Source organism: Caballeronia sp. LZ062 (assembly GCF_031450785.1).
In the GTDB taxonomy this organism is placed as follows: domain Bacteria; phylum Pseudomonadota; class Gammaproteobacteria; order Burkholderiales; family Burkholderiaceae; genus Caballeronia.
In genome coordinates, this window is sequence record NZ_JARTWB010000002.1 from 1,027,419 (window position 1) to 1,140,063 (window position 112,645).

At 64.4% G+C, this 112,645-nt stretch carries 109 protein-coding genes (2 of these 109 only partly in view); 48 read left to right on the plus strand and 61 right to left on the minus strand.

The window, feature by feature from the left end:
- From P9239_RS10865 to P9239_RS10875, 3 genes are all read left to right on the plus strand, one after another.
- Window positions 1-670 carry the end of a response regulator gene (locus P9239_RS10865; RefSeq protein ID WP_309750598.1) on the plus strand. It extends 1,268 nt beyond the left edge of the window, so only the last 670 of its 1,938 coding nucleotides appear in the window; the start codon falls outside the window, past its left edge; its stop codon occupies window positions 668-670.
- Window positions 671-818: 148 nt separating this feature from the next.
- Window positions 819-1,286, plus strand: coding sequence for a VOC family protein (locus P9239_RS10870; protein ID WP_309750599.1), 468 nt, complete (start codon window positions 819-821; stop codon window positions 1,284-1,286).
- A gap of 38 nt (window positions 1,287-1,324) precedes the next feature.
- The gene (locus tag P9239_RS10875) at window positions 1,325-1,801 is read left to right on the plus strand and encodes a VOC family protein (RefSeq protein WP_309750601.1); all 477 of its coding nucleotides are present in this window, start codon (window positions 1,325-1,327) and stop codon (window positions 1,799-1,801) included.
- Here the strand turns inward: P9239_RS10875 and P9239_RS10880 are convergent, their stop codons facing one another.
- Together P9239_RS10880 and P9239_RS10885 are read right to left on the minus strand one after the other, a co-directional pair.
- The gene (locus tag P9239_RS10880) at window positions 1,802-2,617 is read right to left on the minus strand and encodes an ABC transporter permease (protein WP_309750603.1); all 816 of its coding nucleotides are present in this window, start codon (window positions 2,615-2,617) and stop codon (window positions 1,802-1,804) included. It lies immediately after the preceding gene.
- Window positions 2,614-3,330, minus strand: a complete 717-nt coding sequence (locus tag P9239_RS10885; RefSeq protein WP_309750605.1) for an ATP-binding cassette domain-containing protein — start codon at window positions 3,328-3,330, stop codon at window positions 2,614-2,616. Before P9239_RS10885 ends, P9239_RS10880 begins: the two co-directional genes overlap by 4 nt.
- A 113-nt stretch (window positions 3,331-3,443) precedes the next feature.
- On the opposite strand from P9239_RS10885, the gene P9239_RS10890 reads away from it, so the two are divergent.
- Complete coding sequence (locus P9239_RS10890; RefSeq protein ID WP_309750606.1) at window positions 3,444-5,816, plus strand: AsmA family protein; 2,373 nt, start codon at window positions 3,444-3,446, stop codon at window positions 5,814-5,816.
- A gap of 244 nt (window positions 5,817-6,060) precedes the next feature.
- Here the strand turns inward: P9239_RS10890 and P9239_RS10895 are convergent, their stop codons facing one another.
- The 5 genes from P9239_RS10895 to P9239_RS10915 form a co-directional block, all read right to left on the minus strand.
- A complete protein-coding gene (locus P9239_RS10895) occupies window positions 6,061-6,306 on the minus strand; it encodes a DUF2795 domain-containing protein (protein WP_309750607.1) in 246 nt (81 codons plus the stop codon).
- A 34-nt stretch (window positions 6,307-6,340) separates the two neighbouring features.
- Complete coding sequence (locus P9239_RS10900; RefSeq protein ID WP_309750609.1) at window positions 6,341-6,601, minus strand: hypothetical protein; 261 nt, start codon at window positions 6,599-6,601, stop codon at window positions 6,341-6,343.
- Between the two features lie 227 nt (window positions 6,602-6,828).
- Complete coding sequence (locus P9239_RS10905) at window positions 6,829-8,565, minus strand: ClcB-like voltage-gated chloride channel protein (RefSeq protein WP_309750610.1); 1,737 nt, start codon at window positions 8,563-8,565, stop codon at window positions 6,829-6,831.
- 150 nt (window positions 8,566-8,715) lie between these two features.
- Complete coding sequence (locus P9239_RS10910; RefSeq protein ID WP_309750612.1) at window positions 8,716-9,519, minus strand: aldo/keto reductase; 804 nt, start codon at window positions 9,517-9,519, stop codon at window positions 8,716-8,718.
- Between the two features lie 40 nt (window positions 9,520-9,559).
- Complete coding sequence (locus P9239_RS10915; protein WP_309750614.1) at window positions 9,560-10,297, minus strand: glutathione S-transferase; 738 nt, start codon at window positions 10,295-10,297, stop codon at window positions 9,560-9,562.
- A 223-nt stretch (window positions 10,298-10,520) separates the two neighbouring features.
- Here P9239_RS10915 and P9239_RS10920 point away from each other — a divergent pair, with 223 nt between their 5' ends.
- The gene (locus tag P9239_RS10920) at window positions 10,521-11,759 is read left to right on the plus strand and encodes a cystathionine gamma-synthase family protein (RefSeq protein ID WP_309750615.1); all 1,239 of its coding nucleotides are present in this window, start codon (window positions 10,521-10,523) and stop codon (window positions 11,757-11,759) included.
- A 183-nt stretch (window positions 11,760-11,942) separates the two neighbouring features.
- On the opposite strand, the gene P9239_RS10925 is transcribed toward P9239_RS10920, so the two are convergent.
- Entirely contained in the window at window positions 11,943-13,022 is a 1,080-nt protein-coding gene (locus tag P9239_RS10925) for a YeiH family protein (protein ID WP_309750616.1), read from the minus strand.
- A 114-nt stretch (window positions 13,023-13,136) separates the two neighbouring features.
- Here P9239_RS10925 and P9239_RS10930 point away from each other — a divergent pair, with 114 nt between their 5' ends.
- The 8 genes from P9239_RS10930 to P9239_RS10965 all read left to right on the plus strand — a co-directional run bounded on the left by P9239_RS10930 (window position 13,137) and on the right by P9239_RS10965 (window position 20,817).
- Window positions 13,137-14,030 carry a LysR family transcriptional regulator gene (locus P9239_RS10930; protein ID WP_309750619.1) on the plus strand — a complete coding sequence of 298 codons (894 nt, stop codon included), beginning with the start codon at window positions 13,137-13,139 and terminating at the stop codon, window positions 14,028-14,030.
- A 108-nt stretch (window positions 14,031-14,138) separates the two neighbouring features.
- Window positions 14,139-14,915, plus strand: a complete 777-nt coding sequence (locus tag P9239_RS10935) for a TIM barrel protein (RefSeq protein ID WP_309750621.1) — start codon at window positions 14,139-14,141, stop codon at window positions 14,913-14,915.
- 35 nt (window positions 14,916-14,950) lie between these two features.
- Complete coding sequence (locus P9239_RS10940; RefSeq protein WP_309750623.1) at window positions 14,951-15,949, plus strand: sugar kinase; 999 nt, start codon at window positions 14,951-14,953, stop codon at window positions 15,947-15,949.
- Window positions 15,950-16,023: 74 nt separating this feature from the next.
- On the plus strand, window positions 16,024-17,307 hold the full coding sequence (locus P9239_RS10945) for an MFS transporter (RefSeq protein WP_309750625.1): 1,284 nt from the start codon (window positions 16,024-16,026) through the stop codon (window positions 17,305-17,307).
- Between the two features lie 111 nt (window positions 17,308-17,418).
- Entirely contained in the window at window positions 17,419-18,390 is a 972-nt protein-coding gene (locus P9239_RS10950; RefSeq protein WP_309750627.1) for a D-glycerate dehydrogenase, read from the plus strand.
- A 123-nt stretch (window positions 18,391-18,513) separates the two neighbouring features.
- The gene (locus P9239_RS10955) at window positions 18,514-19,608 is read left to right on the plus strand and encodes a LacI family DNA-binding transcriptional regulator (protein ID WP_309750628.1); all 1,095 of its coding nucleotides are present in this window, start codon (window positions 18,514-18,516) and stop codon (window positions 19,606-19,608) included.
- A gap of 10 nt (window positions 19,609-19,618) precedes the next feature.
- Window positions 19,619-20,431, plus strand: coding sequence for a YhfC family intramembrane metalloprotease (locus tag P9239_RS10960; protein ID WP_309750630.1), 813 nt, complete (start codon window positions 19,619-19,621; stop codon window positions 20,429-20,431).
- 20 nt (window positions 20,432-20,451) lie between these two features.
- Window positions 20,452-20,817 (plus strand): DUF3022 domain-containing protein, encoded by a 366-nt coding sequence (locus P9239_RS10965; RefSeq protein ID WP_309750633.1) that lies wholly within the window; start codon window positions 20,452-20,454, stop codon window positions 20,815-20,817.
- 156 nt (window positions 20,818-20,973) lie between these two features.
- On the opposite strand, the gene P9239_RS10970 is transcribed toward P9239_RS10965, so the two are convergent.
- Together P9239_RS10970 and P9239_RS10975 are read right to left on the minus strand one after the other, a co-directional pair.
- Window positions 20,974-21,402 carry a PGDYG domain-containing protein gene (locus P9239_RS10970; protein ID WP_309750634.1) on the minus strand — a complete coding sequence of 143 codons (429 nt, stop codon included), beginning with the start codon at window positions 21,400-21,402 and terminating at the stop codon, window positions 20,974-20,976.
- Window positions 21,403-21,731: 329 nt separating this feature from the next.
- Window positions 21,732-22,259, minus strand: coding sequence for a Spy/CpxP family protein refolding chaperone (locus P9239_RS10975; RefSeq protein ID WP_309750635.1), 528 nt, complete (start codon window positions 22,257-22,259; stop codon window positions 21,732-21,734).
- Between the two features lie 223 nt (window positions 22,260-22,482).
- Between P9239_RS10975 and P9239_RS10980 the strand changes: the two genes are divergently transcribed.
- Entirely contained in the window at window positions 22,483-22,938 is a 456-nt protein-coding gene (locus P9239_RS10980; RefSeq protein ID WP_309750637.1) for an Lrp/AsnC family transcriptional regulator, read from the plus strand.
- 135 nt (window positions 22,939-23,073) lie between these two features.
- Window positions 23,074-24,192 carry a saccharopine dehydrogenase NADP-binding domain-containing protein gene (locus tag P9239_RS10985; RefSeq protein WP_309750639.1) on the plus strand — a complete coding sequence of 373 codons (1,119 nt, stop codon included), beginning with the start codon at window positions 23,074-23,076 and terminating at the stop codon, window positions 24,190-24,192.
- 8 nt (window positions 24,193-24,200) lie between these two features.
- Here P9239_RS10985 and P9239_RS10990 read toward each other — a convergent pair whose 3' ends face one another.
- Entirely contained in the window at window positions 24,201-24,785 is a 585-nt protein-coding gene (locus tag P9239_RS10990; protein ID WP_309750641.1) for an ATP-binding protein, read from the minus strand.
- Between the two features lie 38 nt (window positions 24,786-24,823).
- The gene (locus tag P9239_RS10995; protein ID WP_309750643.1) at window positions 24,824-26,137 is read right to left on the minus strand and encodes a cation:proton antiporter; all 1,314 of its coding nucleotides are present in this window, start codon (window positions 26,135-26,137) and stop codon (window positions 24,824-24,826) included.
- A 157-nt stretch (window positions 26,138-26,294) separates the two neighbouring features.
- Between P9239_RS10995 and P9239_RS11000 the strand changes: the two genes are divergently transcribed.
- A complete protein-coding gene (locus P9239_RS11000; protein WP_309750645.1) occupies window positions 26,295-27,677 on the plus strand; it encodes an FAD-containing oxidoreductase in 1,383 nt (460 codons plus the stop codon).
- Between the two features lie 1,030 nt (window positions 27,678-28,707).
- Here the strand turns inward: P9239_RS11000 and P9239_RS11005 are convergent.
- From P9239_RS11005 to P9239_RS11015, 3 genes are all read right to left on the minus strand, one after another.
- Entirely contained in the window at window positions 28,708-29,946 is a 1,239-nt protein-coding gene (locus P9239_RS11005) for an MFS transporter (protein WP_309750647.1), read from the minus strand.
- A gap of 31 nt (window positions 29,947-29,977) precedes the next feature.
- Entirely contained in the window at window positions 29,978-31,186 is a 1,209-nt protein-coding gene (locus P9239_RS11010) for a hypothetical protein (protein ID WP_309750649.1), read from the minus strand.
- A gap of 91 nt (window positions 31,187-31,277) precedes the next feature.
- Complete coding sequence (locus P9239_RS11015; protein ID WP_309750651.1) at window positions 31,278-31,832, minus strand: ankyrin repeat domain-containing protein; 555 nt, start codon at window positions 31,830-31,832, stop codon at window positions 31,278-31,280.
- A gap of 301 nt (window positions 31,833-32,133) precedes the next feature.
- Between P9239_RS11015 and P9239_RS11020 the strand changes: the two genes are divergently transcribed.
- From P9239_RS11020 to P9239_RS11035, 4 genes are all read left to right on the plus strand, one after another.
- Window positions 32,134-32,766, plus strand: coding sequence for a DUF938 domain-containing protein (locus P9239_RS11020; protein ID WP_309750653.1), 633 nt, complete (start codon window positions 32,134-32,136; stop codon window positions 32,764-32,766).
- A 166-nt stretch (window positions 32,767-32,932) separates the two neighbouring features.
- The gene (locus tag P9239_RS11025) at window positions 32,933-34,090 is read left to right on the plus strand and encodes an aromatic ring-hydroxylating dioxygenase subunit alpha (protein WP_309750655.1); all 1,158 of its coding nucleotides are present in this window, start codon (window positions 32,933-32,935) and stop codon (window positions 34,088-34,090) included.
- Between the two features lie 90 nt (window positions 34,091-34,180).
- A complete protein-coding gene (locus P9239_RS11030) occupies window positions 34,181-34,453 on the plus strand; it encodes a hypothetical protein (RefSeq protein ID WP_309750656.1) in 273 nt (90 codons plus the stop codon).
- 478 nt (window positions 34,454-34,931) lie between these two features.
- Window positions 34,932-36,182 (plus strand): porin, encoded by a 1,251-nt coding sequence (locus tag P9239_RS11035; RefSeq protein WP_309750658.1) that lies wholly within the window; start codon window positions 34,932-34,934, stop codon window positions 36,180-36,182.
- Between the two features lie 88 nt (window positions 36,183-36,270).
- Here P9239_RS11035 and P9239_RS11040 read toward each other — a convergent pair whose 3' ends face one another.
- Window positions 36,271-37,029 carry an SDR family oxidoreductase gene (locus P9239_RS11040; protein ID WP_309750660.1) on the minus strand — a complete coding sequence of 253 codons (759 nt, stop codon included), beginning with the start codon at window positions 37,027-37,029 and terminating at the stop codon, window positions 36,271-36,273.
- Window positions 37,030-37,221: 192 nt separating this feature from the next.
- Here P9239_RS11040 and P9239_RS11045 point away from each other — a divergent pair, with 192 nt between their 5' ends.
- On the plus strand, window positions 37,222-37,632 hold the full coding sequence (locus P9239_RS11045) for a hypothetical protein (protein WP_309750662.1): 411 nt from the start codon (window positions 37,222-37,224) through the stop codon (window positions 37,630-37,632).
- A gap of 18 nt (window positions 37,633-37,650) precedes the next feature.
- Here P9239_RS11045 and P9239_RS11050 read toward each other — a convergent pair whose 3' ends face one another.
- Window positions 37,651-38,694 carry a DUF2235 domain-containing protein gene (locus tag P9239_RS11050; protein ID WP_309750663.1) on the minus strand — a complete coding sequence of 348 codons (1,044 nt, stop codon included), beginning with the start codon at window positions 38,692-38,694 and terminating at the stop codon, window positions 37,651-37,653.
- Window positions 38,695-39,196: 502 nt separating this feature from the next.
- Between P9239_RS11050 and P9239_RS11055 the strand changes: the two genes are divergently transcribed.
- Window positions 39,197-40,288: a hypothetical protein gene (locus P9239_RS11055; RefSeq protein WP_309750665.1), complete on the plus strand. Its 1,092-nt coding sequence runs from the start codon at window positions 39,197-39,199 to the stop codon at window positions 40,286-40,288.
- A 195-nt stretch (window positions 40,289-40,483) separates the two neighbouring features.
- Here P9239_RS11055 and P9239_RS11060 read toward each other — a convergent pair whose 3' ends face one another.
- The 3 genes from P9239_RS11060 to P9239_RS11070 all read right to left on the minus strand — a co-directional run bounded on the left by P9239_RS11060 (window position 40,484) and on the right by P9239_RS11070 (window position 43,425).
- Window positions 40,484-41,173: a methyltransferase domain-containing protein gene (locus P9239_RS11060; RefSeq protein ID WP_309750667.1), complete on the minus strand. Its 690-nt coding sequence runs from the start codon at window positions 41,171-41,173 to the stop codon at window positions 40,484-40,486.
- A 196-nt stretch (window positions 41,174-41,369) separates the two neighbouring features.
- Entirely contained in the window at window positions 41,370-42,008 is a 639-nt protein-coding gene (locus P9239_RS11065) for a hypothetical protein (protein ID WP_309750669.1), read from the minus strand.
- Window positions 42,009-42,030: 22 nt separating this feature from the next.
- Window positions 42,031-43,425 carry a selenium-binding family protein gene (locus tag P9239_RS11070; RefSeq protein ID WP_309750671.1) on the minus strand — a complete coding sequence of 465 codons (1,395 nt, stop codon included), beginning with the start codon at window positions 43,423-43,425 and terminating at the stop codon, window positions 42,031-42,033.
- A gap of 164 nt (window positions 43,426-43,589) precedes the next feature.
- Here P9239_RS11070 and P9239_RS11075 point away from each other — a divergent pair, with 164 nt between their 5' ends.
- A complete protein-coding gene (locus P9239_RS11075; RefSeq protein ID WP_309750673.1) occupies window positions 43,590-44,417 on the plus strand; it encodes a DMT family transporter in 828 nt (275 codons plus the stop codon).
- A 72-nt stretch (window positions 44,418-44,489) separates the two neighbouring features.
- The gene (locus P9239_RS11080; RefSeq protein WP_175940360.1) at window positions 44,490-44,648 is read left to right on the plus strand and encodes a hypothetical protein; all 159 of its coding nucleotides are present in this window, start codon (window positions 44,490-44,492) and stop codon (window positions 44,646-44,648) included.
- A 52-nt stretch (window positions 44,649-44,700) separates the two neighbouring features.
- Here P9239_RS11080 and P9239_RS11085 read toward each other — a convergent pair whose 3' ends face one another.
- A complete protein-coding gene (locus P9239_RS11085) occupies window positions 44,701-45,012 on the minus strand; it encodes a hypothetical protein (protein WP_309750677.1) in 312 nt (103 codons plus the stop codon).
- Between the two features lie 160 nt (window positions 45,013-45,172).
- Between P9239_RS11085 and P9239_RS11090 the strand changes: the two genes are divergently transcribed.
- Complete coding sequence (locus tag P9239_RS11090; RefSeq protein WP_309750679.1) at window positions 45,173-46,084, plus strand: recombination-associated protein RdgC; 912 nt, start codon at window positions 45,173-45,175, stop codon at window positions 46,082-46,084.
- A 33-nt stretch (window positions 46,085-46,117) separates the two neighbouring features.
- On the opposite strand, the gene P9239_RS11095 is transcribed toward P9239_RS11090, so the two are convergent.
- The 5 genes from P9239_RS11095 to P9239_RS11115 form a co-directional block, all read right to left on the minus strand.
- The gene (locus P9239_RS11095) at window positions 46,118-47,176 is read right to left on the minus strand and encodes a GGDEF domain-containing protein (RefSeq protein ID WP_309753994.1); all 1,059 of its coding nucleotides are present in this window, start codon (window positions 47,174-47,176) and stop codon (window positions 46,118-46,120) included.
- Between the two features lie 73 nt (window positions 47,177-47,249).
- Window positions 47,250-47,987, minus strand: coding sequence for a hypothetical protein (locus tag P9239_RS11100; RefSeq protein WP_309750681.1), 738 nt, complete (start codon window positions 47,985-47,987; stop codon window positions 47,250-47,252).
- Between the two features lie 470 nt (window positions 47,988-48,457).
- Window positions 48,458-49,330, minus strand: a complete 873-nt coding sequence (locus tag P9239_RS11105) for a DMT family transporter (protein WP_309750683.1) — start codon at window positions 49,328-49,330, stop codon at window positions 48,458-48,460.
- A gap of 80 nt (window positions 49,331-49,410) precedes the next feature.
- Entirely contained in the window at window positions 49,411-50,322 is a 912-nt protein-coding gene (locus P9239_RS11110) for a YihY/virulence factor BrkB family protein (protein WP_309750685.1), read from the minus strand.
- A gap of 103 nt (window positions 50,323-50,425) precedes the next feature.
- Window positions 50,426-50,629, minus strand: coding sequence for a hypothetical protein (locus P9239_RS11115; protein ID WP_309750687.1), 204 nt, complete (start codon window positions 50,627-50,629; stop codon window positions 50,426-50,428).
- Window positions 50,630-50,851: 222 nt separating this feature from the next.
- On the opposite strand from P9239_RS11115, the gene P9239_RS11120 reads away from it, so the two are divergent.
- Window positions 50,852-52,330 carry an NCS1 family nucleobase:cation symporter-1 gene (locus P9239_RS11120; RefSeq protein WP_309750688.1) on the plus strand — a complete coding sequence of 493 codons (1,479 nt, stop codon included), beginning with the start codon at window positions 50,852-50,854 and terminating at the stop codon, window positions 52,328-52,330.
- 14 nt (window positions 52,331-52,344) lie between these two features.
- Here P9239_RS11120 and P9239_RS11125 read toward each other — a convergent pair whose 3' ends face one another.
- Window positions 52,345-52,665, minus strand: coding sequence for a hypothetical protein (locus P9239_RS11125; protein WP_309750691.1), 321 nt, complete (start codon window positions 52,663-52,665; stop codon window positions 52,345-52,347).
- Between the two features lie 233 nt (window positions 52,666-52,898).
- Between P9239_RS11125 and tehA the strand changes: the two genes are divergently transcribed.
- Window positions 52,899-53,888 carry a dicarboxylate transporter/tellurite-resistance protein TehA gene (gene tehA, locus P9239_RS11130; RefSeq protein WP_309750693.1) on the plus strand — a complete coding sequence of 330 codons (990 nt, stop codon included), beginning with the start codon at window positions 52,899-52,901 and terminating at the stop codon, window positions 53,886-53,888.
- A 319-nt stretch (window positions 53,889-54,207) separates the two neighbouring features.
- Here the strand turns inward: tehA and P9239_RS11135 are convergent, their stop codons facing one another.
- Window positions 54,208-55,125 carry a LysR family transcriptional regulator gene (locus tag P9239_RS11135; RefSeq protein WP_309750695.1) on the minus strand — a complete coding sequence of 306 codons (918 nt, stop codon included), beginning with the start codon at window positions 55,123-55,125 and terminating at the stop codon, window positions 54,208-54,210.
- Window positions 55,126-55,371: 246 nt separating this feature from the next.
- Between P9239_RS11135 and P9239_RS11140 the strand changes: the two genes are divergently transcribed.
- The 3 genes from P9239_RS11140 (at window position 55,372) to P9239_RS11150 (ending at window position 56,647) form a co-directional block, all read left to right on the plus strand.
- Window positions 55,372-55,755 (plus strand): hypothetical protein, encoded by a 384-nt coding sequence (locus P9239_RS11140; protein WP_404980098.1) that lies wholly within the window; start codon window positions 55,372-55,374, stop codon window positions 55,753-55,755.
- Window positions 55,756-55,780: 25 nt separating this feature from the next.
- Window positions 55,781-56,008, plus strand: a complete 228-nt coding sequence (locus P9239_RS11145; protein ID WP_309750699.1) for a hypothetical protein — start codon at window positions 55,781-55,783, stop codon at window positions 56,006-56,008.
- Between the two features lie 105 nt (window positions 56,009-56,113).
- Window positions 56,114-56,647, plus strand: a complete 534-nt coding sequence (locus P9239_RS11150) for a cupin domain-containing protein (RefSeq protein WP_309750701.1) — start codon at window positions 56,114-56,116, stop codon at window positions 56,645-56,647.
- A gap of 21 nt (window positions 56,648-56,668) precedes the next feature.
- Here the strand turns inward: P9239_RS11150 and P9239_RS11155 are convergent, their stop codons facing one another.
- Window positions 56,669-57,628: a DMT family transporter gene (locus tag P9239_RS11155; protein WP_309750703.1), complete on the minus strand. Its 960-nt coding sequence runs from the start codon at window positions 57,626-57,628 to the stop codon at window positions 56,669-56,671.
- On the opposite strand from P9239_RS11155, the gene P9239_RS11160 reads away from it, so the two are divergent.
- Together P9239_RS11160 and P9239_RS11165 are read left to right on the plus strand one after the other, a co-directional pair.
- A complete protein-coding gene (locus tag P9239_RS11160; RefSeq protein WP_309750705.1) occupies window positions 57,627-57,827 on the plus strand; it encodes a hypothetical protein in 201 nt (66 codons plus the stop codon). The genes P9239_RS11155 and P9239_RS11160 overlap by 2 nt on opposite strands.
- A 122-nt stretch (window positions 57,828-57,949) precedes the next feature.
- Window positions 57,950-58,501, plus strand: coding sequence for a glycine zipper domain-containing protein (locus tag P9239_RS11165; protein WP_309750708.1), 552 nt, complete (start codon window positions 57,950-57,952; stop codon window positions 58,499-58,501).
- 684 nt (window positions 58,502-59,185) lie between these two features.
- Here P9239_RS11165 and P9239_RS11170 read toward each other — a convergent pair.
- Window positions 59,186-59,455: a DUF1488 domain-containing protein gene (locus P9239_RS11170; protein ID WP_309750710.1), complete on the minus strand. Its 270-nt coding sequence runs from the start codon at window positions 59,453-59,455 to the stop codon at window positions 59,186-59,188.
- A gap of 209 nt (window positions 59,456-59,664) precedes the next feature.
- The gene (locus P9239_RS11175) at window positions 59,665-59,889 is read right to left on the minus strand and encodes a zinc ribbon domain-containing protein (RefSeq protein ID WP_309750712.1); all 225 of its coding nucleotides are present in this window, start codon (window positions 59,887-59,889) and stop codon (window positions 59,665-59,667) included.
- A 130-nt stretch (window positions 59,890-60,019) separates the two neighbouring features.
- Here P9239_RS11175 and P9239_RS11180 point away from each other — a divergent pair, with 130 nt between their 5' ends.
- Complete coding sequence (locus P9239_RS11180; RefSeq protein ID WP_309750713.1) at window positions 60,020-60,565, plus strand: DUF4142 domain-containing protein; 546 nt, start codon at window positions 60,020-60,022, stop codon at window positions 60,563-60,565.
- Between the two features lie 50 nt (window positions 60,566-60,615).
- On the opposite strand, the gene P9239_RS11185 is transcribed toward P9239_RS11180, so the two are convergent.
- A complete protein-coding gene (locus P9239_RS11185) occupies window positions 60,616-61,317 on the minus strand; it encodes a carbonic anhydrase (protein ID WP_309750716.1) in 702 nt (233 codons plus the stop codon).
- A 216-nt stretch (window positions 61,318-61,533) separates the two neighbouring features.
- Between P9239_RS11185 and P9239_RS11190 the strand changes: the two genes are divergently transcribed.
- Complete coding sequence (locus P9239_RS11190; RefSeq protein ID WP_309750718.1) at window positions 61,534-64,122, plus strand: tetratricopeptide repeat protein; 2,589 nt, start codon at window positions 61,534-61,536, stop codon at window positions 64,120-64,122.
- A gap of 3 nt (window positions 64,123-64,125) precedes the next feature.
- Here P9239_RS11190 and P9239_RS11195 read toward each other — a convergent pair whose 3' ends face one another.
- The gene (locus tag P9239_RS11195; protein ID WP_309750719.1) at window positions 64,126-64,902 is read right to left on the minus strand and encodes a hypothetical protein; all 777 of its coding nucleotides are present in this window, start codon (window positions 64,900-64,902) and stop codon (window positions 64,126-64,128) included.
- A 648-nt stretch (window positions 64,903-65,550) separates the two neighbouring features.
- On the opposite strand from P9239_RS11195, the gene P9239_RS11200 reads away from it, so the two are divergent.
- From P9239_RS11200 to P9239_RS11210, 3 genes are all read left to right on the plus strand, one after another.
- Complete coding sequence (locus P9239_RS11200; protein WP_309750721.1) at window positions 65,551-66,888, plus strand: hypothetical protein; 1,338 nt, start codon at window positions 65,551-65,553, stop codon at window positions 66,886-66,888.
- Window position 66,889: 1 nt separating this feature from the next.
- A complete protein-coding gene (locus tag P9239_RS11205) occupies window positions 66,890-68,203 on the plus strand; it encodes a cellulase family glycosylhydrolase (RefSeq protein ID WP_404980030.1) in 1,314 nt (437 codons plus the stop codon).
- Between the two features lie 128 nt (window positions 68,204-68,331).
- The gene (locus P9239_RS11210) at window positions 68,332-70,671 is read left to right on the plus strand and encodes a GNVR domain-containing protein (RefSeq protein WP_309750723.1); all 2,340 of its coding nucleotides are present in this window, start codon (window positions 68,332-68,334) and stop codon (window positions 70,669-70,671) included.
- Window positions 70,672-70,678: 7 nt separating this feature from the next.
- On the opposite strand, the gene P9239_RS11215 is transcribed toward P9239_RS11210, so the two are convergent.
- Window positions 70,679-72,058: a glycosyltransferase family 9 protein gene (locus P9239_RS11215; RefSeq protein ID WP_309750726.1), complete on the minus strand. Its 1,380-nt coding sequence runs from the start codon at window positions 72,056-72,058 to the stop codon at window positions 70,679-70,681.
- Window positions 72,059-72,591: 533 nt separating this feature from the next.
- Complete coding sequence (locus P9239_RS11220; protein WP_309750728.1) at window positions 72,592-72,768, minus strand: hypothetical protein; 177 nt, start codon at window positions 72,766-72,768, stop codon at window positions 72,592-72,594.
- A gap of 124 nt (window positions 72,769-72,892) precedes the next feature.
- On the opposite strand from P9239_RS11220, the gene P9239_RS11225 reads away from it, so the two are divergent.
- A complete protein-coding gene (locus tag P9239_RS11225; protein WP_309750730.1) occupies window positions 72,893-73,048 on the plus strand; it encodes a hypothetical protein in 156 nt (51 codons plus the stop codon).
- Between the two features lie 105 nt (window positions 73,049-73,153).
- Here the strand turns inward: P9239_RS11225 and P9239_RS11230 are convergent, their stop codons facing one another.
- The 3 genes from P9239_RS11230 to P9239_RS11240 all read right to left on the minus strand — a co-directional run bounded on the left by P9239_RS11230 (window position 73,154) and on the right by P9239_RS11240 (window position 75,270).
- Window positions 73,154-74,443 carry an RNA polymerase sigma factor gene (locus P9239_RS11230; RefSeq protein WP_309750731.1) on the minus strand — a complete coding sequence of 430 codons (1,290 nt, stop codon included), beginning with the start codon at window positions 74,441-74,443 and terminating at the stop codon, window positions 73,154-73,156.
- On the minus strand, window positions 74,440-74,838 hold the full coding sequence (locus P9239_RS11235; RefSeq protein WP_309750733.1) for a VOC family protein: 399 nt from the start codon (window positions 74,836-74,838) through the stop codon (window positions 74,440-74,442). The genes P9239_RS11230 and P9239_RS11235 overlap by 4 nt, the downstream gene beginning before the upstream one ends.
- A 78-nt stretch (window positions 74,839-74,916) precedes the next feature.
- Entirely contained in the window at window positions 74,917-75,270 is a 354-nt protein-coding gene (locus P9239_RS11240) for a YciI family protein (protein ID WP_309750735.1), read from the minus strand.
- Between the two features lie 434 nt (window positions 75,271-75,704).
- Between P9239_RS11240 and P9239_RS11245 the strand changes: the two genes are divergently transcribed.
- Window positions 75,705-77,633, plus strand: coding sequence for a hypothetical protein (locus P9239_RS11245; RefSeq protein ID WP_309750737.1), 1,929 nt, complete (start codon window positions 75,705-75,707; stop codon window positions 77,631-77,633).
- Between the two features lie 266 nt (window positions 77,634-77,899).
- Window positions 77,900-78,289, plus strand: coding sequence for a DUF2917 domain-containing protein (locus tag P9239_RS11250; protein WP_309750738.1), 390 nt, complete (start codon window positions 77,900-77,902; stop codon window positions 78,287-78,289).
- 12 nt (window positions 78,290-78,301) lie between these two features.
- Here the strand turns inward: P9239_RS11250 and P9239_RS11255 are convergent, their stop codons facing one another.
- Complete coding sequence (locus tag P9239_RS11255) at window positions 78,302-79,891, minus strand: tannase/feruloyl esterase family alpha/beta hydrolase (protein WP_404980097.1); 1,590 nt, start codon at window positions 79,889-79,891, stop codon at window positions 78,302-78,304.
- Window positions 79,892-80,968: 1,077 nt separating this feature from the next.
- Complete coding sequence (locus P9239_RS11260; RefSeq protein ID WP_309750740.1) at window positions 80,969-81,829, minus strand: LysR family transcriptional regulator; 861 nt, start codon at window positions 81,827-81,829, stop codon at window positions 80,969-80,971.
- A gap of 74 nt (window positions 81,830-81,903) precedes the next feature.
- Between P9239_RS11260 and P9239_RS11265 the strand changes: the two genes are divergently transcribed.
- On the plus strand, window positions 81,904-83,346 hold the full coding sequence (locus P9239_RS11265; protein ID WP_404980096.1) for a DHA2 family efflux MFS transporter permease subunit: 1,443 nt from the start codon (window positions 81,904-81,906) through the stop codon (window positions 83,344-83,346).
- Window positions 83,347-83,446: 100 nt separating this feature from the next.
- The gene (locus P9239_RS11270) at window positions 83,447-84,442 is read left to right on the plus strand and encodes an aldo/keto reductase (protein ID WP_309750744.1); all 996 of its coding nucleotides are present in this window, start codon (window positions 83,447-83,449) and stop codon (window positions 84,440-84,442) included.
- A gap of 15 nt (window positions 84,443-84,457) precedes the next feature.
- Here P9239_RS11270 and rarD read toward each other — a convergent pair whose 3' ends face one another.
- Window positions 84,458-85,336 (minus strand): EamA family transporter RarD, encoded by an 879-nt coding sequence (rarD, locus tag P9239_RS11275; protein WP_309750746.1) that lies wholly within the window; start codon window positions 85,334-85,336, stop codon window positions 84,458-84,460.
- A gap of 220 nt (window positions 85,337-85,556) precedes the next feature.
- On the opposite strand from rarD, the gene P9239_RS11280 reads away from it, so the two are divergent.
- On the plus strand, window positions 85,557-86,612 hold the full coding sequence (locus P9239_RS11280) for an AI-2E family transporter (RefSeq protein ID WP_309750748.1): 1,056 nt from the start codon (window positions 85,557-85,559) through the stop codon (window positions 86,610-86,612).
- A gap of 54 nt (window positions 86,613-86,666) precedes the next feature.
- Here P9239_RS11280 and P9239_RS11285 read toward each other — a convergent pair whose 3' ends face one another.
- The 11 genes from P9239_RS11285 to P9239_RS11335 form a co-directional block, all read right to left on the minus strand.
- Window positions 86,667-88,319, minus strand: a complete 1,653-nt coding sequence (locus P9239_RS11285) for a SpoVR family protein (RefSeq protein WP_309750750.1) — start codon at window positions 88,317-88,319, stop codon at window positions 86,667-86,669.
- On the minus strand, window positions 88,316-89,581 hold the full coding sequence (locus P9239_RS11290) for a YeaH/YhbH family protein (RefSeq protein ID WP_175940321.1): 1,266 nt from the start codon (window positions 89,579-89,581) through the stop codon (window positions 88,316-88,318). The genes P9239_RS11285 and P9239_RS11290 overlap by 4 nt, the downstream gene beginning before the upstream one ends.
- Window positions 89,582-89,752: 171 nt before the next feature.
- Window positions 89,753-91,675: a PrkA family serine protein kinase gene (locus P9239_RS11295; RefSeq protein ID WP_309750754.1), complete on the minus strand. Its 1,923-nt coding sequence runs from the start codon at window positions 91,673-91,675 to the stop codon at window positions 89,753-89,755.
- 324 nt (window positions 91,676-91,999) lie between these two features.
- On the minus strand, window positions 92,000-92,761 hold the full coding sequence (locus P9239_RS11300) for a hydratase (protein ID WP_309750756.1): 762 nt from the start codon (window positions 92,759-92,761) through the stop codon (window positions 92,000-92,002).
- A 120-nt stretch (window positions 92,762-92,881) separates the two neighbouring features.
- Entirely contained in the window at window positions 92,882-94,579 is a 1,698-nt protein-coding gene (locus tag P9239_RS11305; protein WP_309750758.1) for a methyl-accepting chemotaxis protein, read from the minus strand.
- 186 nt (window positions 94,580-94,765) lie between these two features.
- Entirely contained in the window at window positions 94,766-95,710 is a 945-nt protein-coding gene (gene rbsK / locus P9239_RS11310; protein ID WP_309750760.1) for a ribokinase, read from the minus strand.
- A gap of 24 nt (window positions 95,711-95,734) precedes the next feature.
- A complete protein-coding gene (locus P9239_RS11315; RefSeq protein WP_309750762.1) occupies window positions 95,735-96,784 on the minus strand; it encodes a LacI family DNA-binding transcriptional regulator in 1,050 nt (349 codons plus the stop codon).
- Between the two features lie 185 nt (window positions 96,785-96,969).
- Window positions 96,970-97,977, minus strand: coding sequence for an ABC transporter permease (locus P9239_RS11320; RefSeq protein WP_309750764.1), 1,008 nt, complete (start codon window positions 97,975-97,977; stop codon window positions 96,970-96,972).
- Window positions 97,978-99,585, minus strand: coding sequence for a sugar ABC transporter ATP-binding protein (locus P9239_RS11325; protein WP_404980029.1), 1,608 nt, complete (start codon window positions 99,583-99,585; stop codon window positions 97,978-97,980).
- 198 nt (window positions 99,586-99,783) lie between these two features.
- Entirely contained in the window at window positions 99,784-100,746 is a 963-nt protein-coding gene (locus P9239_RS11330) for a sugar ABC transporter substrate-binding protein (RefSeq protein ID WP_309750766.1), read from the minus strand.
- A gap of 193 nt (window positions 100,747-100,939) precedes the next feature.
- Window positions 100,940-101,221, minus strand: a complete 282-nt coding sequence (locus tag P9239_RS11335) for a hypothetical protein (protein WP_309750767.1) — start codon at window positions 101,219-101,221, stop codon at window positions 100,940-100,942.
- A gap of 241 nt (window positions 101,222-101,462) precedes the next feature.
- Between P9239_RS11335 and P9239_RS11340 the strand changes: the two genes are divergently transcribed.
- The 3 genes from P9239_RS11340 to P9239_RS11350 all read left to right on the plus strand — a co-directional run bounded on the left by P9239_RS11340 (window position 101,463) and on the right by P9239_RS11350 (window position 103,325).
- Window positions 101,463-101,768: a PsiF family protein gene (locus P9239_RS11340; RefSeq protein WP_309750769.1), complete on the plus strand. Its 306-nt coding sequence runs from the start codon at window positions 101,463-101,465 to the stop codon at window positions 101,766-101,768.
- A gap of 201 nt (window positions 101,769-101,969) precedes the next feature.
- Window positions 101,970-102,440, plus strand: coding sequence for a hypothetical protein (locus P9239_RS11345; RefSeq protein ID WP_309750771.1), 471 nt, complete (start codon window positions 101,970-101,972; stop codon window positions 102,438-102,440).
- Between the two features lie 294 nt (window positions 102,441-102,734).
- A complete protein-coding gene (locus P9239_RS11350) occupies window positions 102,735-103,325 on the plus strand; it encodes a YSC84-related protein (protein ID WP_309750774.1) in 591 nt (196 codons plus the stop codon).
- Between the two features lie 97 nt (window positions 103,326-103,422).
- Here P9239_RS11350 and P9239_RS11355 read toward each other — a convergent pair whose 3' ends face one another.
- The 9 genes from P9239_RS11355 to mltG all read right to left on the minus strand — a co-directional run bounded on the left by P9239_RS11355 (window position 103,423) and on the right by mltG (window position 111,613).
- Window positions 103,423-104,490, minus strand: coding sequence for a glycosyltransferase family 4 protein (locus P9239_RS11355; protein ID WP_309750777.1), 1,068 nt, complete (start codon window positions 104,488-104,490; stop codon window positions 103,423-103,425).
- A gap of 242 nt (window positions 104,491-104,732) precedes the next feature.
- Entirely contained in the window at window positions 104,733-106,118 is a 1,386-nt protein-coding gene (gene otsA / locus P9239_RS11360) for an alpha,alpha-trehalose-phosphate synthase (UDP-forming) (protein ID WP_309750778.1), read from the minus strand.
- 166 nt (window positions 106,119-106,284) lie between these two features.
- Window positions 106,285-106,641: a Rap1a/Tai family immunity protein gene (locus P9239_RS11365; RefSeq protein ID WP_309750780.1), complete on the minus strand. Its 357-nt coding sequence runs from the start codon at window positions 106,639-106,641 to the stop codon at window positions 106,285-106,287.
- Window positions 106,642-106,726: 85 nt separating this feature from the next.
- Window positions 106,727-107,491, minus strand: a complete 765-nt coding sequence (locus P9239_RS11370) for an ankyrin repeat domain-containing protein (protein ID WP_309750782.1) — start codon at window positions 107,489-107,491, stop codon at window positions 106,727-106,729.
- A 55-nt stretch (window positions 107,492-107,546) separates the two neighbouring features.
- Entirely contained in the window at window positions 107,547-108,335 is a 789-nt protein-coding gene (locus P9239_RS11375; RefSeq protein ID WP_309750784.1) for a TatD family hydrolase, read from the minus strand.
- A gap of 13 nt (window positions 108,336-108,348) precedes the next feature.
- Window positions 108,349-108,885 carry an N-acetyltransferase family protein gene (locus P9239_RS11380; protein WP_309750786.1) on the minus strand — a complete coding sequence of 179 codons (537 nt, stop codon included), beginning with the start codon at window positions 108,883-108,885 and terminating at the stop codon, window positions 108,349-108,351.
- Window positions 108,886-108,916: 31 nt separating this feature from the next.
- Window positions 108,917-109,963 (minus strand): DNA polymerase III subunit delta', encoded by a 1,047-nt coding sequence (locus P9239_RS11385; RefSeq protein WP_309750788.1) that lies wholly within the window; start codon window positions 109,961-109,963, stop codon window positions 108,917-108,919.
- Window positions 109,964-109,982: 19 nt separating this feature from the next.
- Window positions 109,983-110,603: a dTMP kinase gene (tmk, locus tag P9239_RS11390; protein WP_309750790.1), complete on the minus strand. Its 621-nt coding sequence runs from the start codon at window positions 110,601-110,603 to the stop codon at window positions 109,983-109,985.
- Window positions 110,603-111,613: an endolytic transglycosylase MltG gene (mltG, locus tag P9239_RS11395; protein ID WP_309750793.1), complete on the minus strand. Its 1,011-nt coding sequence runs from the start codon at window positions 111,611-111,613 to the stop codon at window positions 110,603-110,605. The genes tmk and mltG overlap by 1 nt, the downstream gene beginning before the upstream one ends.
- Before the next feature lie 255 nt (window positions 111,614-111,868).
- Here mltG and P9239_RS11400 point away from each other — a divergent pair, with 255 nt between their 5' ends.
- Window positions 111,869-112,168, plus strand: a complete 300-nt coding sequence (locus P9239_RS11400; protein WP_309750795.1) for a hypothetical protein — start codon at window positions 111,869-111,871, stop codon at window positions 112,166-112,168.
- 417 nt (window positions 112,169-112,585) lie between these two features.
- Window positions 112,586-112,645: the 5' end (the start) of a folate-binding protein gene (locus tag P9239_RS11405; protein WP_309750796.1), read on the plus strand. The gene runs 927 nt beyond the window's last position; 60 of the gene's 987 nt are visible here — the first part of the coding sequence; the start codon lies at window positions 112,586-112,588; its stop codon lies beyond the right edge, outside the window.

Sequence of the window (112,645 nt, forward strand, 5' to 3'; positions counted from 1 at the left end):
CGACAGAACCATCGCGGTGTCGGTGACGGACAGCGGCATCGGCATCAGCGCCGAGGCGTTGCCGCGCATTTTCTCGGCGTTCGAACAGGCCGACGACTCCATCACGCGCTCGTTCGGCGGACTGGGTCTCGGTCTTGCCATCGCGAGCACGCTCGCGCAGAAGCACGGCGGCACGCTGTCGGCGCACAGCGACGGCCGCGACCTGGGCGCGCGCTTCACGCTGACGCTGCCGCTCGCGCGGGTTCAGCCGACGCACGAAGCCGCGCCGCTGCCGGAAGCCGCGCGCCACGAGACGGGCCGCGCGCTGCGCGTGCTGCTCGTGGAGGACAACGAGCAGACGTCTTCCGCCATGGCAGAAGTGCTTGAAATGCTCGGCCACGACGTCGCCGTCGCCACGACCGTCGCGGCGGCGCTCGAACGCGCGAAGAGTGCGCCGTTCGACCTGCTGGTGAGCGATATCGGCTTGCCGGACGGCAGCGGGCTGGACATCGCGCGGGCGTGGCGCGAACTTCAGCCGGACAAGCCTTCGGTCGCCATCACGGGATACGGCATGGACGAGGACATCCGGCGCTGCCGCGAGGCAGGCTTTCGCGACCATCTGACGAAGCCCGTCAACTTTTCGCGGCTCGAAGCGCTGATTCGTTCGCTCGCGGAGCAGCTTTCGTCGTAACGGCGGCTTTCGGCGGCGTCTCTGCGTGTGTGTCTGCAAAAAATTGCGCCCGGTGCGCGAAGCGATGTCGATTGGCGGCATGCTTGCACGTTGTAGGAATGAGAGCGGGTGCGCCCGCTCGTCCACCACGTTCAATCATGGAGCCGCCATGTCGCACACCGCCGTCCAAGCCATTCCCGAAGGCATGCACTCGCTGACCCCGCACCTCGTCTGCGCGGGCGCGGCCGAGGCCATCGAGTTCTACAAGCGCGCGTTCGGCGCGGTCGAAATGGGACGCCTGCCGGGCAAGGACGGCAAGCTCATGCACGCCATGGTCAAAATTGGCGATTCGATGTTGATGCTAGTCGACGAACACCCGGATTTCGGCATGCTGGGCGCGAAGTCGTTGAATGGCTCGCCTGTGACCATCCATCTGTACGTGCAAGATGCCGACGCCACGGTGAAGCAGGCGGAAGCCGCCGGCGCGCGCGTGACCATGCCCGTCGCCGACATGTTCTGGGGCGACCGCTACGGGCGTCTGGAAGACCCGTTCGGGCATCAGTGGTCGGTCGCCACGCATACGCGCGATGTCAGTCCTGCCGAGATGCAGCAGGGCCAGTGCGCGCCGCGCGAATGAAGCAAAGCGGTTTCCGAATCCGAAAAGGAGAAACGCTCATGCAAAAGATATCGCCCTGCCTGTGGTTCGAGGCCGACAACGCGCAACAGGCCGTCGACTTCTATCTCACCGTGTTCGATAACGCGCGCATCACCGAAACCATGCGTCATACGGAAGCGAGCCCCGGTCCCGCGGGCAGCGTGCTTGCCGTGCTGTTCGAACTCGACGGCGAGGAGTTCATGGCGATCAACGGCGGTTCGCAGTTCAAGTTCACGCCCGCCATTTCCATGTTCGTCAACTGCGATAGCCAGGACGAGATCGACCGGTACTGGGACAAGCTGATCGACGGCGGACAGGCGCTCGCCTGCGGCTGGGTGACGGACCGCTTCGGCGTGACGTGGCAGATTGCGCCGTCGCGTCTGCGCGCCATGCTTCAGGACCCCGACCCGGCCAAGGCCAACCGCACGATGAAGGCGATGATGAACATGATCAAGCTCGACATCGCCGAACTGGAGCGCGCGTACCACGGCGCCTGATCACGCGCGGCGCTTCTTCGCCTTGCGCTCGACCAGCTTCGACGCCATGAAGCGGTGGTCCGGCGAGAAGAGCCGCCGGTAAGTCAGCACCACGGCGCCGACCACGCCGAGCCCGGACGCCGCCGCGATCAGAAACATGATGACGATCTGATAGCGCACCGCTTGCAACGGCGACTGGCCCGCCAGCACTTGCCCGGTCATCATGCCGGGCAGGCTCACGAGACCGACCACGGCCATCTGGTTGAGCGTCGGAATCATGCCCGCGCGCACCGCCTGGCGCGCGGGTCCTTTCGCCGCTTCCCAGCGCGTCGCGCCGAGTGCGAGCGACATTTCGACCGCCGCGCGCCCGGCGGTCAGTTCCTCCGTCATCCGTTCGATGCCAAGGGACACGCCCGTCAGCGTGTTGCCGAGCACCATGCCGAGAATCGGAATCGTGTATTGCGGCTCGTACCACGGATGAATGCGGATCACCGCAAAGAGGCCGAACGCGCCGATCAGCCACGAGCTGCCCCAGATCGACAGAATGCTGTCCGCCCGCTGACCGGCATACGTGCGTCGCCCGCGATCGGACGCCGCGAGTCCCGCGATCACGGTCATCAGCACCATGAGCGGCAGCACCACGTACCAGCGGCTGAACGCGAACACCCAGCCCAGCACGTAGCCGATGAAGAGCAGCTGCACGACGGTGCGCACCGCCGCGATCATGAGCCGCCGCTCCAGCCCGAGCCCGAGCGCGACCGAGAGCGCCCCGTTCACGACGATCAGCGCCGCCGCGAGCCCGATATCGACGAGGCTCAGATTCTGATAGCCGGTCATTGCGCCTCCGCCGTCTCGGTGAGCGTGCCCGCCGTCATGGCGAGATGGCGCGTGGCGACGCGCCGGGCCTGCTCCGGATCATGCGATACCCAGATGCACGCGCGCTCGTGCGCGCCGTTCGCACAGTTCGCACCGTCGCCCGCATCGAACCATGCGCCGACGAGCGCCTCGATGGCGCGCACTGACGCCGGATCGAGCGAGGCGGTCGGCTCGTCGAGCAAGAGCACATCGGGCGCGAGTTGCAGCACGCGCACGAACGCCGCGATCTGCGCTTCGCCACCGGACAGATCGCTCGCGAGCTTGTCGAGGAAATCGGCGCTGCGTCCGGCTGCGTGCGCGAGGCGCGCGGCAGCGTCGCGGTCGAAATGCGCATCGCGGTAAGCCTTGAGCGTGTACGGATAGCGCAGATTGTCTTCGACCGTGCCGTCCAGCATGGCGGGCCGTTGCGCGATATAGGCGACGCGCCGCCGATACGCTGGAATGCCCGCGCGCTCGATCCGCTCGCCGCGCCACGTGATCACGCCCGCATCGCACGGATCGAGCAGCGCGAGCGTGCGCAGAAACACGCTCTTTCCCGAACCCGAAGGCCCCGTGATCGCGACGCGCTCGCCGGCGTCGAGTGTGAAATTGGTGGGATGCAGCAGCACCGTGCCGCGCAGCGCGTCGCGGCGCGCGACGCCCGTTGCCGCTACGAGCGGTCTGTCGTTAGCCATCTGCGGATTCGTGGGGAGTCTCTTGTGGCCGTCATCTTACGCGGGCTCGCCGATAAAACCGGGCATGGGTCATGCTGGCGCGAAGTGAATCAGAAAAAACGGATGGAGAGGTCATGGCGCAAGCCCGAACCGCCGGAAAAATCGGAAAGATCGCAGCATGGTTCTTCGCCATTCTCGCGATCCTGATCGCCGTGCTGGTGATCGTGTTCCTGACCTTCGACTGGAACCGGCTGCGGCCCTGGATCGACGACAAGGTTTCCCAGGCAATCGGACGCCAGTTTCAGATCACGGGCGATCTGAAGGTCGGCTGGCGGCGCCCGCCGAATGAAACCGGCTGGAAGCGGTGGGTGCCGTGGCCGCGCTTTTCCGCCGAGAAAATCACCATCGCGAATCCGGACTGGGCGCGTCAGCAGCACTTCGCGACGCTCGACGAGATCGACTTCCAGGTCGCGGTGCTGCCGCTGCTTGCGCACGACATCGTGATCCCGAACATCAACCTCGTGAATCCGTCCATCGACATCGAGCGATTGAAGGACAACCGCAACAACTGGACATTCAAGTTCAAGCAGTCGAGCCAGCCTTCGACATGGAATCTCAAGCTCGGCGACATCTCGCTCGCGAAGGGGACCATCGGCGTTCATGACGAAGTGACCAAGACGCAGATGGACGTCGTCGTCGATACGCTCGGCCAGGCGGTGCCGATCGGCGAAGTGATGAAGCAGCAGGAAGCGGCATCGACGAAGTCGTCGGCGGAGATGGTGGGCAAGGGCGGGGCGGCCAAGCTCAGCAAGCAGGCGGATGCGGCGGCGGCTTCGGAGGCATCCGCAGCGTCGGCGGCGTCGGCGGCTGCGGCGGCGAACGCATCGGCGCCGAATCCGGCCAGCACGTCCGCGAACAAGAGCATCACCACGAAGAACGCCCCGAAGGCGCCGATTCCGCCGTATGCGTTCGGCTGGACCGCGAAGGGCACCTACAACAACGGCAAAGTGTCGGGCGAAGGCAAGCTCGGCGGCGTCCTCGCGGTGCAGGACGCAGAGCGCCCGTTCCCCGTTCAGGCCGATGTTCGCCTCGGCGATACGCATATTGCATTCGTCGGCACCGTGACCGATCCCGCGCATCTCGCGGCGGTGGATCTTCGGCTGTGGGTGCAGGCGGTCAGCATGGCGCATCTGTATCCGTTCACCGGCGTCACGCTGCCGGAGACGCCGCCTTTCGCGACGGAAGGCCGCCTCACCGGCCAGTTCCGGGAAGAGGGCAACGTCTTCCATTACGAGAACTTCACCGGGCGCGTGGGCGGCAGCGATATCAATGGTTCGCTTGTCTATGCGGCCAGAAAGCCGCGGCCGCTGTTGCAGGGCGAACTCGTATCGCACCTGCTGCAGTTCTCCGATCTCGCGCCGATCATTGGCGCCGATTCCAACGCCAGCAAGGAAAAGCGCGGCGACGCGAAGAAACAGCCGTCCGCCAAGGCGCTGCCGACCGAGGAATTCAAAACGGACCGCTGGAAGGCCATCGATGCCGACGTGAAGTTCACCGGCCAGCGCATCATCAAGGACCCGAAGCTGCCGATCACCGATCTCTATACGCATGTGGTGATGAAGGACGGCGTGCTCTCGCTCGAGCCGCTCAAGTTCGGCGTCGCGGGCGGCACGTTTGCATCCAATATTCATCTTGACGGCAGCGACGCGCCGCTGAAGGGCAAGGTCTCGGCGGAAGCGCGGCATCTGAAGCTCAAGCAGCTTTTCCCGACCAACAAGACGATGCAATCCGCGCTCGGCGAAGTGAACGGGGACGCCGCGCTGTCCGCGACCGGGAATTCGCCCGCCGCGCTCGCCGCGAGTTCGAACGGCGAAGTGAAGGCGCTCATCACGCAAGGCACGGTGAGCCGGCTCTACATGGAGGCGGCCGGTCTCAACGTGGCGAACGTGGTCTATGAGAAGCTCTTCGGCAACCGTGACGTGAGCATCAATTGCGCGGCGGCGGATTTCGTGGTGACGAACGGCGTGCTGGATTCACGCGTCTTCGCCCTCGATACGGACGACGCGGTGATCAATGTCGACGGCACCATCAACCTGAAGACCGAGGACATGGATCTGGGCATTCACCCGCACACGAAGGGTTTCCGCATCTTCTCGTTGCGCTCGCCGTTGTATGTGAAGGGCACGTTCAAGGAGCCCAAGGTCGGCGTGAACGTCGGAGCGCTCGCGGTGCGCGGAGGCGCGGCGGTGGGGCTCGGGCTGATCAACCCGTTTGCGGCGCTGATTCCCCTCATCGCGCCGAGCAACAACAAGCCGTTGCCGTGCGGGCAGATGCTTGCGGACATGCAGAAGGCGCCGACCGCGCCGCCGGCCGGACAGAAGCAGAAGGCGAAGGCTGCGCCGGCCTATATGTCGTCGGGTGCGGCGGAGGCGGGCGCCGCCAACAAGGCGCCGAAGAAGCCGGCACCGCCCGCGGCGGCGAGTGCGGCGCAGTATCGGGGGAGTTGAGAGGCGTCAGTCGAAGAGGATACGGGCGATGGATGGGACGAGTCGCCCGTCGAGTGACGCGGTTGGAAGCGCGCGTTGGTTTGGCTTCGCGGTCAACGACTTAAGGAAGTTTTCGGGGAGTTATCAACAGAGTGATCCCCGGGAATTGTGGATAGGTTTGGGGCGCGACGATTCCGATAGGCGCTCGCGAGGCGGGCGCACGCTTCGTCCAGGGCGACAACGGCAGCGCCAGTTCGGCAGTTTCTCACCCGGAAATCCCAGGCCCCCCATTACTTCCCAGCAGCCCCTCGACAGCATCAGCATCCGCGTAATCCTGCTCCGGCAGGCCGTCGAAAACGTTGATGACATCGTTGCTCGCACCGGCTTGGCGTGCCGCTTCCACAATCGCGTCCTTGTTCGCCGGAAACTGCACCGAGCGCAGCGTCTGCGCGATTTCGTCGTCGATCGGCTCGTCGTTCAGGAAGTGATTCTGTGCAGGCTTGTCGGTCATCGTCGAATCCGTCGGTTGTGGGCGGGAAAGGGGATCAGGTCAGCACCTGGATCGGCTGGCTGGCCATGCCGTGACTCGGTGTGCGGGACTTCGGCAGCGGAACGTGACGCCAATGCGCATGGTCGAGATTCTGCGCGCTGACATCCGGCGCGGGCGGCGACACTGGCCCCGCATTCACGCGCAGTGCGGCGCGTGTCGCGGATGCGACCGCCGCGTCCGTCGAACTCGTATGCAGCGGCGCGGCGTAGCAGGACACCGAAACCAGCGCCATCGACAACAACGTTGAGGTCTTCATCGGGCAACCCCTCCTCACGTAAGCAGCGGATACCATCAAGCAAGGCTTATGCCGATGCCGTCTTTGCCTGGCTTACGTGCGTCGGCAGGGTGGCGCCGGGCTGCGCATCGGCGCGACGAACGGGCGTCGCGCGACCGAACTTCCAGTGATGCTTGAACTTGCGGCTCGCTGCCGGAATGCGAGCTTTCCCGGCGTCGTCAGCCGCGATTTTGCATCGCCGCGCACTTTCAGCGCGCCGTCGGGTTCAGACGGAAGTATGCGTCCAGAAGCGACGTCTTGTACACGACGCCAAGCAGCAGCGGCTCCGATTTGCGCTCGATCACCGGCAGCCGCTCGCCCTGGAACGCCAGGAAGTGCTGCAGCGCCTCGCCGAGCGACATGTCGGGCGTGAGCACGTCGAATTGCGGCTGAAGGTAATCGGCGGCGGTCTTGGTCGCGGTGTCGTGCGCATCGAGAAGATCGGACGTGATGTCCTTCAGCGCGACGACACCGCGAAAGCGTCCGGCTTCGTCGATCACGTACAGGTATTTCACCGGGTATTCGAGAAACACGCGTGTCATGTCTTTGACGTTGGCCGTGAGCGGCACGACCGTATCGGCGGGCTTCACGAGTTCGCGCATTTGCGTGGCCGCAAGGCGCAGGCGCTCCTTTTCCTCGCGCGTGCGGCGCAGCGTGACTTCGTACATCGAGGTCTGTTCCGACGTGCGCGCGATGAAGTACGCGACGACGCACGAAAGCATCAGCGGCAGCACGACCTGATACGAAAGCGTCATCTCGAAGATCATCAGGATCGCCATGAGCGGCGCGTGCGTGGCGGCGGCGAGAAATGCGCCCATGCCGACCATGGCGTAGGCGAACGGTGCCGAGGTGGAGTGCGGCCAGATGCCGTGCACGCCAAGCCCGAAGAGACAGCCGAGCACGGCGCCCACGAAAAGCGTCGGCGTGAAGATACCGCCGACCGCGCCGGAACCCGCCGTCGCCGCCGTCGCGATGGTCTTGAAGACGAGCACCGTGAGGAGCGCCGTCCAGGTCCACGGCTGATGCAGCAGCGAATTCACGACCTCATAGCCATTGCCCCAGACTTCCGGCCACCACACGGAGATCACGCCGACGATCAGTCCGCCGAGCGCGAGCCTCAGCGGCAAGGGCAGCGGCAGCAGCGAGAAGCGGCGCTTGGACGCCGCGAGGAGACGCAGGAAATGCGGCGCGAGCGCTCCGCACAGCAGACCGAGCAGCACGAAGAGCAGCACTTCCACGCCCGCGATGGTTGGAAAAACCGGCATCTCGTAAGGCGGCCGGTAGCCTGCGAACTCGCGCATCGTGATGTTCGCGACGACCGACGACACGACGATCGGCCCGAAGCTCTCCATTGCCATCGAGCCGAGCACGATTTCTGTGACGAAGAACGCGCCGGCGATCGGCGCGTTGTATGCCGACGTGATGCCCGCCGCCGCGCCGCAGGCGACTAGCAGGCGCAGACGCGGCGGATCGAAGTGGACCCATCGGCCGATCAGCGACGAAGCAAGCGCCGCAAGTTGCACCATGGACCCTTCGCGGCCGATCGAGCCGCCGCTCGTGATCGTGAACAGCGACGACAGGCTCCGCCAGATGGTCTGCCACACCGGCACCGCGCCGTCGCCGATGGTGACGGCTTCCATGTAGTCGGCGTTCGCCTGCTTCTTGGTGTGTCGCCGCGCGGCAATCAGACACAAGCCTGCGATCAGCCCGCCTGCGGCAGGCAACGCGATGCGCACGGGCCACGGCAGCAGCGTTGCCAGCGCGACGAGTCCCTCGGAATGATTGCCCAAAAGTCCTTGCGAGAACGCGATGCCTCCGCGAAACACGGTCGTCGCGAACGCGCCTGCCACGCCGACCACCACTGCCCAAATGAGCATGGTGTGCGAATCGGACAGGCGAAAGAGTCGTTGCGCGTGCGTGCGCAGCTTGAGCAGAAATGAGAGCACGAGTCGGTTAGCTTCAGGCGTGGATTGCTTAGAAGCAAAAGGAATAAAGGCGCCGCAAGGATAGCATTGCGCGCCCGCTGTGCAGCCTGCGCGGCGACAAAAAAAGCCCGGCGCGCTTGTGCGCACCGGGCTCCAGACTGCAACGGCTCACTACCACTTCGGCGCGAAAGACGGGTTCGCGTTGCGCTTGCCTTCGTCGAGCTTGTCGATTTTGGCGATGTCGTCGGAGTCGAGCGTGAGTTTCTGCGCGTCCCAGTTGCTCTGCTGGTGCTGCGCATTCGTCGATGCCGACAGCACCACGATGTCGCGCGCGAGCAGCCACGCGAACGTCACTTGCTCGGGCGTCGCGCCGTGTTTCTCGGCGATGGCCTTGATGGTCGTGTCGTTGTGCGCGCGGCCTTCGCCGAGCGGCATATAGGCGGTGACTTTCACGCCGAGCCGCTGTGTCGCCTCGACGAGCGGGCGGTTTGCGAGGAACGGACTCACCTCGATCTGATTCGTCACGATCTCGCGGCCGCCGGGCGCATTCAGCGCCTCTTCGAGCAGCGGCGCTGTGAAATTCGAGACGCCGTAATGGCGGATCAGGCCGAGCTGCTGCGCCTCCTGCATCGCGGCGAGCGTTTCGGCGATGGGCACCGCGCCGTCGGGCGACGGCCAGTGCACGAGCGCCAGGTCGATGGTGCCGATATCGAGCTTCGCGTGACTGTCCTTCAGGCTCGCGATCAGTTTGTCGTGCGCGAGACGGTCCCACCAGACTTTCGTCGTCACCCACACGTCGTCGCGCGGTACGCCGGACTCGCGCACGCCCTGACCGACGGCGGCTTCGTTGTTATAGAACTGCGCGGTATCGATATGGCGGTAGCCGATCTGCAGCGCGCTCTTGACCGCGTGCGTGGTTTTGTCGGCGTCGACGCGAAATGTGCCGAGTCCAAAGGACGGAATCGTTTCGACCATGCTGGCTCCTTGTGTTGAATTGGTGGCGTGATGACGCGCATTACTGCGCGTCCTGATCGAGTTCGGGGTAGTGCCGGAAAATCCCCGATTCGTTGAACGGAATGCGCCGCTCCGAATCGACATACGCCGCGATGTTCGGCCGTTCCAGCACCGCGTCGCGCAATGCCGACACGCGGGGATAGTGTTTCGCGAAGGTCTTCATCGCGCGAGGGAATGCATAATGCAAACCCTCGACGATCTGGAACATCGAGAGATCGACATAGGTGACGCTGTCGCCGACCATCTGCGTGTCGCCGTGCGGGTTTTGCTTCAGCACGCGCTCGAAATAGCCGATGAACTTCGGCACGCGCTTCTCGATGAAGTTCATCGTGCGAATCTTCGCGGCGTCTTTCTGGTCTTCGTAATACAGATCGGTTGCGAGCGGATGATGCGTGTCGTGCACTTCGGCGACCAGATCCGCGATGGTCAGTTGCAGCCCGTGCGCGACATGGCGCAACGCTTCGTTTTTCGGCGCAAGATTCAGCTTCGGGCCGAGATAGAGCAGGATATTCGCGACGTGCGGCACGATGAGCTCGCCGTCTCTCAGGAACGGCGGCGCAAACGGAATATGCGGCTCCGTCTTGCTGTTGAGCAGCTTCATCATGGCGTCCATGCCGTAGCCGCTCTTTTTCGTTTCGCGCGCGACGTCGATGTACTCCGCACCCGCATCTTCCAGCGCGAGCCGCACGAATTCGCCGCGGCCCTGCAAGCCGTCCCAGTAAAAGAGTTCGTAAGCCATGCGTGAGCTTCCTCGTTAGTCTGCCGCAAGCAGCGGGATGCACGTCGGTCCAGTCATTGCAGCGCGACGCGCGCGGGCGCCACGCGTGGACCGAGCAACGGCTATTCCAGCGCCAGCGCGTCGATTGCCGAAAAAGGGCCGGTGTAGAATGGTTTTTTGCATGCCGCCTACCTAATGCGGCATGCAGCATGCAAGCGATTCATCGATACCGAGCGGAGAAGGGATGGACAAGCAAGGCTTCACCACGAGCATCGTTCATGGCGATCGAAACGCGGGCGTCGAACATGGCGGCCTGCGCCAGCCGATACACACCTCGGTCCAGTACGGGTTCGAGCGCGTCGAAGATCTGATCGGTGTATTCCAGGGCACGAAGAAGGGCGGCTACAACTATGCGCGTCAAGGCACGCCGACCACGGCGGCGCTCGAGCGCAAGCTGACGATGCTCGAAGAGGGCGTCGGTTCGATCTGCTTCAGCACCGGCATGGCCGCGATCACCGCCGTGTTCCTGACGCTCTTGCGCGCGGGCGACCATCTCGTCGCAAGCCGCTATGTTTTCGGCAACACGAATAGTCTCTTCAACACGCTTCGCACGCTCGGTATCGACGTGACTACGGTCGATGCGAGCGAGCGCGAACACGTCGCCGACGCCATCACGCCGAAGACGCGCATGGTCTTCGTCGAAACGATCGCGAATCCGGGAACGCAGGTGCCGGATCTGCTCCGAATCGGTGAACTGTGCCGCGAGCGCGGATTGGCGTATGTCGTCGATAACACAATCACGTCGCCCGCGCTCTTCAAGCCGAAGACCGTCGGTGCGAGCCTTGTCGTCAATTCGCTGACGAAGACCATCGCGGGTCATGGCGCGGCGCTCGGCGGTGCGGTGACGGACACCGGGCTATTTGACTGGAACCGGTATCCGAATATCGCGGACGATTACCGCCGTGCCGCTCCCAAGGAGCAGGGACTATTGCAGATCCGCAAGAAGGGCCTGCGCGACATGGGCGCGGCGTTGTCGTCGGAACAGGCGCATCAAATTGCGTTAGGGGCCGAGACGCTTGCGCTACGCGTCACGAAGTGCAGCGACAACGCGCTGGCGCTCGCGCGCTTTCTCGAGCGCCACGAAGCTATCGGCCGCGTGTTTTATCCGGGGCTCGAAAGTCATCCGCAGTATGGCATCGCGAAGTCGCTGTTCAAGAACGGCTCGTGGCTGCTGTCGTTCGAGTTGCGCAATCCGGACAGGATGATCGACGTGATCAATGCGCTTCAGTTGCCGGTGAAGGCAACGGGTCTCGGCGATACGCGCACGCTCATCATTCCTGTTGCGCCCACCATTTTCTTCGAAGCTGGCGCGGAAACGCGCAAGTCGATGGGCATTTCCGACGGCATGATCCGGCTGTCGGCGGGCATCGAGGAAATCGACGATCTCATCGCGGATTTCGACCAGGCGCTTCGGCTGGGTTGACGGTTACGTTACGCGATCGATGAGAGAAGGGCCGCTCTTTGGGCGGCTTTTTTCTTCTTGGTTGATGGTCGTAAGCCAGAACAGGCCTGCGATGTTCACAACCCACCGCACGGTCTCAGGAAAACTCGTGCATTTACAACGCGCATCCAGGAGAACTCCGCCGTCGCTCACCCACGAGTCGAATCAACCGAAGAGCCGCTCGACGCCATACGTGATCGCGAGTCCGCCGCCGATCAGCCACGCGTAGAGAATCGCGCCGGTTGCAATGGCGCGCGGGCCGGCTTCGCGAATCTGCGCGATGCGCGTTTCCATGCCGAGCGCGGTCATGGCCATCGTGAGCGCGAAGGTGTCGAGGACGTTGAGGGTGTTCGTCGCCGTATCCGGCAGGACGTGCAGCGAATTCACGACAACGAGCGCGAGAAAGCCAAGCGCGAACCACGGCACCGCGAGCTTGCCTTCGCCTTTGCCTTTGCCATCGCTCACGCCCGTTGCGGCATTGCCGCGCGCCCGGCTGACCCACACGCCGACCACGAGCAGCACGGGCACCAGCAACATCACGCGCGTCATCTTAACGATGGTCGCGATGTGCGTCGCTTCCGGGCTCACGTTGCTCGCCGCGCCGACAACCTGTGCGACCTCGTGAATCGTGCCGCCGAAGAACAGCCCCACGCCGAGCGTGTCCAGATGCAGCCAGCCTGCATGCAATGCAATGGGATACAGGAACATCGAGAGCGTGCCGAACAGCACGACGCTGCCGACGGCCATCGCGCTCTTATGCGGCTTCGATTGCAGCGTCGATTCGAACGCGAGTACCGCCGCCGCGCCGCAGATCGCGCTGCCGGCCGCCGTGAGGAGAGCGGTATCGCGGTCTAGCTTCATCAGTTTCATGCCCACCCACGTCCCGATCACGAGCGTGCTCACGACGACGAGCGCCGACACGGCGAAGCCCGGCAGTCCGACCTGCGCGATCTCCTGAAGGCTCACGCGCAGCCCGAAGAACGCGACGGCGATACGCAGCAGCTTGCGCGCCGAGAAGTTCACCCCGGCGGCCCAGCTTTGCGGCATGCCATCCTTGAGCGCGTTGCCATACAACGCGCCCGCCACGATGCCGACGATCAGCGGGCTGATTCCCAATCCGGCGATGACCGGAAGCGCGGACAGTCGCGTGACTGCGGCGGCGAACAGTCCGACGAACAGGATGCCGTTCAGTTGCCCACGTGCGGACGAACTAGAAACGAGGGGAGCGGGCTGGACAGTGGACATGATGCAGTGTCCTCGGAAGCGTGTTGACGATGACGCTATCCTAATGTCGATATATGCATATGAAAAATCGTGATTTAGAATGCCATATATCAGCTTAACCGATATTTGTCGCGGATGACCCCGGATCAACTGATAACCTTCGCTGCGGTAGCCGAGCACGGCAATATCAGCCGCGCCGCCGTCGCGCTCCATCTGTCGCAACCGGCCGTGTCCGGCCAGCTTCGTCTTTTGAATGATGAATTCGGTGAACCGCTGTATCAGCGAGATGGCCGGGGCGTCAGGCTTACGCCGGCCGGCGAGGCGTTGCTCGGCTACGCGAACCGCCTTCGCGACACGTTCCGGCAGGCGCACGCGCTGCGCGATGCCATGCGGGGGCTCGAAAGCGGCACGCTGCGTATCGGCGCGAGCACCACGCCCGCGAGCTACCTGCTACCGTATTTGATCGCGGCCTTCAGGAAACGGTATCCGGACGTTGCGGTGACGACGATCGACGGAAACACGACCGAAATCGTCGCGACGCTCGGCTCGCTCGACATCGCGATCATCGAAGGGCCGGCCGGGCTGGAACTGCCACCGGCTGCCGGCGTGACGCCGTGGCTCGATGACGAAATCGTGGCCATTTTGCCCGCCGGCCATCCGCTCGCTGATGGCAGTGAATCTGCGACGCTCGACGCTATCGGCCAGCATCCGCTCGTGCTGCGTGAGCGCGGTTCGGGTGTGCGACAGATCGTCGAGCGAGCGTTCGTGGAGCGCGCAGTCGCCATGCGCGTCGCGCTGGAGATTGCGGGCGTCGAGGGCGTGAAAGAGGCGGTGCGGGCGGGCATGGGCATCGGCTTCGTCTCCGCCATGTCGATCCGGCATGAAGACAATGCGCTCCGGCGTCTCCACATCGCACCGAACCCGCTTACGCGCCGTTTCTCGATTTTGGTCCCGCACGCTGCGGCGCCGTCGCGGGCTGCGGCGCGTTTCCTTGAACTGTGCGAAGAGCGCCTTGCAACGGGCTCCTGACCGGCTACGGGAATTCCACTATGGCGCGAGCAGGCCGGCGAAGCGCAGTATTTGTTTTCAGCAGGACGCTTCGGCGTCTTTTTTATACGCCAGGATGGAACCGGTTCCATGATTCAGCCGAGCAGCAGCGCGAATGCCGAAGTCGTGATCGTCGCAAGTGCGTTCGGCGTCGACGCGGTCCGTCGCGACGGTCATGCCGTCTCGGCCGAGAAGGCGGCGTTATCCGGCGCGGACGGCTTCGAAGTCCGCCGCGAATTGTGCACAGACGTCAGCCTGAGCGCGCTCACGCAACTGGGCGATCGCATCCACGCGGCCGGACTGTGGTCCGTGCATTCGACTCCGACATCGCTGTTTGGCGCCGACGGCTCACTCGACCGCGACGCGCTGTCGCTTGCCCTCGACGAAGCACATGCGCTCGGCGCGCGCATCGTCAAGCTGCAGTTGGGCGGCAGCGAGCACGGTGTCGCGACGGATGACGCGACGCTCCACGCCCTAACGGATGCCATCGCCGACTCCAAAGCGCGGGTTCTCGTCGAGAACGGTCAGTTGCATGCAGGCGGCCAGCCAAGTGCATTCAAAATGCTGTTCGCTGCGCTGCCCGCCGACAGCGGCCTCGCGATGACTTTCGATACCGGCAACTGGCTGTGGGCCGATGTCGATCCGCTCGACGCGGCCGAGCGACTCGCCCCGTATGTCGGCTATGTTCATTGCAAGGCAACGCGAGGCGAGGGCGCTCGGCGCTTCGCCGTCGCGCCCGCCCACGACGACGCCGCATTCGCGGCACTTCTCGCGCGACTGCCCTCCAATGCGCCGCGCGGCATCGAATATCCGTTCCACGACGAAGCCGACGCGGCCATCCAGGTCGCACGCATCGCCGCGTTTTGATTTTGAATGCTGTACGCAAAAGGCAAGGATCGAACATGCAAGTTGAGCACAATGCCCTGGATGTGGTCACCTATGGCGAGGCGATGGCGATGTTCGTCGCCGCCGACACCGGCGACCTCGCGTCGGTCGGCCACTTCACGAAGCGCATCGCGGGGGCGGACCTGAATGTTGCGATCGGGCTGTCGCGGCTCGGTTTCAAGGTCGGCTGGATGAGCCGCGTCGGCCTGGATTCGTTCGGCCGCTATGTGCTCGACGTGCTTGCGGCAGAAGGAATCGATGCGCGCTGCGTGCGTACCGACGAACGTCACCCGACAGGCTTTCAGCTGAAGGGCAAGTGCGACGACGGCAGCGATCCGGCGGTCGAGTACTTCCGCAAGGGTTCGGCGGCGAGCCATCTTTCGGTGGACGACTACGTTGCCGACTACGTGCTCGGCGCGCGCCATCTGCATCTCACGGGCGTTGCACCCGCCATATCCGCGAGCTCGCGTGAACTGGCGTTCTACATGGCTCGCGAAATGCATGCAGCATGCAAAACGATTTCCTTCGATCCCAACCTGCGCCCGACGCTTTGGCCTTCACGCGAAGCCATGGCTGAATCGCTGAACGCGCTCGCCGCGCTCGCCGACTGGGTGTTGCCGGGCGTGAGCGAGGGCCTCGTGCTCACCGGTTACGCGGAGCCCGAGGACATCGCGGCGTTCTATCTCGATCGTGGCGCGAAAGGCGTGGTCGTCAAGCTCGGCGCACAGGGCGCGTACTTCCGCACCGCCGACGGCGATGCGGGCCTGGTGCCCGGCGTGCCGGTGATGAACGTGGTCGATACCGTCGGCGCAGGCGACGGCTTCGCGGTCGGCGTCGTCAGCGCGCTGCTCGAAGGGCGAAGCGTGCGCGATGCGATCACACGCGGGAATCGCATCGGCGCGCTGGCGATCCAGGTGATCGGCGATAGCGAGGGCCTGCCGACGCGCGAGGCGCTCGATGCACTGGAAGCGCAGGACAAGAACGACAAGACGGCGCAGGCCGCAGCCATCGTCTGACATCGCAGAACGTAATCCGGCACGCCCGGTCGCGGGCAAAGCCGACACACCGACAACTTGCGTTCGGAGACACCATGCACACATCCTCGACACCCACGCTCGCCGTACGCCGCTGGTGGGCGATCATGCCGATCGTCTTCATCACATACAGCCTCGCCTATCTGGACCGCGCGAATTATGGCTTTGCTTCGGCTGCTGGCATCAATCAGGATCTCGGCATCAGCAAGGGATTGTCGTCGTTGATCGGCGCACTGTTCTTTCTGGGTTACTTCTTTTTCCAGATTCCGGGCGCGATCTACGCCGAACGACGCAGCGTGAAGAAGCTCGTCTTCTGGAGCCTCGTGCTGTGGGGCGGATGCGCGGCGGCAACGGGCATGGTCAGCAATATCCCCTCGTTGATGGCGATTCGCTTCGTGCTCGGCATCGTCGAGGCGGCGGTCATGCCCGCGATGCTCGTCTTCATCGCGAACTGGTTCACCAAGTCCGAACGATCGCGCGCGAATACGTTCCTCATTCTGGGCAATCCAGTGACGGTGCTGTGGATGTCGGTCGTATCGGGCTATCTGGTGAACTCGTTCGGCTGGCGTCACATGTTCGTTGCCGAGGGTTTGCCCGCGGTCGTATGGGCGGTGATGTGGTGGTTCATCGTGAAGGACAAGCCCGCGCAGGTGAGCTGGCTCTCGGATCAAGAGAAGCGTGATCTCGACACGACGTTGCGCGCCGAGCAAGCCGCCATCAAGCCGGTGAAGAACTATCGCGAGGCATTCAAGTCGCCTGCGGTCATCAAGCTGTGTGCGCAATATTTCTGCTGGAGCATTGGCGTGTACGGGTTCGTGCTGTGGTTGCCGTCGATCCTGAAGAGCGGTTCGACGCTGGGCATGGTCGAAACCGGCTGGCTCTCGGCAGTGCCGTATCTGGCCGCAACCATCGCGATGCTGCTCGCCTCGTGGGCATCCGACAAGCTGCAGGCGCGCAAGGCATTCGTGTGGCCGTTTCTGCTCATCGGTGCGATCGCGTTCGCGGGATCGTACATGCTTGGGTCTACTAACTTCTGGGCGTCGTACACGCTGCTCGTCGTTGCAGGTGCCGCCATGTATGCGCCCTATGGTCCCTTCTTTGCGATCGTGCCTGAGCTGCTGCCGAAGAATGTCGCCGGCGGGGCGATGGCGCTGATCAACAGCATGGGAGCGTTGGGCTCGTTCGTAGGTTCTTACGTGGTCGGGTATCTCAATGGAGCAACCGGGTCGCCGGCAGCCTCTTACGTGTTCATGAGCGTTGCGCTTTTGCTTTCTGTCTGGTTTACGCTTGCCGTCAAACCTCAAGCGGCGGTTCCTGCTTCTGGGGTTTTGCGGTCTTGATACATGCGCCGTAGTTTCGCGGCGAACAAGTCAAACCGACGTTGAGTCGAAGCCAAGAACCGCAAACAGACTTCCGGCCCGAAAGAGGGCAACCGAAACCCACTGCCGATCATGACCTCAAAGAAAATCGTAGCCTACAAACCTCTGCCGCCCGACGTGGAAGCGTACCTGCGCACGCACGCGGAAGTCGTCAACGTCGACCCTAAAGACCAAGCCGCGTTCGTGGCGGCGCTGAAAGAAGCAGACGGCGCCATCGGCGCAAGCGTGAAGATCACGCCGGACATGCTCGAAGGCGCGACGCGGCTAAAGGCCTTGTCGACCGTATCGGTAGGCTTCGACAATTTCGACGTCGACGATCTCACACGCCGCGGCATTGTCCTGACGCACACACCCGCTGTGCTGACCGAATCCACCGCCGATACGGTATTCGCGTTGATCCTTGCAAGCGCGCGCCGCGTCGTCGAGCTCGCCGAATGGGTCAAGGAAGGCAACTGGAACGCGAGCATCGGCGAAGCGTGTTTTGGCGTCGATGTACAAGGCAAGACGCTCGGCATTGTCGGGCTGGGCCGCATCGGCGGGGCAGTTGCGCGGCGTGCGGCGCTCGGCTTTCGAATGAACGTGCTCTATACCAATCGCCAACCGAACGAACAAGCCGAGAAACAATACGGCGCGAGACGCGTGCCGCTCGACGAACTGCTCGCTCAGTCCGACTTCGTTTGTCTGCAAGTGCCGCTCACGCCGGAGACGCGCGGTCTCATCGGCGCGAACGAATTGAAGAAGATGAAGCCGAGCGCAATCCTGATCAACGCGTCGCGCGGGCCGACCGTCGATGAAGCCGCGCTCATAGAGGCCCTCAAGAACGGCACCATCCGCGCCGCCGGTCTCGATGTATTCGAACAAGAGCCGCTGCCGGCCGATTCACCGCTTCTTGCAATGAAGAACGTCGTCGCGCTGCCGCACATCGGCTCGGCCACGCATGAAACTCGGCATGCAATGAACAAGAACGCCGCCGAGAATCTCATCGGTGCGCTCGACGGCACGCTCACCGAAAACATCGTCAACCGCGAAGTGCGCATGCGCTAAGAGCGATGGGATCGGCCCGCCGCATGCGATAACATGCGCGTGGGCAGCACGTTGCACCGCATCGCACTCTGTATGCATGGTGCATCGACGCTTGACGAGCACGAGCCACGCCTCACGATCCCTATGTCCGACGATCCCAACAAGCAAACTCTTCGCCCGCTGACTTTCGCCGCGCGTCGCGCAACCATCACGGACGTCGCACGCGAGGCCGGCACCGGCAAAACGAGCATCTCGCGCTATCTGAACGGCGAGACCGGCGTGCTCTCGCCCGAATTGCGCGAGCGTATCGAAGCGGCCATCGCGAAGCTCGACTATCGGCCGAACCAGATGGCGCGCGGCCTCAAACGCGGGCGCAACCGGTTGATCGGCATGCTGCTCGCCGACCTCACCAATCCCTATTCCGTGGAAGTGCTGCAAGGCGTCGAGGCGGCATGCCACGCGCTCGGCTACATGCCGCTCATTTGTCATGCCGCGAACGAAGTCGACATGGAGCGGCGTTATCTGCAACTGCTCACCACATACCGCGTGGAAGGCGTGATCGTCAACGCGCTCGGCGTGAAGGAAGAACTGCTTCAGGGCTTCACGCAAGGCGGCATTCCTGTGGTGCTCGTGGACCGCACGGTCGAAGGCATCGTCACGGATATGGTCGGCCTCGACAACCCCGCCGCCGTCGCGCTGGCCACGCGTCACCTCGTCGATGAGGGCTTCGACGAACTCGTTTTCATCGTGCAGCCGGTGACGCACGTCAGCTCGCGACGCTTGCGCGAGGCCGCGTTTCGCGAGACTGTCGCGGCGCTCGACACAAACGGCTCGACGCTCGTCCTGGATCTCGCGGATGCCGCATCCGCGCTTGCGGAAATGGACCGGCGTGTCGAAGCGGCGCGTGTATCGGGCAAGCGCGTCGCGCTCTTCGCCGCGAACGGACCGGTCGCGCTGCGGGTCGCCGTGCATCTGAAGGAGCGCCACGGCCCGGACTGGCAGGCGAGCGTCGCGCTGCTCGCCATCGACGATTCGGAATGGGCGGAACTCGCGGGCATGACGGCGGTGCGTCAGCCGACCTACGACATTGGCCGGCGCGCAGTCGAGTTTCTGCACGAGCGGCTTGGCGGGGCGTTGATGCCTGCGCGCGAGTGCCTGCTGCCGGGGGAACTCGTCGTGCGATCATCGACGCAATGCTCGGCCGGCATCAGGCCACAGCCGGCATCCCATGGACTTTGAAGGAACCTGAATGGTCAGTATCCCGACGCTGACGGGCCTTGCGCTCGTGACGCTCATCGTCGCGGCGATGCCTGTCGTGATGTATCAAAGGCTGCGCGCACGCTTCAAGCTCGTGCCGCGCGAGCCGATTCTCGGCATCGCGGTCTTCGCACTCTTTGCAATGGTGATCGAGCGCGCGCTGCACGGCTTCATGCTCGGCAACGCGGTGACGTCGCACTGGTTGTCGAATCCTGTCGCGTTCGTCGTGTACGGCGCGCTGGCGGCAGGCGTGTGCGAGGAAGTCGGCCGCTTTGCCGGCATGAAGTGGCTCATCCGGCGCGAGCCCGGCGCACTCGAACGGCACGGTCCTGCCCTCGGCTACGGCATCGGGCACGGCGGAGCGGAGGCGTGGATCGTCGGCGCGCTGGTGCAGGCTCAATGGATTTTGTATGCAGTGCTCGCGAACAACGGCACGCTCGACGCGCATTTCGAAAGCGCACCGCTCGACGCGCTCGCGCGCATTCACATGATTCTGATGAGCCTGTCGCCAGTATCGGCGGGCATCTTTCTCGTCGAGCGCGCGAGCGCGTTCGTCTTTCAACTCGGCTTCTCGGCGCTGATGTGGCAACTGCTGCGCGAACGCTCACGTGCGGCCCTTGGCGTGCTGATCGCCGCGCATACGCTCGTCGGACTGCCCGCCGCACTCTTTCAGGCGCGCATGATTCCCCTCGTCGCTGCCGATGCGGTATATCTCGTGCTGGGCATCGTCGTGGCGCTGGCGCTCGTGCGCTACTATCGCCGCGCCGCTCAATCCGACAACGCGACGTCGCGCAGCGCGCGCTAACTCCGAACGAACGACATCCAATGGACGATTACCAATACGAATGTCCGAGCCCGGACATCGACATGCTCGCGCACGTGATCAGCGATTTGTTCCCGGAGCAGACGCAGTTCGCCGAGCGCATCGACGAAAACGGACGCACGTCGCTCGTGATTCATTACATCGCGATGCGCTTCGGCTCGACGGCACGGCGCATCACGATCGACGTGCGCTTCGATCCGGCGGCGCTTACGCGGTATCGCGCGCTGCCGCCGCGCCTCCATGCGCGCAGCTATGCGGTGCTGCGGGCCTATGTGGAAGCGACGCTCGGTTCGCTCGAAGAACGTTACGCGAACGGAGAGACCGTGCCGCGGGAAACAGAGATTGAGATGGGCGAGGACTTCGCGTGAAGTGCGTTTGATGTTCCAGGCGGTTCGAGGGAGCAGGGGACTTAGGGCGCCTGATTCACTCGACGCACGCAGAGCCCTTAAGCGACTCAAAGCAGTTGAAGCACTCATGCAGTCGGTCGACGAAGGAAGTCTAGGTCGCTCACGCCGTTCACACCATCACGCGTCGCGATAAACCTTCGCGAAGCGGGCCGCCTTCACCACGCCGTAGTCGCCGGGCGCGTATTGCATCACCCAGTCACCGGATTCGCCAATCAGCACGTCGCCGTCCGTGGAGCGCGCGATGCTGAACGGCTCGTGCATCTGTTTGGCGAGCACGACGCTCGGCCGATTTCGATACGTTCCCGGTTCGCCATGCGCGATGCCGCCTTCAGGCGCGTACTTCGCGTCGAAGCGTTCGCGCGACACGACCCAGCGTTCCCCCGATGCGCCTGTCACTATGGCGTCGCCGGTGGCGTAGCGGTTCGGTCCTTCGAGGCTCATCAATTCGCCGGTGGCAGCCGCGAATTCGACGGCAACGGCCTCGTCTTTGACGACGCGACGTGCGGCCGGATCGGCGGCGAGATCAGGTTGCGAGAGCTTGAGCATGGGAATACCGGATTGAAGGTGGGAGCGCGATGCTAACGGCTATCTCGGCATTTTGCACGCATCGGGTAGCGGGCATCACACGGCGTGCCGTAGGCAGTGTGTGGCGCATCGGAGACGATGCGGCACGCAAAACGCAAAACGCAAAACGCAAAACGCAAAACGCAAAACGCAAAACGCAAAACGCAAAACGCAAAACGCAAAACGCAAAACGCAAAAGCGCGCTCAACGCACATTCACCATACACCGGGCCGACCGCGACATGCCGCATTCAGAATGCAAAAGGCCCGCATCGATAAGATGCGGGCCCCTCCAACGGCGAAGATAGCGCCTTAGGGCTTCGTCGTCGATGCGGCGTCGGCGCCCGAGGCGTGCGGATGGCGCGGCGCATGTTCGCGGCGACCGCGGTGATCGTTTTCCTGACGGAAGCTCGTATCGGCCAGCTTTTTTTGTTCCGGCGACAGGCTCGCGTAGAGCGGTTCGAACGCGTCGACGAGACGCTTCGTGCCGTCGGCGTTTGCCTGCGTGATCTGCTGGTACTGCTTCATGTCGTCGAGCGCGGACATCGTGTCCCGCTGCGAAATGCGCTGGCGATACAGGTCCGCCATCGAGCGGGCGTTTTCGCGCATCGCGTCGGCGAACGGCGTCCACTGCGCTTCCTGCGCGGACGTGATCTTGAGACTGGAATGCAGTTGGGCGATGCGCTCTTCGACGCGCGCTTCGCGCTTCGAACCGGCGGGTGCGGACGCCGACTGCGCGGTCGCGGCGGGAGCAGACGCGTTTGCCGCAGGCGCGGACGATTGTGCGAAGACCGCCGTGACGGCACAGGATGCCGCCAGCGCGACAAGTGTTTTTTTCATTCGTGAACCTTTCGATCGATGGATAAGTGGCGAGCCGCGTTGGACTGACCTTGCGCTGACAGCGCAGATCAGCTGGAACGCGAGCGATGACGCCGTCGCCCGATATTAGTATCACGATTGAGCGACAATTCGCCTGCATTGCCACAACTGCTTACATTCGATACGTCTCTGGAAAAAAAGCGCATCGAATAATGAATTCAATAAGCCAAGTGAAGGGGACGACATGAGACCACCGCGCCTCGACCAACTCGATGACATCGACCGCAGCCTTGTCGCGCTGTTGCAGAACAACGCCCGTGACAGCGTGGCGAATCTCGCGCGGCAACTGGGCATCGCGCGCACGACGGTTATCGCCCGCATTGCGCGGCTCGAGAAGAACAACGTGATCGCGGGCTACGGCGTGCGGCTCGGCCAGGACGTGCTCGATGCAAGCATTCAGGCGTACGTGGGCATCAAGCTCGCGCCGAAGTACGGCCGCGATGTGCAGAAGCGTCTTGGGCGCATGCCCGAAATTCAACTGCTGTGCGCGGTGAGCGGCGAGTTCGACTATGTCGCATGGCTGCGCGCGGATTCGCCTGACCGCCTGAACGACCTGCTCGATGACATCGGCGCGCTCGAAGGCGTCGAGCGCACGACGACGTCGATCATTCTTGCACGCAAGATCGATCGCACCGGCTGAGGCATGCAAAATACAAATCGCATCGTATGGTCGACAAAACGACGAAACGCATCGCCGTTTCGCATCATTTTGTGTCTAGGATCAATATTCACGCGCTCCTACACTGAGGCGTCACGGACCTAAGAGGAGACGAGAATGAAAGTGGCACTGGTCGGAGCCGGATTGATCGGTCAAAGCGTTGCGCATTTGCTGCGGGAAACGGGAGACTTCGAGGTCGTTGCTTTCGATCGCGATGAAGAGGCGCTGGCCCAACTCGACGCGCAGGGCATCGCGACGCGCCGCGTCGATTCGGCCGATACGCCGGCGCTGCGCCACGCGCTCGGCGGCTTCGATGCGCTTGTCAATGCGCTGCCGTATTACCTCGCAATCGGCGTTGCGTCGGCGGCCAAGGCCGCGGGCGTCCATTATTTCGACCTGACCGAAGACGTGCGCGCGACGCATGCAATCCGCGCCATCGCCGACGGATCGCATACTGCATTCATGCCGCAATGCGGGCTCGCGCCGGGCTTCATTGGCATCGTCGCGCATGCTCTGGCAGGGCGGCTCGACAATCTGCGCGAAGTGAAAATGCGCGTCGGCGCGTTGCCGCAGTTTCCCACCAACGCGCTGAAATACAACCTCACGTGGAGCATCGACGGTCTCATCAACGAATATTGTCAGCCATGCGAAGCGGTGCGCGAAGGCCGTACGCAGTGGGTGCAGCCGCTCGAAGGCGTCGAACATTTCTCGCTCGACGGCATCGAGTACGAGGCGTTCAATACGTCCGGCGGACTCGGGACGCTGTGCGAAACGCTTGCCGGAAAGGTCGAAACGCTCGACTACAAGTCGGTGCGCTATCCTGGGCATCGCGACCTGATGAAATTCCTGCTCGACGATCTACGCATGTCCACCGACCGCGACGGCCTCAAGGCGATGCTCAAGCGCGCGGTGCCCTCGACGGCGCAGGATGTCGTGCTGATTTTCGTCACGGTGACGGGTATGCGCGCTGGCACGGCGAGTCAACTGGTCCAGGACGTCTTCACGCGCAAGATCTTCGCGAAAGAGGTATGCGGTATGCCGATGAGCGCGATCCAGATCACGACGGCAGGCGCGGTCTGCGCAGAACTGGATCTCTTCCGCGAAGGCGTGTTGCCGCAAAGCGGTTTCGTGCGGCAGGAACAGGTTCCGCTCGACGCCTTCCTCGCGAACCGTTTCGGCAAGTTGTACGAAGGCGCGAGCGCGCTCGAGACGACGCGGCACCTCGCGGTCGCCTAAGACGAAAGTCAGGTATGGGCGACGAGCCGCGCGAGCAGACGCGCCTCGTCGTCCGTAGTCGAAGATGTGTTGTCGAACATCAGCAGATCGGCGGCGAGCGCATCGTCGGGAAAGAAAAGTCGCTGACGGTAGTCGTCCCAGTGCGCGAGTTTGTATGCATCATTCGGATCGGCGCGCGAGGCGATGCGCTCGCGCGCCACATCCTCGCCCACATGCACCCACACGACGCGAATCGTCACATCGTCGTCCACGCCGAGCCATGCGCGATCGAACAGCCGCCGCTCGCGCACTTCACGTGACAGCGGGGCCACCACGACGACGCTCACACCGAGCGCCAGGTTCTCCGCGGCCGTATCGACGAGGCTCCGATACTCCGGATCGCGCAGATGCTGAATGAAAAGCGGGCTGTCGCGGTCGTGTGGATCCCCGGTCAGCGCGCCGATGGCCGCCGCGCTATACGCGCCGTAGAGCGTGTCCTTGTCGAGCATGCAGAAGGGCGCGCCCGTTTCCCGCATGAGCGGCCCGAAGAGGCGCTTCGCCAGCGTCGTCTTGCCGGTTCCCGCGTGACCGCAAAAGAAGAGCAGGTGCTTCATGGGACGTCGCCTGTATGCTGTATTCAATCGCTGTCTTTTTAGTCGCTGCCATGCGCACGCTGATAGCGGTTCATCAGCGGCGTCGACGTAATGCCGTGCACGATCACCGACGCCGCGATCGCCGCAATGATGATCGGTGTGAGCGGCCCGGCCACTTGCTTGGGCGCATGCTCGATTGCATACAAAAGATAATAGAACGAGCCGACGCCGCGAATCCCGAACCAGCCCATCAAGAGCCGCTGAGCGCGCGACGCGCACGAGCCGACGAGCGACGCCTGCACCGCCAGCGGGCGTATCACGAGAAACAGCCCGCCGATGACGACGAGCGCGCGCCACGTGAACAGATCCCGCCACATCGTCGCGAGCACGGAGCCGACGAGCAGCATGATCGTCACTTCGGCGATGCGTTCCAGTTCGATCGTGAAGCCGTGCACGCGCTCGGCCATGAACGCGTGCGCGCGCTCGGGATCGGCTGCAGTCGCGCGGATGTCGTCGGCATTGACGGTCCCTACGGCTTCGCGCGCGGACTTGTCGCCGCTTTCGCGATGTTCGACGCGGCGCATCGCGAGGCCCGCCGCGAAGACGGCGAGAAACGAATACGTGTGCAGCAACTCGGCGACGCCGTACGACAGCGCAATCAGCCCGAGCGCATAGAAGCCCTCGGAGCCCAACGCTTCGCCGTGGCGTGTGCGCAGATACGCGACTACGCGCACGGTCAGCTCGCCGAGCAGCCAGCCGCTCACGAGCGCGCCCGCCGTGCCCCACACGGCCTGCAGGACGAAGCCCCAGTGCAGCGCATCGTTCGGCGATGCTTCGAAGCGGCACACGGCAATGCCGAGCAACGCGAACGGCAGCGCGATGCCGTCGTTGAGGCCGCCTTCGCCCGTTAATGTGAAGCGCAGCAGATCGGTGTCGCCGGGCGCTTCTACCTGAACGTCGTGGGCGAGAACGGGATCGGTGGGGGCCAGCATCGCGGCAAGCAGCAGCGACGCGCCCCACGACATGCCGAGCACGTAGGTGCAGAGCAGCGTGAGCGCGGCAATGGTCAGCACCATCGCGACGAAACCGAGGCGCAGCGGCAGCAGCCAGCGCCGGTCGGTGGGCGGCACGCGCAGGCGCAGCCCGATGGCGAAGAGCGACACGAGCATGCCGACTTCCGTGATGAGGCGCAGGACCGCCGTATCGCCGTCGAGCCGGATGTGCAGCAGATTCGTGACGCCCGGCCCCAGCACGAAGCCGATGGCCAGATAGCACATCGCGGTGCTGATGGGCAGGCGGTTGAACGTCGAACTGGCGAGCCCCATCAGGATGAGCACGCCGCCGACGACGAGAAACCAGATTGTCTCGGTCATGAAGGGCTTAGTTCGTGAAGCGGCGGGGCAAACGCTAATTCGGCACGAGCGAGCACGGAACATGCCCATGCGCGGCATCCGGCGTAAGATGGCCGGGCATTGCCAACTGCTCGTCCACCGTCTTCACGTTGCGCACATCGGTCAGGGAGGCTCAAGCATGTCACAGCATTTCGATGCGGTCGTCATCGGCACCGGTCAGGGCGGCTCGCCGCTCGCGGTGCGGCTCGCGCAGAGCGGCAGGCGCACCGCCGTCATCGAGCGGCATCTTTTTGGCGGAACCTGCGTGAACGTCGGCTGCACGCCGACCAAGACGTACGTCGCGAGCGCACGCGCCGCGCATGTCGCGCGCACGGCGGCAAAGTACGGCGTGGATATCGGCGGCGAAATCAAGGTCGATATGGCGCGCGTGAAGGCGCGCAAGGACGAGGTCATCGGCGCGTCGCGCACTGGCGTCGAGCAATGGCTGCGCGAAACACCGAACGTCACGGTGTTCAAAGGGCACGCGCGGTTCACGGGCCCGCACGCGCTGGAAATCGAAGGGCGCGACGGCAAGACAGAAGACATCGATGCCGGCATGATCTTCATTAACACCGGCACACGCGCCGCGGTGCCGGCTATCGACGGTCTCGACAGCATTTCGTATCTCACCAATGCCACGGTTCTCGAACTGACCGAAGTGCCCGAGCATCTCGTGATCGTCGGCGCCAGCTATATCGCGCTCGAGTTCGGGCAGATGTTCCGCCGCTTCGGCAGCCGCGTCACGCTGCTCGTTCGCGGCGAGCGCATTCTGACGCGCGAGGACGCGGACATCGCCCGGGGGATACAGGACGTGCTCGCACGCGATGGCATCGAATTTCGCTTTGGCGCCAAGCCGCAGCGCGTCGAGCGGATGAACGACGGCGTGCGCATTTCGTTGGGTCACGAATCCATCGACGCGTCGCATCTGCTCTTTGCGACGGGACGCACGCCGAATACCGACGATCTCGGACTCGACCGGGCGGGCATCGATGTGAACGCGCATGGACTGATCGACGTGGACGGCCAGTTGCGCACGAAAGTGGACGGCGTCTGGGCGATCGGCGACGTGAACGGGCGGGGCGCCTTCACGCATACCTCGTGGAACGATTACGAAATCGTCGCGGCCAATTTGCTCGATGGCGAGTCACGCAGCGTCGATACGCGCATCATGACGTATGCGGTGTTCGTCGATCCGCCGTTCGCGCGCGTTGGCATGAGCGAGGAAGACGTGAGACGGGACGGCCGCGACGCGCTTATTGCAACGATGCCGATGTCGCGCGTCGGGCGTGCGCGCGAGCGCGGCGAAACGGACGGCTTCATGAAGGCGCTCGTCGATGCGAAGACGCAGCGTATTCTCGGCGCGGCGATCTTCGGCATCGAGGGCGACGAGGTGATCCACACGTTCGTCGACATCATGAATGCCGACGCACCGTACACCACGCTGCAACGCGCGATGCACGTCCATCCGACGGTGAGCGAACTGGTGCCGACGTTGTTGGGCGGTCTTAAGCCGCTCGATTGACCGGAGCGGTCGCGTTCGCAAGTTCAGCGCGACGGCATTTTGAATGCCAAGGCGCCGTAAGTGACGCTACAACGCGCGATGCGGTCATGCGACCGTGAGCAAGCAGGTGCTGCCATTGTTTCGCGCGGGAAGCGCCTGCATTCGCTGCGCTTTATTCGCAATGCGACGGTATTTGGAATGCCGACGCGCCGTAGACCGCGCTACGGCGCGCAACGCAGGTCAATGCGACTGAGCGGGTGGGACCCAACCTTCCTTCGCGCGAAAGTGGACTGCGTCGGGTGCGTTTCACTCGCGGAGCGACCGCATTATGAATACCGACGCGCCGTACCGAACCCTACAACGCGCCATGCACGTTCTGTCGACGGTGAACAAGTCGATGCCTCTGTTGTTTCGCGGAAGTGTCTGCGCCGGCTGCGTCTCACTTACGGAGCGACGGCATTATGAATACCGACGCGCCGTATAGAGCGCCATGCACGTTCATTCGACGGTGCACAAGTCTATGCCGCGGTTGTTTCGCGCGGTGTCTGCGCCGGAGCGTCGCACTCGCGCAGCGACGGCATTATGAATACCGACGCGCCGTAGATCACACTACAGCGCGCCATGCAGGTCAATGCGCGGGTAAACGGGCGGCTGCCGACCTTCATTCGCGTCAAAGTGTCCGCGCTCGCGGCTCCTCACTTCCAAAGCGATGGCGTTATGAACGCCGACACGCCGTACCAGGCTGCAGCACGCGCGGTGCGTTTACTCGGCGCAGAGCGAGCCGGTGCCAACCTTGTTGGGCGATTCAAAGCGGCCGAGATAACCGCACCCGCGGCGTTTGCATGTTCGACGCAACGGCATGATGAATTACACCGTGCCACGCCGTGCCGACGATATCTGGCGATGCACGAGCCGCTGACATAGCCGCCTGTTCGCCGCGCTGGGATTCTGAATGCCAACGCACCGTACACCGCATTCCAAAGCGTCGTATGACGGTGTGCCACCCGATGCCGACTTCGTCGGACGCTCTCGAAACCACCAAGCCGCGTCCTCACGCTTCGACGGGCGGCTTCTGCACCTTCGCCGCGACTGCCGCGCCTCGCGTTTCCGGCATTGCGAGCCAGACGAGCGCCACCGCGATGGCGCCCGCTGCCGCCAGCCCGAAGAAGCTCATCGCCGTGCCGAAGCGGTCGGCCGCGAAGCCCGCCGCCGCCGTCGAAAGCGTCGCGCCGACGCCGGCCGCCAGGCCGAAGAAACCGATCGTCAGGTTGTAGTGTCCGCGGCCGCCCGCAACATCGGCGGCGATGAGCGGCAGCATCACGCCGAACACGGCCGCGCTGATGCCGTCGAGCATCTGCACCGGCACGAGCAGATACGGACTGCTCACGCCAGCGAAGAGCAACGCGCGCAACGGCAACGCACAGAAGCCCAGAATCAGCACCGGTCGGCGCCCCCAGTTCTGCGCCTGTCGCCCGACCCAGGGCGAGAGCGCCGCCACGATGAACTGAGGCACGATGATGCACGCCGCGATCACGAGTTGAACGTTGTCGCCCATGTGCGCCGTGACTTCGCCCGCGGCGAGATTGAGCATCGCCGCGTTCGAAAGGTGGAACAGCACGACACACGCCGCGAAGATGAGCAGACGCTTGTCCTTCAGCAGTTCGCGCAAGGATTCGCGCTCTTCGCCCTCGTGAGTCAGCTTCGGCTCGCCCGGCGGTGCACGCGGCACGACGGGCGGCGCATCGTAATGAATCATGCGCAGCGCGACGATGGCGGGCAGCGCGAGCGCCGCCGTCAAAAAGAACACCGAGCGCAGGGACAGATATTCGCCGAACGCCCCCATCAGCGCCGCCGTGAGCGCGCTGCCGATGGACGCCCAGCGCGCGTTGCGCCCGAGCCGGTCGCCGAGATCGGCGCGCGCGACGAGCGCAACCGAGATCGCGGCCATCGCCGGAACCAGCATGCAGCTCGCGAAGCCGTGCAGCACTTCCGCCGCGAACACGGGAACGAACGTGGGGCTCGCGGCGAGCAACAGCGCGCTCGCGATGATCGCGACGATCGCCGAAAGGGCCGCGAATTTCTTGTTGCGCATGGCGTCGACGAGCGCGCCCGCGGGAAGCTGGCTCGCCATCGCGCTGATCGTGCCGACCGACAGCATCAGGCCGATCTCGCCCTGCGTCCATTTGTTGGCCGCGAGGTACGAAGCGATGAACGGGCCGAAGCCGGTCTGCACGTTGGCGACGAAGAAGTTGAGCCAGTCGAGCGCGCGCAGACTGCGTGCAATTACCATGTCGTGAATCGGTTATCCATGTCGTGATCCGTTATCGGGCGGGGCGCGCGCCGGACGACGGCATCTGCGCCGCGACCGGGCCGGAGGCCGTCGTGCCGCCCGACGTACCGGAGCCCGCGCCGGCCGCCGCCGCGCCGCTCGCTCCAGCCGCGCCCGCCGACGAAGCCGGCGCAGCAACGACGGGCGACACGATCTTGATTGGCTGCTCGGGCGCGTAGGTAGGCGCGGCTTTCAGTTGCGCGTCGTTGAAATCCATTTGTAGCGAAAGCTGCTTGTTGCGCGACACCACCTGCAGATCGCCCCAGTTCACCGCGACGTGGCGCTTTTCCGCGGCGAGCGAGCTGGACAGATCGACGACAAGCGCCTGCGGCTGCGCCTGGGAATCGACGAGCACGTCCACCACACGGCCGATGCGCGCGCCGTTTTTCTGCGTCACCGTCGAATCGACGAGCTGCATGAAGTTCGACGGCGCGTCGTTGACGGGCTGCGGCTTGGGCACCGGGTCCGCCGCCGGCTTGCCCTTCGCGGGCGGCGGCGGTGGCAGGAAGGTGATCGGCGCGGTCTTCGAATTCGGCATGAAGCGGAACGCCGTCCACGGGAAGTTGACCTTGCGGTCGCCGATGCCCATGAAGCCCGACAGGTTGACCATCAGCAGCTTCGGTTTCGCCGACGTATCGACGTACAGATCGACCGCCCGGCCGACCACCTTGCCTTCGGGACGCTGCACCTCGGCATCGAGCACGCCGTGAAGCTGGTCGTGCTGCATGAGGCGCGTCGAGATGATCTGCGGCGGAGGCGGCGGCTCGGGCGGCTCCGGCGGCGGCGTCACGACCGGCTCCGGCGGCTTGGGCTTCACGACGCGGCGCTTCGGCTTGGGTGCGGGCGCGGGTTTCGCGGCGGAGGCGGGCTCGGGCACGGCGACCAAGGGCGCGGGCTCTTCCGGCTCGGTGGATTCGGTCTCGCTCGGCCCCGGAATATACGAGTGCTCGACAATAGGCGCGGGCGTCTGCTGCTGGAAGACGCTGCACGCCGACAGGCTGCACGCGCCGAGCACGACCAGAACGGTGGATGGCCGCAGCGCGCGCACGCGGCTCGTGACCGCAAGCTTCATGACCGCGAACATCAGCGCGAAGAACGGCGCGAAGAACGGCGCCGCCGCGCGCCCGATCGAAAACGCCAGCACGAAGACGGCCGCGCCGACCGGCGACGCATCGCCCCGATGCGAGATACCGCCTGCCATCACAAACGCTCCATGTGTCCGGGCCGCCTTCCTGGTTCTGTTCGTGTCGATGGACGCGCTCTGCGCCTGCGTCCCTGTTCGTGCGACGCGCTCATGCGCCGGGCGCCGCCGGTTTGCCCGCGAGTCGCGCCGCCGTATCGGGAGCGCCCATTCTCGCGGCGGCTTCGCGCGCGGACAAGCCGCCCTGATCGCGCGCGTCCGGATTCGCGCCGCGCGCGATCAGCAAATCCAGAATCTCGACGCGGTTGAACATGGCGGCGATCATCAGCGCGGTTCGGCCATCGGGCGATGCGCCTTCGACATCCGCGCCGTGGTCGAGCAGCGTCTGCACGACGTCGACGAAGCCCTTGAACGCGGCGCCGGCAATCGGCGTCTGGCCGTTGTCGTTGCGCATGTCGGGATCGGCCTTGTGTTCGAGCAGCACGCGCACCGCGTCGGCGTGGCCGTGATAGCTCGCGAGCATGACGAGGCTGTCGCCCTTGTCGTTGCGCAGGTTGGGCGGCAGGCCCTTGTTCAGCCAGGCATCGAGCAGGGCGGCATCGCCCCGGCGCGCAGCGTTGAAGACTTCGTTCGCGAACGCGATGGTCTCTTCGTCCGGGCCTTCGCGCGCCGGTTCGGGCGGGTTGTGATCTGAGTCCTGCTGCATGTTTCGCTCCGTGTCGGACGCTCGGAAGGCGCCGTTTGTCGTGATGCATTCGATGCTGCGATCGCGCTCGTTCTTGCCTTGTATCGCGTGCTTTTGTGTTGCGCGCGCCGGATCATCGGCAGCATACACAGGTTTGATGATGCGCCGCGTTTGGGGTCGTTTTCGACTTCTTCGTACGCGATGGTCAGCGCCGGCAGCACGTTCCGCGCCACGGCCTGGCGCGGCTTGCCACCGCTTGACGGCCCGGCACGCGCGCCCTTAGTCTCGAAGCGACCCATCATCATCTGCACAGCCCACCGCGATGCAAGCGCCAATCCGTACCGATGCCACCGTGCGCCGCCGCGCGCCCGCCGCCGAACGCAACCGCGACGCGATTCTAACGGTCCTCGCACGCGTGCTGCCGCCGCGCGGCGTGGTGCTGGAGATCGCGAGCGGCACCGGCCAGCATGCGGTGCACTGCGCGGCGGCGCTGCCGCAGATCGTCTGGCAACCGAGCGATTCCGACGCCGCCGCGCGCGACTCCATTGCCGCGTGGCGCGCCTACGCGGGCCTCGCCAACCTTGCCGAGCCACTGGCCCTCGACGTGACGCAGAACGACTGGGGCACCGGCGAAGTGGCGGGCATCGTGTGCATCAACATGATCCACATCGCGCCGTGGGAAGCCGCCGAGGCGCTTTTTCGCGGCGCGGCAGGGCGTCTGGCTGCGGGGGGCGTACTGTACCTGTACGGACCGTATCGGCGCAACGGGGCGCACACCGCGCCGAGCAACGAAGCATTCGATGCACAGTTGCGCGCCACCGATTCGCGCTGGGGCGTGCGCGACATGGAAGCCGTCGAAGCGCTCGGGCGGGAGGCGCGATTCACGCTCGCCGAAGCCGTGCCGATGCCGGCGAACAACTTCAGCCTCGTATTCGTCAAGGACGGCGACTCGTAGGCGCACGCCGTCCTCGCTGCGACGTGCCGCCGCGTGCTCTTCCGCGCGCGCCGAAATACGCATCGCCGTGTAGACTGCGGAAGTCGTTTATGTGTCTTTTTGCGTCGTTTTTTGCGCCGCCCTGACAGGCGCGTCACCCGATGTCCCTCTACCGGAGGCGTTCTACATGCACGCAGCGTTGCCGCAAGGCGATGAGGATGCCGTTTCAACCGATGCGCCGGGAAGCCCGCGCGATTTGCGCCGCATCGACATCCATCCCGATCACTGGTATCCGCTCGCGTGGTCGGGCGAAGTGAAGCGCGGTAAGGCGCACGCGGTGCGCTTCGCGGGCGATCCGATCGTGCTGGTGCGCACGGACTCGGGCAACGTGTTTGCGCTCGAAGACCGCTGCGCGCATCGGCAGGTGCCGCTTTCGGCGGGCGTCGTCGACGGCGAATCCATTCGCTGCTGCTATCACGGCTGGACCTACGACTGCACCGGCCGCTGTACCGACATTCCCTATCTCGGCCGCGAGCGTCTGCCCAACGGCGTGCGCGCGTATCCGTGCCGCGAGGAAGCGGGGCTCGTTTTCGTCTTCACGGGCGACCCGCAGCGTGCCGCCACCGCCAAGTTTCCGTCGCTCGTGAGCGCCACGGACAAAGCGTACAAGACGCGCCGCTTCGGCCGGGAAGTGAAGTGCCATTACACGTTCATGCACGAGAACCTGATGGACATGAACCATCAGTTCCTGCACAGGCGGCAGATGGGCAGCATGCGGGCGCGTTCGCTCGGGCGTCGGCGGGGGGAGGGCTGGATCGAGGTCGACTATACGTTTGCGCGCGAGGCGGGCAAGCAGCCGATCGGCGAGGCGCTCGTGTTCGGGCAAAAGCGCGGGGAAAAGCCGGATGCGTCGCAGAAGGACGTGATGACCATCCGCACGGACTATCCGTATCAGACGCTCAAGATCCGCACGAAAGACGAGACGATGGTGATGGATTTGTGGATCGCCTACGTGCCGCTCGACGCCGAGCAGCGCACCAACCGCACCTTCGGCCTGTTGTCGATCCGCCGCCCGAAAATCTCCGGGTTGCTGGATATCGCGTGGCCGCTGCTCGTGTGGTTCACCGAGCGCATTTTCAAGGAAGACCGGTGGATCGTGGAGCGCGAGCAGGAAGCGCACGACCGCCAGGGCGCAGACCACAACCACGAAGTCTTTCCGGTCATCAACGAACTGCGCGCGCTTCTGACGGAGCACGGCGTCCCGCACGGTGCGGCGGCATCGCCTTTGGCCGATGGCCGGCGCGTGCATCGCATCGTGCCCGTGGAGGAATTGCCGGCGTCGTGACCGCGACACTGCGGCGCGGTGCGACCGGATTGCGGCCATCGCGCGGCGGCGCTATACAGGAAGCGTGCACAGCCACGAAGGCAGACCATCATGAACGACGACCCGACCGATCCGCGCCCGCTTTCCCCCAATCTCGACGAGGCGCATCCCGACGTCGAGCATTTCGATGCGGCCATCACGCACGTCGATGAATCCGTCGCCGCAGGACGAATGGCCGCGGGCGCGGCGAAAGGCATCTTATACAGCCTGATCGAGACGCTCGGCACGCTCGTCGGCGATCCCGATCTGCCTTCGCACGCCCGTTCCGGCTATGAAGGCCTGCTTGAAACCGCGCGGGAACTGCGCGCGCGTATCGAGCCGTAACGTTCTTTGCGCCGGGCTTTCGGACGGGCGGGCGCGCCGCGCGTCCGCTTACGGCTTGCCTGCGGAAGCGGCCCGCTGCAGGTCCGGCCTTGCGGTGTGCAAAAGCCGTAACGCTGCCCGCGCGCCTTCGGCGTCATGTTCTCCACGGCGCGCGCTCGCGCGGAACCAACTCCTTCGCGTCTCCCGCTTGAATCCCCGTGCGGCAATCGTCCGAGCCGCTTTCCACTTGCGAACGCCCGCCGCGCGTTGGATTCGCGTCAGTTTCGTGCCCGGTTGCCAAATATTTGCGCGCTAGCAAATACTGGTTAACCACACGGTGAAAAAAAAAAGACACCAGTGCGCGCGATTCTTTCGGTTTCCATCCGCAAGCCATACACTTGCCAGCGATAAAAGTTGCGCTCGCGGGGCGATTCCGCACCGGTTCCAGCGTCGACCACGAAGAGTTTCGCTCATACCGCACGAAGCAAGAGGAGAAGAAATGAAAGGTTTCAAAATGACCAAGGCTGCCGTCGTCGCCGCGACCGCGTTTGCAGCTGCTGCGCCGGCATTCGCGCAAAGCAGCGTGACGCTGTACGGTATCGTCGACGATTCGATCGTCTATCAGAACAGCCAGACGAACCTGGGGCGCAGCGCGCAGGGCCGCTCGAACGTGAAGACGGCGTCGGGCATCTGGGCCGGCAGCCGCTTCGGTTTGAAGGGCGCGGAAGATCTGGGCGGCGGTAACAAGGCCATCTTCCAGCTGGAATCGGGCTTCGATATCAACAACGGCAACCAGCAGTTCACCAACGCGATGTTCGCCCGTCAGGCATGGGTCGGTCTCACGAACGCGAACTACGGTACGTTGACGGTGGGTCGCCAGTACACGTCGTACTACACGCTGCTCTCGCCCTATAGCCCGACGAACTGGCTGACCGGCTACTTCGGCGCGCACCCCGGCGATATCGACAACATGGACACGATCTACCGCGCCAACAACTCGGTCGTGTACACGTCGCCGAAGCTCTATGGCTTCACGGTGAGCGGCTCGTACTCGTTCGCGGGCGTGCCGGGCAGCGCGTATCAAGGTTCGGCGTGGTCGGCGGCGGTGCAGTACGCGCAAGGGCCGGTCGGCATGACGGTCGCGTTCGAACGCTTCAACAATGCGGCCAACGGCGGCGGCATCTACAGCGGCAGTTCCGCAGTCGTCAACAACACCGCGGCGACCGACGGCACGGGTCAGCCGGGCGTCTCGGCGCTGACCGCAGGTTACCAGCGCGCGCAGGCGCAAAACCGTTTCGCGGTGGCGGGCGGCTATGCGTTCAACAGCGCGTGGGACATCTCGGTGACGTACTCGAACGTGCAGTACATCCCGGGCGTCAATTCGCTCTTCACGGACGAAGCGATCTTCAATACGGCGGGCACGGTGCTGCACTGGAAGGCATCGTCGGCATGGGATTTTGCGGCGGGCTACAGCTACACGTGGGCGAGCAAGGCGAACGGCATCACGAGCGCGGCGTCGTATCACCAGTTCAACTTGTCGCAGTATTACGCGCTCTCGAAGCGCACGGGCTTCTACGCGCTCGAAGCGTTCCAGCGCGCCAACGGCAATACGCTTTCGCAACCGGGAACCAACGGCACGCCGGGCCGTCAGGTCGCGGCCAATGCGACGCTCGGCGACGGCTTCCAGAATGCGCCTTCGGCTACGCGCAACATGTTCGGCGCAGGCGTGGGTATCATCCACCGGTTCTAAACAGTCTTAAGCTGCACGCGCTGCCTCAAAAACCGGACGCCTTGGCGTCCGGTTTTTTTTGCTGCGACGGTTCGCGCGACCGCTGCCGTCAGATGAACATCCCGCCCGATACTTCGACGCGCTGCGCCGTCATCCAGCGATTGCCGTCCGACAGCATTGCCGCGATCGCGCCGCCGATATCGTCCGGCAGTCCCGCGCGCCCGAGCGCCGTGTTCTGCGCGACGAATTCGTTCAACTCTTCGTTGTCGCGCACGGCGCCGCCGCCGAAATCCGTTTCGATCGCGCCCGGCGCGATGGCATTGACCGTGATGCCGTGCGGTCCCAGTTCCTTCGCGAGATAGCGCGTGAGCACCTCGACGCCGCCTTTCATGGTGGCATACGCCGCGTAACCCGGTAGCGCGAATCGCGTGAGTCCGCTCGACACGTTTACGATGCTGCCTTCCTCGTGCAAGAACGGCAGCAGCGCCTGCGTCAGAAAAAACGGCCCCTTCAGGTGGATGTTCACGAGCTGGTCGAACTGCTCGGGCGTCGTCTCGGCGAAAGGCGCGTGGATGCCGATGCCCGCGTTGTTCACGAGGAAGTCGAAATTCGTGCGATCGAACGTCTGTTCGAGCGCCTTGCACACTTCGTCGGCGAAGGCGCCGAAGGTTTCGCTACGGGCGACGTCGAGCTTCAGCATCGCGCACTTGCAGCCGAGTTCCTCGACTTCGCCGGCTACCGCTTCGGCTGCGGCCGCGTCGCTGTTCCACGTGCCGATGATCCCCACGCCCTGTTGCGCGAGCTTTAGCGCCGCGCTGCGTCCGAGCCCGCGGCCCGCCCCGGTGATGACTGCGACTTTCGCGCTCATGATTCCGTCCACTGGCTGCTCCTTTGCGTTGCGTTGCGTTGAGCAAGTTGCATCGGCTGATTCCAGCACTCTAGGATGCCGTGAGCCGCAATGGAAACGTTGCGCGATGCTGTTTTGCAGGCGAGTCAGACCCGCGTCGGGCGCGTGACTTGCTGCGAGAAGACGACCGTAAGCATTCGAGGAGAAGCAGCGATGACGACACGAACGAATTCGAATACAAAAGACCAAGGCGGATCGCCGTCCGGTTCGCGTGAATCCGTTGGACTAGAGCGGCCGTTTCGCCTTTTCGCGGTGGAGCAGCGCGTGCTCGCGCAGAACGTCGATGGCAAGGTCATCGACATCGGCGCGATGGAGTCGAAGGGCGGAGAGTACTGCGCACGGCTCGATGTGGACGATATCGCAGTCGAGCCGAAACGCAGCCCGGAGCTTGCGCTGAAGGCGCTGGTCGAGAAGCTGACGTTCGACTATCTGGACGGCCTTTTCACGAGCGAGGGCGAAACCGAAGTGGCCGGGCGCCTGCAGGACTTTCCGAGCGTGGAATTCGAGCTGGAAGAGAACCTGCCGCGCGATATGGTGGATCGCACGCCGCCGCATCTGTTCTGAAGCGGCAGGACGCGCTCGTCACGTTCCGACAGGGAGAGCGCGCAGCTGGTCGCGCAGCTCGGGAAACGCATTCAAAAAACCGGAAGCGGCAAGCCTGTTCGCAAGGCTGGCGTCGACCGTTTCGTTGAGTGCGGCGCCTGCTACGCGCGCCTCCTTACGGCAGACGTCCTCCAGAAGCGGATTCATCTTCGTGAATTCTGAATACGAATCGATAGGTTCGCACGAGTAGGCTTCGTGGGGAATCGCAATCGGCCTGTCGAACTGGAGACCGTGGAACTGCGCCTTCTGCCGCAGCCATTCCGCCGGGATCAACGGAAGCAGGTCGGCCGGATCGCGCGGCGGGCTCAGATAGCCGCCGCCCACGTTTGCATGGGCGCCCGCGAACCATCGCTGTTCGAGCGGCAGCGTGCCGCGATCCTCCGCGCCCTGCGTCCATAGCGTCGGCTTGTAGAGCGAGCGGAACTCGTTCGCGGCGATCGCGTGATACGCCGCGCGTGTGCTGTTGGCAAGCGTGGTGTCGTGGAAGTTGTAATAGCTGGAAAAGCCCGGCACCGGCAGCCCGCCGATAGGAATCCCCAATTCGCCGACGGTATCCCAGACGCCGACGAACGCGACGTCCACCTCGCGCGCGAACTGCTTGCGATAGGCACGGACCGAGTCATCGGATGGCCCGACGCCCTGATCGCGATAGATGCCGTACGCCTGATCGATGGACGCATCGCTCCAGTCGTTTGACAGCCCGCACTTGCGGACGAGTCCGGCCAAGCTGCGCGCGGAGTAGGCGCCGCGCGAAAAGCCGAAAATATAGATCGAAGCGCCCGGTTGGTACCGCTGGCACAGCCACGCATAGCCGCTCTTGATGTTGGCCGAGAGACCGTCGCCGAATGCGCCGCCGAGAAACTTGTTTGCCAGTGCGAAGAGGCCGTTGCCCTGCGTGCCGACGCCGGCCACGTAGAGCGTTTCCTGATCGTCCGTTTCGGGCGCGAGCTTGTAGAGCAGATAGGCGTTCGTGCGATCGTTCGGCTCGTTCCAGGTGCCGTCGAAGAAGAGGGCGAGTTTCATGACGAGGTCTCCCGAACATAGCCTCTCAGCTAATAAATAGGAAATCGCTGCGCGGCCTGCAAGGCGTTCATTGCATGCATCATGCAGACGGCGCGGCGGCGCTGTATTTTGGCGGATAGAAGAGAGGCTTCGGATCAAGCATCGACGCGCGGGGAACGCATCTTCATTGCGGAGGTGAATAATGAATACCAAGCGCTTAACGGCAATCGTCCTGATCGCGGGCGCGACGCTCGCGAGTGCGACTGCACATGCACGCGACGATGGTCCTCGGTTCGCGCAGGACCGGCTCGATGCGCTCGTTGCGCACCACGCCGAGACCGAGAAGCACATCGCGCGAGCGCCTCGGGAGACAACGCCGCCCTCGGAACGACGCGAAGAAATCCGATAGCCTGCGCGAGGCATGCGCGTGGTTCTGTATAAAGGTATGAGAATTGCTTGAGCGCCCCGAGTGCTCCGCGGCCAATCGCGCCGACGACCTCCTCGCTGACTCACTCAAGGCCTTATGAACCGGACGAAATCGATCAAGAACCCAAGGAAAGCCTTGTCCATCGCCATACTCGGCGCAACATTCCTCGCGGCGGGCTGCTCCGGCATCGGTCCGACGCGACTCAAGGCCGATCAGGTCGACTACGCCCGCGCGCTCGGCGATGCGCAGAAGCGCGAGATACTCGCCGCGATCGTCGGCTTGCGCTTCGCCGATGCACCTTCGTTTCTCACGGTCAGCAGCATCATCGCCGCCTACACGTTCGACGCGACAGGCGGCGCAATTTTGAATGCAGGTTCCGGCGCACAGCCGAACTATGCCCAGGCGTCAGGCAGCGTTTCGTATTCGAACCACCCGACCTTCACCTTCACGCCGACCACCGGCGACGCCTATGCGAGCGCTTATATCCGGCCGCTTTCGCCGACGCTCGTGCTGCCGCTCGCGGAAAGCAACATCCCCATCGACCTGTTGCTGCGCATCACCGCGCAGTCCATCGGCGGCTTGCAGAACGGCAACGCGCTCGGCGGTCCGAACGCATCGGGCGCACCGGAGTTCTTCCTGCTAATTCAGGCGCTACGGCGTTTGCAACTCGCGGGTGAGCTGAACGTGGAAACGCGCGACCAGGAACACCAGCCGCGCATTTTCATGACGCTCGGCGCGACCAGAAGCGGCGCCAACAAGCAAACGACCGACGATCTCACGCTCGTGCGCAAACTACTGCATCTGTCGCCGAAGATGAAAACGTACGAGATCGTGTACGGACAGTCGGCGGATCACGATCGCATTCCGATGGTCACGCGCTCGGTGCTCGGCATCCTGACGGACTTGGGCGCGCAGATTCCGGTGCCGGATACGCAGGTGGGCAGCGGCGCGACCAAGCCGACGATCGGGCTGATCGGCGGCGAGACGCGTCCGACCATTCTCGTGAAAGTGGGCGAGAAAGCGCCGCCCGACGCCTACGTGAGCGTGCTTTACGACAAGTCGAACTACTGGATCGACCGCGCCGACTTCGATTCGAAGTATGCGTTCACGGTGGTGCAGAACTTGATGGCGCTCGGCGAGGTGACGGATACGGCGAAGGCGCCGGTCGTCACGATTCCGGCTAATTGAAGCGCGGCATTTTGCGTGCGGTGTGTTGCATGCCGCATGCAAAACGCCAAAGTAGCGGCGCATCGAGCGGACCGGCGAACGGGGCGTTCATGCGTCGCTTGTCCCGCCAGCGCATCGCGGCGACGCATGATTTCAATCGTGAACTCGAGAGGCGCTCTACGGACGACAGACGTGGGCCGCCACGTCCCGCCGATCTCAACGCTGCATACGCGGTCTGCAGATCATGAAGTACTGCGAACTGATCCACCAAGGCGCGTGCGGCACCGGGCTGGTGTGCACCGCATCGAGAGAGAACCGCTCGCTGACCAGATCGCGCAGCTCGCGGAAATCGAAGCCCTTATGCGTCGTGCGGGGATTGTGCGGCCGGCTCACGGGCATGCCGACCATCGCCTTGAGCAGTTCGGCCGTCGTGTATTCGGACTTGAGCGTGCGGCTGCGTATCATCCAGTTCGATACTTTCGGCGCAATCGCGAGGCCGTACATGATCGGTACTGAGATCACGAGCGCACCGTTCGGCTTCAGAATTCGCGCGGCGTCGTCGAGTAACGTATCGACTTCGCGGGGGTAGAGATGCTCGCAGACCTCGAAGGCCGTCAATACATCGACGCTATGCGATGCAATGGTATCCAGCGACTCCGCGTATCTCACTTCGGGAAACGCCGGCACCATGAACTTGTCGTGGCCGATGAGCGTGACGTCGCGCCGTGACTCGCCGAGCGTGTGCAGGAAGAGGCCCGGACCCGCGCCGAAGTCCACCACGGTGCCCCTCGCGGGGCATAGACCGGTGACGAGTTCGGTCGCCATCGTCATGCGGGTGCGATGCGCGAAGCGCGCGAGCGGATTGATCGAATTGACGGTTTGTTCTTCGTACGAGATTTCGCGCATGACAGAGTCCCCGTTGTAATGACTTTTATCGGACCGGCCTTGGTCCGTATCTCGGCGCAGCGAAGCGTTTTTATTCGTCGTTTCGGGCGATATTGCCGCGCCCCCAGGCGTCGTGCAATCAACGGGAGTAGGCGTTAGCCGCCGTTCTTCTGCCGGTGCCCGCCATCGCTGCGCGCAACGGGAAGGGGCAATCACGCTACAGGAACAGCCAGACGCCGCATGCGATAAGCGCCACACTCCACAACCAGTCGAGGTTGACCCAGCCCGTGCGCAGAAAGGCCAGTCCGGTGCGTTCGTGCAGCGACATGGCGAGCAACGCGATGGCGGCAATCACCGCCAGCATCGCCGCGGTATGCACGGACAGCGCGAGCGCGCTGGCCTCTAACGCGCTTGCAGACGTCTTGCCCGTCGCGCCTGCGCCGCCGCAGAGCGGCAGCAACGCGGGCACGAGCATCAGGCCCGCGCCATGCGCACTCGACATCACGAAGGACCAGAGCGCCAGACCCGCGAGTCCGGTACGCATGCCCACCGTCGGACGTCCGCGATGGCCGCGCCACGCGCGCCATACGCCCCAGCCGATCAGACATGCCCCGCAGCCGCGCGCAAGCGTTTCATGCCCGACAACGGTGCCGAGCGTCAGGACGCCCGCGAGCACGAGCGCCACGGACGCCGCATGCCCGAGCGCGATGGGCACGAGCGATACGAGCACGACGCGCCTGCTATGCGCATAGAGACCGAGCGCGAGCGCGAAGAGCCAGCCCATCGCCGGGTTCACGCCGTGGAATGCGCCGAGGCCTGCCGCCGTGAGCCAGAGCGCGCTCGGAGCAGCATTCATGAGATGACGTCGGGTGCAAGAATCATGGATAACAGTAGGAGTCCGAAGAACAGTCGCCGCCTTGCAGCCGGATTTGATGCGGGCGATGCCCTTTCGGCCAGTCGATGAAGAACTTCTCGTCCACGTTCAAGCCGCCGTTCGGATCGGCGTCGAGCTTGACCATCCAGCCGTCGATGCCTTCAGGGTAGAACTGTGCGTCCACCGCGCCGTAGAGCGAGTTGGTGAAGTACACGCGCCGTCCATCGCGGCTGATTTCGACCATTTGCGGGCCGCCGTTAAGCGAACCGTTCTGCGCACCCGCGTGCGTAGCGCGGGCCACCACGCCGCCTATGCGGACCTTGCCAGTGAGCTTCGGCGCAAAGGGATCCGAGACATCGTATTGCAGCATGTCGCCGGTGCCCCAGCACGAGACGTACAGGAAGCGGTCGTCCATTGACAAGTCGATATCCGAGACGAGCGGCGGCACGGCCCCGAAGCCTTGCAAAAGCGGCGGCAACACCGAGGCATCGGCGGGCTCGGCCGGTATGTCGATCACTTTCTTCACGGCCCATTTGTCCTGGTCGCGATACCACGTCCAGATCGACGAAGACAGGTCTCTCAGGCTGATGACGCAGTTGACGAAGCCGTATGCCTTGGTCGGATCGTGCGCGGGCCGCAGTTCGAAAACGAGCTGATATTCGTCGCCGAAGTCGATCTCCTGTATGTGCTTGCGCTTCGTGAAGTCCCAGAAATGCAGCTTGCGACCGTACTTCGCGCCAAGCAGCAGTTCGGGCACGAGGCCCGCTTCGAAGGTGTCGGGCGTGCCCCATTCGCTCGTGACCATCGTGTCGTAGCCAAGATGCCACCAGCCGTCGTAGGCCAGTTGCTGCGGACCGCGATCCACTTCCCAGCGGCCAAGCGGATCGAAGCTCTGTTGATCGAGCAGCAGCACGCCGCCGGGCGCCTTGCCTTCAGCGTTGCCGAGCGCGGTGACATAGATGCCGCCCGGTCCGCAATGAACCGTATGCGGCCGCGTATAGCCCGTTTTCTCGGCGAGCTCTTCAGGCTCGATCGTCTTGACGATGACCGGGTTTCTCGGGTCCGGCTTCGTATCGACGATATGAATGCGCGACGAACGCAGTCCCGGCACGACGAGGTAACGCCGCTCCATATGCGGATGCGGTGCGTTCGGGCATAGGCATGACGAACATGCGTTCCAGCCGAAGTGATGCAGCTCGTCGCCGGCGTCGGGCATCGCCAACTCGCCGACGATCTGCGCATAGCTCGACGAATCCGGATCGACGTCGACCACTGCGAGCTTGTCTGGCGACTTGCGCTCGGGATCGAATGTCGCGACGTAGGCCAGCGTTTCGCGCGGCGCCTTCGCGGCGAGACGCGGGGAAGGGTAGAAGCTCGGGTCGGGTTTCCATGTCGCCATGTCGTGTCTCCCTCGTGCGGTCCTCTGCACTATAGGACATGCCCAGAGCCCGTGCGGCGCCTCGCTTATAAGGGATTGCGCAATACAAAGCAGTCGCGCCGCCCGCCCGCGTCGCTTAGACTGGCAGCTACACCCAAAGCGCCACCCCAAGGATCGTTCGACGAATGTTCAGCTACGTAGGCGGCTGCGTGCTCTTCGCCGCGCTGTTGCACGCGACCTGGAACGCGATGCTGCACGGCAACGCGGACCGCTTTCTTTCGATGACGTGGATGAGCATCTGCATCGGCGTGGTGTCGGTTCTCGCGATTCCTTTCTTGCCGACGCCCGCGAACGGCGCATGGCCGTGCATCGTCGCGTCGGGACTCGTGCATATCGGCTACAACATGGCGCTCGTGCGGGCTTATGAGGGCGGCGATCTCGGCGCGACGTATCCCATCGCACGCGGTTCATCGCCCATGCTCGTCGCTATGGGCGCCGCGCTGTTTGCGCGAGAGCATCCGGGCGTGCTGCCGGTGGTCGGCATCGTGCTGGTGTCAGCGGGCATCGTATGGCTTGCGTTGCAGCGCGGCAATCTCTCTCGAACGGGCGCGCTCGCCGCGTTCATCACAGGGGCGACCATCGCGGTCTATACGGTGATCGACGGCATCGGCGTGCGTGCGTCGGGGCACGCGCTCGCCTATACCGCATGGATGTTCGCGTTCTATCTGCTGATGCCGGTGCTTTTCATCGCGATGCGCGGACGGCAGGCGTTACGCGCGCCTGTCCCCGTCGTCGCGCGAAACGTGGCGGGCGGGCTGGTGTCCGTTGCGGCGTATGGCATCGTCATCTGGGCCATGCAGTTCGGCGCGATGGGCGCGGTCTCCGCGCTGCGCGAAACGAGCGTCGTTTTCGCGGCGCTGATCGGGCGCATTTTCCTCGGCGAGCAATTGACCGCGCGGCGTCTCTTGGCGTGTTGCGTGATCGCGGCGGGCGCGGTGTGCATCGGCGCATGAGATTGCGCGTCTTGCCGCCGCGTGAACACCTACAATGAAAGCATCGCCCCTTGAGCCCCGAAGGAGGTTGCGATGACCGAGCCGATGATCAGCTTGATGGTGGGAGTCGTGGTGGTGCTGTGCGCCATCGTGATTCTCGTGATGCATCACAAGCACCCGAACATTCATCCGCCGAAAGCGCGCTGGCTGGATACGCATCCGCCGCGCGACTGGACACATCGCAGACACTGAACGAGCGTGCGGGAGACAATGCAGCGCCGGCCCCGTCCGGCGCTTTTTGATGTCAACGCCGCGAGCCTTTCATGGCTTCCGCTTCCATAGCGGCGTGCCATTCTTCGCTGCTTTCAATCGGGTCCATGGCGTCGTCGATAAATGCCGAGGCGCGCTCTGCCGCCGCGCGCGTGTCCACGTCCGCGTCGTCTTCGTATTCATCGCCGGGCGGCTCCAGCATGTCGCGCAGCATCGCGCGGAATTCCGGTGTGTCCCACGGCTCGCCGCGCTGCTTTCTCTTCTTGATGTAGTGTCTGGCTTCGGCGTCCTGCTCGGGCGTGAACGGTAGCCCGCGGAAAGTGCGGCTCGCATCGAGATCGATCATTCGAGACTCCTCGCCTGATGCACGCGTGCGTCAGGCGTCCCCAGTGTAGTCCCGTTTGAGCCGCTGCATGCACGCATCGTTTTCGAAGCGAAGCGTCTCGCGAGCCGGCGCGCGTCGTATAGAATGGCCCGCTTTTCCGAACAACATCGAAAGCGCCGCCATGTGGTTCAAGAATCTTCAGCTTCACCGTCTTCCCGTTCACTGGACCGTCACGCCCGATCAGATGCAGCAGTGGCTCGCGCCGCTCGCGTTCAGCGATGCATCGAGCATTGAAAACGAGCGGCGCGGTTGGGTCTCGCCGCGTGGCGACGATGCGCTCGTCTATACGGTGAATCGTCAGATGCTGATCACGTATCGCGCGGAGAAGAAGCTCCTGCCCGCGTCGGTCGTCACGCAGTTCACCAAGGAGCGCGCGCTCGAACTCGAAGAGCAGCAGGGCTTCAAGCCGGGCCGCAAGCAGATGCGCGAACTGAAGGAGCAAGTGACCGATGAACTTCTGCCGCGCGCGTTCAGCATTCGCCGCGACACGCGCGTGTGGATCGATCCGGTGCATGGCTGGCTCGCCATCGACTCTGCATCGGCCACGCTCGCGGACGACATCATCGGCTTGCTGGTGAAGTCGGTCACGGACTTGCCGCTTGCCAGCGTGCGCGCCGCGCGTTCGCCTGTGTCGGCGATGACCGAGTGGCTCCTGACCGGCGACGCGCCCTCGGGCTTCACGTTGGATCGCGATACGGAGCTGCGTTCGGCAGGCGAGGGCAACGCGACCGTGCGCTATGTCGGCCACGCGCTGGAGGCCGAGGACATGCGCCGCCATATCGAAGCGGGCAAGCAATGCATGCGTCTTGCAATGACGTGGGACGACCGCGTGTCGTTCGTGCTGACGCCCTCGCTTACGCTCAAGCGCGTGAGCGCGCTCGACGTCATCAAGGAAGCCGCCGATCCCACGGCCACGAACGACGACGAACGCTTCGAATCCGACTTCCTGCTGATGACCGGCGAACTCGCGCGCCTTTTCGCGGCGCTGACCGAAGCGCTCGGCGGCGAAGAAGACCTGCGCGCGGCGGCCTGACGCTGCCCCCGCGTAGCTTTACGCAGTAACGGCTTACCCGCCCGACGACGCGAACGCGTACCCGTTCTTCCCGTTGCGCTTGACGGTGTACATGGTTTCGTCGGCGGCGGCGACGAGCCGCCAGTAATCGCTCACGCGATCCGGGAAGCTGGCAATGCCGACGCTCGCGCGCACGAGCGAGAGCCCCATGCGCGCATCCGTTTCCGCGACGCAATGGATGATGCGTTGCGCGATGGCCGCAAGTTCGAGATCGCTCGAAAACTCCCGCACCAGCACCGCGAATTCGTCGCCGCCTATGCGCGCGACGATATCGCTATTGCGTACCGTCTGGCGGAAGCGCCGCGACACCGCGATCAGGAATTCGTCGCCGATGCGGTGGCCGTGCGTATCGTTCACGCGCTTGAAGCCGTCGAGGTCGATGTACAGCACGGCGATGCGCTTCGTATCCGCGCCATCGGCGAGCGCCTCCGCCGATTCCTCCAGCGCGGCGAAGAGCTTGCGGCGGTTCGGCAGATCGGTCATCGCGTCGTGCAGCGACGCATGCTCGAACTCGCTCGAAATGCCGACGAGCTGCCGATTGCGTTTTGCATACATGCCGAGCGCGGTGATGAGCACGCCGAATACGATGGCCGACAGCGCGATCAGCGTATGCGACACGCTCACGATGCGCGCGCGCACGTCACTGCTCGCGCGATCGCGTTCGCGGCGCCAGTACGCGTCGGCGGCGTCGAGCGCGGCGCTCGCTGAGCTGAAGTCCGATGCCGGCAAGAGCGCGGACGGCGGCAGCGCGGGTGCGGGTGTCGGGCTCGACGCGATCAGCGCGTGCAGGCTCGCGAGCCGCGCCGCCCACTCGATGCGCGCCTCACGGTAAGCGGCGCGATGCTGCGCGTCGTTCGTGGATGCATCTTTCAGCGCGAGCGCCGATGCACGGGCGGTATCCGCGCGCTCGACGGCCTGCAGCACGAGTCCGACGTATTCCTGCTGAAGCTGCGCAGAGAAGATCGCGCGCACCTGAAACGCGAGAAAGAGCAGGCCGATCAGCAGGCACAGCAGCGCGGCGGCGGCCATCGGCGCGGGGCCGGGCACCCGCAGCCGACGGGCAAAGGCGCGCGCCTGGTCGAACGCGTGTCCGGCGCGCGCCGCGAAGGCGTGCGTCGGCCGAAGCTCACGGGCGGGAATATTCCTCTCGCTGGCCGGATGTGGCATTGCGTCGATAGCTCACTCGATGAAAGAACGCGCCCACGCGGGCGAAGAGTCCCGGCTCGGGCTTGGCACGCGATGCGCGATGGCGCGCCGCCTCTTTCGCCTGCGCCGTGCGCACGCGGGCAGCAGACGCGGCCCGGCTCGCGCGACTGGCTGCGACCGTCTGCGGTTCGGGGTTAGACGCGGAGTTCGATGCAGTGGCGGCCTGCTGCGTCGCGCCCTGCGTGACGGCGGCAACCGGCGCGGCCGCGACCGGGCCGAGGCTCGTGGTGTCGGAAGTATCGGGGGGCAGGTTGTCGGCGAGTGCGGTGTTGTCCGCGCGCGCGGCGACGAGGCTCGCGGTCGGCGGCGGCGCCTGCACGACGCCCGACGAAAGCGTTTGCGAAGGCGGACCCGCCGCAATCACCGGCTGATCGATTCCGAGCGTGTGCCGCGCGCTTGCCATCGCCTCGGTGTAGACGCGCTGGTCGTGGTTGAACCACATGCTGTACGCAACGGTGCCGAGCACGCCGATTCCGAGCGCGCTCGCCGAGGCCATCCACAGCGCGAGCCGCCCGAAGCGCAGGGGCGCGCGCGGTGCGTCGAGATCGTCGTCGAAATCGAGCGGGATCTCGGCGGCGGAAAGAGGTACGGAAGGGTCGTTCGCGGGCGTCGGGGCGCTCGCGAACGGCTCCTCGGGTAGTTCAGCGTGGTGAGGCATGGCTGCGCTCTCCAGAACATATACGTCGTCGGCGGCGGGCATCGACTGAGCCGTGCTGCATGCGCGAGTCGCCGCAGGAAGCCGGATGAAGCGCGAAAGCGAAGGGATGGAAGCCACTCACGCTGCGCGCGTTCATTCGAAATGAATGATCAAACAGAAGCAGAAGCGTGCCGCGGTACGAACGGCGCGCTGTAGGAAGCGCACCCAGCGGACTGACCGTTCGTACCGAGACTTTGTAAGGCTTGCCGCGAGCTGGAAAAAACGCCCGCGCGGCAAGGTCACGATCACGTGCATCACCGCCGGCGGCAGTGTGGATTGAGCGGACGATGCGTGATCCTGTGAATACCGAATACTACCGTAGCATCGGTCAGGCCAGCGGCTCCCGCCCGCCATTCCTCAGATCAGCAACGCCTGATTCGGTTGCATCGCGCACAGACGCAGCGCGAAAAATTCGTGTGGCGCGGCTCATTCTAACGTCTGCGGCGCGATAACACGACAAGCGCGATGCCGCCGAGAATCGCCGCCGAACTGACGACGAGCCGCAACGTGAGCGCCTCGCCGAGCAGCGCGACGCCGCCCGCCGCCGCGATCACCGGCACGCTGAGCTGGACCGTCGCCGCAGTGGCGGGCGTCAGCCCCTTGAGCGCCGCATACCAAACGACGTAGCCGAGCCCCGACGTCAACGCGCCCGAGGCCAGGGCATAGCCGTAACCGGCGGCGTCGGAAACCGTCTGACCGTGGCCGAGCGCGAAGACGGCCGCCGCGAAAGGGAAAGCGCGAAGGAAGTTGCCGGCCGTGGCGGCGACCGGGTCGGCCAGTCCCCGGCCTCTGAGCGAATACACGCCCCAGCCGACGCCCGCCGCGATCATCAACGCGGACGACTTCGCATCCGGCGCGGCCAGCCCCGGCAGCACGAGCCAGACGAGGCCGGCAAGCGCCAGCGCGAGCCCCAGCCATTGCCACGGGGCGAGCCGTTCACCGCGAAACAGGCCGTGGCCGATCATCGTCGCCTGCACCGCGCCGAACAGCAGCAGCGCGCCCGCGCCCGCCGGCAAGTCGACATAGGCGTAGGAGAACGCCGCGGCGTACAGCGCGAGCATCGCGGCCGACGTCCAGCTTCCCGCGCGCCGCGCATCGCCGCCGCGCGCCGCGAGAATCAGCCACAGCACGAGCGCCGCCGACGCGATGCGCACGAACGTGAACGTCGCGGCATCGATCTGCGTGCCTTTCAGCGCGAGGCGGCACAGCAGCGAATTGCCGGCGAAGGCGAACATCGCGAGCGCGGTGAGGGCGGCGAGTGCGGCGAGTTTGGCGCCCGGCGCGGATAACTTCGACTCGTTCATCTGTGGGCGTGCGATAGGAGCAGCCATTAGCAAGCACTCAATGTATCGCGGGCCATGCCGCGCGGGCATCGCGCAGCGCGTCAGTCGGTGCGGAACGACGGCGGCTTCTCCAGCTGCGGCAAGCCGGACCGCTCGAATTCGGAGATCACCTGCGCACCGAATAGCAGCAGCGTCGCGAGGGCTTCGAGGCTGAAGAGCACGACGATCGACGTCGTGAGCGACCCGTATACGACGCTCACCTGCGACAGCGTCGCGAAGTACCAGACGAGCACGTGCCGCGTGATTTCCCACAGCAGCGCCGCCGTGATGCTGCCGAGCAGCGCGAGCCTGAGCGAAGGGCGGCCGACCGGCATCACGAGATAGATCGACGTCAGCACGAACACTTCGCCCGCCACGCCGAGCAGATAGAGCAAAAGCCGCGACGCGCCTTTGAGCGACACTTCGAGGCCGAGCAGCGTGACGCTGTTGTCGCCCATCGCCTGAAGGCCGTTCGACACCAGCGTGACGATCAGCATGCCCACGCCGAGAAAGAGGATGTAGCAGTACGGCAGGAGCGCGGAGAGCAAGAAGTGGCGCCGGCGAATGGCGACGCGATGCACGAAGATGACCGACATCGCGTTTTCCAGCACGGTGAAGGCGAGCGAACTGAAGAAGATCATCGTGACGAGCAGCAGCCAGCCGATAACCGCGCGATGCGTCAGAAAATTGGCGAGTTCTCGCACGATTGCGCGCGCCTGCCCGGGCACGAGCCATTCGAGCAGATGCGCGAGCGTGTCGAGCAGTTCCTGCTGACCGACGAACCGCGACAGCACGATCACGATGAGAATCAGCAGCGGCACGATGGAAAGCAGCGCGTAATACGCGACCGCGCCGGCGAGCAGCATGCCCTGATTCGCGCGAAAGGCCTTGACCGTGCGCTTCAGAAAGCCGACAGGATCGCGCGCGACGCTTCTGATCTGTGGCCCGAGCACGGGGCCGAGAATCTTCGACATGGAACCTCCGCGACGCGTGCGTGCGACGGTGGCGAATAGCCGGCCCATGTTCAGGGCGACGGGACGACAGGCCGCGAAGCAACTTGCACGCCCGAAGCCGGTTCTATCCCGCGCGATGCGCCTTCGTGCGGCGCGCCGCGGCCTGCTGCGCGGCTTCCTCAAACGCGATGTCGAGCAGCGCATCGACGTCGTGCGCGGGCAGATCGGCCGCGTCGATGCGGCGTAACCGGCAGATGAGCGCGAGAGCTTCGGCGGCAGCGGCGAAGGCGAGATTCACATCGCGGGCGGGCAGGCGTTTTTTTCTCATGGCTGGCATATCGGCAAGCGCGCCGTTTTACTTTAATCTGTCTGTCACGGCTGGCACGCGCCCGTCGTGGCCGGGCCCGCACACACGATCATGCACGCAACAGCGCGGATCTGGCGATTCGCATCTCCATCGCGGCTTCATTTGTCTGTCGAACGCATCTCGGGCGGCGCTTCATGCGATGCCTTCGGGAGCCACTCGACGCTTTGAACTGAGGGGACGATCATGCCAGCTTCGCCCGTCGCTCATTCCTCCGCGCTCGGTCCGGGTGCCGATGTCGACGTCGTCAACGCCGACGAGCGCCTTTACAACCACGATCTCGCGCCCGTGCCGCGAGCCCGGCGCACGTGGACCGGCTACAGCATCTTCGCGATGTGGATGTCCGACGTGCACAGCGTCGGCGGCTACACGTTCGCGGCGAGTCTCTTTTTGCTCGGGCTTTCGGGCTGGCAAGTGCTGCTTGCCATGACCATCGGCATTCTCGTGGTCTATGTGCTGATGAACTGGGTCGGCAAGCCGAGCCTCGTGCACGGCATACCGTTTCCTGTCATGGCGCGCGTCTCGATGGGCGTCATGGGCGCGAACCTCGCCGCGCTGATCCGCGGCGTCGTGGGCATCGTCTGGTATGGCGTGCAGACGTATCTCGCGTCGAAGGCGGTCGCCACGCTGCTGCTGCTTTTCGTACCGTCGGCCATTGCGCTGCGCGATTCCACCTTCCTGCGGCTCGACATGCTCGGCTGGGTCAGCTTCCTCTTCATGTGGCTGCTGCAACTCGTCATCTTCCAGCGCGGCATGGAGATCATCCGCAAGTTCATCGACTTTTGCGGGCCGGCCGTGTACGTGGTGATGTTCTTCCTGATGGGATGGATCCTGTATCGCGCGGGCCTCGGCAGCCTGAACCTGACGCTCTCCGGCAAGGTGCTGCCCGGCGACGAGCAACTGCACGCGATGGTGAACGCGATTCTTCTGGTCGTGAGCTACTTCGCCGCGCTGCTGCTGAATTTCGGCGATTTCTCGCGCTTCGCGAAGAGCGAGCGGCAGATGAAAATCGGCAATTTCCTCGGACTGCCGTTCAACTTCATCGCGTTCGCCATCATCACGGTGATCGTCACGGCGGGCAGCGAAAAGGTGTTCGGCGCGATGATCATGGACCCGGTCGAGATCGTCTCGCGCATCGACAACAAGATCGCGGTGGCAGTCGGCAGCATCACGTTCGTCATCGCGACCATGGGCATCAATATCGTGGCGAACTTCGTCTCGCCGGCGTATGACATCGCCAATCTCTTTCCGAAGCACGTCGATTTCAAGAAGGGCGGGTTGATTGCGTCGGTTCTCGCGGTGCTTGTGTGCCCGTGGATTTTCGTCGACAGCCCGAAAGCGATCACCATCTTCGTGTCCGTGTTCGGCGCCGTGCTCGCGCCGCTCTATGGCGTGATGATCGCGGATTACTATCTCGTGAAGCGTCAGCACGTGAACGCCGCCGAGCTGTACACCATGCAGCCCGGCTCGCGCTTTTACTACGACGGCGGGTGGAACAAGGTCGGACTCGCGGCGCTGATCGTGGCCGGCGTGATCTCGGTCGGCTGGGAACTCTCGACGCAATTGCTCAAGGTGCTGCCCGCGAACAACCTCGGCTGGCTGATCGGCGCGGTGGCGGGCGCGTTGCTTTACATCCTCTTTATGCGAATTGCGCGCCGCACTTGATGGTGGTTCGGCATTCACTTCAGCCAGTGGCGGACGTCCTGCTCCCAGTCGGGCTGTCCGCAATTCGGCGGATTTTCCGGGCCGAGCACGGTGATGTAGCCCTGCTGCTTCATGCACGCCTCATAGGCGCGGACCTGCGTGCAACGGCCGGGGCCCGCCTTGCGCGACGCGGCTTTGCACGTGTCCATCGCGCGATCCATGCCGCTGAAGTCGGCGTTCACGGTTTCGGTGTCAGTCGGCGGATTCGCGTTCGCCGAGAATTCCACGGGACCGGTGCAGGCCGCGAGCGCAAGCGCGGCCAAGGTGACGAGCGTGCGTGCGAAGCTGTATGTCATCGTGCCGTTTCCTCATTGAAAGCCGCTAAGGGCGATGCGCCTAATGTGCGCGACGTCCGAGGGCGCGCGTCTCTGCATTGTCGGGCGTCGGCGCTCGCATCGTCCAGTTTGAGACGATCGAGCAGGCGAACGAGACCTTGCGACATTCGCGCCGCCACACCTCGACACTAAGCTTTCTCCAACGACGACGAGAACGCAACCGCGCTCGCGACGTCCCCAAAAAGGAGAAGGCAATGGACAACAATCAATCCGCCAGCCGTCCCGGCCCGATGCCGGTGGCGTTCTTCGGCATCGCGGTCGGTGCGCTCGCGCTGGCGGGCGCATGGCGCGCGGCGGCTCGCGTGTGGCAGGTTCCGCACGGCGTGCCCGCTCTGCTGACGGCGGGCGCGCTCGTCGTGTGGATCGCGCTGCTCGCGGCGTACGGCCGCAAGTGGCTAACCCAACGCGCCGACGCCATCGCGGAGTTACAGCATCCGGTGCAATCGTCGTTTGCGGCGCTGGTCCCCGTTTCGACGATGCTGGCCGCGCAGGCCGTGCAGTCCGCCTCGCGCGAAGTCGCGATGGGGCTGTTCGTGATCGGCGCCGTGAGTCAGCTCGCGCTCGGCGCATTCCTGCACGGGCGCTTCTGGCAAGGCGGCCGCAAGCCTGAACCGACCACGCCGGCAATGTATCTGCCGACCGTCGCGCCCAGTTTCGTCGCGGGCACGGCGGCCGCGGCCTTCGGCTGGACCCAGCTCGGCGCGTTGTTCTTCGGCGCGGGCGTGTTCTCGTGGCTCGCGATCGAATCGATCGTGCTGCATCGCGCCGCCGTGCACGAACCGTTGCCCGACGCCTTGCGCCCGACGCTCGGCATCCAGCTCGCGCCGCCGGTAGTGGGCGGCGTTTCGTACCTGTCGATCACGCATGGCGTGCCGGATGTCTTCGCCTACATGCTGCTCGGCTACGGCCTCTATCAGGCGTTGATGCTGACGCGGCTCGTGCCGTGGATTCGTCAGCGCGCGTTCACGCCTTCGTACTGGGCGTTCAGCTTCGGCGCGGCCGCGTTGCCGACGATGGCCATCCGCATGGTCGAACGCGGTGCGCAAGGTCCGGTGGAGTGGATCGCTTTGGCATCGTTCGTGGTGGCGAACGTGGTAATCGCGGTGCTGATCGTCGGCACGGTGAAAGCGGCCGTGCAGGGGCGGCTCGTGCCGGTCCTTCCGGTGCAGGCAGGCCGGGCGTGAAAAGGGCGCGGGCGCTCGTGCGTCGCTGCTGCCGCTAACAAGGGCGAAAGCAATACGTGCAAGCAGGTCGGGCATGAAGCCGGCGGGGGCGGCGGTTGGGTGTCGCTTCTGCCGCTAAGAAGGACGAAAGCGATACGTTGAGGCAGGTTGAGCATGACGACGGCGGGGCGGCGCTTGTGCGTCGCTTCTGCCGCCTGATAGGACCTAAGAAGGGCGAACGCCGAGCGCTCTGGCTGTATTGGCGGTCAGTCGTGCGCAGCGCCGGAAGACCGGCGAACGGCTAAGAGCGACTAGCAACACCGCCCGACACGAGCTTCGTTCAGGCCATCTGCTCGGCGAGCGTTCCCTCGACGAAATCCTTCAGGAACGCCACCCACGTCTTGATCTTGGCATCCAGATATTGCCTCGATGCGTACATCGCGTAGATGGTCATGGTCTGCAGTTCCCATTCGGGCAGCACGCGCACGAGTTCGCCGCTCTTGATGGACGGCAGCGCGGACAGCGCGGGCAGCGGCGCAATGCCGAAGCCGTCCGCGACCGCGACGGCAAGCGCATCGGCCGAATTGACGCGCAGGCGGCCCGGCGGAAGGTCCACTTCGGCGTGGCCGCGCGGACCCTCGAACGCCCACCGGTCGACCGGAAAGAATGTGGTGACGAGTTGCAGGCAAGCGTGCTTCGCCAGATCCTCGATGTCGCGCGGCACGCCCGCCCGCTCCAGATAGCTCGGCGATGCGCACAAGAGGCTCGGCATCGAGCAAATGCGGGTCGAGACGAGCGCGGAATCGGGCAGCGCCGATGTCGTGACTTGCACGAACACGTCGTAGCCTTCGTCGAGCATGTCGGGAACGTTCTGCGACAACGTCAGCTCCACCCGAACTTGCGGGTGCGCTTCCAGATAGCGCGTGAGCGCGGGCACGACGTAGTGATGCCCGAACGTGATCGGCGCATGCATGCGCAGCACGCCGCTCGGCAGCACGCGCGCGTCGCCGGCTTCGGCTTCGGACAGATCGACGAGCGCGATCACCTCCTTGCATCGCGCGAGATAGCGGTTGCCCGCATCCGTCAACGCAACGCGCCGCGTCGTGCGGTTCAACAGCCGCGTGCGCAGATGCGTCTCCAGATCGGTGATGGCGCGCGACGCCTGCGCCGTCGTGATGTCCAATTGCTGCGCGGCCGCCGTGAAGCTCGACGCTTCCGCCACGCGCGCGAAAATCCGCATGCTTCGCAACAGGTCCATTTCGCAGCCTTTTTTGGCAACCTATTCGGCAACCTTTTTTGACGAAGCCCGCACTATCCCATGTGGGCGCGCGTGCACGCAACCGCGCGCCGCCGCGAGGCCGCGTTCCGCCGGAGATGAAGGCAGTCCGAGCGTTCGTTTCAGCGCTCACATCTGTTACAGGCGTTGTAACGCAAGGCGCAGCGGCCCCGCCTAACATGCGTTCATGGCCGTACTGCGGCTATCGAGGCAGAGGACAACATGAACATCAAAACGTATATCGGACTGGGTATCGCCGCGTGCGCGGGACTGGCTTGCGAGGCGGCGTCTGCGGGCGTGAGCATCGGGGTCAATCTGGGCGTGCCCGTGGTGCCCGCCTATGCGCCGCCCGTGTATGCGGCCCCCGCGCCGGTGTATGCCGCGCCGGCGCCCGCATATGTCGAGCAGCCCGCGCCGCCGCCCCCGCCCCCGCCCGTCTATGTCGAGCAAGCTGCGCCGCCTGTCGTGTATCAGCCTGCGCCGGTCGTCGTGGCGCCTGCGCCGGCAATTATCGTCGGCTGGCATGGCGACCGCTATTGGGACGGCTACCGCTATTGGGACCGGCGCGACTGGTATGCGCACCACGGCGGCTACGAGCGTCGCCATTGGTAAGGCTGGGCAGCGGGGAGCGACCTTCATGAAAATGCAAACGAAGTATGTGTCCCGCGTGGCGTATCTCTCGGCGACGCTCGCGCTGGCAGCGGCGTTGAGCGGCTGCGTCTATGCGCCGCCTTACGGCTATGCGCCCGCGCCGGCCTACGGCTATGCACCGGCTTACGGCTATGCGTATGCGCCGGCGTACTACGCGCCGTCGGTGTCGGTGGGTGTCGGGTTCGGGGGATACGGTCATTGGCACGGCCGGTGATTCGCGCCGGCGGGCATCGCGTCATCGCGATAAACGCGGCGCCCGTCGTGAGCGCCACAGGAACACCCGTTGCTGCGGTGCTCTCGACACCATGGAGAAATGCTTATGGCCGAGCACACCGAAACCGTGCAGGCGGCGAACGCCCGCTGCGAGTCGTTCCTGCTCGCAACGAACGGCTGGGTGCCGAACAACGCGCGCCTGCCCGTGCTCGTGTGGCACGGCGCGATCGATCCGCAGAACCGCGACTGCGGCAGCCGTTTCGAGGCGCTCTTCGCGCAGAACGGCTGGCCGCCGCAGTGGCGCGACAGCGTCTTCGACTATCACCATTTTCATTCGACGGCGCATGAGGCGCTGGGCGTGGCATCGGGAGAAGCGGAGCTGATCATCGGCGGACCGGAGGGGCGCGTGATCGCCCTGCGCGCCGGCGACGCCCTCGTGCTGCCTGCTGGCACCGGTCATTGCCTGTTGACGAGCGCACGCCGGTTTCAGGTCATCGGCGCATATCCGCCGGACCAGCAATGGGACATTCGCCGTGACGCCCTGAGCGACGACGAACGCCGCGCGATGGAAGCGTTGCCATTTCCGAAGAGCGATCCGGTCGCCGGCGAGGACGGACCGCTCACGCGTCTATGGCGCTAGTGCGCGCACGGCGCGTATCGCTCACTGCTTGGCTTGATTCGCGCATGCGGTGCTCCGCGCGCGCCCGAGCGGCAGCCGTTTGACGACGCCCGTCGCGAGCGCGGTGCCCGCGAGCACGACAGCGCAAGCGGCCGCCATGCCTGCCGACACGTGCTCGGCGAGAAAGAGCGCGCCCCACAGAATCCCGAAAATGGGAATCACGAACGTCACGGTGATCGCCCGCGCCGGTCCTGCCACCGCGATCAGGTGGAAGAACAGCATGTAGGCCACGCCCGTGCACGCAATCCCGAGCCCGATCACGGCGCCCCACGCCGTCAGCGACACCGTGCCCGCCGGCCATGCGACGAGCGCAAACGGAAGGAGCACGAGCGTCGCCGCGCTCATGGTGCCGGCCGCCACGGTGAGTGAATCGACGTCCATCAGATGCCGCTTCGTGTAACTCGCGGCGATGCCGTAGCACAGCGTGGCGGTGAGCGCCGCGAGGGCGGCGAGCGCGGTCGTCATCGGTGACGTCGCGGGCGTCGCTGACGTCGTGAGGTCGTGCACGAACATCTGATCCCAGACGAGCGCCATCACGCCCGCGAAGCCGATTGCAAGTCCCGCCACGCGCAGGCGGCTCAGGCGGTCGCCGAGCCAGAGATAAGCGACGAGCGCGCCCCATAGCGGCGTCGTCGCGTTGATCACCGAAGTGACGCCCGCCGACAGGGTCAATTCCGCATACGCGAAGAGACAAAAGGGCGCGGCGGAATTGAAGACGCCGACCACGAGAAGCGGCCATGCGCGCTGGCGCATCGTCGCGAACGCTTCCCGTGACGAGCCGCGCATCACCAGCACGAGCAGCAGAAACGCCGCGCCGATGCCCACGCGCAACGCCATTAGCGGCGCGACGCCGAGATCGGTCACGCCGACGCGGATGAAGAGGAACGAGCCGCCCCACAGCGCGGCGAGGACGAGCAACTGAGCCAGATTGACGGGATTCATGACGGGCTTCGCAGAAAGAGTCGGGAGCGAAGCCATCGTAGTGGCGCGCGAGCGGGTGATGCTTCGCTGCGGCGTGAAACGAAAAATGCGCGTGCGCCGGCTTCGTCTGATGGAGGACGATCGTAGGCGCGACGCGTCGCAGCGGCAAACGAGCAATTCTCACCGGTATGTGAAAGAAATTGCGATGAGCGCATCGTGACGATGCCGCGCGGCCTATGCCGTACGGACGAGCTGCCGGCATAAGCCCGTCGGTGCGACTCTTGCTGTCCTACCGATGCACGGCTCACGCAGTGAGATCAACGACGCAAAAAGGAGAGCGCCATGGAGAACGCCAACGCCAACGCCAACGCCAACGCCAACGCCAACGCCAACGCAAACGCAAACCCGAACGGCAGCACGAAAAGCACAGGAAACACGACAGCATCGCCGGGCGAACCGCCGGTATCGCGCAAATCCGTCGAAAGCGCGATGGACGCGGCGCTCGGTCCCGGCATGGAGCACAGCGGCGCTGCGAACGCTGCTCCGCATGCACCCGGCGCGGCGCAACAGCCGGCGCGCAATGCGCCGTATCCCGCGCCTTATCACGCGCACGGCAGTGTGCTGGAAGGCGGCGACAGTCCCGCCGTGCTCGCGCAGCCCGCGTCGGCAGCGTCGCAAGGGCAGGGCAGCCCGCTGCGGCGAGAGCGCATTCCGGATCGTATGTCGGCGGGGCGCCGTGCGCAGCGTGTCATTTCGGGCGCGCAGGACGTAGCCGTTGCGCGTTACCGGCTCGTCACCGAAGGCACCGACGATTTCGTGCACGACAACCCGTGGAAATCCATCGCCATGGCCGCGATAGGCGGGCTGATCGTCGGATTGCTGATAGCGCGCTGACCGAGCGAGGTCGCGGTTCGCGGCGGGCTTCGTCGCTTGGCTCTCGGAGAAAGAACGGCGCGGCGCTTGTCGCCGCTCCGGCCTGAAGCACACGCGAGCCGCGAAAGTCCGGACGCCACGAAGCGCGACTTCCGCTCACGCAGGAGCCGCAGTCGCGCCGGGTGCTGATTGCACATTCGGAATTGAACGTAGGCGATTATCTTGCGCTCGGGCTCGCCATACGGGGCTTCGAGAGGGTGTAAGTCGGTCACGTGGCGGCTGCCCGGCCTGCGTCGTCGTGGCGGCCTAAGGCGCTCTTTGCGTGAATGCGCGCATCGGCGAATTATCGAGTCGGAGACACTGCGCGGTCAGGTGTCCGCGCGCCCGATGCGTGGGCGGGCGCAGCCGCGTGACCGAATGCTGATGGCGCTAAGGTCGGCGAAACATCGGGCGGGAGACGGTGGCACAGCCACGCGTCCGCGCCCGATGCATGAACAGGCGCAGCGGCGCAAGCAACTGCTGATCGCGCTTAACGGGGAGGAACCCAGCGGCCACGCGACGCGTTGCGGCTTCTGCCTGAGGCCGTGTGGCCCGCAATGAGAGTGATAAACAGACCGTCGCGCTACTTCGGACGTGCGTCAGCACGCAAGCGCCGCGCTGGCTCGTCGACGCCGCCGGCCACGGCCGCGTCGACGTTCGGCGGAATCAGGCCGTCTTCTTGAAGTCGTTGGTTTCGAGTTCGACCGACTGACCGCCATTGCGCTCCAACGCCCGCCGCGCGGCCTCCTCGATCTGAAGTCGTCCGCCTTCGAACGCGCTCAAGATCGCGTGCGACGACGTTCCGCTGTTGCCGAAGTGGTCGTTGAGCGCATCCAGGGACACGCTGCACCAGACTTCGCGGCCGTCGACCGCCGCTTCGAACGCGACACGCGCTGCCGCCACCACATGACGCCGCCCGCTGAACTCAATCGTCATCCTGATCACCTCCTGTTATTGGTTCGGAGAACCGCTGGGAAATTGTGAAGGGCTTGAGAAGCGCTGCCGCGCGATGCCCGCGACGAGAGGCCGGAGGCCGGCCATCGAGCCGTCGCGGTTTCATCATACGCTGCGCGGCGCGTCCGGGTGACGATGCAACGCCTATACCCGCTTATCGAAGAGACGGCGGGGCGGACGTGCGATGTTCGTCAGCAGCACAGGCACCCGCCGCGATGACGCATGCCGTAACTGCCGACGTCCTCGCTGGCGGGCTGCGAGCCGCCACCGCTGCTGCCAACGGATGGCGCGCCGATGGTCACGCGGGCGGCCGTCGCGCCGCAGTCGGGGCAGGCGGCAGGTTCGTCGCGTTCGGCGATGCGGCGGACTGCTTCGAATGCGCCGCATTGCGAGCATTCGTAGTCGTAGACAGGCATGGCGTATCGGGAAAAGAGACAGAAGTTAAAAGTGTAGCAAGCAAGCCACATTCCGCGTGAGAGAGACGCGCGGCGCGCGTGGCATCGGCATTGCTAAAGAAGGGAGCTATCACCGCCAAAGGAGGCATCAATGAAACGCAATGCAGTTCTGCTCACCGCGCTGGCATCGGCGCTTTTCGCCGCCGCGCCGGCTGTCACGCTCGCGCAGACGCAGGCGGCCAGCACCACGATGGCCAACGACTTGCCGTCGCCTGACAAGGAATTCGTACAGGCCGCATCGATGTCCAGCTCCACCGAGATCGACGCCAGCAAGCTCGCGACCAAGCAATCGCAGGACAAGGACGTGAAGAACTTCGCGCATCACATGATGGTCGATCACACCAAGCTCACGATGCAGCTCAAGATGGCTGCGCCGCATGGCGTGGCGGTGCCGAAGGACAATTCGGACACGTCCGTGCTCGATTCCCTCAAGGGCCTGAAGGGCAAGGAATTCGATACGGCTTACATCCAGAAGGTCGGTGTACAGGGACACCAGCAAGCCGTCGAAGCGTTCCAGAAGGAAGCCGACGGCGGCCAGAACGCGGATCTGAAGAAGGCCGCGCAGAAGGCACTGCCGACCATTCAACAGCATCTGAAGATGGCGCAGGATCTTGCTTCGAAGAAGGGCGTGCAATAAGTGCACGCAAGGCGCGGCGCGCGGCATGGCCGCCGCGCGCCGTGGTCCGCTTATCGCGAGCCGCTGTGCAGCAGCCGTTCGCGCGCTTGCGGAATCGACTCGAAGGCGCCGGCGTTTTCATCGAACACCGACACTTCGCCCTGTCCGATGTCGTAGACCCAGCCCTGCACCTGTAGCTGGCCGAGCGCGAGCCGTCCCGCCACTGCGGGGTGCGTGCGCAAATGCGTGAGCTGGAGGCGGATGTTTTCTTCCACCATCGCCTGCACGACGCGCGTTTCCTCCAGTTTCCGCGCCATCACGACGCTGCGCGCCGCTTCCGCGTTGCGCAACCAGGCGTGGACCGTCGGCATTTCATCCGCGATGGTCGCGCCCGACGCGAGGCCCTTCATCGCGCCGCAGTCCGAGTGGCCGCAGATCACGATCTGGCGCACGTTTAGCGCGAGCACCGCGAATTCCACCACGGCGGATACACCGCCGAGCATTTCGCCGTAACCCGGCACGATATTTCCGATGTTGCGGCACACGAACAGTTCGCCCGGGTGCGTCTGGGTGATCATCTCGGGCGACACGCGCGAATCGGCGCAGGTGATGAAAAGCGTGTGCGGCGCCTGTTGATGCGCGAGACTCTTGAACAGCGCCTCGCGGTCGGGAAAGACGAAACGGCTGAAATCTTCGGCGCCCTGCAACAGGTACAGCAGGTCGGGGTTATCGGCGCCTTTGCGCGCTTCGTTCATCGTCAATTTGTCGGACATGGGACCTCGTCGTTTTGCAGACCGGCGCGCGTGACGCGCCGCAACCGAGACTTTGCGGGGTTTTGAGATGATCCGCAAGCGGGACGGAAATGCGGCGTCGCGTTGCGCGGCTGTTTCGCTTCTTGCGCCCCTTTATAGTTATTGACGAATTCGTTTCGGGACTCTGTTAGTTTTACCCTTCACAAATATCAGAAAAGCGGTCCCGCGCCTTTTCCCATGGTCTTCGATCCGAATCTCTATCACACGGCTGCGGCTCACTGTTCAAACGGTCGCTTCGAAGACGCGCTGCACATTCTTCAACCGATGCTCGACGATCCGGCAGCCGACCCCGAAGCCCGCAATCTCGCCGCGGTCTGCTGTTATCGACTGAACCGGCCGGACGAAGCGGAAACGCACTGGCGGCGCATTATCGAAACGCATCCGGACCATGCCGGAAGCTACGGCAATCTGGCCAATCTGCTCATGGCGCAGGGCCGGATGGCGGATGCCGAAGCGGTCTATCGGCGGACCATCGCGCTGCGCCCGGATTTCGCGGAAGCTCACTACAACCTCGGCAATCTGATGCGCAAAGTCGAACGGGCGGCAGAGGCGGAAGCCTGTTTTCGCGCTGCGCTGCGCCTTCGCTCAGATCTCGCCGAAGCGCATTACAACCTCGCGAGCCTGCTGAACGACACCGGGCGCGTGGCGGAGGCGGAGACGGCCTATCTGAACGCAATCTCAGTGCGGCCGGACTACGCCGAGGCCTTCAACAATTTCGGCAATCTGCTGCGCGAGCAGGGGCGACTGAAAGAAGCGCGCACAGCGCTCAGGCGCGCAATCGCGCTGCGTCCCGACTTCGACATCGCCCATCAAAACCTGGGTCTGCTGCTTCAGCAAATGGGCCAGTGCGCGCGGGCGCAGCTTTTTCACCGGCGCGCGACGCAACTGAAGCCCGACTACCTCGAGGCGCATTGCAGTCTCGGCGAGGCGCTGCTCGCGATCAAACGCAGTGCGCAAGCGGCAGCGGCGTTCGAAGCGGCGCTCGCCATTCGCGCCGACTGCACCCAGGCGCTCGTGGGCCTTGCGCGCGCGCGACGCGACACGGGGCGCATCGAGGATGCGGAGCGCATCTATCGCGAAGTGCTTGCTTTGCAGCCGGACCAGCCGGAGGCGCTCGCGGGCCTCGCGCCGATACTGCATGACAGCGACCGCCTGGAGGAAGCGGAAGCCATCTATCGCGCGTTGATCGCGCGGCATACGGACAGCGCCAGCGCGCACTACAACCTCGGTGTGCTGCTCGGCAGCCAGAATCGCCTTCACGAGGCGGAAGCGGCCTATCGGCGGGCGATAGCGCTGCGGCCGGACTTCGCTCACGCCTACACGAACCTCGGTCGCATCCTGACGGATATGAAGCGGCTGCCAGCTGCGGAAGCCATTCTTAGACGATCGATCGCCATCGAGCCCGAGTCTGCCGAAGCCCATAACAACCTGGCGACCGTGCTCAAGGACATGAGCCGGATGGAGGAAGCCATCGAATCGTTTCGCCGCGCGGTGGCGTGTGGGCCCGACAATGAATGCGTGCACCGCAATCTGAACTACGCCCTGACCTATCATGCGGAAGAGCCGCAAACCATTCTCGACGAATGCCTGCGCTTCGCCGCGCGACACGAAGCACCGTTGCTGGCCGATGCCGTCGGGCATACGAACGATCGATCCGCGTCGCGGCGTCTGAAAATCGGCTACGTCGCGCCCGATTTCCGGACGCATTGCCAGTCGATGTTCACGCTGCCGGTCTTCGCGCAGCACGACCACGCATCGTTCGAGATCGTCTGCTATGCAAGCGTGAAACATCCCGACGCGCTGACCGATCAGTTTCGCGGCATGGCCGATGTCTGGCACGACGTCCACGCGCTCGACGACGCGGCACTCGCAGAGCGTATTCGCGATGACCGCATCGACGTGCTCGTCGATCTCACCATGCACATGGCGGGCGGGCGTCCGCTATTGTTCGCGCGGCGGCCCGCGCCCGTGCAAGTGCAGTGGCTCGCGTATCCGGGCACGACGGGTAGCCGCGCCATCCGCTACCGGCTCACCGACCCGTGGATCGATCCGCCGGAGCAGCCTGGCGTCGGCGAACGCTATAGCGAGCGTTCGGTCTGGCTGCCGGAGACGTTCTGGTGCTTCGATCCACGCGTCGCGACGCGCGGCGCGCCCGACGTCGGCCCATTACCGGCAGAGCGCAACCAATACATTACGTTCGGATGTCTGAATAATCCGTGCAAGGCGTCGGATCGCACGCTTCGCATGTGGGCCGCCGTGCTCGCTGCGACGCCTGAAGCGCGCTTCATTCTTCTCGCCGAGCCTGGCGCGCGCGAACGGTTCAGCGAACGGCTCAACGCATTGGGCGTGGACATGTCGCGTGTCGCCTTCATCGGGTATCAAGAGCGCGAGGTGTACCTGAACACCTATAACGCCATCGACATCGGTCTCGATACCTATCCCTACAACGGACACACCACCAGCCTCGACGCATTGTGGATGGGCGTGCCGGTGCCGTCACGCGCGGGCGAAACGGCGTGCAGCCGCGCGGGACTGAGCCTGCTGACGAACTTGGGCTTGCCAGAACTCGTGGCGCATGACGACGCGGCTTACGTCGATATCGTCATGCGCCTGGCGAGCGACATCCCGCGTCTCGCCGCGCTGCGCGCATCGCTGCGTTCCCGCCTCGAAAGCTCGCCGATGATGAACGCGCCGCGATTCACGCGCAATCTGGAGAACGCGTATCGCGCGATGTGGCGCGAGTGGTGCGCGACGGCTTCGGATTGACGGTCAAAACGCGTCAAGTCCCGTTACCGGCTCGACCGGGCGCACGGCATCGGTCGGCACGGCCGTCGCATGTCGGCGCAGCCGGTTGATCGCAGAGAGTCCTAGCGACAAGCCGGGGTCCAGATAATGAATGATGAGGCTGCGGCGTTCGCCCGCGAGCACGTCCAGGTTGCAGTGCTGCATCAGGAATCCGTTGAAGACGTACACGTCGCCCGCGAAACCCCGGATGCGTGAGCACAGACCGCGTTCGAGATGACGCTCCGTGCGCGCCGCGCGCAGCGGGAAGGGCAGGCCGCGCTCGCCCCATTGCACGCTCTTGCGCAAAAGGTTGTCGCGGCGCCGCGGAATGTCGCGTGTTCTCGGGTAGACGACGAGATCGCCGCTCTTGTCCTGATCGCTTGCCGTCTTCAGCACGATGACGAGTGTGAGCACGTGCGAGTCGAAGTGACGGCAATGACTGCCCGCCGTCGTCGTGCTGCTTCCAATGCGAAGTCCGAACCACGGTCCGACCGTCGCGTTGACCTGCATGGTCGACTTGAGCCAGTCGGACGCCGCGCGCACGGCCTCGTTCTCCAGCGTCCTGAAGGCCGGAATATCGCGCAACGTGTGCACGACATCCTTGGCGCTGCCGAAGAATTGCTCGTGGTCCTGTGTCGCGGCATAGGCCGCATCCAGCATTCGGTTGATGGCGGCGAGCGTGGCCTGTGGCACCACGGATTCGAATACCGCAATACTGCCTTTGGATGCCTGCGTCAACGCGGCACGGTCTTGTGCGTTCATATGCGCTCTCGGAGATGACGTGGGAAAGACGGCGATTCGTTGAGGCGAGAGATTCATCGGGGGCCGCGCGGTGCGGGCCCCAGAAAGAAGAGCACGGCGTTGCCGTGTCTCACGCGTGCGGCGTCGCAGGCGTGCGTGCTGGTCTCACTCATGGCGAGCCTCTTCGAGTTTTGGTTTGTTCGATACCGCGACCCCGCGCGTCCGGCCCCGACCGCCTTCCGGTGCGCAATCTTTTCGGCTTATTTGGTACGTCATCCTACACGTCGCCATTTATACCGATATGCCCTTAATGTACGACGTCGCGTGTGTTTGCGGCGCATGTTGAGCACGAGGATAAACCCGTAGCGGTAGGACAATAAGCTCGCTTATGTTCGGCAACGATCCAAGCAAACGTTTCGGCTCATGCCGCAGCCGCTCTTCGTTTCCGCCTTATGAGCGCAAGCCGACATAGCAAACGTGAGCGGGAACAATCGGCCGGATCGAGCGTGCGTAGGCGCACGGAGCACGCCGCATGGCAACGGTAAGTTTTCGGCAACGGGGGCGGACCTGGCCGGGTCCGTCGCGCTGGCAAGCCAGCGCATACAACAAGAGGCGATCGGCGGTGATGTCCGCAACCGACGATCCCCGGCGACAAGCGACGGTGAAACAATGGACAGGGCATCGCTCGAAGACAGGCTGTGGGTCGCGACGTTTCTCGCCGCCGTGGGAAGCGACGTGCTCTCGGGCGTCGTGCGCTACTACACGTCGATGGCCGGCGTGCCGCAGGCCGCATATCTGCCGAAAGTGCTGATGCTCGCGTGGGTGCTGCTCACGCTGGTCAAACGCCCCAAGGCGGGTCATGCGCTCATTGCGCTCTACATGATCGCGCAGTCGTGCGTCTCGCTTTCGCATGGCGTCGTGCCGCAAGCCGTCGCGTTCTGGGTGTGGACGGTTTCGCCGATGATCTTCGCGCTCACGGCGCCGCCCGGCGCGCTAGCCTTGCTCAACGGCCGCATAGCGACGGCGGGCTTCATCGTGCTGGCTGCGCTCTGCGGCATCGGCATTCTCGCGAATACGTTCATGACGCTGCCGTGGGTCGGCACGAGCGTCTCGGTGGGCGGTCATAACGTGCGGGTCGCGGTGTCCTCGTATGTCGGCATTGCGTCGCGCTTATCGGGCTTCGGGCGCGACAGCGCGTCGACCGGACTCATGGCCGGTCTCCTGACGACGTGGCTTCTCATGCGCACGGACAAGCGCTGGTTGCAGTGCGCGTTGCTCGCGGGAGCGGGCGCGGCGATTCACGCCACCACCAACAAGACGGCGCCCGTGGCGCTCGCGCTTGTCGTCGGTGCGCACTGTCTTTTCTCGACGATGACGATGAAGCGCGCCTGCCTCTGGGCGACCGCGTTCGCGATCAGCTTTCCGCTTGCGTCGTTTATCGCGGCCTCCGCATTCAATCTCTCGGGCACCGGATACATGACGCTCGCGTCTTTCCAGGACCGCATGTTCAATACGTGGCCTGTCCTGATCGAAGGACTCCTGAAGAACAACCGCATCTGGCTAGGGCTTGGCCCGGGCGGGTTCGGTTCGGCGTCCACGTACTACGAGAGCGCCTTCGGTTTCAATGTCGCCTATGCGGACAATACGGTGCTGTATGCACTCGCGAGCTTCGGCCTCTTTGGCGCGGTCGCGCTCATCGGCTTCTTCGTGCGCGTGGTGCTGCGAGCGCAGCCCGACGACAGGCCCTCATGGGCGATGCTGCTCTATCTGCTGTTCGCCTGCGCGACGACGGACATCTGCGAATCCATCGGCTGTCTGCTGTTCCTGGGCCTCACACTCGCTTACCTGCGTCAACGCGCGCTTGCCATCGAGCCACAGGCGTGGCGCGTGCCGACGCCCATCTTCGCGACACAGTGGCGGCCGCGCGTGCCGGCGACTCATGCGATGCCCTCGGTCAATCGCGAGCCGCTGCTCGAGTCGGCGCACGAAGGACTGGGGAGGCTCTGACATGTTCCGCGTGAAAAAGAGCTTCGCTCGACGCATCGCGGTGGCGGGCGCGGTCGCCGCGTGTGTGGCGATGCTGCCCGCATCGGCCACGCCCAACGTCGCGCTCGACGGCTCGCCTGTGTCTCTTGAGCGCGCTTACGTCGCGCTGCCGTCTTTCGCGTCGGCTCGGGCGAATACCGGCGTCGCGATCCATCAGATCAGCGATGCCAAGCTGCTCGATGCTGTGAAGGATGTGGGCTTTTCGTTCGTGCGCACGGATCTCTTCTGGGAAGCGGTGCAGGCGCCGGACGGATGGCACTTCGGCGAGTTCGACGGCCTCGTGAACAACTTGAAGGCGCGTGGCCTCGGGGCGCTATTTATTCTCGGCTACAAGCACTACGCGTATAGCCCGGATCAGCCGCCGACGTCCGCGCCGCAGCTCGCCGCGTTTCAGACGTATGCGTATCAGGCGGCTTATCGCTATCGCAATGCGCCGGTGCGCTTCGAAGTCTGGAATGAAGAGGACCACAAAGACTACTGGCTCGCGCCGCCTTCGCCGGCTGCGTATCGCGCGTTGCTGAAGACTGCGGTGGCAGCGACGCGTGCAGCGAATCCAGACGTGGTCGTCGCGACAGGCGGTGTACAGCAGGTGGATCGCGATTTCATTCGCGCAGTGGGCGATATCAGCGCGACGCAGACGGGGCCGGATGCCGTGAGCGTGCATCCGTACCGGCAGCAGGAGCCGGAGACCGTGCTTGGCGATTATCGTGCGTTGCGCGACGACCTTTCGACCTACGCCAGGCGTCCGCAAGTGTGGGCGACCGAATGGTCGTATCCGAGCGTCGGCTATCACTATGTAGCCGATATCGGCAATGGTCACGCGAGCGAAGCGCGTGCGAGGCAGGCGAATTACGCGGTGCGCTTGCTCTTGATGAACTGGATCGCGCAAGTGGGACTGACGTCGTACTACGACATGCGCAACGACGGCCAAGACCCGAAAGAGATGGAACATAACTTCGGCCTGCTGGATGCGAACAACGCGAAGCTGCCGGCCTACCGAGCGGTGAAGCATCTGTTCGCGTTCACGGCCGATGCGACGAACGCGCGCTACTTCATCGACGAGAAAGAGCAATACATCGTGCTGAAGCTCGACGATGGGCACGCGACCAAGTACGTGGTCTGGTGCTACGGCGCGGGTAATGTGGTGAATCTCGATGTATCGCGTCTGCCTGCGGGCGCGCGCGTCACCGATCTGTATGGAGTGGCACGCAGCGGTCGCACCATGCTCCCGGTGACGGAAGCGCAGGGACCGGTGTTCATCACGGCCGGGTCATAGTCGTTCGTTGTACTGATGGACAAGGCGTATGCGAGGGAATGCGCCTTGATTAGAAATGCAGCTGACGTCCTTGGTCTTTTACTTCTTCGTAGGGATATAACATGCTTTCATATAACATGCGCCCGGCCATGACGCCAGTTCCGCAACGCGGCGACGGTCTCGTCGATCTATGGCGCAGCGTCGTGCGCCACAAGACCTTGCTCGGCGCAGTCACCGGCACATGCTGCGCGGCGGGCGTGCTGTATGTGCTGCTCGCCACGCCGCAATATCGCGCCGAAGCGCTGCTGCGCGTGCAAAGCAAGGCGGGTACGTCGATCAGCGCGCTCTCCGACGTGTCCGGTTCCATGGCCGCCGATGCCTCCGCGAACGACGAAAGCGACGTGCTGACCTCCCGCTCGGTCGTGAGCGCGGCCATCGCGCAAACGGGCGCGGAGACGGTCGTCGAGACGAAGAGCCACTTCCCGTTGATCGGCAGCTTTCTCGCGTCGCGACATGCGAGCGATAACGAACTCGCGCCATCGTTCTTCGGGCTCGATCAATATGCGTGGGGCGGCGAGCGTCTGAAGCCCGGCGTCTTCACGGTGCCTGAATCCGCGTACAAGGCGAAGTTTCATGTGGTCGCGGGACAGGCGGGGCGCTGGACGCTCTATGACAAGGACGACAGAGAGCTTGCACAAGGGCGCGTCGGCGAGACGGTGTCGTTCGAGGTGAACACGCCGGAAGGCCGGGCGCCTGGCGAATTGCGCATCGACACGCTGCGCGCGCGGCCGGGCATCAGCTTTGAACTGCGCAGGTACTCGCAGCAGATGACCTTCGACAACGTCATCTCGCGGCTGCGCACCTCGATTCCGCCGCGAGAATCGTCGTTGCGCGACCCGTCGCTGATTCACTTGAGCTATCAGGCCGAATCGCCGCTGCTCGCGCAAGCGATGGTCAATGCAATCATCAAGACCTATCAGCAGCGCGACGTCGAACGCCGGGCAGCGCAGGCGCAGACGAGCCTCGACTTCCTGAAGCAGCGCCTGCCCGCGCTGAAGCAGGATCTCGAAACGGCCGAGCGGCGTCTCAACGCGTTCCGCACGCAGACGGGCACCGTCGACATGGCGCAGCAGAACACGGCACTCATCACACGCATGAGCCGGCTCGAAGAGCAGCAGACGACGCTGCAACTCGCGCTGGATGCCGCGCAGCATCGCTATAAGCCTGACAACGAGAACTATCAGAGCGCGCTCACGCAACTCAACCAGGTGAAAAGCGAGATCGCCGACACGGCGAAGATCGCCGCGAATCTGCCGACCGTGCAGCGGCAATACGTCGAGCTTGCGCGCGATGTCGCCGTCACGACACAGCTCTACACGAGCGTGCTCACGAACGCGCAGCAACTCGAAGTGGCAGCCGCGAGCACGCCGCCGGGTGTCGCGGTCGTGGATTGGGCCGTCGCGCCGGAAAAGCAGTCGTGGCCCCGCGCCTGGATCGTGCTGCTCGGTTCCATCTTCGGCGGCCTTTTCATCAGCACGGTTTCCATCTATATGATCGCGCTGAATCGGCGTGAACTTCGGAGTCCGGAGGAAATCGACCAGTTCTCGCAGCTGCCGCGCCTGGCCGTCATCGCACGTTCGACGGCGCAATTGCGGCAGGACGTGCGGGCGCTCACGCACAACGCAGCGCCCGCGAAGCTGCTCGCCATGACGAGTCCGACCGATCCGAGCATCGAGGCATTGCGCTCCTTGCGCAACAGCGTTCGCGCGATGCTGAGCGGCGCGCCGGTGCCGATGAGCTATCCGGGGCTGAGCGGATCGAGCCCGCTCAATCCCATGAACACGATGGGCTTCGGCGGTACGACGACCGTGATGAACCCGCGTTACGTCGCGAGCGCGGACGACCATGGCGGCAAGGTGATTCTCTTCACCGGCCCGACGCAGGGCGTGGGCAAGAGCTTCGTCTCGTCGAACTTCGCGTATCTGCTCGCGGAAACGCGTGCGTCCGTGCTGCTGATCGACGCGGACATGCGGCAAGGCCGTCTGCGTCATCTCGTCGATGGCCGCACGGGTCCCGGTCTCGCGGAAGTGCTGGAAGGCTCGGCGCGCGTGGATGAAGCGATCGTGTCGCTCGGCGGCGGTCTCTCGATGATGGACGCCGGCGCGTTTTATCCCGAGAATCCGGCCGAACTGCTGGGGCGTCCGGCCTTCCAGGAAACGCTGGCGATGTTGCGCGACATCTACGATTACGTCGTCATCGACTCGCCGCCGGTGCTGCCGGTGAGCGACGCGCTTTCCATCGCCATGCACGATTGCGACCTCGTGCTGCTGGTTTCGCGCGCGGACCGGACGGGCGCGCGGCAACTGGAAGAGACCTTGCGCCGGCTCGAAAACGTCGGCGCGAAGGTAGGCGGCCACGTGTTCAACGGCTTCGCGCCCGGCCGCTACGGCGCGCGCGAGGAGTACGGGTTCCGCGCGGTCGCGCGCTGAACATGCATTACCGTGCGTCGGCGCCGAGCAGTCGCTGCAAGGTGCCGACGACATCGCCCCAGGCGCCCAGTTCGCGCGCCCGCACGACGCGCATGTTCGGGTACCAGGCGGTCGCGGTGCCTTCGCGCTCGTAACGCCATTCGGCCACGTGATTCAGAAAGAGGTAGCTGCGCTTGCCGAGCGCTCCGGCGAAATGCGTGAGCCCGCCGTCGTTGCCGATGAACGCATCCAGCCGGTCGATGAGCGCCGCCGACTGAGCGAGCGTCATGTCGAGACCGAGTGTCGTGAACCGGTCGAGATCGGACGAACGCGGGTCGTTCAGCCAGCGGCGGCGCTCGAATCCGCGCTGCATCACGACCCAGTAGACGTCGCTCTGGTTGTCGAAGAGCGGAGCGAGGTCCGGCAGCGTCAGGCTGCGGCTCGCGAAATTGTTCGCCGATTCGCACGACGACCAGAACACGCCGACGCAGCGCCGGCCACGCGCGCGATGCCAGATGCGGTCGATGACGGCGTCGACCGCCGAGGGATCGGCCGGTTCGATGTACCGGTGCGACGGCGCGTGGCCCAGCACCGGGAAGAGGGCGGTGAAGAGCGTGAACGGGTCGGTCCACATTGCGCCGTCACCGCTCGGCCGCGTGAAACCGGCGATCTCCATGGCCCGGACGAACTCGGCCTGATCGGGCTCGGGCGTCGCGACACGGAAAAGCTCGGTGTCGTATTCGACGTCGACGCCCATGGCCTGCAACGCGCCGATATAGCGCGCCCAGTTCACCAGATCGCCGAAGCCCGACGCGATGAGGCGCACCGACAGGCGCGCGGGCAGGGCGCGCTGACCGGTCCAATAGCCTTCGCGGTTGACATGAGGAAAAAGCACGCGCCGTGCATCGTCGGACGACCAGTATCGGTGCATCGCCTCGACGCCGCGCGCGATGCCGTCGAGCCGCATGCGACTGCGTGCCTGATGATGGCCGAGCACGAACGCGGAATGTTCGTCGATGCCGTCGGCTTTCAGTTCGAGCACGCGCTCGTCGTCGCCGAGATAATGCCAGCCGTACACGCGCCACAGAAAAGCGGCGATCTCCGGCGTGGACGCTTTACGGGCGAACGATTCGATTCCCGCGAGCGCGACTTCTTTCAGACCGAGATGCCCGGCAACGTCGCACATGCAATGCACGTGAAAAGCGAAAGAGTCGGACAGGCGCGTCAGCATGAAACAGATATCGAGCGCCTGAAGGAATTGACCGGCGCGCAAGTGCACTAATGCGCGCCAATGCCAGTATTCCGCGGTGTTGCCGTCCGCGGCGCGCCGTTCGTCGAGAAAGCGCCAGCATTCCTCCACATCACCCGCGTAGAGTTTTGAATAAAGATCGTCGTAGGTTTTGAGCATGGTGTCCCGCGTGTAGATGCGCCGTCATCGGCTCGGGCCGAGTCCCAAGCGTTAATCACGCGACTATGCACGATGCCCGGGAACGTTTCGCTTGATGAATGATTCGTCGAAAAAATTTGACGATTATTCGACCATTAGGAGCGCGTGATTTTTAGTATAGGTCGCGGTCGATGCCGGGGCGGGAAAGCGGGTGCATGCCTGGTGTATGCAATGATGCAGGTCGCGGATCAAGCAAATCGTTGAATCGAGATTCGCTCGGCGATGAGCGTTCGATAATAGAGCCTGGAAATGTGCCGCTCATTGTATCTATTCGAATTCTTCAGCGGCTATTAGCGAGTGTTTCGTGACCCGATATTCCAAGCGTGGAATCTCCCACTTAAAGCACGCGGTTTCACAAGAAATATCTTAACGATTATCGAATGTGCGCTTCGCTCGGCACCGTTTCGGAAATGACCTCTGTTGAATCGCCCAACGTCTCATGCGAAGAAGCCGTCGGGCGGATCGCGAGCAACATTAAACTGCCAGCAATCGTCTTAAGACTGATCATCGCCGCGCGGCACGCCGGCCGGACTCGGCGGATCGCGTAGCTCTGCATCGGCTTGCGGCGGATGCGGCGGGTTCTCGGGCTGGGCCGGCCCGAGGTCGGTCAGTCCTTCGGAGTCGACCGGGTTTTGCGGCGGGTTGTCGGATGAACGGGAGGTCGCGCACATGATGGGCTCCGGTTGTTTGGACATTGCCAGATCGACAGCAACCGCCATTCCGGGCGGTTAGGCACTTTCGATGCTCTGCGATGAACGTAGGCCCGAGCGTCTCAACCTCCAAAAGGAGAAGATCATGAGCATTCCGCAAAACGAACCGGGAACCGATGTCGTCGATACGGACAAGGCCGCGCGCCCGGCGCCGAAGCCGGATGATCCGGCAGCCGATCTTCCGTTGACCGAAGCGGACGATGGCAATACGCGCACGCCGACCGATCCGGAGCAAGAGTGATTTAGCGTCTGACGGCTCGGGGACGCGCCGAGCCGGTCTCGTGAAGCAGATAATAGAAACTACGCTAATTTGCCTTATGTCAAATTCGGATGCGTCCGCAACGGCTCATTCCATGTCCCGGCTCCGTCGCAGCAGAAACTCCCGCTCCCGTCCGTTCTTCGCCAACTCCGCCGCTCGGGCGAACTCCGCTCGCGCTTCATCGACGCGACCCAGCCGAGCCAATAAATCCGCGCGCACGCCCGGCAGCCAGTGATAACTCTTGAGCGCCGATTCATCCCGCAGCCGGTCGACGATGGCAAGCGCCGCTTCCGGCCCCGACGCCATGCTCACCGCGACCGCGCGATTCAGCTCGATAACGGGCGTCGGCGCCACCTGCATCAGCGCATCGTAAAGCGCGACGATCATCGTCCAGTCGGTCTCGGCGGCGCTCGGCGCGCGCACGTGGCATGCCGCCAGCGCCGCCTGCAGCGCGTACACGCCGCGCGCACCGCCCAGCGCCTCGGCTCGCCGCAGCGCCGCGAGACCGCGCCGGATCAGCAACGGATCCCAACGGCTGCGATCCTGATCGGGCAATAGCACCGGACGGCCGTCGCGGTCCACGCGCGCTTTCGTCCGCGACGCCTGAATCTCCATCAGCGCGACGAGGCCGTGCACTTCGCTTTCCAGCGGCATGAGTTCAGCGAGGATGCGCCCGAGCCGCAGCGCGTCCTCGCACAGCGCCGGACGCATCCAGTCGTCGCCGGCGGTCGCCGAGTAGCCTTCGTTGAAAATGAGATAGATGACTTCGAGCACCGATGCGATCCGCGCCGTGCGTTCGTCGCCCTTCGGCACCTCGAACGGCACGCGCGCCGCCGACAGCGTGCGCTTCGCCCGCACGATGCGCTGCGCGATCGTCGGCTCCGGCGCGAGAAACGCGCGCGCGATCTCGTCGGTCGTGAGTCCGCCAAGCAGCCGCATGGTCAGCGCGACGCGCGCATCCAGCGACAGCACCGGATGACACGCCGTGAACACGAGCCGAAGGAGATCGTCGCCGATATCGTCTTCGCGCGCGGCGTCGAGCGAATCGACGAAATCGGGCGTGACGTGCATCTCCTGCGCGTCGAGATCGCGGCCCAGTTCCTCGTGCTTGCGCGCGTGCAGCGCGTGCTGGCGCAGACGGTCGAGCGCCCTGTTCTTCGCGGTCGTCATGAGCCACGCTCCCGGTTTCTCGGGCACGCCCGCGCGGCTCCAGTGCTCGAGCGCCGCGACGAACGCGTCCTGCGCCAGCTCTTGCGCGAGCGCGACGTCGTGCACCACACGCGCCACGCTAGCGATCACTTTCGCCGATTCGATCCGCCAGACCGCCTCGATGGTCCGCCGCGTCGCCGCTTCCCGCTCGTCCGACGACGCGCTCACGCCGCTTCCGGGTCCATGTGGACGAGTTCCCAGACATGGCCGTCGAGGTCCTCGAATGCGTGGCCGTACATGGCGCCGTGATCCTGCGGCGGCCGCGGCGTGCGCCCGCCCGCGGCCACGGCCTTCGCGACGAGTTCGTCCACTTCCGCCCTGCTCTCGCACGACAGACACACGAGCGCCTCCACGCTTTCCCGAGCATCGACGAGCGTCTTGTCGGTGAAGGTCCTGAAAAACGGCTCGGTGAGCAGCATCGCGTAGATGTTCTCGCCCAGGACGAGGCACGCGGCGGCGTCGTTGGTGAAGGCCGGGTCGAAGCTCAGGCCGAGCGCCTTGAAAAACGTCATGGATTGCTTGAGGTCGCGAACCGCCAGGTTCACGAAAATCTGCCTGTGCATGGCGCGAGGCTCCGTTTTCGGTGGATGTCGTTCATACGACGATCGAGGCACGCGGGAATCGACACCGCGTCGCGAACGTCACAGATAGCACGGCCCGAGCTTGCGGACCTCGACCGTGCACCATGCCGCCGCCGGGCACTCGGCCGCGATCGCCACGGCTTCCGCGTGAGTTTCGCAATCCAGCAGGAAGAAGCCGCCGATCATTTCCTTGGCTTCGGCGAATGGTCCGTCGATGACTCGCGCGTCGCCTTTGACGGTCGACACGCGCGACGCATCCGCGAGCGACGTCAGCGATTCGCAGGCACGCAAAACACCGCGCGCTTTCAACTCGTCGGCGAATTCAACCATCTGCCGATACGCTTCGCGCCCTTCCTCCGCCGTGCGCTGTGCGCGCTGACCAACGGGTTCGACGATAAGCAACAGGAAAGCCACGGCGGTCTCCTTTCATGAGTTCGTGTGCCGACAAAGTTAAACCGGTGATGCGCTAACGACAAGCCGGAAGACTCCGCCAACTGTATGACAATTGAAGGTATTTGTCGTACGTTACAAGCGGTTACGAGCTGTTGCGTGTCATTGTCTGATTTATAACGTAGTATTTGCCTCCGTCGCTGGTCGCCGGTATGTAACTCAGCAAGAAGTACCGTTTGCGGCCGTTCGACGTCGCTTGCCCTCAGTCGGGCGTCGTGCTGGCGGTGGCCACCGCTGCATGAGCGCTTGTCCTTGAACGACGGCGCAATCGTCCGCCTCTTGCAATCCCGGCTTTCGGCCGGAAAGAGGCGAACTCGCTGGTTCCCTGCCCGTCCCGAACCCGATGCCGAAGGCGTCGCCGGTCGCCTGCGCGCGTCCGGTCCATGCACATGAATCCAATGAAGAAGAATATTTTTCTGCTTTCGACGCTCGTCCTCGCTCTCGCCGGCTGCGGCGGCAGTGAAGACGCCTCCTCGCCCGCGTCCGTCACGAACGCGGCCAATGCGACGACGGACGGCGCCGCAGCTGCCGACACGAACGCCGTCGCCAAGGCCGCGAGCGGACTGTCGATGACCTGCGGCACGCCTACGGCAGCGGCGGCATCGGGCGGCAGCGGGCAAATCACGGCGGACACGCCGAGCAGCGACGGATCGCGCATGTTCCCGGTCAGCACGAAGTTCCAGGTAGCGATCACCACGCGCCCCGGGTCCGCCGACACGCTCAAATGGAGCATCTCCGATGCGCTCGGCAAGACGGTGGCGAGCGGCAGCTTCGCAGCGCCCGCGGCGGCCACGAAAACCACGCTCACCTGCTCCTCCGCGCTCGCCGGCTATTTCGCCGTGTCGGCGACCCTCGCCAATCACGGCGGCCAGGTGCAGACGGCCGGCACGCGCCCGGACGGCATCGCCACCTTCGGCGTCATTCCGAACCTTGGCGGCGTGATTCCCGCCGTCACGTACACGAAGCAGGAGCAGCATCGCTTCGGCATGCAGGGCTTCAACGACAACGGCACGATGCTCGCCGCGCTCGGCATTTCGTCGACCATCGACGACCGTCAGATGTCCGTGATGGAACCGAACGGCCGCTTCGCCTTCAACCCGAACGCGAACAACCTCGACCCGTTCTACACGTCCGGCAAGATCATGCGGCTCGTGCGCCTCGACGGGATTCCCGGCGGCGCGAGCATGCACGGCCTGAGCCCGGACTACAGCTACATCCCGAACGACCTGACGTACTACGCGAATTACATGGGCCGCGTCGGTCAGGAAACGGAAGCGATCCGCGCACGCTACTACCCGACGATGTCGGCAAATTACTATCAGCTCACGTGGGAGCCGATCGTCCAGTGGAAGGACACGGACGTGAACTTCGTCGCGCTTTACAAGGCGGCGTATCAGGGCCTGCATTCGAAGGATCCGCATGCGGTCGTCATGGGACCGGCCGAGCCGTTCCCGTCGCTCACGACTGATCGCCTGAAGCGCCTTGCGCCGCTCGGCCTCGCGCAGTATCTCGACGGCATCGCGACGCACGGTTATTACGATGCGGGCACCTCGCCGTCGCATCCGCCGGAGCGTCATCACACGGACGCGAATGCCGCCGATGCCGCGAACTCGCTGCTCAACGAGATGCGCAATCTGCGCGCGGAAATGGCGAAGGACTACAAGCCGAACATGAAGCTCTTCGTCACCGAGACGGGCATCAGCTATGACATCGGCGCGAACTACGGTCCGAACTATCCGTCGCAGAACATTCTGTTCGCGCACGGCGCGGTCGTGGCGCGCGCACACATCATCCTGCTCGGCGAAGGCGCGGATCAGACCTACGTGTTCTTCGGGCCGGACTTTCCCGGCGAGCCGGGCTACGGCACGTTCTTCGATCTGGATCACCCGCAGGCGGAGTTCGGCACGACGAACATCAGCCCGAAGCCGGCCGCGATGGAAGTCGCCGCGATGACGCGCGTGCTCGACGGCACCACCACGCTCGGTCCGGTGAACAACCTGCCGTCCGGCGTCTATGCCTACGCGTTCCAGCAACTCGGCAACGGCAAGGTCATCACCGCGCTGTGGACGCATAACAACGCCGTGTGGCCGGCGTCGAACGGCGCGTTCAGCACGACGTACAGCACCGCCTACAAGCTCAATGTCGATGCAGCCGGCACGAGCGGCACCGTCAAGCTGATCGATGCGATGGGCAACGTGTCGAGCGCGCCGTACAGCAACGGCGTGGCGACGCTGACGCTCACGGAATCGCCGCAATACGTCGTCTCGACGAACGCGGACGTCGCGAAGAAGAACGCCACGAAGCCGCTCGGTTACACGGGCATGTAAGTAGTCCAGCGAACGCGCCCGCTATCTCGATATTGACAGCGCCGCGCGTTCGCATCGATACTGCGCTTCATGCACGCAATCCTTTCCCTCGCCATCGCCGCGATTAAAAACCCAGTGAACGCCATCATCGGCGGGTCATCGGGAGAATGCGTGCGCTAGCGAGACAGGCAAGCAAGTCGATTCCGAAGGCCCCGCCGCAAGACGGGGCCTTTTTTGTTGCATGCGTGCCTGGCCTTCCGTCTTCGGCTCAATCAAGGAGAGCAAGGATGGAAGAGCTATCGCAAGTGCTGGAAGGGCGTGGCGCGCGTCACGGAGTCGCGTCGGGCACGCTGCACGCATCGGGTGCGCGCGTGGTTGTGTATGTCGAGGTGACGCCGCATCAGATGATCTCGTGGCGGCTTTCGCGCGATGCCGAACTGCGCGCGGATGCCTCGATATGGCTCACGCGTCATCAGGACCCCTACGACTACTGGCTCGCGCCCGGCGACGTCGTGCGCCTTGCGCGCGGCGAACGCGTGTGGCTGTCGTCGGAGTCGGAGCGTGCGGTCGAGGTGTCGCTGACTTCGTATCGCACGGAGCGGATCAGGCCCGCGTGGTCGCGCTTCATCGCTCGCCTGATTGCTCGCTTCGTCCCTCGTGCCGTGAGCGCGTTCTGATGGCTGTCGCCTTCACGGGGCCGTGCAGCGGAAGCTCGCGGCCAGATTTACTCGTCCCTTGCCGAGATAGCGCGGATAAGTCGGGTATCGGCAGATGGGACGCGTGCGTCCGTTGGTGGCGGGCGCGATGTCGGTGCCGACGAGCGTCTCCGGCGCGACGCCGTTGCTCACCCATTCGTCGAGCGCGCCGAGTTCGTCCCATGCGGGAATGAATACGCCGTTGCCGTGCTGGAAGCCGGGCACCATGTAGAGCCGCATGAACGAATCGACGGTCTCCTGACCGTAACGCTCGACGAGCCCGTGATAAAACGCGATGGTCTCGTTCGGGCTGATGACTTCGTCGGCCAGGCCGTGCATCGCGACGAGCTTGCCGCCGTGCGCGATGAACGCGGTGAAATCCGGGTCCATCGCGCCGACCGTGTACGCAAGCGTGACGAGCCGCTGCCGGTAGCGGCCGGGGTTGTCGATATCGAAGGCGAGCGCGCTGGCGGCCGCGTCGCGCGTGACGAAGTGGCGGATATACGCGTCGCCCTGCGCGAAGAGATAGCCGTTGGCCGCGAAGGTCGGCGGATTCACGAGCGTCGGCGAATCGCCGAGCCCGAGCATGCTCGTGAAATCCACGCCCTGAAACACGTTGTAGCCGGGATACTCCGTGGCGCCGTAGGCGAGCGGATACGGCATGGAAAGACCGTCGCGCAGCAGTTCGAGCGTGTCGAGTTGCGCATCGGAGAGGCAACTGTCGCGTAGCGACGGACGCTGGCCGTTCGCGCATCGCAATGACGCGATGATCTGCGGTTCGAGCTGGCGGCACGCCTCCACATTGCCGACGATGCCGTCCGCCAGACCGTCGAGCCGGTCGCATTCGTGGACCACCGTCTCGTACACGCGCCGCTGCTGCGCGAGCCCGACGAAGCCGCCCGGCTTCGCATAAGATGCCTGCCCGACTTTCACGCCGAGCAGCCGCACGCCCGAAAAGTTGATGGCGGGCGCATTGGCGATCACGCCATCGTAGTCGTTCGGGAACCGTTCGATCACGGTGAAACCTTCGCGGCCGCCCGTCGAGCCGCCCGCGAAGTAGATCTTGTCCGGCAGCCGCCCGTAGCCCATTTCGATGAGCGCGAGCGCGACATCGCGCGTCTTCTTGAGATGCGCGAAGCCGAAATTGACGATGGCTTCGTCGTTCACCGCGAAGTCCGCGCGCCCCGAATTGCCGACGTGGCCCGAGTCCGAGCCGAAGGTCGCGTAACCGCGCGCGAGCGGCGTCGAGTCGGGCGCGAAAGGCATGGGTTCGGTGCCGGACACGAGCACGCCGTTGTAGCCGCCGCCGCCCATTTGCAGCGCGCGGCCGTTCCAGCGGCCCGGGAGGTTCACTTCGAAGCGGATGTCGGGCGTCGTGTCCTGAATCGCGCGAATGATTCCGGTGACGCGGCAATACTCGCCGTTGCGGTTGCCCGGCGCGGCCGCCTTGACTGCCGATGCCGTCACGATGAGCGCGCCGCGCGTCGGCAGGCCGATGATCGACGCGGGCACTGTCTTGCCCGCGAGGTCTTCGCAGTGCTTCGTCACGTAGGCGGCGGCGTGCGCGCGCGAGAGCGGTATCAGCGCGAGCGCGACGGCGAAGAACGCCCAGTAAGCGTGACGCCGGGCATCGGCGAGGAAATGACGGCAGAGAGGAAGCACGAGCTGGAGTGGATACTTCAATGGCCGCTCAATATATAGGAAGCGTTTGCGGTTAGCCATTCGGAGCCGCCGCGCGGCGTTGCGGCGGCACGACGCGAGTGAGGCGCGCGAAGCGGGCGCTCAAAGCACGACCAAAGCACGCCCAAAGCACGCCCAAAGCACGCCCAAGCACGCCCAAGCACGACCAAACCGCTAAAACCGCTAAATCCGCTTAACCGCTTAACCGCTTAACCGCTTAACGGCTTAACGGCTTAACGGCTTAACGGCTTAACGGCTTAACGGCTTAACGGCTTAACCGCTCAAACGGCTCAAACGGCTCAAACGGCTCAAACGGCTCAAACGGCTCAAACGGCTCAAACGGCTCAAACGGCTCAAACGGCTCAAACGGCTCAAACGGCTCAAACGGCTCAAACGGCTCAAACGGCTCAAACGGCTCAAACGGCTCAAACGGCTCAAACGGCTCAAACGGCTCAAACGGCTCAAACGGCTCAAACGGCTCAAACGGCTCAAACGGCTCAAACGGCTCAAACGGCTCAAACGGCTCAAACCGCCCGAACCGCCCGAACCGCCTGAATCGCCCGAATTGCCCGAATCGCCCGAACCGCTCGAATCGCCCGGATCGCCCGAATCGCCCGGACCGCCCGGACCACCCGGATAACCCGAATGGCCCGAATGGCCCGAATCACCCGAATCGCCGGAATCGCCCGAATCGCCCGAATCGCCCGAATCGCCCGAAACGCCCGAAACGCACGAACCGCACGAACCGCACGAACCGCACGAACCGCACGAACCGCACGAACGCACGGCCGCGGGGAACCACGAAAGCCGCGCACGTCGGCCCAAGCCGAGCGTTCCGCACGATCGGAGCAATCCGCACGATCCGAGCGGCCAAGAACCCCACGAACTGCAAGCAGGCGTCGCCCGCCACCCGCGAACGCCCAGACCCGCACGACCAATACGAAGGCAACGACCCGCATCGCGCGCAGCACGTCACGTGCCCTACTCGCCGTCCCATTCCCCGCGCAGATCGCTGTTCTGCAGAAGCTGAAGCAGCGTCTCCGCTGGCCGGCTCAGATGCTTCGCGCCAAACGCGATGAATTCGACTTCGGGCAACTCCGGCAACTCCGCGCGATTGACCGGCGGCGCGAGCCCGCGCCCCGCCAGAAAATGCGAGCGCACCGTCAGCCCAAGGCCGCCGCGCGCCGCCGCGATACAGCCGGCGTGGCTGCTGCTCGTGCAGACCATCTGCCAGCGCGCGCCGCTCATCGCGAGGGAATCGAGCACGACGGCGCGCGTGACGCTCGGCTCTGCGACCAGAATCAGCGGCAGCGGCAGAGTCGTATCGACGACAGTGCCCGGCTTCGCGAGCCATTCCAGCCGCCCGCTGAAAAGCCGCGTGCCGCGGGCATCGCCCAGACGGCGCTTGCCGACGGCGAGATCCAGTTCGCCCGCGTCGAGCAGCTGATACAGCCGCCCGGTCATCCCGATGGTGATTTCCAGTTCCACGTCCGGATGCGTGTCGCGAAACGCGGCGAGCACGCTCGGCAGCGGCCCGAGCGCGAGATCGTCCGACGAGCCGAGCCGCACGCGACCGCGTAATCGTGGCGAACTGAATTGGGATTCCGCGTGCGCCATCGCTTCGAGAATGACGCGGGCGTGAACGAGCATAGCCTCGCCGTCGGCGGTCAGGGCGAGCGAGTGCGTGTCGCGCAGGAAGAGCCGCCGGCCCACGCTTTCTTCCAGGCGCCGGATATGCTCCGACACACTGGACTGACGCAGACCAAGCTGCCGTCCGGCATCGGTGAAGCTGTGCGACGCGGCTACCGTCGCAAAAGTACTCAGCCAGAGCGGATTGAGCATGCGCCATTGTCATCGGCGAATCCGATTGCAGTCAATGCGGCTAGCGGGCTTCCCGATCACGCTCGCAGTCACTAATATTTCACGGATGCGCTGAAAACGGTTCCAGCGCGACGCTCTTCCTTTTTCCAATGACCAGACAGTCTTCGCACACGGCGCTTCTGTGGATCGTCGCCGTGGGCTTTTTCATGCAGGCGCTCGATACGACCATCGTCAACACGGCGCTGCCTTCCATCGCGCGGGACCTGCACGCCGCGCCGCTTGCGATGCAGTCGATCGTCGTCGCCTACACGCTCACGATGGCGCTGCTCACGCCCGCCTCCGGCTGGCTCGCGGACCGCTTCGGCACGCGGCACGTCTATTTCGTGTCGATCAGCCTGTTCGTCGCCGGATCGCTCGCCTGTGCGGGCGCGCATTCGCTCAACCAGCTCGTCTTTGCGCGCGTGCTGCAAGGCATCGGCGGCTCGATGCTGCTGCCGATCGGCCGCCTGGCGGTGTTGCGCGCCGTCAGCGGCGAAGCGTACGTGTCCGCACTCGCGATGATTTCCGTCGCCGGACAAGTCGGCCCGATTCTCGGCCCGACGCTCGGCGGATGGTTCGTCCAGTCGTTCACCTGGCACTGGATCTTTCTCATCAACGTGCCGATCGGCGCGGCCGGCCTCTACGCGGTGCGGCGCTTTCTGCCGCACGATACGCTGCACGACGCACCGCCCTTCGACTTCGTCGGCTGCGGGCTGCTGTCGCTGTGCATGGTCGCGTTTTCGCTCGCGCTCGATCCTCCGCTCCAGACGCATCGCGGTGCGCTGTCGGCGGCGCTCTTTGCGCTCGCGGCGGTATCCGCGTTCGCCTATATTCCGTACGCGCGCCGTCGGCGCAATCCGCTCTTCAAGCTCGCGCTCTTCCACGAGCCGAATTTCAGCGTGGGACTGATCGGAAATCTGCTGTGCCGCATCGGGTCGAGCGCGGTGCCGTTTCTGCTGCCGCTCATGATGCAGCTGGAACTCGGCTACAGCCCGCTGCACTCGGGCCTGATGATGCTGCCCATCGCGCTTGCGGGCACCGTCTCGAAGCGCTGGATCGCGCGGCTCGTCAAGCGTTACGGCTACGACACCTTCCTGCTGGTGAACACGGCGCTCGTCGGCGCGTCGATCGTTGCCTTCGCGGCGTTCTCGCCGTCGCTGCCGCTCGCCGCCGAAATCGTGGTTCTGGCGCTCTTCGGCGCGTGCAACTCGATGCAGTTCGCCGCGATGAACAGCGTCACGCTCAAGGGCTTGTCGAAGCAGGACGCGGGCAGCGGCAACAGCCTCTTCTCGATGGTGCAGATGCTCGCCATCGGACTCGGCGTCTCCATCGGCGGCTCGCTCGTACAGGTTTTCGAAGGACACTTCGGGTCGGCATCGCTCGGCTTCAAACTGAGCTTCGTATGCATGGGCGTGGTCACGCTGCTGTCGGCCGCGGTGTTCCGCCGGCTCGACTCCGCGCCACGCACGCCTGCGCCGACACCCGCTGCACGATCGTGAGCCGATAAGCAGCCGATAAGCAGCCGATCAGCAGCCGCGCACCATACGGGCTATGCTGCCCGTTGCCGCACGCCTTCTTCCCTTCTTCTGGAGCGCAACCGTGCAATACCGCAAATTCGGCAGCACCGGACTCACCGTTTCGCGTCTCACCCTGGGCACCATGACCTTCGGTCTGCAGACCGACGAAAACGTGTCGCGCGGCATCATGGACCGGGCGCGCGAGGCCGGTGTCAACTTCATCGATACGGCGGATGTCTATCCGCTCGGCGGCACGCACGATATCGTCGGCCGCACCGAAGAGATCGTCGGGCGATGGCTCGCGGGCAAGCGCGATCAGTTCATCCTCGCGACGAAAGCCGTCGGGGTGATGGGGCCGCTCGACTGGAACAAGGGCGCGTCGCGCAAGCATCTGCTCGATGCCATCGACGCGTCGCTGAGACGCCTGAACACCGATTACGTCGATCTGTACCAGCTCCATATGGACGACCGCGACACGCCGCTCGACGAGACGCTCGAGGCGCTCGACGTGATCGTGCGGCACGGCAAGGCGCGCTATATCGGCGTGTCCAATTTCCTGGCGTACCGGCTCGCGCGGGCGCTGGGCCGCGCCGACGTGCTGCGGACCGCGCGTTTCGTGTCCGTGCAGCCGCGCTATAACCTGCTGTTCCGGCAGATCGAGCGCGAGTTGCTGCCGCTTTCGACCGAAGAAGGGCTCGCCGTCATTCCGTACAACCCGCTCGCGGGCGGGCTGCTGACAGGCAAACACAAGCACGGCGCGGCGCCTTCCGATGGACGCTTCACCGCGACGGTCGGCAAGGCGGGCGAGATGTATCAGGAGCGTTACTGGCACGAGCGCGAGTTCCAGACCATCGAGAAGCTAAAGGAAATCGTCGCGCCGACGGGGCGCTCGCTTGCCAGCACGTCGCTCGCGTGGGTGCTGGAAAATCCCGCGGTGACTTCGGCGATCATCGGCGCGAGCCGCCCGGAGCAGCTCGACGACACGCTCGCGGCCGTCGATCAGCCGCTCGATCCGGACATCAAGGCGAAGCTCGATGATGCGACCGTCGAGTACCGCTGGGGCGATGCATCGCGGTAAAGCGCACCGGTCGGCTCAGGCTGCCCGCGCCCGCCCCGCCCGATAGAAGCCTTCGAGCGAATACAGCGCGAGCGCGCTCCAGATCGCGCCGTAGCCGATGAGCTGATCGTGCCCGAACGCCTCGCGATAAATCGCCACGCCGATCAGCAATTGCAGCGTCGGCGTGATGTACTGGATGAGGCCGAGCATCGACAGCGGAATGCGTCGCGCGCCAGCGCCGAACAGCAGCAGCGGCACGGCCGTCACCGGTCCGGCCGCCGCGAGCAGCAGCTTGACGCCGAACGTCGCCTGCCCGAAGCCGCTCGCGCCGTGCGAGCCGAGCAGAAAAAGATAGAGCAGCGCGACCGGACACAGCAGCAGGGTTTCGAGCGTGAGCCCCTTGAGCGCGCCGAGCGACGCGGTCTTGCGCAGCAGGCCATATCCGCCGAAGGTCAGCGCGAGCGCGAAGCTGATCCACGGCGGCGCGCCGTTCGCCCACGTGAGCCACACGACGCCGAGCGCCGCGACCATCACCGCCATCCACTGAACCGGCCGCAGGCGTTCGCGCAGGAACGCCATGCCGAACAGCACGTTGACGAGCGGATTGATGAAGTAGCCGAGACTCGCCTCCACGATGCGCCCGTCGTTCACCGCCCAGATATAGATGCCCCAGTTCGCCGAGAGCAGCACCGCGCTCGCCGCGAAGCGCGCGAGGAGCCGCTTGTCGCGCACCACGGGCACGAGCCATTGCCAGTGCCGCCGCGCGGTCAGCACGATCAGCAGAAAGGCCATCGACCACGCCATGCGGTGCGCGAGCATTTCGATCGCGCCGATCGAATGGAGCGCCTTGAAGTAGATCGGAAAGAGGCCCCAGATGGCAAAGGCCGCGAATGCGTAAAAGACGCCTGGATTCATGGTTCGATGCGTGACGCAGATGTAAGCGGTCCGGAGCCGACCGGAAGCCGTCTGCAAGAAATGGAAGCCGGATTTTAGTCGACGCGGACCGCCGCACCGCGCATCTCGCGAACGGCAGGCGAGTTTCGTGCTCGAAGCCATGCGTGAAAGGTCGCCGACAGCGCGTGCTAGCATGGCCCGTTCACGACCGTCCTGCCCCACTGCCCTGCCCATTCTGCTAATGAACAACCACCAGTCCGTCCACCAGAACTTCTTTCATATCCTGCTGTTCGTCGTGACCGTTGCGCTCGGCTGGGTGTTGCTGCCGTTCTTCGGCGCGATCTTCTGGGGGGCGATCCTCGCACTGCTCTTCCAGCCGATGCAGCGTTGGCTCACGGTGCGCTTCGGCAAGCGCCGCAACCTCGCCGCGCTCGCGACGCTCGCCGCCGCGATTCTCATCGTCATCATTCCGGTGTCGCTCGTCGCGGTGACGCTTGTGCAGGAAATCGCGCTCGTCTATACGCGCATCAAGAGCGGCGACCTGAACTTCGGCATGTACTTTCAGCATGTGCTCCACGCACTGCCGGCGTCCGTGCAACAGTTGCTCGGGCGCTACGGGCTCGACGACATCGGCGGCGTGCAAAGCAAGCTGATGGAAGGCGCCTCGCGCATCAGCCAGTTTGCGGCCGCACAAGCGCTGCTGATCGGCCAGAACACGTTTCAGTTCATCGTGAGCTTCGGCGTCATGCTGTATCTCGTGTTCTTCTTGCTGCGCGATGGCGGCGAGATCGGACGGCGCATCCGGCGCGCGCTTCCGCTCGATCCGGCGCCGAAGCAACATCTGATCGCGAAGTTCACGACCGTCGTGCGCGCGACGGTCAAGGGCAACATCGCGGTCGCCGCCGTGCAGGGTTTGCTCGGCGGGCTGATCTTCTGGATTCTCGGCATCAACGGCTCGCTGCTTTGGGGCGTGTTGATGGCGTTTCTGTCGCTCTTGCCGGCAGTCGGCGCGGCGCTCGTGTGGGCGCCTGCCGCGCTCTACTTCTTCATGACCGGCGAGATCTGGCGCGGGCTGATTCTGGTGGTGTTCTGCGTCGTCGTGATCGGTCTCGTCGACAACGTGTTGCGTCCGATTCTCGTCGGCAAGGACACGAAGATGCCGGACTGGGTCGTGCTCATTTCGACGCTCGGCGGCATGGCGCTGTTCGGCATCAACGGCTTCGTGATCGGGCCGCTCGTGGCCGCGCTGTTCATGGCGAGCTGGGATATTTTCTCGCAGGACGAAGACGCGCAATAAGCAAAAAAAACGGCTCCGCAAAGGAGCCGTTTAATGCATCGGAGCGAGCGAGAGTCAGCGCGAATGCGGCGACGTGTACCGGCAGTCGAAGCGCTTTCTCACCGTCCCGTTTTCATCGACGCTTTCCAGATACACGTCGAACTGCCACAAGCGCGCCATGTGCTTGAGCACTTCGTCGCTGTCGTTCGACAGATGCCGGTTATCGGTCATGAAGTGGCGCAGCGTGAGACTGCGGTCGCCGCGCGTGTTGACCGAATACACTTGGATATTCGGCTCGCGGTGATGAATGTCGTACTGCCGCGACAGCGCCTGCCGCACGTAGCGATAGCCGCTTTCGTCGTGAATGGCCGAGACTTCGAGCGCGTCGCGCATGTCGTCGTCGAGGATCGAGAAAAGGCGCATCTCGCGGATCAAATGCGGCGACAGATACTGCGCGATGAAGCTCTCGTCCTTGAAATTGCGCATTGCGTAGTGCAGCGATTCCAGCCAGTCGCTGCCCGCAAGGTCGGGGAACCACTCGCGGTCTTCGTCCGTCGGGTTCTCGCAGATGCGGCGAATGTCGCTCATCATCGAAAAGCCCAGCGCATACGGGTTGATGCCGCTGTAATACGGCTTCGTCACCGGCGGCTGATAGACCACATTCGAATGCGAATGCAGGAACTCCATCATGAAGCCGTCTTCTAGCCGGCCTTCGTTGTAGAGCGTATTCAGCAGCGTGTAGTGCCAGAACGTGGCCCAACCTTCGTTCATCACCTGCGTCTGCCGCTGCGGATAGAAGTACTGTCCGACCTTGCGCACGATGCGAATGACTTCGCGCTCCCACGGCTCGAGCAGCGGCGCGTTCTTCTCCGCGAAGTACAGCAGATTTTCCTGCGGCTCCGGCGGATAGCGGCTTTCGGTTTCCTCGGCGGACGGCGCCTTCTTGTTCGGCAGCGTGCGCCACAATTCATTCACCTGCGATTGCAGATACGCCTCGCGCTCGCGGCGCATCGCGGCTTCCTTCGCGAGCGAGAGCTTCTGCGGACGCTTGTAGCGGTCCACGCCGTAGTTCATCAGTGCGTGGCACGAGTCGAGCAGTTCCTCGACGCGATCCAGCCCGTGACGCTCCTCGCATTCCGCGATGTAGTTCTTCGCATACACGAGGTAATCGATGATCGCGTGCGCGTCCGTCCACAGCCGGAAGAGGTAGTTCCCCTTGAAGAACGAGTTATGCCCGTAAGCGGCATGCGCGATGACGAGCGCCTGCATCGTCATCGTGTTCTCTTCCATCAGATACGCGATGCACGGATTCGAGTTGATGACGATCTCATACGCGAGCCCCATCTGCCCGCGCCGGTAGCTCTTCTCCGTCGAGAGGAAGTGCTTGCCGAACGACCAGTGCCGATAGTTCACCGGCATGCCGACGGACGCGTAGGCATCCATCATCTGCTCGGCGCTGATGATTTCGAGCTGGATCGGATAGACATCGAGCCCGTAGCGATTCGCGACGCGCGAGATTTCGGCGTCGTACTCCTCGATCAGCTCCACGCTCCAGTCCGATGGGCATGGCAGCGGCCGCCGTTTTTCTGCAACGTTCATGCTTACCTCGTGCATCCTGCCGGACGCATTGCGTTGCCCCGCTTCCGGTCCGAGTTTCGACGGCGCACGATCGTCCGTGCCGTCGAGATGATATCCACGCGTTTCGTTGTTCACGTGCCTCGTCGTCATGCGGCCGCCTGTTGTTTTTCGAAGAGTTCGCGGAACACAGGGTAGATGTCCGAGGCCGAATCGACCTTTTTCATCGCCAGTTCAGGCGCGCCGGCCGCAAGTTGAGCATACTCCAACCACAGGTTCTGCTCTTCTGGCGCGACTTGAATATACGCAAAATACCGCACCTTCGGCAGGATGTCCTCCGCGAGCAGCTTGCGGCACTTCGGGGAGTCGTCGGTCCAGTTGTCGCCGTCCGAAGCCTGTGCGCCGTAAATGTTCCATTCAGTCGGCGAGTAGCGCTCGTCCATGATTTTCTTCATGAGTTCGAGCGCGCTCGACACCACCGTGCCGCCGCTTTCCGTCGAATGGAAGAACGTGTCTTCATCGACCTCTTCGGCGCGCGTATGGTGACGGATGAACACGACCTCGATCTTCTCGTAGTTCCGCTGCAGGAAGAGATACAGCAGGATGAAGAAACGCTTCGAGAGATCCTTGCGCTGCTCGTCCATGGAACCGGACACGTCCATCAGGCAGAACATCACGGCCTTGCTGGAAGGCGTGGGCTGCTTCACGCGATTGATGTAGCGCAGATCGAACGGATCGATGAACGGAATGCGCGTGATGCGTCCCTGCATGATGACGATATCCGCTTCGAGCCGCGCGATGTCGTCCGGATTGCCGTCCTCTTCCTTCAGCTGTTCGAGCTGGCGCTCCATCTCGCGCAATTGCGCCGACAGCGGCCAGCCGAGCGCGATGCGCCGCCCGAGCGCGCTACGCAGCGAGCGCACTACGTCGATGTTGTTCGGCGTGCCTTCGGCCGCCCAGCCCGCGCGCACGTTCTTCCATGTCGGCACCGCGAGCAGTTGCGTCTTGACGAGGCGCGGCAGTTCGAGATCGTCGAAGAAGTACTGCATGAATTCTTCGCGCGACAACTCGAAAACGAAATCGTCCTGGCCTTCACCCTCGTTGCTCGCGCTTTTGCCGCCGCCGCCCGAGCCGCCTTGTGGACGCGGAATCTTGTCGCCGCGCACGTAATCGGCGTTGCCCGGATGCACGTATTCACGCTTGCCGCCCGGACCGTGCCGGAACGACGGCTCCGCGATGTCCTTCTTCGGAATCGTGATGCTCTGCGTGCTTTGAATGTCCTTGATGCTGCGATCGCGCACCGCGTCGGAAACGGCGCGGCGAATGTAGTTCTTGACGCGTCGCAGAAAGCGTTCGCGGTTCGCGATGCTCTTGTTCTTGCCGGCTAACCTGCGGTCGATGATTTGGTGCAGCACATCCAGTCTCCCGCGAAAATGGCGAGTGTGCGAGGCGCCGCATGTTTGCGCCGCAATCCGGCGCCTCTCGCTCGCGTTCTGCCCGCTTGCCATCCGGATGCAAGCATCGAACCCGGATGGCGCGGACCTGCACTGCTTGACTGCTAATCACGCTATCTTGCCGCGTGCCGCTTACGACGACTTGCGCACGCGCAGATACCAGTCGCACAACAAACGCACCTGCTTCGGCGTATAACCCTTCGCGACCATGCGATTCACGAAGTCTTCGTGCTTGCGCTGCTCTTCGGCCGATCCCTTCGCATTGAAGGAGATGACCGGCAAGAGTTCCTCCGTGTTCGAGAACATCTTCTTCTCGATCACCACGCGCAGCTTTTCATAGCTGATCCACGCGGGATTCTTGCCGCCGTTGTTCGCGCGGGCGCGCAGCACAAAGTTCACGATCTCGTTGCGGAAGTCCTTCGGGTTGCTAATGCCCGCAGGCTTCTCGATCTTCTCCAGTTCCGCATTGAGCGCGGCGCGGTCGAAGCTCTCGCCGGTGTCGTGATCGCGGAACTCCTGATCCTGAATCCAGAAGTCTGCATACGTCACATAGCGATCGAAGATGTTTTGTCCATACTCCGAATACGACTCCAGATAAGCCGTCTGAATCTCCTTCCCGATGAACTCGGCGTAGCGCGAAGCCAGTACGTCCTTGATGAACGACAGGTACTTCTGCTCCGTCTCCGGCGGGAATTGTTCGCGCTCGATCTGCTGTTCGAGCACGTACATGAGATGCACCGGGTTGGCCGCGACCTCCGTCGAATCGAAGTTGAAGACGCGCGACAGGATCTTGAACGCGAACCGCGTGGACACCCCCGTCATGCCCTCATCGACGCCTGCGAAGTCGCGATACTCCTGATACGACTTCGCTTTGGGATCGGTGTCCTTCAGGTTCTCGCCGTCATAGACCTGCATCTTCGAAAAGAGGCTCGAATTCTCAGGCTCGTGCAAACGCGTGAGCACGGCCATCTGCGCCATCATCTTGAGCGTGCCCGGCGCGCATACCGCTTCCGCAAGCGACGAGTTGCGCAAGAGCTTCTCGTAGATCTTCACCTCTTCGCTATAGCGCAGGCAGTACGGCACCTTCACCACGAAGATACGATCGAGCAGCGCCTCGTTGTTCTTGTTGTTGCGGAAAGCCTTCCATTCCGATTCGTTCGAGTGCGCGAGAATCACGCCGTCGAACGGGATCGCGCCGAAGCCTTCCGTGCCTTTGAAGTTGCCTTCTTGCGTGGCGGTCAGGAGCGGATGCAGCACCTTGATCGGCGCCTTGAACATCTCGACGAATTCGAGCAGGCCCTGGTTTGCAAGGCACAGGCCGCCGGAATAGCTGTAAGCATCGGCGTCGTCCTGCGAATAGGTTTCGAGCTTGCGAATGTCCACCTTGCCGACGAGCGAGGAGATGTCCTGATTGTTCTCGTCGCCCGGTTCCGTCTTCGCGATGCCGATCTGCCGGAGTATCGACGGATAGCGGCGCACCACGCGGAACTTGCGGATATCGCCGTTGTATTCGTGCAGGCGCTTGACGGCCCACGGCGAAAGAATGCTCTTCAGATAGCGGCGCGGAATGCCGTACTGTTCCTCGAGCACCGGACCGTCTTCGTCGTAATCGAAGAGGCCGAGCGGCGATTCGTTCACGGGCGAGCCCTTGAGCGAATAGAACGGTACGCGCTCCATGAGTTGCTTGAGCCGCTCTGCAATGGACGACTTGCCGCCGCCCACTGGACCCAGCAGATACAGGATCTGCTTTTTCTCTTCAAGACCCTGCGCGGCGTGCCTGAAATACGACACGACGTTCTCGATCACTTCCTCCATTCCGTAGAACTCGCGGAACGCCGGATACACCTTGATGACCTTGTTTGCAAACACACGCGATAAACGCGGATCGAGGCGAGTGTCGACCATTTCGGGTTCACCGATGGCCATCAACATGCGTTCGCCCGCTGTTGCATATGTGGCAGGATCTTCCTTGCAGAGCGCGAGATACTCTTCGAGCGAGAATTCCTCCTCGCGGGTTTTTTCGAAGCGGGTCGCGAAACTGCTGTAGATATCCATGCTACCTCCTCGCCGAAGTCAGAAAGCCTTGGTCGTCTCAACGCGCGTTATCGAAACGACATCGCTTGAATTCATCCTAAACCCTTTCGAATTTTTTTTCACGCACTTGCTTGGTTGATTTGCTTAGAAGCTGCTCGGAACAATCACTAGCTTGGTAGGTTATTTTCGTTCACCTACAATCCTCAGTCCCAAGATGTTCTGCATGCGTTCGCGCATGATATGCAGCGTGCGCCGCGCGTGCCCTTCGGCATGTTCGCTGCGCCGCGCTCCCCTTCATCGCGTGATCGGGACCTTCCGCCAATGCGTGCGCTTGAGCGCATGTCATCACGTCAATACAAGCTCCAGTTCGCCGATGCGGTCTATCGCGCCATGCACCATCGCCGGCCCTTCCACGCGATACGCGCCGGTGTAGGAGCCTGTCGTGATGGTCCAGAAGGGCTCCACCGTCAAACCCATGCGCGAACAATGGTTGACGAGCCAGGGCAGCAGTTCGCGCGGATCGCCCGCGGGATTGCCAAGCGTGGCGGGAGCAATCCCCACGCCGTCGAGCGTGAATTCCAGGCGCGGCGCAAGAAAGTCGAAGCTAGGCGCGACGACTTCGTAAGGTTCCATGCCGCTCGTGACCAGCGCGCCGTTGTTCTGTGAATCCGCGAGCTGCGCGAGCGGATCGAGATTGGGCCATTGCGCGAAACGGCTATCGACCACTTCCAGCGCGACTGCAATGCCGCCTATCGCCGCCAACACTTCGGCGCGCGTGTAAGGCTCGTTTTTAGGGGGCAGTGCATACGCGAACCGAAACGCGATCTCCAGTTCCACCAGCACGCGAAAGAAACTCTCGAAAGGCAGGCGTGCGGGCGAAACATAGACACACTCCGCATCGATGGGCGCGCCCGTCGCGAGCGCATCGGGCGCGCGTGCGCCGATCTTCCACGCGCCGATGCGCGCTTTCGTGTCGCGCAGGACTTCGTGCTGGATGGCGTAGGCGGTGGGCGAGTCGGCGGGAATATCGCGCGGCTCCAGCGTTTCGATCAGTCGATGCTGACGCCGGGCCGCGACGAGCTGGGCGGCGAGTGTCGATCCGGTCATGTCGATATCCTCGTGTGGATGGTGACGTGCTGTGTCGTCAGTGTACGGGTTACCGGACCGCAGGCAGTTTATCTTGCCCGCATCGCACCGATGCGCGACGCGGGCAACGGCATGACAGCGTCAGAACGTTTCCCAGTCGCCGCCGGCCGTCGACACGGCAGCAGGCTTCGAGTTCGTTGCAGGCGGCGTCACGCGCTTCGGCTTGACACACCGGCTTACAGCCGCTGGAGCAACCGAAGCCGCAGCCGAAGTCACGGAATAAGCAGCAAGCCCCGCGCCTTCCGTCACCTGAAACACTGCGACCGCCTGACGCAGCCGCGCCGCCTGATCTTCGAGCGACTGCGCCGCGGCCGCCGCTTCCTCGACGAGCGCCGCGTTCTGCTGCGTGACTTCGTCCATCTGCGTGACGGCGCGCGAGACCTGCTCGATGCCGCTCGTCTGCTCCGCCGATGCCGCCGCGATCTCGCCCATGATGTCCGTCACGCGCTGCACGGCGCCGATGATCTCGTGCATCGTGCGGCCCGCTTCGTCGACGAGCGTCGTGCCCGACTGTACGCGCGCGACCGAATCGTCGATCAACTCCTTGATTTCCTTGGCAGCCGTCGACGAACGCTGCGCGAGATTGCGCACTTCGCCCGCCACGACCGCGAAACCGCGCCCTTCTTCGCCGGCCCGCGCCGCTTCGACGGCCGCGTTGAGCGCCAGAATGTTGGTCTGGAACGCGATGCCTTCAATGATCGTGATGATGTCCGCGATTTTCGCCGAGCTGCGGCTGATTTCGCCCATCGTACCGACCACTTGCGTGACGACGGCGCTGCCCTTGCCCGCGATTTCCGACGCGTTCGCGGCGAGCGTGCTGGCCTGACGCGCGTTGTCCGCGTTTTGACGCACCGTGCTCGTCAGTTCCTCCATGCTGGATGCCGTTTCCTGCAACGCCGACGCCTGCTCTTCCGTGCGCGACGACAGGTCCGTGTTGCCTGCCGCGATCTGCTGCGTGGCCGACGCGATGGATTCGCTGCCCGAGCGCACCGTGCGAACCGTCGTGAGCAGGCTCGTGCGCATTCTGGCGAGGCCCTCGAGCAAGAGGCCCATTTCGTCGCGTGAAGTCACGACCACGTCGCGGCGCAGATCGCCCGCGGCGATGGCTTCGAAGTGTCCGAGCGCGGCTTCGAGCGGCCGGGCGATGGCTCGTCGCAACGCAAACCACGCGAACGCCGCCGCCGCGATGCCGAGGGCTATGGCCGAAAGACTCAGCGCACGGAACCACGCATAGCGGCTTTGCGCATCTTCGTAGCTCTTCTTCGAGGCGTCGGTCAGAAACGCGCGCAGCGCGTCGTTGGCGTTGGCCAGCTCGTTGTAGGCGGCCTGCATTGCCTTGGCCGATTCGATCATGCCCGCGCGGTCGTCCGCCGTGACGGTCGCGAGTCCCTTGTCGACGGCGCGTTGAAGCGCGAGCCGCTTCTCTTGCGACGCATCGGCCAGGCGCCGCTCGTCGGGCGTCTGCGGCAGCGACATGTAGCTCTTCCAGAACGCGTCGGCGCGCTCGCGCATCAGTCGCGAACGATCGATAGCGGCGGCCGCCTCCGACGTGCCGGCGAGCAGCGCGGCGCGGTCGAATACGAGCCGTTCGCGGGCCGCATACAACTCGCTGTTGCCGACCGCGATGGCGCCCGGCATCTGCACCGAATAGGTATCGAGAAAGGCCCCGTTCGTGCGGCCCATGCCCGCGAGCCCCAGTGCGCCGATTGCGATGAGCAGCGCGCCGAGAAACGCCATCGAGATGCCGAGGCGCGCCTTGATCGTCAAAGCTTTCTTCATGTTGTGTCCCTGAGGCCGGTTCGGTTCGCGCGGCGATGCGTCGCGTAGGGCCGCGATCGGGCGGACGCGCAGTTGCGCGCCCGCTCTCCGTATGAACGGCATGCCAGCTAGGGACTTGAGAAGGTTATTTCCCTGATAGGGAAAACGACGCATTGCGCGCGTCGTTATTCAGCAGACGATGAAAAGTTATGCTGCTATTTCGCTGCGGTTCGGAATGGACGGCTGCGCGCCCTCTCGCGTGACGGCGAGCGCGGCGGCGCGCTGCCCGAATGCGATTGCATCCGCGACGGCGCTGCCGCGCGCGAGTTCCGCCGCGAATCCGCCGATGAAGGTATCGCCGGCGGCGGTGGTATCGACCGCTTCCACTTTGGGCGATGGCATGTGCTGGCCGGCGTCGTCGCCTTCGAGAAGCGCGAATACGCCCTGCGCGCCGAGCGTGAGGATCACGTTGCGCGCGCCTTTCGCCTTGAGCGCCTGCGCGGCGCGGCGGGCATCGTCGGGCGTCGCGATGGCGATGCCGGAAAGCGTCGCGGCTTCCAGTTCGTTCGGGATCAGATAGTCGATGAGCGGAAACCAGTCGGCGGGCAAGGCGTTCGCTGCGGGCGCGGGATTGAGAATCGTCGTGCGGCCGAGGCGGCGGCCCGCTGCGAGCGCGGCGCGCACCGTTTGCGGCGGCGTTTCGAGCTGGCAGACGATCACGTCGGCGTGTGCGAGCACTGCCTCCTGTGCGTCGATGGCAGCCGGCGTGACTTCCGCGTTGCTGCCCGCGACGATCACGATTGCGTTCTGGCTCGCGTCGTCCACGATGATGAGCGCCACGCCCGTCGGCGCGTCGTCGCTCGTGGCGAGCGCCGCGCAGTCTATGCCTTCCGCTGCGAGGCCCGCGCGCAGCGTCGCGCCGTTGGCGTCATTGCCGACGCAGCCGATCATCGCGACCTGTGCGCCCAGACGCGCCGCCGCGACCGCCTGATTCGCGCCCTTGCCGCCCGGCGCCTGCACGAAAGCCGAGCCGGCGAGCGTCTCGCCGGGCATCGGCAGGCGCGGCGCGCGTGCGACGAGATCCATGTTGAGACTGCCGACCACAACCACGCGCCCGCGCGGGGCCATTTTAGACGTTGCCTTGTCGCTCATCGCGATGAATTCCCGCTCCGGTTGTTATTGCGCTTTCGCGTCGGCCACGGCGCCGCTTTCCATCGCGTGCGATTCGGGCACGACCGCCGTCGTTTCGCGCAGCACGAGACGCGGCGCTACCACGCGGCGGCGCGTCGTGCCGCCGAGCTTGCCGACGATGCGCTCGATCAGCGTCTGCGCGGCCATTTCGCCGAGCGCGCGCACCGACTGGCCGACCGTCGACAGCGCGGGATACGTGTAGCGCGAAAGCTCCACGTCGTCGAATCCGATGATCGAGCAGTCGTCCGGCACGCGGATCTTGCGCTCCGCCGCCGCCCGCAGCGCGCCGATGCCCATCATGTCGTTGCACGCGAAGATCGCGGTCGGCTTCATCGCGTCGAAGAGCTGCGAGGCCGCAGCATAGCCGCCCGTCGCCGAAAAGTCGCTCTGAACAATCGCGTTCGGCTCGATCTCGACGCCGCGCTCGGCCATCGCGCGAATGAAGCCATGCAGCCGCATGGCGCTGACCGCTGTCGCCACCGGCCCCGTGATACAGCCGATTTCCGAATGCCCCATTTGCAGCAGATGCCGGGTCGCGAGATACGCGCCCTTTTCGTGGTCGATCTGCACGAGGTCCGCCGAGACGCCCTCGATGTTGCGGTCCACGATCACGAGCGGTTCACGCGCGCCCGCGAGACACTGCGCAAGCACCGCGTCCTCGCCCGCTGACGCGATCACGAGGCCGTCGATGCGCTTTTCCTGCAAGACGCGCAGATAGTTGCGCTGTTTCGCGGGATCGTCGTCCGAGTTGCAGAAAAATACGCAATAGCCGTTCTTCGCGCAGCCGTCTTCGACGCCGCGCGCCAGTTCGGCGAAGTACGGATTCGTGGCGTTCGGCACGAGCAGCCCGATGGTCGCGGTGGACTTCGCCTTCAGCGAGCGCGCCACGGCCGACGGCACGTAGTCCAGCTCGCGGATCGCGCGCTCGACTTTCGCCCGCACGTCGGCCGACACCGGCCTTGAATTGTTCACTACGTGGGACACCGTCGTAAACGACACCCCGGCAATGGCTGCCACGTCTTTGATCGTCGCCATACATCGTCCTTCGCTTTTCTTTGGTCCAACTTCTTTTATCGACCGGGGGCCTCATGCGCGTCGCCCTGCCTCTGCCGCTTTCCCGCTTTTGGCGGACAACGGCGATCCGGTCATCTATTTGACTTCACCTGCGTTTAACGTCGCGCCCCACCCCGCTGCGAGGCTCGACGTGCTGCCTCGCGGCATCAACCGCGCCTGCGTCTGCTCCGGTACGTATCGAGCACCACCGCGACCACGATGACCGCGCCCGTGATGATGCGCTTGGTCGGCTCGTTCGCGCCGATCTGCGCCAGCCCCGCCGCCAGCACCGAGATGATGAGAACGCCGAAGAACGTGCTGATGACCGAGCCGCGCCCGCCCATCAGACTCGTTCCGCCGATCACCACCGCCGCGATCACCTGCAGCTCCACGCCCGCGCCCGCGTTCGGATCCGCGGCTTCGAGACGTGAAATCTGGAACAGCGCGGCCAGTCCTGACAGCGCGCCCATCAGCGCGAAAACGATCACCTTGTACGGCCGCGGATCCACACCCGCGAGCCGCACGGCTTCCTCATTCGTGCCGATGCCTACCAGATAACGGCCGAAAATCGTCCGGGTCAAGACCCAATGCGCAACAATCATTACCGCGACTGCAATCAGAAAGGCCGGCGAGATGCCGAACGCGATCGGATTTGAGAGGAAATCGAACGCATCGCCAATGTAGGCAGTGCGCGAGTTCGTCATCTGATACGCGAGTCCGCGCGCCGCTTCCAGCACGCCGAGCGACACGATGAACGACGGAATGCGCCACGCCACCGTGACGAGTCCCGTGACCGTGCCCGTCAGCGCGGCGGCGGCCAGCCCGATGAGCGCCGCCGGAAGCGCCGGCCAGTGCCACTTCAGGGCGGCCACGCTCACCACCGAAGCGCCGAGCGCAAGGACCGAGCCCACCGACAGGTCAATGCCCGCGATGATCAGCACGAACGTCATGCCGATCGACATCACGACGAGATCGGGTATCTGATTCGCAATCGTGCTGAAGGTGTCGTACGTCAGGAAGTGCGAACTCAGCACGGAGAAAAGCGCGATCATCGCGGCGAGCGCGCCGGCGAGCCCGAGATAGTTGGAGAAGCCGAGGCGCGTTCCTGCGCCCTTCGCGTTCTTGCCGCTTTTCGGTGCATCGGCCGGCAGATTGGCTTCGGACTGACCCGTCATTCAATGCTCCAGGAAATTGTCTTGTTCGGGCGGCTTCGCGTCGGGCGCGAGCGGCTCGTGCAGAATCGCCTCGCGCTTCGCGTAGCCGGCAAAGGCTGCGGCGAGCAGCGCATCCTGCGTCCAGTTCGCGCGCTCGAACACGCCGGTCATGCGCCCCGCCGACATCACGCCGATCCGGTCGCAAATCAGCATGAGTTCGCGCAGATCGCTCGAAACGACGACGAGCGCGCGGCCTTCGCGGGCAAGCGCGCCCATGAGCCCGTAGATGTCGAACTTCGCGCCGACGTCGATGCCGCGCGTCGGTTCGTCAAAAAGCAGCACGGTGCAGTCGCGGGCGAGCCAGCGGCCTATTACCACTTTCTGCTGATTGCCGCCCGATAGCTCCGACACGGCCTGCGCCGGCCCGGACGTGCGAATGCGCATGGCGTCGATCTGGCGCTCGGCGAGCGCCGCTTCGCGCCGCGTGTCGATCACGCCGTGACGGGCCACCGCGCCCACGTTGCCGAGTGAAACGTTCGCGGCGATGGGCAGGCCGAGCAGCAAGCCCTCGCCCTTGCGGTCCTCCGTGATGAGCGCGATGCCGTTGTTCACCGCATCCGACGGCGACTGAATGCTCACCGCGCGCAGTGCTTCGCCGCCGCGCGAGACGGACACCGTGCCGGCGTCCGCGCGATCCGCGCCGTAGATCAGGCGCATGAGTTCCGTGCGCCCCGCGCCGATCAGCCCGCTAATGCCGAAAATCTCGCCCGCGCGCACTTCAAAGGACACGTCGCGCACGGCCGGGGCGCGCGTCATGCCGTCCACTCTCAGCGCGACGCCGCCCAGCTTGCGCTCGCCCAGATCGATGCGTTCACCCAGTTCGCGGCCCACCATCAGCGTGACGAGCTGGTCGCTGGTCAGCGCGCTCATCGGCCCGACGTGCACGAGGCGGCCATCGCGCAGCACGGCGGCGCGCTCCGCGATGCGCCGCAATTCTTCCAGCCGGTGCGAGATATAGACGAGCGCCACGCCGCGCGCTTTCAGCCGCGCAATTTGCTCGAAGAGAAGATCGACTTCGCGCGCCGTGAGCATCGCGGTGGGTTCGTCGAGAATCAGCACGCGGCAATCGCCGATCAGATTGCGCGCGATTTCGACCATCTGCTGATGCCCGATGCCGAGATCGCCGACGAGCGTGTCAGGGTCGATCGCGTCGAGGCCGACTTGCGCCATCGCGTGCCGCGCGTCTTCTGCGAGCCGCTTACGATCGATCCAGCCGATTTTGAGGCGCCCTTTCTGCGGCAGGCGGTTCAGGAACAGGTTCTCCGCGACCGAGAGCGTCGGCAGCAGGTTCAGCTCCTGCATCACCATGCGCACGCCGAGCGATTCCGCCTCGGTGCGGCTTTGCGGCGCGTACGGCTGGCCCGCGAGCGTCATCGTGCCCGTGCTCGGATTCGTGAGTCCGCCGATGATCTTCGACAGCGTGCTCTTGCCCGCGCCGTTTTCGCCGGTCAACGCCAGGACCTCGCCCGGGAAAAGTCCGAGCGAAACGTCGGCCAGCACCGGCTCCACATACGTTTTGCCGATTCCCGTGACGGTCAGCACGCTCGCGTCGTGCGCGTCTTTCATCATGGCGTAAGGTCGCTCAAGGCGTTCGGTGCATCCTCGGCAAAGTTTTGCATGCGTTGCGGCGGGACGGCGGCCGGCGCGCTCCGTCGTCCCTCAACCGCGTTCGTGCGTGTTTTCACCCGTGTCCTTCGTCCGTGAATTAACGGCATGATCGCCGCGAACTTGAGGACGAACGGTTCGCGGCGCAACGCTCGATGCTTCTTATTTCGTCACGAGATCGACGGGCGTTTCCACCACGGTCGAGAGCTCCGACTGCTTCTTGTGCCCGGCAATGGCCTTGAGCGCCACGTCGATGCCGAATACGGCCTGCTTCGCCGCGTATTGGTCGGCGGTGGCGAGCACACGGCCGTCCTTCAGCATGGGCTTGATCGCGTTGATGTTGTCGTAGCCGACCACCTGCACCTTGCCCGCCTTGCCCGCCGCGCGCACGGCCGAGACCGCGCCGATGGCCATGTTGTCGTTGCCGCAGAGCAGCGCCTTCACGTTCGGGTTCGCGTTCAGTATCTGAGACGCGACGGCGTTGCCCTTGTCGATTTCCCAATCGCCCGACTGGAGCGCGGCCACCTTCATGCCGGCCGCGTCCATCGCGTCCTTGAAGCCGGCGGTGCGCTGCTGCGCGTTGGTGGTCGTGGAGACGCCCTCGATGATGCCCACTTCGTCGCCCTTCTTCAGGCGCTTGGCAAGATAGTCGCCGACCTGACGCGCGCCCTTGCGGTTGTCGGGGCCTACGAACGGCACGTTCAGGTCCTTGGACTTGAGCACGTCCTGATCGAGCCGGTTGTCGATATTCACGACGATGATGCCCGCGTCCGCCGCCTTCTTGATGACCGGCACGAGCGCCTTCGAATCCGCCGGCGCGATGACGAGCGCATCGACCTTCGAGACGATCATCTGCTCGACGATGCGGATTTGCGCGGCGGTATCGGTTTCGTCCTTGATGCCGTTGGTGATCAGGTCGAATTTGTCGGTGTTGTGCTGCTGGTAGTCTTTCGCGCCGTTTTCCATGGTGAGGAAGAACTCGTTGGCGAGCGACTTCATCACGAGCGCGACCTTCGGCTTGCCGGCGCTCTGCGCGAACGCGGGCGATGCGGCGAAAGGCAGCGCGCTGCAGGCAACGAGTGCGACGGCGGCTGACAGGACGCGACGGCGAATGGCTGACTTCATGCGGTTCTCCTCCAGTGTTTTCATTGGTGTTGTGCAGTGGGTCTTGCATGTGATGCGAAACATGGGCGGTTCAACGTTTGCCGCCGTCGATTCTCGTTCGTGCCAGGCGCGCGGTCAATCGGGCTAACGTGGAGTGGACGCTTCGGACGCATGCGCAGTGTGGTCTTGCGCGCGTTCGACGCCAGCCGCAGGCTCAGAGATCGGCGACCGACTGGCCCTCGATCTCGTTGTCGATGATTTTGCGGCCATACTCGATGCCGGCGCGCGTGGCATCGATCGGGCTCTCGAACGGCTCCTGCTCGGGCACGCCGAACATGGCGGAGCGGCCGCTTTCTCCGGCGGCGGCGCGCGAGATGGTCACGAAGATGTCGAAGTGGCGCGGGCCGTCGTCCGGCTCGTCGCGCTCTTTCGCGCGGCGCAGCGCCTGCACGTGGATGGCGAAGCCCTTGTAGTGATCGGCGAGCGGTGTGGACATGGAGCGGCTCCTATCGTGAACGGCGTCGGGAATGGAAGATGACGGCAACTCGATGACGAAACGCAGCGTCAGCGTGGCCGGCGAAAGCGCGTTGCAAGGCCACGGCGCGGCGGCCCAATGTTCAACTCGAGATTTAACCTTATCGCACACCCGGTTGAAATCCGCTTTGCCATAATGCGCGGGGCGAGTCGTCGAAACTCGCGTATTCGAGAAGAATCGTCAATCACTCAGGGAGCGTCACATGACTATTCGAGCCACTGCCCTTATCGCTGTTTTGAGTCTTACGCTGGGCGCGCCTTCGGCGTTCGCGGCCAACAGCCAGCAGTCGAAGATGACCGACTGCAACAAGCAGGCAGCCGACAAGAAAGGCGACGATCGCAAGGCGTTCATGAAGAGTTGCCTGTCCGCCACGCCCGCCGCAGCCTCCGCCGCCTCGGCGCCCATGACCCAGCAGCAGCGCATGACCGCGTGCAACAGTCAGGCGTCCGGCAAGAAAGGCGACGACCGCAAAGCGTTCATGAAGAGTTGTCTCAGCAGCAAGAGCTGATCGTCCTCGCGCCGCGCCCGCCGCACGCGGCGCGCGGCGTCCCGCATCTCGCCGCCCATATTGCACTGCACCCAAGCAAGTGTTTCGCAGCGCCGTCGTTTTCTCATAAGATGGCGCGAAGGCGGCCCCTCACGAATACAAGAAACACGCCATCGGCCGCCGCTCGTCTAGCGTGGCGACAAGCCTCGCATGGAGGCACGGATGGCATGGAGATACAAGAACCGCTGGTTCCGCCGATGGCTCGTGACGATCACCTTCTGGGCCGTGCCCGTGATGATCGTCGCGGTCAACGAGGTGCGTGAAGAAATGGCCTACAACACGGTCGATCTTCAAAGGGCGCTCTCCACCTGGCAGTTGACCGATGCACAGCGGTCCGCCGGGGCCGCAGCCCGTTGTCACGGCGCGCCCGACGAAGCTCGCGCAGCCGGTTGCCCCGCCGACGTTCTTCGCGCCAATGCCGCGCGTCATCACGAAGCGCTCGACGAATACGCGCATCGCAAGGCGACGCTCGCCGATTATCTTTGGCATGCATTCATCGGCTACTGGGTCGTGCCGGCGGCGTTCCTGCTCGCCGTCGGCATCGTGATCGGCGGCATCAAGCGCGCCCTGCGGCGGCCGTCGCGGGCCGCGCAGCCGACTCCTCCGACCAAAGTAAAAACGACGAGCCAATGACAAGCGCCGCTCGGGTACGGTCGTTGCTACTGGCTACGCGGCGTTGCTGCCGAAACCGAGAGCGGTTCGGCGAAATTTATACAGGGCTTCAGTCAGCGGGGCGGGCGAAATGGCCAGCACGATCGTCGCGAATGGCGGGCTTAAGCGCCGCGCGACGAAGAGCGGCGTGAGCAGGCGACATGGAACAACAGTCTCCGGCGCGAGCGTCGCGTTTTCTCGTCGCTGTGCTATAACTTGGCGTGCCTCACCCTCCCGCACTATGGGGTTTCCTAAATTCCACGATGGAGAACAATGATGCAAAGACGAAACTTCATGCTCAAGTCGACGGCCGTGTTGGCGCTGGGAGGCCTCGCGCTCGCCGGTTGCACGACGAATTCGAACACCGGCGCTGAGAAGGCCGCCGGCAGCGCCGACGATCGCCGCAGCATCGACGCGGACGTCGACAGCACCATCCAGCGGCTATATGCGACGGTCCCCGGCTCGCGCGAACTGGTCGCGAAGTCGCGCGGCGTTCTCGTGTTCCCGTCGGTGATCCAAGCGGGCTTCATCGTCGGCGCGCAGTACGGCAAGGGCGCGCTGCGCGTGGGCGGCGGCACGGTCGGCTACTACAGCACGACGTCCGGCTCGTTCGGTCTGCAGGCAGGCGCGCAGTCGAAGTCGATCATTTTCCTGTTCATGACGCAGGACGCGCTCGACAAATTCCGCAACTCCGACGGCTGGTCGGCAGGCGCGGATGCATCGGTGGCGCTCGTCAAGATGGGCGCGAACGGCGCGGTCGATACGACCACGGCCACGAAACCGGTCGAAGCCTTCGTGCTGACCAACGCGGGCCTAATGGCCGACGTGTCGCTCCAGGGCACGAAGGTGACGCGCCTCAAGATGTAAGCGGCGCACCGCCTGAGTGTTCGGCGGAAAGCATGACCGCCGTGTGGCGCGACCCACAGTCGCGCCACACGGCGGTTTTTTCTTGGCCGTTGAGAGATCAGGTGGCCGCGCGATCGATCAGCTTGAAGCGCGAGCGTTTCTGCGCGCGCACGACGGCCTGATACGCGTCGAGGTATTGCCGCGCCATGCGGTGCGACGTGAAGCGCTCTTCGAAGCGCCTGCGCACGGCTTCGCGCGAAAGCGTATGCAGCCGGTTGACGGCCGCCACCGCGCCGATCTCGTCCTCGACGATGAACCCAGAGACGCCCTCGTCCACCACTTCCGGCACCGCGCCGCGATTGAAGGCAATCACCGGCGTGCCGCACGCCATTGCTTCGATCATCGCGAGCCCGAAGGGCTCCGGCCAATCCACCGGGAAAACCAGCGCGTGCGCGCCCGAGAGAAAGTCGGCCTTCTGCGCATCGCTGATTTCGCCCACGAATTCGACATACGGCAATTCCAGAAGCGGCGCGATCTCGCGTTCGAAGTACTCGTGGTCGGCTGCATCGACCTTGGCGGCGATCTTGATCGGCAGCCCGCAACGTCCCGCGATACGGATGGCGGTATCGACGCGCTTTTCCGGCGAGATGCGTCCGAGAAACGCCAGATATTTCTGCTCGACGGGCTGCGGCATGTAGCGCGTCTCAGGCAGGCCGTGATAGACCGTCGAGATCCACTTCGCCTGCGGCAACGGATGCCGCTGGGAGTCTGAAATCGAAATGACGGGCGCCGTGTTGAACGTGTCGAACACGGGCTGCTGCTCGGGCAAATCGAGCCGTCCATGCAGCGTCGTGACGAACGGCGTCTCTTGCCGGTTAAAGAGCGAGAAAGAATAGTAGTCCATGTGGAAATGCAGGACGTCGAACTCCTCCGCGCGGCGGCGCACCAGTTCCATCAGCAGCATGTGCGGCGCGATACGGTCGCGAATTGCCGGGTCGAGCCGTAGCGCGCGGGGCCAGACGGCTTCGAGCTTCGCCGTGGTCTGCGAGTCGCCGGTGGCGAACAGCGTGACATCGTGGCCTAGCTCGACGAGCGCATCCGTGAGATACGACACGACGCGTTCCGTGCCGCCATAGAGTTTGGGCGGGACCGATTCCGTCAACGGGGCAATCTGGGCAATTCTCATCGTTCTCGTCTCCATGCGGACTTCCACGTGCGAGCGTGTGCACGTATTCGTAATGAGTCGCGCGAGACCGAGTATGACAGGAGACTGTCAGCCGGCTAACGAGGGTTTTCTCGACTGCCGGGGCGAGGCGCGGCGGCGGTTCGCGCGATGATCCATTATCGACGGCGAAGCGAGCCGACACCGCGTACTCTTGCACTTTCATCCTTCTGTTACAGACCGGAAACAACCGTTTCGTGCGCCTGTTACTTGCGGCGCACGCCGCGTAAATCGGCGAGGAAGTTGTCGCGCCAGACGCCGAGATCGTGTTTGCGGAGCGCCGCCATGTTTGTCTGATAACGCTCCTGGCGTTCGGCGAGCGGCATGGCGAGCGAACGGGCAAGCGCGTCCGCCATGCCGACTACATCGTGCGGATTCACCATCACCGCGCCCGTCATTTCGCCCGCCGCGCCGGCAAACTGCGAAAGTACGAGCACGCCCGGATCGTCCGGATTCTGCGCGGCGACGTATTCCTTCGCGACGAGATTCATGCCGTCGCGCAGCGGCGTGACGAGCCCGATCTGCGACTCGCGGAACAGCGACATGAGTTTCCAGCGGTCGTAACGCTGGTTCAGATAGCGGATGGGCGTGTAATCGAGGCCGGAGTAACGCCCGTTGATGCGCCCCGCTTCGTATTCGAGGTTCTGGCGTATCTGCTGATAAGTTTCGACGTCCGAGCGCGTGGGCGGCGCGATCTGCACGAGCGTGACGTTGCCGCGCCATTCGGGCGACTTCTCCAGAAAATGCTCGAACGCGCGGAACCGTTCGACGAGCCCTTTCGAATAATCCAGCCGGTCCACGCTCATGATGAGCTTGCGGCCTTCGAGACTCTGCTTGAGGTCCATCACGTCCTGGCGCGCCTCGCCGCGCTGCGCCTGTTCCGCAATTTCGTCCGGGAACACGCCGATGCGGTACACGCCCGTCCTGAGCTTGCGCCCGAACGCCTCGACGCGGCCGTCTTCCGTCGCCGTGCCGTGCGCGTGCCGGACGATGTAGTCGTGAAACGCGATCTGGTCGCCTTCGGTCTGAAAGCCGACGACGTCATAGCAGCACAGCGACCGCACCAGTTCCTCATGCGGCGGGATGTTGAGCAGAATCTGCGGCGACGGAAACGGAATGTGCAGAAAGAAGCCAATGCGATTCGTGATGCCCGCGCTGCGCAGCGCCTCGGCGAACGGAATCAGGTGATAGTCGTGAACCCAGATGACGTCGTCCGGCTCCAGCAGCTTGATGAGCTTGTGCGCGAGCCAGGAATTCACGCGCCGGTAGCCGGCGTATTCGTCGCGGTCGTAGACGGCCAGATCGTTGCGATAGTGGAAAACGGGCCACAGCATCGCGTTCGAAAAGCCGCGGTAGTACTGGTCGTAGTCCTTCTTCGGCAAGCCGACGGTCGCGAACGTCACTGCGCCGTCCTGCTCGAGCGTCGGGCCTTGATTCGCGACGCCTTCGCTCACGACGTCCCCGCTCCAGCCGAACCAGACGCCGCCGCTGTCCTTCAGCGCGCCGAACACGCCGACGGCGAGTCCGCCGGCCGAGCCTTTGGTTTCAGTGGGCGTGGCGACCCTGTTGGATACGACGACGAGACGGCTCATAAGACGTTCCTCTTGCGTTTTTTGTGTGATATGCAGAAATCGCTGTCGGAAGTTCGACTAGCAAACGGCGTGCGGGTTTCCGCGCCGTGCGGCATCACCGAAGCCGTCGTCAAGAGGTGTATCGAAGCGTGCCGCGACCGTGTCACGGCGCGCCTCGACGGGCGTTTCAGCGTTCCGCCTTGCAGGGAAACGCCTTGCCGAGCCCGAGCGACACCATCGTGGTGGCGTTGAAATTCGCCTTGTCGGGATTGTCCGCGATGTACTTGCGCACCGCGTCCGTCAGTTGTTGCGGCTTCACGTCGGCCGGCAGACAGAAGTACTGGCCGACCTGCGGCCCGGTCGTGCCGCCGATGGCTTCTATCGTGTTATAGACGCCGTCGGCCGCGCCTTCAATATAGGCGGCGCACGCGGTACGCGAGTTCGGATCGGTTTTGATACAGAGCTTGTTGAGATCGTTGCCGGTGAATGCGAACGCGCACACGGGCGTCGCAAGAGCACAGGCGATGGCGATTTCCCGCAGCATGGTCTTCCTTTTGTGTTGAGCGGCGGCGTATTGGAGCGAGGCGGCCGCGCCTGACCGCGCTCGCCCGGTTTCAGGCGTGGCGGTGCTATTTTGACCCATTTGCGCCGCTTTGAGCAGCGCCGCCTTGCATCGCGTCGAGGCGCGCCTGCAAGCCCTCGGCGACGTCTTTCTCGTTGTACTTCCGCGCGAAATCCACGGCGGTCATGCCGATCTGATTTTTCACCCGCAAATCCGCGCCCTGGTCGAGCAGCAGCTTGCACGTCGACAGATGACCGCCGCGCGCGGCCATCATGAGCGGCGTCGTGCCGTTCGGCGAACCGGCGTCGATATAGGCGGAGTGGTCGAGCAGAATCTTCACGATGTCGTCATGACCGTTGGTCGCCGCGTAGTGCAGTGGCGTCCAGCCCTTCTTGTTCACTTCGGCGTCTTTCGCGATCAGCAGATTCACGAACGTGGCGTCGCCGTTGAGCGCCGCGAGCATCATGGCGTTTTCGCCGGCGGAATCCAGCTTTTCGAGGTCCGTGTTCTGATTGTCGGCGAGTAGCTGGCCGACCTTGTCGGACTTCTCGCGCGCGGCGATCACGAGGAGCGGCGCGCCAGTGTTATCGACCGTGTTCGGGTCTGCGCCCTGCGCGAGCTGCTTCTTGACTTCGGACACGTCGTCGAACTTGACAGCCTTGATGAGCGAGTCCACGGAAGCGGCCCAGACCGGCTGCGCGAACGCGCATGCCGCGACGAGCGCGCCGGCGAAAAGTCCGCGCACGGCCGCGCGCCTGCCCGCCCGCAAAGCGGCCGGTTGCGTGTTTGCAGTCATCGCGGACTGAGTGGAAAGCATCGGGGAATTGTTCATAGTGGACCTTCGAATTGCCATGAAACGATGAATCGCGCCGCTTGCCCGGCAGTGCTCAGGCAGCCGCGCGCGCGATCTTGAAAAGCCGGAAGAAATTCTCGGTCGTGGCCTGCGCGACCGTCTCGTCCGTCTCTTCGCGCAATTGCGCGATGAAACGTCCGACATAACTCACGTACGCAGGTTCATTCGGCTTGCCGCGATACGGCACCGGCGCGAGATACGGCGAGTCGGTTTCGATCAGCAGACGGTCGAGCGGAACGCGCCGCGCCACGTCCTGCACGTCCGTCGCCTTCTTGAACGTGACGATGCCGGAGAGCGAGATGAAGAAGTTTTGCGCAAGCGCCGCTTCGGCTACGTTCCACGGCTCGGTGAAGCAGTGCATCACGCCGCCCGGCACGCTCGCGCGCTCCTCTTCCATGATGCGCAGCGTGTCTTCCGACGACGACCGCGTATGGATGATGAGCGGCTTGCCCGTCGCGTGCGCGGCGCGGATATGCGTGCGAAACCGCTCGCGCTGCCATTCCATGTTGGCGATGCTGCGGCCTTCGAGCCGATAGTAGTCGAGTCCCGTCTCGCCAATCGCGCAGACTTTCGGATGCGCCGCCAGTTCGACAAGTTCCGCGACGCTCGGCTCTTTTGCGTCCTCGTGGTCCGGATGCACGCCGACCGACGCGTACACGTTCTCGCATCGCTCGGCGATATCGAGCACCGAGGGCAGCGTCTCCAGATCCACCGACACGCATAGCGCGTGTGTGACGGCGTGCGCGCGCATCTTGTCGAGCACGTCCGGCAGACGATCGGCCAGGCCTTCGAAATTGATGTGACAGTGCGAATCGACGAACATCCCGTGCTCCTTGCTACTGGTTCTGACTCAGGCCGTTTTTTCGTTGCGGTGCGCCTTCCAGCCGCAAGCCGAGAATGACGAGATCGCGCTCCACGCCGTCCAGCACCGCGACGCGCGGCAGCGTGCCCCATGCTTCGAAGCCGAAGCTCGCGAAAAGCCTCATGCTCGGCTCGTTGTGGCCGAAGACGAAGCCAAGGACAGTGTCGACCTTCAGCGACGGCGCTTTATCGAGTGCCTCGCGCAGCAGCTGCTTGCCGAGACCCTTGCCACGCGCGCGCTCGTCCAGATAAATGCTGACTTCGACCGTGCGCGCATACGCCGGACGGCCGTAGAAATCCGAAAAACTCAGCCACGCAATCACCGAGCCGCCCTCTTCCACCACCCACAGCGGGCGCGCGTCCGGGCCGTGCGAACGGAACCACGCGAGACGGCTTTCGACGCTGACCGGATCGAGGTCCGCAGTGACTTGCCGCGAGGCGATCGTCGAATTGTAGATGGCGACGATGGCGGGCAGATCGTCGAGGGTGGCGTCGCGATACGTGAGACTCATGGGTGGTAGCGTTTCGGAATCGAACAAAGGATCAGGCGGTGAAGATCCCGCGATACGCGAGAAACAGTTCTTCGAAAACGAGCCGCGCGTTCAGCGGATGGTTCTCCACCGCGCGCTGGCGCGTGACGGCCTTGATGCAACGGGCGAGCGCGGCGGGATCGGCGCTTTGCGCGCAGCGCGCGAGCGCCTTGGCCGCGCCGGGGAAATAGCGCGGCCGGCCGGCGGTGCGCTGTGCGAGCACGTCGTAGAGCCAGCGTTGCAGCCAGCCGAGAACCATCGGCACCGGCAGCTTCTGCAGGTTTTCGCCGCACGCGAACGCGTCGCAGTTCGGGCCTGCGGCAAGCTGTGCAAGCGTGAAATCGCGCAGCGCGCGGTTTTCATCGTGCGCGAGAGCAAGCGCCGTGAGCGGCGCGCCGCCCGCTTCGGCAAGCAGGCTGGCGGCATCGTCCACGCCTTGCGACGCGAGCCAGGCACGCGCCGCATCGGCGTCGGGCAGGCTCATCGGCCATTGGCGGCAGCGGCTGATGATGGTCGGCAAGAGCCGGTCTATTCTCGCCGACACGAGCAGAAACACGACGCCCGACGGCGGCTCTTCGAGCGTCTTCAAAAGCGCGTTCGACGCCGCGACATTGAGCGCCTCGGCGGGATACAGCAGCACGACGCGCAAGCCCCCGCGATGCGAGCCGACGCCGCAGAAGTCCAGCAGCGCGCGCACCTGCTCGATCTTGATCTCCTTGCTGGGCGCGCGCGATTTCTTGCCTTCGCCATCGTCGGCTTTTTCAGCCGATGCGTCGTCCGCCGCGGCCGATCCTGGCAGCGCGGCGAGCGCGGCGAGCGCCTCGGGCAGCACGGCGCGGAAATCAGGGTGATTGCCTTGCGAGAACCACAGGCACGCGCGGCACGTGCCGCACGGTTCGCCGTTGCCGGCGGGCGTCTCGCACAACAGACCCTGCGCGAGATGCTGCGCGAACTGCAACTTGCCGATGCCCGCCTCTCCGTGCAGCAGGAGCGCGTGCGGCCAGTGCGCGCGCAGTTGCTGCAGGCGTTGCCAGTCGTCGGTTTGCCAGGGGTAGATCATCGCTCGAGTGTCGTGAGAATCAGAGGCCCGCGATCACGTCTTTCAGACGCTCGCGGATCGCGCCGATGGGCTGGGTGGAATCGACGATGACGAAGCGCTCCGGCGATTCCGCCGCGCGGCGCAGATATTCGGCACGCGTGCGCTCGAAGAACGCGTCCGACTCGCTTTCGAACTTGTCCGGCGCGCGCGCGGCCGAGCGGCGGTCGCTCGCGGTCTCGGTCGGCACGTCGAAGAGCACAGTGAGATCCGGATGAAAACCGCCCTGCACCCACCGCTCCAGCGCCTCCAGCTTGTCGCGCGGCAGACCGCGCCCGCCGCCCTGATAGGCGAACGTCGCATCCGAGAAGCGGTCGGACAGCACCCAGTCGCCGCGCGCGAGCGCCGGTTCGATCACCTGCGCGAGATGCTCGCGGCGCGCCGCGAACATCAGAAGCGCCTCGGTTTCCAGGTCCATCGGCTGATTCAGCAGCATGCCGCGCAGCGTTTCGCCGAGCGCGGTGCCGCCGGGTTCCCGCGTCATCACGACATGGCGGCCGCTACCCGCGATCTTCTCTTCCAGTTGCTGGCGGAACCAGTCGAGATGCGTGGTCTTGCCCGCGCCGTCGATGCCTTCGAACGTGATGAATGTGCCGCGCGCCATCATTGACCCCGGATGTACTTGTCGACGGCCTTGTTGTGGTCGCCCAGATTGTCGGAAAAGATGCTGCTGCCGTCGCCGCGCGCCACGAAATACAGCGCGCTGCTCGGCGCGGGGTTCAGCGTGGCGCTGAGCGCGGCCACGCCCGGCAGCGCGATCGGCGTCGGCGGCAGGCCCATGCGCGTGTAGGTATTGTACGGAGTGTCCGTCTGCAGGTCCTTTTTCTTCAGATGGCCTTCATACGTCGCGCCGAGCCCGTAGATCACGCTCGGGTCCGTCTGGAGCGGCATGCCGATGCGCAGCCGGTTCGCGAACACGGCGGCCACGAGCGGCCGGTCGGAGGCCCGCCCCGTCTCCTTCTCGACGATCGACGCCATGATCAGCGCCTCGTAAGGCGTCTTGTACGGCAGATTCGGCGCGCGCGTCGCCCACGCTTCCGCCAGGCGCTTTTGCATCGTGCGGTACGCCCGCTTGTAGACGGCGAGGTCGCTCGTGCCCTTGTCGAAGAGATAGGTGTCGGGGAAAAAGAGTCCTTCGGCCGACGGCTTGTCCGCTTCCGTCGCGCCGATGGCTTTCAGCAAGTCGATATCGCTCATGCCGGCCGTGTCGTGCGTGAGCGCCGGGTTGCCGTCCAGTTCGCTGCGCATTTTCTGCAGCGTCCACCCTTCGATGACCGTCGCCACGTATTCGTTCACGTCGCCGCGCGCGATTTTTTGCAGCACCTCGTATGGCGTGATGCCGCTTTTGAACGCGTAATTGCCGGATTTGAGCTGCGCCGACAGGCCGAGCACGCGCGTCATCAGCACGAAGAGCTCGGGCTCGACAGGCACGCCGCCGCGATTCAACTGGGCGCTCACGCTGCGCAGGCTGCTATGAGGCTTGATGGTGACATCGAGTTCGGCGGGGGAAAGCGGCATCGGCCGATTGGCCCAGTAGTAGACGCCGCCCGCGACGGCCGCTGCGAGTATCGCGGCGAGCAGCGCGGCCACGACGCATTTCTTCAGGAAAGACACGACGAATAGAGGCAGTAGTGAAGTAATGACGGAGACGAGCGCGCGACCGGATCAGCGTGCGGCTCTCCCTTTTAGCAGCCGTTCGGCCGATTTCGACCCGTATTGTATAGATGTGGCCATGCTTCGGTCATAGCAGAGCCGGGCGCGGGCCTCGAACGACCGGGCGAATGCGGCACGGCACTTGCGACCCATTCAATAAGCAGGCGATGAGCGTCTGCCCTTCATTTGTGGAGAACGAACAAGGAGGAAGAGATCATGAGCAAGGCAATGAGCACATTGATCGCGGCGGTCGCCGCACTGACGCTGTCCGGCGGCGCGTTCGCGCAGGCGGGCGGTGGCTCGACCGGCAGCACCGCCAGTCCGGCCAATCAGGTCAACGGCGCGACAAGCGGCGGCTACGGCTCGCCGGGCGCGACCAACTCCGGCAGCGGCACGTCCGGCGGCGCGCCGAACTCGGGCCTGCCGAGTGCCACGAACGGTACGGCGACCAGCACCCCGCCCCCGAGCAACAACACGCTCGCCACGCCGAGCGTTAGGTCGCCGGCTGCGCAATAAGCAACAGTAGCTGGCATCGAGCGCGTTGCCGGAGCGGACTCGCCCGGCGACGCGCAGCCGCGACGCCGGCGTTCGGCTGCGTCGTCGATTGCGCTGGGGTCATCGAGAGGCCACCGCATCCGGCACAACCTCGGCGGGTTCTGCTGCGCACCGGTTCAGTGGCTCGCGCCGTTGATCGTCACGAATCGAGCGCACTGCCGACGCGCTTTTTCGTCAAGATTCTCGTCAAGTTCTCGCCAAGCGCCGAGCCTTACGGCTGCGCTCACCGTAGAAGACTGCACCGGGCGAATCATCCTTCCCTGCCGCGCGCCCTTCGACCCGCAAAAACACGCCCCGCCCAAGACCCATATAATGACCTGCCCACCTGCGCTGGGCCGGATGTACCGGCCGCGTCCCTAGCATCGACACATCGTCCTTATGAATTCCGAGACCAGTACCCTTCCCGCCGCCGATTTCGAAGCCCTCCGGACCGCGGGC

Excerpts from the sequence above, each read along its gene's own strand:
- P9239_RS10870 (WP_309750599.1), top strand. The coding sequence starts at position 819 with ATGTCGCACACCGCCGTCCAAGCCATTCCCGAAGGCATGCACTCGCTG.
- P9239_RS10875 (WP_309750601.1), top strand. The coding sequence starts at position 1,325 with ATGCAAAAGATATCGCCCTGCCTGTGGTTCGAGGCCGACAACGCGCAA.
- P9239_RS10880 (WP_309750603.1), bottom strand. The coding sequence starts at position 2,617 with ATGACCGGCTATCAGAATCTGAGCCTCGTCGATATCGGGCTCGCGGCG.
- P9239_RS10885 (WP_309750605.1), bottom strand. The coding sequence starts at position 3,330 with ATGGCTAACGACAGACCGCTCGTAGCGGCAACGGGCGTCGCGCGCCGC.
- P9239_RS10890 (WP_309750606.1), top strand. The coding sequence starts at position 3,444 with ATGGCGCAAGCCCGAACCGCCGGAAAAATCGGAAAGATCGCAGCATGG.
- P9239_RS10895 (WP_309750607.1), bottom strand. The coding sequence starts at position 6,306 with ATGACCGACAAGCCTGCACAGAATCACTTCCTGAACGACGAGCCGATC.
- P9239_RS10900 (WP_309750609.1), bottom strand. The coding sequence starts at position 6,601 with ATGAAGACCTCAACGTTGTTGTCGATGGCGCTGGTTTCGGTGTCCTGC.
- P9239_RS10910 (WP_309750612.1), bottom strand. The coding sequence starts at position 9,519 with ATGGTCGAAACGATTCCGTCCTTTGGACTCGGCACATTTCGCGTCGAC.
- P9239_RS10915 (WP_309750614.1), bottom strand. The coding sequence starts at position 10,297 with ATGGCTTACGAACTCTTTTACTGGGACGGCTTGCAGGGCCGCGGCGAA.
- P9239_RS10920 (WP_309750615.1), top strand. The coding sequence starts at position 10,521 with ATGGACAAGCAAGGCTTCACCACGAGCATCGTTCATGGCGATCGAAAC.
- P9239_RS10925 (WP_309750616.1), bottom strand. The coding sequence starts at position 13,022 with ATGTCCACTGTCCAGCCCGCTCCCCTCGTTTCTAGTTCGTCCGCACGT.
- P9239_RS10930 (WP_309750619.1), top strand. The coding sequence starts at position 13,137 with ATGACCCCGGATCAACTGATAACCTTCGCTGCGGTAGCCGAGCACGGC.
- P9239_RS10935 (WP_309750621.1), top strand. The coding sequence starts at position 14,139 with ATGATTCAGCCGAGCAGCAGCGCGAATGCCGAAGTCGTGATCGTCGCA.
- P9239_RS10940 (WP_309750623.1), top strand. The coding sequence starts at position 14,951 with ATGCAAGTTGAGCACAATGCCCTGGATGTGGTCACCTATGGCGAGGCG.
- P9239_RS10945 (WP_309750625.1), top strand. The coding sequence starts at position 16,024 with ATGCACACATCCTCGACACCCACGCTCGCCGTACGCCGCTGGTGGGCG.
- P9239_RS10950 (WP_309750627.1), top strand. The coding sequence starts at position 17,419 with ATGACCTCAAAGAAAATCGTAGCCTACAAACCTCTGCCGCCCGACGTG.
- P9239_RS10955 (WP_309750628.1), top strand. The coding sequence starts at position 18,514 with ATGTCCGACGATCCCAACAAGCAAACTCTTCGCCCGCTGACTTTCGCC.
- P9239_RS10960 (WP_309750630.1), top strand. The coding sequence starts at position 19,619 with ATGGTCAGTATCCCGACGCTGACGGGCCTTGCGCTCGTGACGCTCATC.
- P9239_RS10965 (WP_309750633.1), top strand. The coding sequence starts at position 20,452 with ATGGACGATTACCAATACGAATGTCCGAGCCCGGACATCGACATGCTC.
- P9239_RS10970 (WP_309750634.1), bottom strand. The coding sequence starts at position 21,402 with ATGCTCAAGCTCTCGCAACCTGATCTCGCCGCCGATCCGGCCGCACGT.
- P9239_RS10975 (WP_309750635.1), bottom strand. The coding sequence starts at position 22,259 with ATGAAAAAAACACTTGTCGCGCTGGCGGCATCCTGTGCCGTCACGGCG.
- P9239_RS10980 (WP_309750637.1), top strand. The coding sequence starts at position 22,483 with ATGAGACCACCGCGCCTCGACCAACTCGATGACATCGACCGCAGCCTT.
- P9239_RS10985 (WP_309750639.1), top strand. The coding sequence starts at position 23,074 with ATGAAAGTGGCACTGGTCGGAGCCGGATTGATCGGTCAAAGCGTTGCG.
- P9239_RS10990 (WP_309750641.1), bottom strand. The coding sequence starts at position 24,785 with ATGAAGCACCTGCTCTTCTTTTGCGGTCACGCGGGAACCGGCAAGACG.
- P9239_RS10995 (WP_309750643.1), bottom strand. The coding sequence starts at position 26,137 with ATGACCGAGACAATCTGGTTTCTCGTCGTCGGCGGCGTGCTCATCCTG.
- P9239_RS11000 (WP_309750645.1), top strand. The coding sequence starts at position 26,295 with ATGTCACAGCATTTCGATGCGGTCGTCATCGGCACCGGTCAGGGCGGC.
- P9239_RS11005 (WP_309750647.1), bottom strand. The coding sequence starts at position 29,946 with ATGGTAATTGCACGCAGTCTGCGCGCGCTCGACTGGCTCAACTTCTTC.
- P9239_RS11010 (WP_309750649.1), bottom strand. The coding sequence starts at position 31,186 with ATGGCAGGCGGTATCTCGCATCGGGGCGATGCGTCGCCGGTCGGCGCG.
- P9239_RS11015 (WP_309750651.1), bottom strand. The coding sequence starts at position 31,832 with ATGCAGCAGGACTCAGATCACAACCCGCCCGAACCGGCGCGCGAAGGC.
- P9239_RS11020 (WP_309750653.1), top strand. The coding sequence starts at position 32,134 with ATGCAAGCGCCAATCCGTACCGATGCCACCGTGCGCCGCCGCGCGCCC.
- P9239_RS11025 (WP_309750655.1), top strand. The coding sequence starts at position 32,933 with ATGCACGCAGCGTTGCCGCAAGGCGATGAGGATGCCGTTTCAACCGAT.
- P9239_RS11030 (WP_309750656.1), top strand. The coding sequence starts at position 34,181 with ATGAACGACGACCCGACCGATCCGCGCCCGCTTTCCCCCAATCTCGAC.
- P9239_RS11035 (WP_309750658.1), top strand. The coding sequence starts at position 34,932 with ATGAAAGGTTTCAAAATGACCAAGGCTGCCGTCGTCGCCGCGACCGCG.
- P9239_RS11040 (WP_309750660.1), bottom strand. The coding sequence starts at position 37,029 with ATGAGCGCGAAAGTCGCAGTCATCACCGGGGCGGGCCGCGGGCTCGGA.
- P9239_RS11045 (WP_309750662.1), top strand. The coding sequence starts at position 37,222 with ATGACGACACGAACGAATTCGAATACAAAAGACCAAGGCGGATCGCCG.
- P9239_RS11050 (WP_309750663.1), bottom strand. The coding sequence starts at position 38,694 with ATGAAACTCGCCCTCTTCTTCGACGGCACCTGGAACGAGCCGAACGAT.
- P9239_RS11055 (WP_309750665.1), top strand. The coding sequence starts at position 39,197 with ATGAACCGGACGAAATCGATCAAGAACCCAAGGAAAGCCTTGTCCATC.
- P9239_RS11060 (WP_309750667.1), bottom strand. The coding sequence starts at position 41,173 with ATGCGCGAAATCTCGTACGAAGAACAAACCGTCAATTCGATCAATCCG.
- P9239_RS11065 (WP_309750669.1), bottom strand. The coding sequence starts at position 42,008 with ATGAATGCTGCTCCGAGCGCGCTCTGGCTCACGGCGGCAGGCCTCGGC.
- P9239_RS11070 (WP_309750671.1), bottom strand. The coding sequence starts at position 43,425 with ATGGCGACATGGAAACCCGACCCGAGCTTCTACCCTTCCCCGCGTCTC.
- P9239_RS11075 (WP_309750673.1), top strand. The coding sequence starts at position 43,590 with ATGTTCAGCTACGTAGGCGGCTGCGTGCTCTTCGCCGCGCTGTTGCAC.
- P9239_RS11080 (WP_175940360.1), top strand. The coding sequence starts at position 44,490 with ATGACCGAGCCGATGATCAGCTTGATGGTGGGAGTCGTGGTGGTGCTG.
- P9239_RS11085 (WP_309750677.1), bottom strand. The coding sequence starts at position 45,012 with ATGATCGATCTCGATGCGAGCCGCACTTTCCGCGGGCTACCGTTCACG.
- P9239_RS11090 (WP_309750679.1), top strand. The coding sequence starts at position 45,173 with ATGTGGTTCAAGAATCTTCAGCTTCACCGTCTTCCCGTTCACTGGACC.
- P9239_RS11100 (WP_309750681.1), bottom strand. The coding sequence starts at position 47,987 with ATGCCTCACCACGCTGAACTACCCGAGGAGCCGTTCGCGAGCGCCCCG.
- P9239_RS11105 (WP_309750683.1), bottom strand. The coding sequence starts at position 49,330 with ATGAACGAGTCGAAGTTATCCGCGCCGGGCGCCAAACTCGCCGCACTC.
- P9239_RS11110 (WP_309750685.1), bottom strand. The coding sequence starts at position 50,322 with ATGTCGAAGATTCTCGGCCCCGTGCTCGGGCCACAGATCAGAAGCGTC.
- P9239_RS11115 (WP_309750687.1), bottom strand. The coding sequence starts at position 50,629 with ATGAGAAAAAAACGCCTGCCCGCCCGCGATGTGAATCTCGCCTTCGCC.
- P9239_RS11120 (WP_309750688.1), top strand. The coding sequence starts at position 50,852 with ATGCCAGCTTCGCCCGTCGCTCATTCCTCCGCGCTCGGTCCGGGTGCC.
- P9239_RS11125 (WP_309750691.1), bottom strand. The coding sequence starts at position 52,665 with ATGACATACAGCTTCGCACGCACGCTCGTCACCTTGGCCGCGCTTGCG.
- tehA (WP_309750693.1), top strand. The coding sequence starts at position 52,899 with ATGGACAACAATCAATCCGCCAGCCGTCCCGGCCCGATGCCGGTGGCG.
- P9239_RS11135 (WP_309750695.1), bottom strand. The coding sequence starts at position 55,125 with ATGGACCTGTTGCGAAGCATGCGGATTTTCGCGCGCGTGGCGGAAGCG.
- P9239_RS11145 (WP_309750699.1), top strand. The coding sequence starts at position 55,781 with ATGAAAATGCAAACGAAGTATGTGTCCCGCGTGGCGTATCTCTCGGCG.
- P9239_RS11150 (WP_309750701.1), top strand. The coding sequence starts at position 56,114 with ATGGCCGAGCACACCGAAACCGTGCAGGCGGCGAACGCCCGCTGCGAG.
- P9239_RS11160 (WP_309750705.1), top strand. The coding sequence starts at position 57,627 with ATGACGGGCTTCGCAGAAAGAGTCGGGAGCGAAGCCATCGTAGTGGCG.
- P9239_RS11155 (WP_309750703.1), bottom strand. The coding sequence starts at position 57,628 with ATGAATCCCGTCAATCTGGCTCAGTTGCTCGTCCTCGCCGCGCTGTGG.
- P9239_RS11165 (WP_309750708.1), top strand. The coding sequence starts at position 57,950 with ATGGAGAACGCCAACGCCAACGCCAACGCCAACGCCAACGCCAACGCC.
- P9239_RS11170 (WP_309750710.1), bottom strand. The coding sequence starts at position 59,455 with ATGACGATTGAGTTCAGCGGGCGGCGTCATGTGGTGGCGGCAGCGCGT.
- P9239_RS11175 (WP_309750712.1), bottom strand. The coding sequence starts at position 59,889 with ATGCCTGTCTACGACTACGAATGCTCGCAATGCGGCGCATTCGAAGCA.
- P9239_RS11180 (WP_309750713.1), top strand. The coding sequence starts at position 60,020 with ATGAAACGCAATGCAGTTCTGCTCACCGCGCTGGCATCGGCGCTTTTC.
- P9239_RS11185 (WP_309750716.1), bottom strand. The coding sequence starts at position 61,317 with ATGTCCGACAAATTGACGATGAACGAAGCGCGCAAAGGCGCCGATAAC.
- P9239_RS11190 (WP_309750718.1), top strand. The coding sequence starts at position 61,534 with ATGGTCTTCGATCCGAATCTCTATCACACGGCTGCGGCTCACTGTTCA.
- P9239_RS11195 (WP_309750719.1), bottom strand. The coding sequence starts at position 64,902 with ATGAACGCACAAGACCGTGCCGCGTTGACGCAGGCATCCAAAGGCAGT.
- P9239_RS11200 (WP_309750721.1), top strand. The coding sequence starts at position 65,551 with ATGGACAGGGCATCGCTCGAAGACAGGCTGTGGGTCGCGACGTTTCTC.
- P9239_RS11205 (WP_404980030.1), top strand. The coding sequence starts at position 66,890 with ATGTTCCGCGTGAAAAAGAGCTTCGCTCGACGCATCGCGGTGGCGGGC.
- P9239_RS11210 (WP_309750723.1), top strand. The coding sequence starts at position 68,332 with ATGACGCCAGTTCCGCAACGCGGCGACGGTCTCGTCGATCTATGGCGC.
- P9239_RS11215 (WP_309750726.1), bottom strand. The coding sequence starts at position 72,058 with ATGCTCAAAACCTACGACGATCTTTATTCAAAACTCTACGCGGGTGAT.
- P9239_RS11220 (WP_309750728.1), bottom strand. The coding sequence starts at position 72,768 with ATGTGCGCGACCTCCCGTTCATCCGACAACCCGCCGCAAAACCCGGTC.
- P9239_RS11225 (WP_309750730.1), top strand. The coding sequence starts at position 72,893 with ATGAGCATTCCGCAAAACGAACCGGGAACCGATGTCGTCGATACGGAC.
- P9239_RS11235 (WP_309750733.1), bottom strand. The coding sequence starts at position 74,838 with ATGCACAGGCAGATTTTCGTGAACCTGGCGGTTCGCGACCTCAAGCAA.
- P9239_RS11245 (WP_309750737.1), top strand. The coding sequence starts at position 75,705 with ATGAAGAAGAATATTTTTCTGCTTTCGACGCTCGTCCTCGCTCTCGCC.
- P9239_RS11250 (WP_309750738.1), top strand. The coding sequence starts at position 77,900 with ATGGAAGAGCTATCGCAAGTGCTGGAAGGGCGTGGCGCGCGTCACGGA.
- P9239_RS11260 (WP_309750740.1), bottom strand. The coding sequence starts at position 81,829 with ATGCTCAATCCGCTCTGGCTGAGTACTTTTGCGACGGTAGCCGCGTCG.
- rarD (WP_309750746.1), bottom strand. The coding sequence starts at position 85,336 with ATGAATCCAGGCGTCTTTTACGCATTCGCGGCCTTTGCCATCTGGGGC.
- P9239_RS11280 (WP_309750748.1), top strand. The coding sequence starts at position 85,557 with ATGAACAACCACCAGTCCGTCCACCAGAACTTCTTTCATATCCTGCTG.
- P9239_RS11285 (WP_309750750.1), bottom strand. The coding sequence starts at position 88,319 with ATGACGACGAGGCACGTGAACAACGAAACGCGTGGATATCATCTCGAC.
- P9239_RS11295 (WP_309750754.1), bottom strand. The coding sequence starts at position 91,675 with ATGGATATCTACAGCAGTTTCGCGACCCGCTTCGAAAAAACCCGCGAG.
- P9239_RS11300 (WP_309750756.1), bottom strand. The coding sequence starts at position 92,761 with ATGACCGGATCGACACTCGCCGCCCAGCTCGTCGCGGCCCGGCGTCAG.
- P9239_RS11305 (WP_309750758.1), bottom strand. The coding sequence starts at position 94,579 with ATGAAGAAAGCTTTGACGATCAAGGCGCGCCTCGGCATCTCGATGGCG.
- rbsK (WP_309750760.1), bottom strand. The coding sequence starts at position 95,710 with ATGAGCGACAAGGCAACGTCTAAAATGGCCCCGCGCGGGCGCGTGGTT.
- P9239_RS11315 (WP_309750762.1), bottom strand. The coding sequence starts at position 96,784 with ATGGCGACGATCAAAGACGTGGCAGCCATTGCCGGGGTGTCGTTTACG.
- P9239_RS11320 (WP_309750764.1), bottom strand. The coding sequence starts at position 97,977 with ATGACGGGTCAGTCCGAAGCCAATCTGCCGGCCGATGCACCGAAAAGC.
- P9239_RS11325 (WP_404980029.1), bottom strand. The coding sequence starts at position 99,585 with ATGATGAAAGACGCGCACGACGCGAGCGTGCTGACCGTCACGGGAATC.
- P9239_RS11330 (WP_309750766.1), bottom strand. The coding sequence starts at position 100,746 with ATGAAGTCAGCCATTCGCCGTCGCGTCCTGTCAGCCGCCGTCGCACTC.
- P9239_RS11335 (WP_309750767.1), bottom strand. The coding sequence starts at position 101,221 with ATGTCCACACCGCTCGCCGATCACTACAAGGGCTTCGCCATCCACGTG.
- P9239_RS11340 (WP_309750769.1), top strand. The coding sequence starts at position 101,463 with ATGACTATTCGAGCCACTGCCCTTATCGCTGTTTTGAGTCTTACGCTG.
- P9239_RS11345 (WP_309750771.1), top strand. The coding sequence starts at position 101,970 with ATGGCATGGAGATACAAGAACCGCTGGTTCCGCCGATGGCTCGTGACG.
- P9239_RS11350 (WP_309750774.1), top strand. The coding sequence starts at position 102,735 with ATGCAAAGACGAAACTTCATGCTCAAGTCGACGGCCGTGTTGGCGCTG.
- P9239_RS11355 (WP_309750777.1), bottom strand. The coding sequence starts at position 104,490 with ATGAGAATTGCCCAGATTGCCCCGTTGACGGAATCGGTCCCGCCCAAA.
- otsA (WP_309750778.1), bottom strand. The coding sequence starts at position 106,118 with ATGAGCCGTCTCGTCGTCGTATCCAACAGGGTCGCCACGCCCACTGAA.
- P9239_RS11365 (WP_309750780.1), bottom strand. The coding sequence starts at position 106,641 with ATGCTGCGGGAAATCGCCATCGCCTGTGCTCTTGCGACGCCCGTGTGC.
- P9239_RS11370 (WP_309750782.1), bottom strand. The coding sequence starts at position 107,491 with ATGAACAATTCCCCGATGCTTTCCACTCAGTCCGCGATGACTGCAAAC.
- P9239_RS11375 (WP_309750784.1), bottom strand. The coding sequence starts at position 108,335 with ATGTTCGTCGATTCGCACTGTCACATCAATTTCGAAGGCCTGGCCGAT.
- P9239_RS11380 (WP_309750786.1), bottom strand. The coding sequence starts at position 108,885 with ATGAGTCTCACGTATCGCGACGCCACCCTCGACGATCTGCCCGCCATC.
- P9239_RS11385 (WP_309750788.1), bottom strand. The coding sequence starts at position 109,963 with ATGATCTACCCCTGGCAAACCGACGACTGGCAACGCCTGCAGCAACTG.
- tmk (WP_309750790.1), bottom strand. The coding sequence starts at position 110,603 with ATGGCGCGCGGCACATTCATCACGTTCGAAGGCATCGACGGCGCGGGC.
- P9239_RS11400 (WP_309750795.1), top strand. The coding sequence starts at position 111,869 with ATGAGCAAGGCAATGAGCACATTGATCGCGGCGGTCGCCGCACTGACG.